Source organism: Kribbella sp. NPDC055071, from assembly GCF_053608045.1.
In genome coordinates this window covers 56753-161197 of sequence record NZ_JBSGUS010000020.1, presented here as the reverse complement: position 1 = coordinate 161197, position 104445 = coordinate 56753, and the positions used below count along the sequence as shown (strand labels likewise).

The 104445-nt window shown below is 68.2% G+C and carries 92 protein-coding genes and 1 pseudogene (1 of these 93 running past the window's edge); 68 read left to right on the top strand and 25 right to left on the bottom strand.

Translation table 11 applies throughout. From position 1 onward, the window contains the following. Positions 1-625: 625 nt before the first annotated feature. Positions 626-3628, bottom strand: coding sequence for a S8 family peptidase (locus tag ACWF4Z_RS29685; protein WP_452246456.1), 3003 nt, complete (start codon positions 3626-3628; stop codon positions 626-628). A gap of 153 nt (positions 3629-3781) precedes the next feature. On the opposite strand from ACWF4Z_RS29685, the gene ACWF4Z_RS29680 reads away from it, so the two are divergent. The 12 genes from ACWF4Z_RS29680 to ACWF4Z_RS29625 all read left to right on the top strand — a co-directional run bounded on the left by ACWF4Z_RS29680 (position 3782) and on the right by ACWF4Z_RS29625 (position 16040). Next, the gene (locus tag ACWF4Z_RS29680) at positions 3782-4243 is read left to right on the top strand and encodes a hotdog fold domain-containing protein (protein WP_452246455.1); all 462 of its coding nucleotides are present in this window, start codon (positions 3782-3784) and stop codon (positions 4241-4243) included. Positions 4244-4267: 24 nt separating this feature from the next. Then, positions 4268-5437, top strand: a complete 1170-nt coding sequence (locus tag ACWF4Z_RS29675) for a GNAT family N-acetyltransferase (RefSeq protein WP_452246454.1) — start codon at positions 4268-4270, stop codon at positions 5435-5437. A gap of 71 nt (positions 5438-5508) precedes the next feature. Then, positions 5509-6105 carry a crossover junction endodeoxyribonuclease RuvC gene (gene ruvC / locus ACWF4Z_RS29670; protein ID WP_452246453.1) on the top strand — a complete coding sequence of 199 codons (597 nt, stop codon included), beginning with the start codon at positions 5509-5511 and terminating at the stop codon, positions 6103-6105. Positions 6106-6156: 51 nt separating this feature from the next. Next, the gene (gene ruvA / locus ACWF4Z_RS29665) at positions 6157-6759 is read left to right on the top strand and encodes a Holliday junction branch migration protein RuvA (RefSeq protein ID WP_452246452.1); all 603 of its coding nucleotides are present in this window, start codon (positions 6157-6159) and stop codon (positions 6757-6759) included. 3 nt (positions 6760-6762) lie between these two features. Further along, positions 6763-7809 carry a Holliday junction branch migration DNA helicase RuvB gene (ruvB, locus tag ACWF4Z_RS29660; protein WP_452246451.1) on the top strand — a complete coding sequence of 349 codons (1047 nt, stop codon included), beginning with the start codon at positions 6763-6765 and terminating at the stop codon, positions 7807-7809. Positions 7810-8053: 244 nt separating this feature from the next. Further along, complete coding sequence (yajC, locus tag ACWF4Z_RS29655) at positions 8054-8494, top strand: preprotein translocase subunit YajC (protein ID WP_452246450.1); 441 nt, start codon at positions 8054-8056, stop codon at positions 8492-8494. Between the two features lie 100 nt (positions 8495-8594). Next, positions 8595-10373, top strand: coding sequence for a protein translocase subunit SecD (secD, locus tag ACWF4Z_RS29650; protein WP_452246449.1), 1779 nt, complete (start codon positions 8595-8597; stop codon positions 10371-10373). Beyond that, positions 10373-11551, top strand: coding sequence for a protein translocase subunit SecF (gene secF, locus ACWF4Z_RS29645; protein ID WP_452246448.1), 1179 nt, complete (start codon positions 10373-10375; stop codon positions 11549-11551). Before secD ends, secF begins: the two co-directional genes overlap by 1 nt. Then, positions 11551-12090, top strand: a complete 540-nt coding sequence (locus tag ACWF4Z_RS29640) for an adenine phosphoribosyltransferase (RefSeq protein WP_452246447.1) — start codon at positions 11551-11553, stop codon at positions 12088-12090. The genes secF and ACWF4Z_RS29640 overlap by 1 nt, the downstream gene beginning before the upstream one ends. A 132-nt stretch (positions 12091-12222) precedes the next feature. Then, positions 12223-14601 carry a RelA/SpoT family protein gene (locus tag ACWF4Z_RS29635; protein ID WP_452246446.1) on the top strand — a complete coding sequence of 793 codons (2379 nt, stop codon included), beginning with the start codon at positions 12223-12225 and terminating at the stop codon, positions 14599-14601. 7 nt (positions 14602-14608) lie between these two features. Next, positions 14609-15085, top strand: coding sequence for a hypothetical protein (locus ACWF4Z_RS29630; protein ID WP_452246445.1), 477 nt, complete (start codon positions 14609-14611; stop codon positions 15083-15085). A 241-nt stretch (positions 15086-15326) separates the two neighbouring features. Beyond that, positions 15327-16040 (top strand): hypothetical protein, encoded by a 714-nt coding sequence (locus ACWF4Z_RS29625; RefSeq protein WP_452246444.1) that lies wholly within the window; start codon positions 15327-15329, stop codon positions 16038-16040. An 8-nt stretch (positions 16041-16048) separates the two neighbouring features. On the opposite strand, the gene ACWF4Z_RS29620 is transcribed toward ACWF4Z_RS29625, so the two are convergent. Next, entirely contained in the window at positions 16049-16942 is an 894-nt protein-coding gene (locus tag ACWF4Z_RS29620) for a hypothetical protein (protein ID WP_452246443.1), read from the bottom strand. Between the two features lie 213 nt (positions 16943-17155). Here ACWF4Z_RS29620 and ACWF4Z_RS29615 point away from each other — a divergent pair, with 213 nt between their 5' ends. Further along, the gene (locus ACWF4Z_RS29615) at positions 17156-17737 is read left to right on the top strand and encodes a papain-like cysteine protease family protein (protein ID WP_452246442.1); all 582 of its coding nucleotides are present in this window, start codon (positions 17156-17158) and stop codon (positions 17735-17737) included. 1 nt (position 17738) lies between these two features. Continuing rightward, positions 17739-18467 (top strand): hypothetical protein, encoded by a 729-nt coding sequence (locus ACWF4Z_RS29610; protein WP_452246441.1) that lies wholly within the window; start codon positions 17739-17741, stop codon positions 18465-18467. A 58-nt stretch (positions 18468-18525) separates the two neighbouring features. Here ACWF4Z_RS29610 and ACWF4Z_RS29605 read toward each other — a convergent pair whose 3' ends face one another. The 3 genes from ACWF4Z_RS29605 to ACWF4Z_RS29595 form a co-directional block, all read right to left on the bottom strand. After that, positions 18526-19452: an aldo/keto reductase gene (locus tag ACWF4Z_RS29605; RefSeq protein WP_452246440.1), complete on the bottom strand. Its 927-nt coding sequence runs from the start codon at positions 19450-19452 to the stop codon at positions 18526-18528. A 69-nt stretch (positions 19453-19521) separates the two neighbouring features. Further along, positions 19522-20382, bottom strand: coding sequence for a hypothetical protein (locus ACWF4Z_RS29600; protein WP_452246439.1), 861 nt, complete (start codon positions 20380-20382; stop codon positions 19522-19524). Between the two features lie 526 nt (positions 20383-20908). Continuing rightward, positions 20909-22135, bottom strand: a complete 1227-nt coding sequence (locus tag ACWF4Z_RS29595; protein ID WP_452246438.1) for a DUF349 domain-containing protein — start codon at positions 22133-22135, stop codon at positions 20909-20911. A gap of 399 nt (positions 22136-22534) precedes the next feature. Between ACWF4Z_RS29595 and ACWF4Z_RS29590 the strand changes: the two genes are divergently transcribed. From ACWF4Z_RS29590 to aspS, 3 genes are read left to right on the top strand one after another with little or no spacing between them, the layout of a single operon-like run. Next, positions 22535-23224, top strand: a complete 690-nt coding sequence (locus ACWF4Z_RS29590) for an MBL fold metallo-hydrolase (protein WP_452246437.1) — start codon at positions 22535-22537, stop codon at positions 23222-23224. Then, a complete protein-coding gene (gene hisS, locus ACWF4Z_RS29585) occupies positions 23221-24552 on the top strand; it encodes a histidine--tRNA ligase (RefSeq protein WP_452246436.1) in 1332 nt (443 codons plus the stop codon). Before ACWF4Z_RS29590 ends, hisS begins: the two co-directional genes overlap by 4 nt. Then, a complete protein-coding gene (gene aspS, locus ACWF4Z_RS29580) occupies positions 24549-26330 on the top strand; it encodes an aspartate--tRNA ligase (RefSeq protein ID WP_452246435.1) in 1782 nt (593 codons plus the stop codon). The genes hisS and aspS overlap by 4 nt, the downstream gene beginning before the upstream one ends. 22 nt (positions 26331-26352) lie before the next feature. On the opposite strand, the gene ACWF4Z_RS29575 is transcribed toward aspS, so the two are convergent. The 3 genes from ACWF4Z_RS29575 to ACWF4Z_RS29565 are packed head-to-tail and all read right to left on the bottom strand — an operon-like array spanning position 26353 to position 28473. Next, entirely contained in the window at positions 26353-27171 is an 819-nt protein-coding gene (locus ACWF4Z_RS29575; protein ID WP_452246434.1) for a hypothetical protein, read from the bottom strand. After that, positions 27168-27755: an RNA polymerase sigma factor gene (locus ACWF4Z_RS29570; protein ID WP_452246433.1), complete on the bottom strand. Its 588-nt coding sequence runs from the start codon at positions 27753-27755 to the stop codon at positions 27168-27170. Before ACWF4Z_RS29570 ends, ACWF4Z_RS29575 begins: the two co-directional genes overlap by 4 nt. 46 nt (positions 27756-27801) lie before the next feature. Beyond that, entirely contained in the window at positions 27802-28473 is a 672-nt protein-coding gene (locus tag ACWF4Z_RS29565) for a class I SAM-dependent methyltransferase (RefSeq protein ID WP_452246432.1), read from the bottom strand. A 111-nt stretch (positions 28474-28584) separates the two neighbouring features. On the opposite strand from ACWF4Z_RS29565, the gene ACWF4Z_RS29560 reads away from it, so the two are divergent. Both ACWF4Z_RS29560 and ACWF4Z_RS29555 read left to right on the top strand, forming a co-directional pair. After that, a complete protein-coding gene (locus ACWF4Z_RS29560) occupies positions 28585-29511 on the top strand; it encodes a hypothetical protein (RefSeq protein ID WP_452246431.1) in 927 nt (308 codons plus the stop codon). Next, complete coding sequence (locus ACWF4Z_RS29555; RefSeq protein WP_452246430.1) at positions 29508-29861, top strand: GntR family transcriptional regulator; 354 nt, start codon at positions 29508-29510, stop codon at positions 29859-29861. Before ACWF4Z_RS29560 ends, ACWF4Z_RS29555 begins: the two co-directional genes overlap by 4 nt. A 24-nt stretch (positions 29862-29885) precedes the next feature. Here ACWF4Z_RS29555 and ACWF4Z_RS29550 read toward each other — a convergent pair whose 3' ends face one another. After that, positions 29886-30233, bottom strand: coding sequence for an ArsR/SmtB family transcription factor (locus ACWF4Z_RS29550; protein ID WP_452246429.1), 348 nt, complete (start codon positions 30231-30233; stop codon positions 29886-29888). Positions 30234-30366: 133 nt separating this feature from the next. On the opposite strand from ACWF4Z_RS29550, the gene ACWF4Z_RS29545 reads away from it, so the two are divergent. Further along, the gene (locus tag ACWF4Z_RS29545; protein ID WP_452246428.1) at positions 30367-31497 is read left to right on the top strand and encodes a cation diffusion facilitator family transporter; all 1131 of its coding nucleotides are present in this window, start codon (positions 30367-30369) and stop codon (positions 31495-31497) included. Here the strand turns inward: ACWF4Z_RS29545 and ACWF4Z_RS29540 are convergent. Together ACWF4Z_RS29540 and ACWF4Z_RS29535 are read right to left on the bottom strand one after the other, a co-directional pair. Beyond that, entirely contained in the window at positions 31471-32625 is a 1155-nt protein-coding gene (locus ACWF4Z_RS29540; RefSeq protein WP_452246427.1) for a PrsW family intramembrane metalloprotease, read from the bottom strand. The two genes, ACWF4Z_RS29545 and ACWF4Z_RS29540, sit on opposite strands and share 27 nt — an antisense overlap. Beyond that, a complete protein-coding gene (locus tag ACWF4Z_RS29535; RefSeq protein WP_452246426.1) occupies positions 32622-33239 on the bottom strand; it encodes a hypothetical protein in 618 nt (205 codons plus the stop codon). The genes ACWF4Z_RS29540 and ACWF4Z_RS29535 overlap by 4 nt, the downstream gene beginning before the upstream one ends. 480 nt (positions 33240-33719) lie before the next feature. Here ACWF4Z_RS29535 and ACWF4Z_RS29530 point away from each other — a divergent pair, with 480 nt between their 5' ends. After that, entirely contained in the window at positions 33720-34307 is a 588-nt protein-coding gene (locus ACWF4Z_RS29530; protein WP_452246425.1) for an RICIN domain-containing protein, read from the top strand. Between the two features lie 135 nt (positions 34308-34442). On the opposite strand, the gene ACWF4Z_RS29525 is transcribed toward ACWF4Z_RS29530, so the two are convergent. Beyond that, the gene (locus ACWF4Z_RS29525) at positions 34443-35009 is read right to left on the bottom strand and encodes a TetR/AcrR family transcriptional regulator (RefSeq protein ID WP_452246424.1); all 567 of its coding nucleotides are present in this window, start codon (positions 35007-35009) and stop codon (positions 34443-34445) included. An 84-nt stretch (positions 35010-35093) separates the two neighbouring features. Between ACWF4Z_RS29525 and ACWF4Z_RS29520 the strand changes: the two genes are divergently transcribed. Beyond that, complete coding sequence (locus ACWF4Z_RS29520; RefSeq protein WP_452246423.1) at positions 35094-36131, top strand: alpha/beta fold hydrolase; 1038 nt, start codon at positions 35094-35096, stop codon at positions 36129-36131. 163 nt (positions 36132-36294) lie between these two features. After that, on the top strand, positions 36295-38313 hold the full coding sequence (locus tag ACWF4Z_RS29515) for a GxGYxYP domain-containing protein (RefSeq protein WP_452246422.1): 2019 nt from the start codon (positions 36295-36297) through the stop codon (positions 38311-38313). Between the two features lie 48 nt (positions 38314-38361). Here ACWF4Z_RS29515 and ACWF4Z_RS29510 read toward each other — a convergent pair whose 3' ends face one another. Next, on the bottom strand, positions 38362-39585 hold the full coding sequence (locus ACWF4Z_RS29510; protein ID WP_452246421.1) for a vanadium-dependent haloperoxidase: 1224 nt from the start codon (positions 39583-39585) through the stop codon (positions 38362-38364). Positions 39586-39742: 157 nt separating this feature from the next. Between ACWF4Z_RS29510 and ACWF4Z_RS29505 the strand changes: the two genes are divergently transcribed. The 5 genes from ACWF4Z_RS29505 to ACWF4Z_RS29485 are packed head-to-tail and all read left to right on the top strand — an operon-like array spanning position 39743 to position 45901. Beyond that, entirely contained in the window at positions 39743-40555 is an 813-nt protein-coding gene (locus ACWF4Z_RS29505) for a GNAT family N-acetyltransferase (RefSeq protein ID WP_452246420.1), read from the top strand. A 40-nt stretch (positions 40556-40595) separates the two neighbouring features. After that, entirely contained in the window at positions 40596-43277 is a 2682-nt protein-coding gene (locus ACWF4Z_RS29500; RefSeq protein WP_452246419.1) for a preprotein translocase subunit SecA, read from the top strand. Positions 43278-43312: 35 nt separating this feature from the next. Further along, a complete protein-coding gene (locus ACWF4Z_RS29495) occupies positions 43313-43552 on the top strand; it encodes a hypothetical protein (protein WP_452246418.1) in 240 nt (79 codons plus the stop codon). Positions 43553-43556: 4 nt separating this feature from the next. After that, positions 43557-44489 carry a hypothetical protein gene (locus tag ACWF4Z_RS29490; RefSeq protein ID WP_452246417.1) on the top strand — a complete coding sequence of 311 codons (933 nt, stop codon included), beginning with the start codon at positions 43557-43559 and terminating at the stop codon, positions 44487-44489. A 47-nt stretch (positions 44490-44536) separates the two neighbouring features. After that, positions 44537-45901, top strand: a complete 1365-nt coding sequence (locus tag ACWF4Z_RS29485) for a replication-associated recombination protein A (RefSeq protein WP_452246416.1) — start codon at positions 44537-44539, stop codon at positions 45899-45901. Here the strand turns inward: ACWF4Z_RS29485 and ACWF4Z_RS29480 are convergent. Then, positions 45898-46326, bottom strand: a complete 429-nt coding sequence (locus tag ACWF4Z_RS29480) for a SitI3 family protein (RefSeq protein ID WP_452246415.1) — start codon at positions 46324-46326, stop codon at positions 45898-45900. The genes ACWF4Z_RS29485 and ACWF4Z_RS29480 overlap by 4 nt on opposite strands. A gap of 137 nt (positions 46327-46463) precedes the next feature. On the opposite strand from ACWF4Z_RS29480, the gene ACWF4Z_RS29475 reads away from it, so the two are divergent. The 11 genes from ACWF4Z_RS29475 to ACWF4Z_RS29425 all read left to right on the top strand — a co-directional run bounded on the left by ACWF4Z_RS29475 (position 46464) and on the right by ACWF4Z_RS29425 (position 56619). Then, a complete protein-coding gene (locus tag ACWF4Z_RS29475) occupies positions 46464-46874 on the top strand; it encodes a DUF948 domain-containing protein (protein ID WP_452246414.1) in 411 nt (136 codons plus the stop codon). Then, complete coding sequence (locus ACWF4Z_RS29470) at positions 46871-47104, top strand: DUF6167 family protein (protein WP_452246413.1); 234 nt, start codon at positions 46871-46873, stop codon at positions 47102-47104. Before ACWF4Z_RS29475 ends, ACWF4Z_RS29470 begins: the two co-directional genes overlap by 4 nt. Positions 47105-47108: 4 nt before the next feature. Further along, positions 47109-49778 (top strand): alanine--tRNA ligase, encoded by a 2670-nt coding sequence (gene alaS, locus ACWF4Z_RS29465; protein ID WP_452246412.1) that lies wholly within the window; start codon positions 47109-47111, stop codon positions 49776-49778. Between the two features lie 4 nt (positions 49779-49782). After that, positions 49783-50241 (top strand): Holliday junction resolvase RuvX, encoded by a 459-nt coding sequence (gene ruvX, locus ACWF4Z_RS29460; protein ID WP_452246411.1) that lies wholly within the window; start codon positions 49783-49785, stop codon positions 50239-50241. A gap of 11 nt (positions 50242-50252) precedes the next feature. Next, positions 50253-51431: an endolytic transglycosylase MltG gene (mltG, locus tag ACWF4Z_RS29455; protein WP_452246410.1), complete on the top strand. Its 1179-nt coding sequence runs from the start codon at positions 50253-50255 to the stop codon at positions 51429-51431. Further along, on the top strand, positions 51431-52255 hold the full coding sequence (locus ACWF4Z_RS29450) for a shikimate dehydrogenase (protein WP_452246409.1): 825 nt from the start codon (positions 51431-51433) through the stop codon (positions 52253-52255). The genes mltG and ACWF4Z_RS29450 overlap by 1 nt, the downstream gene beginning before the upstream one ends. After that, entirely contained in the window at positions 52242-53744 is a 1503-nt protein-coding gene (locus ACWF4Z_RS29445; RefSeq protein WP_452246408.1) for an FAD-binding protein, read from the top strand. Before ACWF4Z_RS29450 ends, ACWF4Z_RS29445 begins: the two co-directional genes overlap by 14 nt. Before the next feature lie 31 nt (positions 53745-53775). Continuing rightward, positions 53776-54819, top strand: a complete 1044-nt coding sequence (locus ACWF4Z_RS29440) for a DUF2330 domain-containing protein (protein WP_452246407.1) — start codon at positions 53776-53778, stop codon at positions 54817-54819. A 32-nt stretch (positions 54820-54851) separates the two neighbouring features. Continuing rightward, positions 54852-55559 carry a prepilin peptidase gene (locus tag ACWF4Z_RS29435; RefSeq protein WP_452246406.1) on the top strand — a complete coding sequence of 236 codons (708 nt, stop codon included), beginning with the start codon at positions 54852-54854 and terminating at the stop codon, positions 55557-55559. Positions 55560-55694: 135 nt separating this feature from the next. Then, positions 55695-56216 (top strand): hypothetical protein, encoded by a 522-nt coding sequence (locus tag ACWF4Z_RS29430; protein WP_452246405.1) that lies wholly within the window; start codon positions 55695-55697, stop codon positions 56214-56216. A gap of 172 nt (positions 56217-56388) precedes the next feature. Further along, complete coding sequence (locus tag ACWF4Z_RS29425; RefSeq protein ID WP_452246404.1) at positions 56389-56619, top strand: hypothetical protein; 231 nt, start codon at positions 56389-56391, stop codon at positions 56617-56619. On the opposite strand, the gene ACWF4Z_RS29420 is transcribed toward ACWF4Z_RS29425, so the two are convergent. Then, the gene (locus tag ACWF4Z_RS29420) at positions 56585-57637 is read right to left on the bottom strand and encodes an ADP-ribosylglycohydrolase family protein (RefSeq protein WP_452246403.1); all 1053 of its coding nucleotides are present in this window, start codon (positions 57635-57637) and stop codon (positions 56585-56587) included. The two genes, ACWF4Z_RS29425 and ACWF4Z_RS29420, sit on opposite strands and share 35 nt — an antisense overlap. Before the next feature lie 119 nt (positions 57638-57756). On the opposite strand from ACWF4Z_RS29420, the gene ACWF4Z_RS29415 reads away from it, so the two are divergent. The 4 genes from ACWF4Z_RS29415 (at position 57757) to aroB (ending at position 60834) form a co-directional block, all read left to right on the top strand. Next, a complete protein-coding gene (locus tag ACWF4Z_RS29415; protein WP_452246402.1) occupies positions 57757-57960 on the top strand; it encodes a hypothetical protein in 204 nt (67 codons plus the stop codon). 77 nt (positions 57961-58037) lie between these two features. After that, entirely contained in the window at positions 58038-59240 is a 1203-nt protein-coding gene (aroC, locus tag ACWF4Z_RS29410) for a chorismate synthase (RefSeq protein ID WP_452246401.1), read from the top strand. Next, a complete protein-coding gene (locus ACWF4Z_RS29405; RefSeq protein WP_452246400.1) occupies positions 59237-59737 on the top strand; it encodes a shikimate kinase in 501 nt (166 codons plus the stop codon). Before aroC ends, ACWF4Z_RS29405 begins: the two co-directional genes overlap by 4 nt. Then, positions 59734-60834, top strand: a complete 1101-nt coding sequence (gene aroB, locus ACWF4Z_RS29400) for a 3-dehydroquinate synthase (protein ID WP_452246399.1) — start codon at positions 59734-59736, stop codon at positions 60832-60834. Before ACWF4Z_RS29405 ends, aroB begins: the two co-directional genes overlap by 4 nt. On the opposite strand, the gene ACWF4Z_RS29395 is transcribed toward aroB, so the two are convergent. Further along, the gene (locus tag ACWF4Z_RS29395) at positions 60827-61792 is read right to left on the bottom strand and encodes a hypothetical protein (RefSeq protein ID WP_452246398.1); all 966 of its coding nucleotides are present in this window, start codon (positions 61790-61792) and stop codon (positions 60827-60829) included. The genes aroB and ACWF4Z_RS29395 overlap by 8 nt on opposite strands. After that, entirely contained in the window at positions 61789-62361 is a 573-nt protein-coding gene (locus ACWF4Z_RS29390) for an RNA polymerase sigma factor (protein ID WP_452246397.1), read from the bottom strand. The genes ACWF4Z_RS29395 and ACWF4Z_RS29390 overlap by 4 nt, the downstream gene beginning before the upstream one ends. Before the next feature lie 119 nt (positions 62362-62480). Between ACWF4Z_RS29390 and aroQ the strand changes: the two genes are divergently transcribed. Next, the gene (aroQ, locus tag ACWF4Z_RS29385; protein WP_452246459.1) at positions 62481-62918 is read left to right on the top strand and encodes a type II 3-dehydroquinate dehydratase; all 438 of its coding nucleotides are present in this window, start codon (positions 62481-62483) and stop codon (positions 62916-62918) included. A gap of 12 nt (positions 62919-62930) precedes the next feature. Here the strand turns inward: aroQ and ACWF4Z_RS29380 are convergent. Beyond that, positions 62931-63149, bottom strand: a pseudogene (locus tag ACWF4Z_RS29380) (helix-turn-helix domain-containing protein); the annotation flags it as partial. A 94-nt stretch (positions 63150-63243) separates the two neighbouring features. On the opposite strand from ACWF4Z_RS29380, the gene map reads away from it, so the two are divergent. Together map and ACWF4Z_RS29370 are read left to right on the top strand one after the other, a co-directional pair. Continuing rightward, positions 63244-64023 carry a type I methionyl aminopeptidase gene (gene map, locus ACWF4Z_RS29375; protein ID WP_452246396.1) on the top strand — a complete coding sequence of 260 codons (780 nt, stop codon included), beginning with the start codon at positions 63244-63246 and terminating at the stop codon, positions 64021-64023. Between the two features lie 339 nt (positions 64024-64362). Continuing rightward, the gene (locus tag ACWF4Z_RS29370; RefSeq protein WP_452246395.1) at positions 64363-65034 is read left to right on the top strand and encodes a LuxR C-terminal-related transcriptional regulator; all 672 of its coding nucleotides are present in this window, start codon (positions 64363-64365) and stop codon (positions 65032-65034) included. Between the two features lie 77 nt (positions 65035-65111). Here the strand turns inward: ACWF4Z_RS29370 and ACWF4Z_RS29365 are convergent, their stop codons facing one another. After that, the gene (locus tag ACWF4Z_RS29365) at positions 65112-70877 is read right to left on the bottom strand and encodes a choice-of-anchor D domain-containing protein (RefSeq protein WP_452246394.1); all 5766 of its coding nucleotides are present in this window, start codon (positions 70875-70877) and stop codon (positions 65112-65114) included. A 170-nt stretch (positions 70878-71047) separates the two neighbouring features. On the opposite strand from ACWF4Z_RS29365, the gene ACWF4Z_RS29360 reads away from it, so the two are divergent. From ACWF4Z_RS29360 to ACWF4Z_RS29320, 9 genes are all read left to right on the top strand, one after another. Next, on the top strand, positions 71048-71614 hold the full coding sequence (locus tag ACWF4Z_RS29360; RefSeq protein ID WP_452246393.1) for a DUF4255 domain-containing protein: 567 nt from the start codon (positions 71048-71050) through the stop codon (positions 71612-71614). Continuing rightward, a complete protein-coding gene (locus ACWF4Z_RS29355) occupies positions 71611-73635 on the top strand; it encodes an ATP-binding protein (protein WP_452246392.1) in 2025 nt (674 codons plus the stop codon). Before ACWF4Z_RS29360 ends, ACWF4Z_RS29355 begins: the two co-directional genes overlap by 4 nt. Beyond that, positions 73635-76766 (top strand): hypothetical protein, encoded by a 3132-nt coding sequence (locus tag ACWF4Z_RS29350; RefSeq protein ID WP_452246391.1) that lies wholly within the window; start codon positions 73635-73637, stop codon positions 76764-76766. Before ACWF4Z_RS29355 ends, ACWF4Z_RS29350 begins: the two co-directional genes overlap by 1 nt. 139 nt (positions 76767-76905) lie before the next feature. Then, positions 76906-78453, top strand: a complete 1548-nt coding sequence (locus ACWF4Z_RS29345; RefSeq protein ID WP_452246390.1) for a phage tail sheath family protein — start codon at positions 76906-76908, stop codon at positions 78451-78453. A gap of 77 nt (positions 78454-78530) precedes the next feature. Beyond that, positions 78531-78980, top strand: a complete 450-nt coding sequence (locus tag ACWF4Z_RS29340; protein WP_452246389.1) for a phage tail protein — start codon at positions 78531-78533, stop codon at positions 78978-78980. Further along, on the top strand, positions 78980-79444 hold the full coding sequence (locus ACWF4Z_RS29335; protein WP_452246388.1) for a hypothetical protein: 465 nt from the start codon (positions 78980-78982) through the stop codon (positions 79442-79444). Before ACWF4Z_RS29340 ends, ACWF4Z_RS29335 begins: the two co-directional genes overlap by 1 nt. After that, a complete protein-coding gene (locus ACWF4Z_RS29330) occupies positions 79390-79602 on the top strand; it encodes a DUF6760 family protein (RefSeq protein ID WP_452246387.1) in 213 nt (70 codons plus the stop codon). The genes ACWF4Z_RS29335 and ACWF4Z_RS29330 overlap by 55 nt, the downstream gene beginning before the upstream one ends. 2381 nt (positions 79603-81983) lie before the next feature. Next, complete coding sequence (locus ACWF4Z_RS29325; RefSeq protein ID WP_452246386.1) at positions 81984-82106, top strand: hypothetical protein; 123 nt, start codon at positions 81984-81986, stop codon at positions 82104-82106. Further along, positions 82106-82543 (top strand): phage tail protein, encoded by a 438-nt coding sequence (locus ACWF4Z_RS29320; RefSeq protein WP_452246385.1) that lies wholly within the window; start codon positions 82106-82108, stop codon positions 82541-82543. The genes ACWF4Z_RS29325 and ACWF4Z_RS29320 overlap by 1 nt, the downstream gene beginning before the upstream one ends. Before the next feature lie 75 nt (positions 82544-82618). On the opposite strand, the gene ACWF4Z_RS29315 is transcribed toward ACWF4Z_RS29320, so the two are convergent. The 3 genes from ACWF4Z_RS29315 to ACWF4Z_RS29305 all read right to left on the bottom strand — a co-directional run bounded on the left by ACWF4Z_RS29315 (position 82619) and on the right by ACWF4Z_RS29305 (position 89855). Then, a complete protein-coding gene (locus tag ACWF4Z_RS29315; protein WP_452246384.1) occupies positions 82619-84172 on the bottom strand; it encodes a DUF222 domain-containing protein in 1554 nt (517 codons plus the stop codon). A gap of 209 nt (positions 84173-84381) precedes the next feature. Beyond that, complete coding sequence (locus ACWF4Z_RS29310) at positions 84382-87123, bottom strand: ATP-binding protein (RefSeq protein WP_452246383.1); 2742 nt, start codon at positions 87121-87123, stop codon at positions 84382-84384. Continuing rightward, positions 87120-89855, bottom strand: coding sequence for an ATP-binding protein (locus ACWF4Z_RS29305; RefSeq protein WP_452246382.1), 2736 nt, complete (start codon positions 89853-89855; stop codon positions 87120-87122). The genes ACWF4Z_RS29310 and ACWF4Z_RS29305 overlap by 4 nt, the downstream gene beginning before the upstream one ends. A 171-nt stretch (positions 89856-90026) precedes the next feature. Between ACWF4Z_RS29305 and ACWF4Z_RS29300 the strand changes: the two genes are divergently transcribed. From ACWF4Z_RS29300 to ACWF4Z_RS29270, 7 genes are read left to right on the top strand one after another with little or no spacing between them, the layout of a single operon-like run. Further along, entirely contained in the window at positions 90027-90731 is a 705-nt protein-coding gene (locus tag ACWF4Z_RS29300; RefSeq protein ID WP_452246381.1) for a CIS tube protein, read from the top strand. Between the two features lies 1 nt (position 90732). Then, on the top strand, positions 90733-92562 hold the full coding sequence (locus ACWF4Z_RS29295; protein WP_452246380.1) for a VgrG-related protein: 1830 nt from the start codon (positions 90733-90735) through the stop codon (positions 92560-92562). 9 nt (positions 92563-92571) lie between these two features. After that, entirely contained in the window at positions 92572-92847 is a 276-nt protein-coding gene (locus ACWF4Z_RS29290; RefSeq protein ID WP_452246379.1) for a PAAR domain-containing protein, read from the top strand. Between the two features lies 1 nt (position 92848). After that, positions 92849-93253 carry a GPW/gp25 family protein gene (locus ACWF4Z_RS29285; RefSeq protein ID WP_452246378.1) on the top strand — a complete coding sequence of 135 codons (405 nt, stop codon included), beginning with the start codon at positions 92849-92851 and terminating at the stop codon, positions 93251-93253. Beyond that, positions 93250-95196: a putative baseplate assembly protein gene (locus tag ACWF4Z_RS29280; RefSeq protein ID WP_452246377.1), complete on the top strand. Its 1947-nt coding sequence runs from the start codon at positions 93250-93252 to the stop codon at positions 95194-95196. The genes ACWF4Z_RS29285 and ACWF4Z_RS29280 overlap by 4 nt, the downstream gene beginning before the upstream one ends. A 2-nt stretch (positions 95197-95198) precedes the next feature. Further along, the gene (locus tag ACWF4Z_RS29275) at positions 95199-95744 is read left to right on the top strand and encodes a phage tail protein (RefSeq protein WP_452246376.1); all 546 of its coding nucleotides are present in this window, start codon (positions 95199-95201) and stop codon (positions 95742-95744) included. After that, complete coding sequence (locus ACWF4Z_RS29270) at positions 95728-96870, top strand: NADase-type glycan-binding domain-containing protein (protein ID WP_452246375.1); 1143 nt, start codon at positions 95728-95730, stop codon at positions 96868-96870. The genes ACWF4Z_RS29275 and ACWF4Z_RS29270 overlap by 17 nt, the downstream gene beginning before the upstream one ends. An 824-nt stretch (positions 96871-97694) precedes the next feature. Here the strand turns inward: ACWF4Z_RS29270 and ACWF4Z_RS29265 are convergent. Continuing rightward, a complete protein-coding gene (locus tag ACWF4Z_RS29265) occupies positions 97695-99038 on the bottom strand; it encodes a COG1470 family protein (RefSeq protein WP_452246374.1) in 1344 nt (447 codons plus the stop codon). Between the two features lie 196 nt (positions 99039-99234). On the opposite strand from ACWF4Z_RS29265, the gene ACWF4Z_RS29260 reads away from it, so the two are divergent. Beyond that, positions 99235-99387, top strand: coding sequence for a hypothetical protein (locus tag ACWF4Z_RS29260; protein WP_452246373.1), 153 nt, complete (start codon positions 99235-99237; stop codon positions 99385-99387). A 6-nt stretch (positions 99388-99393) separates the two neighbouring features. Next, the gene (gene fxlM, locus ACWF4Z_RS29255; protein ID WP_452246372.1) at positions 99394-100590 is read left to right on the top strand and encodes a methyltransferase, FxLD system; all 1197 of its coding nucleotides are present in this window, start codon (positions 99394-99396) and stop codon (positions 100588-100590) included. Here fxlM and ACWF4Z_RS29250 read toward each other — a convergent pair. Then, entirely contained in the window at positions 100574-101416 is an 843-nt protein-coding gene (locus tag ACWF4Z_RS29250; RefSeq protein ID WP_452246371.1) for a hypothetical protein, read from the bottom strand. The genes fxlM and ACWF4Z_RS29250 overlap by 17 nt on opposite strands. A gap of 178 nt (positions 101417-101594) precedes the next feature. On the opposite strand from ACWF4Z_RS29250, the gene efp reads away from it, so the two are divergent. Continuing rightward, on the top strand, positions 101595-102158 hold the full coding sequence (efp, locus tag ACWF4Z_RS29245) for an elongation factor P (protein WP_452246370.1): 564 nt from the start codon (positions 101595-101597) through the stop codon (positions 102156-102158). Between the two features lie 24 nt (positions 102159-102182). Further along, positions 102183-102593, top strand: a complete 411-nt coding sequence (gene nusB / locus ACWF4Z_RS29240; RefSeq protein ID WP_452246369.1) for a transcription antitermination factor NusB — start codon at positions 102183-102185, stop codon at positions 102591-102593. A gap of 223 nt (positions 102594-102816) precedes the next feature. Here the strand turns inward: nusB and bldD are convergent, their stop codons facing one another. Next, positions 102817-103329: a transcriptional regulator BldD gene (bldD, locus tag ACWF4Z_RS29235; RefSeq protein ID WP_026163359.1), complete on the bottom strand. Its 513-nt coding sequence runs from the start codon at positions 103327-103329 to the stop codon at positions 102817-102819. Positions 103330-103535: 206 nt separating this feature from the next. On the opposite strand from bldD, the gene pyrR reads away from it, so the two are divergent. Further along, a complete protein-coding gene (gene pyrR / locus ACWF4Z_RS29230; protein WP_452246368.1) occupies positions 103536-104138 on the top strand; it encodes a bifunctional pyr operon transcriptional regulator/uracil phosphoribosyltransferase PyrR in 603 nt (200 codons plus the stop codon). Continuing rightward, positions 104138-104445 carry the beginning of an aspartate carbamoyltransferase catalytic subunit gene (locus tag ACWF4Z_RS29225; RefSeq protein WP_452246367.1) on the top strand. Its footprint extends 634 nt past the window's final position, so only the first 308 of its 942 coding nucleotides appear in the window; the start codon lies at positions 104138-104140; its stop codon lies beyond the right edge, outside the window. Before pyrR ends, ACWF4Z_RS29225 begins: the two co-directional genes overlap by 1 nt.

Sequence of the window (104445 nt, the reverse complement as noted above, 5' to 3'; positions counted from 1 at the left end):
CCATAACCCCGCCACCACAAAAAAACCTCCACCAAAACTTTCCTTCACGCGTTGGTGTTTTTTAATCCAAAATTAAAAAAAACAAAAAAACCGGGGCCAGCCCGCCGGGGGGCTCCCCCCCCCGGTGCTGTTTATCGAGCATCCCAAACCTGCGGCTGAGGCCCAGTAGAGCGGCTGGGTGCCTGGCGTGCCTGGTGCGTAGGTGCGGCCAGTTGGTGGTCGGCCGGTGAGGAGTGGAGCGACTCACCGCATGCGAGAGATCGGGACTGCCGAGGAACCAGTCAGTGAGTGAGCGGATCTGCAGGCCATCACAATCTACGGTTCTGGTGCGACTCAGGCGTGAAACTGCCGCTGGACGGCGATTGTGATGGCCTGCAGCGCCGGGTGCGGATGCCTTGCGTGCCTGCTGGGTGGTTCGAGTCGTGGATTGTGGCGTGGTGGGGTGTGTCTGGCCGACCACGATCCACGACTCGATGCCGGCACGTACTCTGACCAGCCGACCACCACCGACCCGCCCAGCCCAGCCAGGCACCCAGCACCTTCTCTATTTTCTTTTCAACTTTCTTGCTCTTCTTCTTTCCTCTGTCTTTTCTTAGAGCTTCTGTGTTCTTGTTTTAAGTAGGTGTCATGCGTTGACGGCTAGGACTGTTTGGTTTAGTTGGGTGGGGCCGTCGGTGTAGGTGAGGGTGCCTAGGTAGTGGGTGCCGGCGGTTAGGCCTGACCACTTGGCTGTCAGGGTGAAGGTTTTGCCTGTGGTGCCGGCCTTGGTGGTTGGGGTGGCGGTGAGGTTGCCTGTGGCGGCACCGACGGCCCAGTCGAACTCGGGGACGACCTGCTGTGTCGTCCCGGCCGGCAGGGCGAACTGATCGACGTACACATCGAAGGTGCCGGTCGTATCGATCAGCTGGACCTGCTCCTGCGCGGTAGCGCCCGTGCTGGAGCCGACCAGCGTGTTTGTGCCGGCGTTGTACACAAACATGTCGAGGTCGGTTCCAGCCGCGACGTCCGAGTCGAACGTCGCAAACCGGGCCACTGACGTCCCAGCAGGCACAGTCACGGTGTACTTCGCCGTGTGCGGCCCAGCCGCCGGAGAACCAGTCGGGAACGACGTCCCGCCCGCACCGACCAGTGTGGTCGGCCGACGGTTACCCGCGACCAGCCCGCCGACGGTGGTGGTCAGATTGCCGTTGTACCCAGGTGTCACCGCGATCCCAACCGACCCAGACGTCCCAGTGCGGGTGACGTCTGAGACAGCCCTCGCCCCGACAGGCCGCACGACCAGCTGGCTGCGGACCGAGTGCGTGCCGTCGCTCCACACCAGATTCCCAGCGGTGTAGGTGTCGTTCGGCGCCGTCGTACGAGTGAAGGAGACCTTGTACGACGCCGACCGCCCAGGAGCGATGGTGAGCGTCGTCGGCGACACAGTCGTTGTCACACCGGCCGGTGCGGTCACCGCGACCTTGTACGTCGCCTTGGTCTTGCCAACGTTGGTCACGGTCCGAGTCACCGTCTGAATCCCGGGAAGATCGCCGATCGCGATATTCGGGGTGTTCAGGTCACTCGGGTCGCGGGTGCCGAAGAGTGCGCAGAGCAGGTTGCTGGTCGGCAGCTCGCCCGTCCCACACAGGAATCGGGTCCAGTCGATCGGACCACTGTCGTACACGAGGCCCGGGTCGGCGGCCGAGTTCGGCGTGACCTGCCCAGATCCGTAGTCGAACGCACCCGCGTTGGGAATCGGGTTGCCCTTGTTGTCCAGCACGGACGCACTGGTCATCAGCGCGGACTTGATCATCATCGGAGACCAGGTGGGATGCAGTTGCTTGAGCAAGGCTGCGATCCCGGCGATGTGCGGCGCGGCCATCGACGTACCGGACTCGAAGTTGAAGTCCTTGCCACCGGAGGCGGGGGACACCGCCGCGAGCACGTCCACGCCGGGCGCCATGATGTCGGGCTTCAGCAGGTCGCCCTTGCCGGCGATCGCGGGACCGCGCGACGAGAATGCGGCCACCTGAGGAGCTGCGGCGCCGACGACCTTGGACCCGGCGCCCAGACTCGCGGTGGCACCCGGGTTCGCGCTCACGTACGCCTTGATCGCCGCGCCGTTGGTGTCACTCACGTGAATCGTCGGCAGCCAGTGAAGATCGGCGTTCAGCGAGTTCGGGCTGGTGTTGGTCAGCACCACGCCGACGCCTCCGGCCTCCAGGACGGCCTTGCTCTTGTCGGTCCGGTCGTTCGTCCCGCGGTCGCAGACAACGATCTTGCCGGCCACCTTGGTCGGATCCAGGAACCCTTCCGGATGGGCCGGATCCCACGTCTTCGAGAAGCACAACCGGGCCCCGGTCGGAGCCGCGCCCGACCTGACAGCGCTGGTGGCGAGGATGATCGGGCTCGTCGGTACGGCGGCCCCGATGCCCGCGCCGACGTAACTCGCGCCGTTGCCCAACGTCACCTTCGCCTCGAACTGGCGGTCGTGGGTGCCGGCGGCAACGGTCGTCAGCCAGGGCGAGTTGTGCGCGACCGTCGAGCTGCTCGGCCCGCTGTTGCCGGCCGACGCGGAGACGAAGATGCCCGCGGCGGCGGCGTAGAAGAACTCGACCTCGACCGGGTCGACATCGCTGCTCAGGCTGCCCGAGATGGAGAAGTTGATCACGTCGACGCCGTCGAGGATCGCGTCCTCGATCGCCTGAACCAGGTCGGCGGTGCTGCCGGATGCGCTGGCGCCGGTGTTCCACAACGCCTTGTACACGGCGATTCTGGCCGCCGGCGCCATCCCGCTGCCCTTGCCGAGAGAGTTGCCGTTGACAACCATGTCGGTGTTGTAGTCACCGGCCGCCGTCGACGCGGTGTGCGAACCGTGGCCGTTGATGTCGCGCGGCGACGCGACCTCGTTGACGTACGGCGCCGCCTTGATCGCGGTGTTCCCGCCGAGACCGGCGTTGTAGAACCGCGCGCTGACGATCTTGTTCGTGCAGTTCGTGGTGGCCCACTGCTCTGCCGCCGCACAGCTACCGCGGAACCCGGTCAGCGGACCCGGGTCGGTCAGCGGGCGGAACGACGCACTCTCCGGCCAGACACCGCTGTCGATGTCGCCGATGACCAGGTTCTTGCCGCCGCCGGCCTTGGCGGGTCCACCGAGCTGTTCCCACAGGCCGCCGGGCTTGTCGAGGCCGAGGAATCCCGGCGTACTCACCGTGTCGGCGTGCCGGATCTCGTTCTTGCTGACGCTCAGCACACCAGGCGTCCGGGCCAGCTGGGCCGCCTTCGACGACGTCATGGTCGCGGCGAAGCCGTTGAAGCCGACCGAGTAGTCGTACAGCCTCGAGACGCCGACCTGACTGGCGATCGCGTCGTGGCGGCTCTTCAGATAGCCGCGGTACTTCCCGGCGTCGGCGGTCTTGCCGTCGAACTTCTTCCCGGTCGCGGGCTTCGTTGCCTTATACCCGGCGATGGTGCCCGTGTAGCCCGCGAGCGGTGCGTCGGCGAGCTGGACGATGTAGGTCGCGGCCGGGCCAGGGTTCGGCGCGGCCTCGGCCGGATGCGCGGCGACTCCGGTCGCGAGGATCAGCGCTGCGGTGACACCAAGTGTCAGCGGGCGGCGGCCTCTCAACGATGTGACAAGGCTGGACATGGCGGTGTTCCCCCAACAGATCGGGCGCCGGGTGATCGCGCGGCGCTGGCTCCCCCTGCGCAAACTGTGCTGCACGCTCTGTCGGTTGAGCAAGCGTTCGAGCACATCTGGTCACCTCTCGACGCTCATGTGACTCACGGGTAACCTTCGGGTATGGCGAGTCAGGTGCTGGCGATGTGGGAGCGGTTCCGGTCGGTGCCGGGCGGTGAACGGGCGTTCTCCTGGGCCTTCACCTGGAAGGCGCCGTACTTCCGGTCGATCCGGCCGCGGTTCGTGCAGGTGAGCCCCAACTACGCGGCGCTGGTGCTGCCGAAGCGGCGGGCCGTGCAGAACCACATCGGTACTGTGCATGCGATTGCCGTGTGCAACGGTCTCGAGGCGGCCATGGGTGCGTTGGCGGAGGCAACCGTTCCGGCCGGGAAGCGCTGGCTGCCGAAGGGCATGGAGGTCGCCTACCTGGCCAAATCCATCTCGGACCTGACCTGCTCGGCCGAGACGGATCCGGCCGCCTGGACCGTGGGTCCCGACGTTCCGGTCCAGGTGAAGGCGACGCGCTCCGACGGCACGGTCGTGGTCGAGGGAACGATCCACCTGTGGGTGACCGACCGGAAGTAGCCGCCAGGACATAAGGTCTTCGGCGTGAGTGACGCATTGCGGTTTGTGGACATCACCGAGGATCAGTTGGACGCGGTGATGAGGGTGCGGGCACGGTCGTTCGGGCTGATGGCGCCCGGCGATCGCGAGCAATGGCTCAAGGACGCGCGGGTATTCCTTCAGGACGGCCGGTACGTCGGTGTCGCGGACGGCGACGAGGTGATCGCGGCGGCCCGGTTCTGGGCCTTCGAGCAGTGGTGGAGCGGCCGCAGCGTTCCGGTGGCCGGTGTCGCGGGCGTGGTGGTGTCGCCGGAGTACCGGGGTCGTGGTGTGGGCAGCAAGCTGATGCGGGGTGTGCTCCGGCGCGCTGCGGACAAAGGCTTTCCGCTGACCGCGCTGTACCCGGCGACCACAGTGATCTACCGGCACCTCGGCTACGAGTACGGCGGCGGCCGGTACCGGTTCTCCTTCCCCGCGGCGGACCTGCGGGCGCTGGGTGGCAAGGGGGTTTCCGTACGACGCGCTGGGCCGGCGGATGCGGAGCGGTTCCTGGAGCTGGTGGGGGAGTCGCACGCGCGACGCCGTACGAACGGTCCGCTGGTGTGGCCGGTCAAAGAGGTCACCGAGTGGCTGGGTGACGAGGAGAACTTCGCCTACATCGCGGACGACGGTTTCGTCGTCTACAACTGGTCCGGCTCGGACCTGTGCGTCGACGAGATCGTTGCCGGGTCCGAGGAGACAGCACGGGCGCTCTGGGCCACTGTCGGCTCCGGCTCGTCCATTGCCAACACTGTGCAGGCCTACATCTCTCCGGACGACCCGGTGCACCTTTTGGTCGAGCACGAGGCCGAGCGAGAGGTTCAGCACCAGCGCTGGATGCTACGGCTCCTGGATGCGCCCACTGCGATCGCGGCACGGGGATTCGTACCTGCTGCCGCAGTGGAGATCGACCTGCGGCTAGAGGACCCAGACGTACCCGACAACAGTGGTGGCTGGCACCTGTCGGTTGCTGACGGGATCGGACGACTCACGCCGGCCCAAGTGTCCGCTGACGTCCTGCAGCTCGGCGCACGCGGACTCGCCGGTCTCTACTCCGGTACGCCGCTGGCCACCCTGCGTGGAGCTGGTTTGGCGACGGGCGGAACGACGGCTGTGGATTCGGCGCTCGACCCGGTTTTCGCAGGACCGACGCCGTACATGCTCGACTACTTCTGAACCCGGCGCGTCGATTTCCTGGTGGGTTGGCCGACGCTTAGGGTTGTCGAACAAACGTTCGGAGGTGATCCATGCGGGTGCTCGGTGTCGACCCCGGCCTGACCAGGTGCGGCCTCGGCGTTGTCGAGGGCACACCCGGTAAGCCGCCGGCGCTGGTCGCCGTCGGAGTGATCCGGACGCCGGCCGAGCTGGATGTGGCCAAGCGGCTGGTCCGGATCGAGGCCGAGCTGGAGGAGTGGATCGCCGAGTACCGGCCGGATGCGGTTGCGGTCGAGCGGGTGTTCGCGCAGCACAACGTTCGGACGGTGATGGGGACGGCGCAGGCGTCCGGTGTCGCGATGGTGGTCGCGGCGCGGCGTGGGTTGCCGGTCGCCTTGCACACCCCGAGCGAGGTGAAGGCCGCGGTCACCGGGTCCGGCCGGGCCGGCAAGGAGCAGGTGACCACGATGGTGACCCGGATCCTCAAGCTGGCCGAGCGTCCGACGCCCGCGGACGCCGCCGACGCGCTCGCGCTGGCGATCTGTCAGGTGTGGCGTGGCGGAGTGACCAACAAGTTGCAGGAAGCGGCCGGGAGCCGGGCCAACCTGGAGGCTCTGGCCCAGGCGCAGTCCCGGCTGCAGGTGGCGAGACTGCGGGCCGCGGTGGCCGCGCAGCAGGGCAAGCGATGAAGGCTGCAGGGCAAGGGTGAAGACAGGAATCAGCAGGCGTGGAGGTTGGCGATGATCGCCTATGTACGGGGGCCTGTGGCGGCCATCGGAGTGGACTGTGCCGTCATCGAGGTCGGGGGAGTAGGCCTGCAGGTCTTCTGCCATCCCGGCACGCTGGCCGGGCTGCGGCCGGGGCAGGAAGCCCGGGTCGCGACGTCGATGGTGGTCCGCGAGGACTCACTCACGCTGTACGGGTTCTCCGACGACGACGAGAAGGACCTGTTCGAGCTCCTGCAGACGGCGTCCGGAGTCGGGCCGAAGCTTGCCCAGGCCGCGCTCGCCGTGCTGAGTCCGGACCAGCTCCGGCAGGCCGTCGCGACCGAAAACCTGGCCGTCCTGGTGAAGGTGCCCGGTATCGGCAAGAAGGGCGCGCAGCGGATCGTGCTCGAGCTGAAGGACAAGATCGGTGCGCCGTCGAAGACCGTGACCGGTCGCCCGCTGCTGGCCTCGGACGCCTGGCGCGAGCAGGTGCACGCCGGCCTTGTCGGGCTCGGCTGGTCGGCTCGTGACGCGGACGACGCCGTCACCGCGGTCTCGCCGCTGGCAGCCGACGACGAAAATCCGTCCGTTCCAGACCTGCTGCGCGCCGCGTTGCGCGCGCTGTCGAAGGCGTAAGGGATGGAAGACAACGTCCGGCCGCTGGTCTCCGCGGACGCGGTGGATCTCGAGGAACGCAAGATCGAGTCCGCGCTCCGGCCACGCACGCTGGCCGAGTTCGGTGGTCAGCGCCGGGTGAGCGAGCAGCTCCAGCTCGTCCTGCACGCCGCCCGCGGCCGCAACCGGGCGCCGGACCACGTCCTGCTGTCCGGTCCGCCCGGGCTCGGCAAGACCACGCTGGCGATGATCATCGCCGCCGAGTTGTCCGCGCCGCTCCGGATCACCAGCGGCCCGGCGATCCAGCACGCCGGCGACCTGGCCGCGATCCTGTCCGGGCTGAGCGAAGGCGAAGTGCTGTTCCTGGACGAGATCCACCGGATGTCCCGGCCGGCCGAAGAGCTGCTGTACATGGCGATGGAGGACTTCCGGGTCGACGTGATCGTCGGCAAGGGGCCGGGCGCGACGGCGATCCCGCTCGAGATTCCGCCGTTCACGCTGGTCGGCGCGACCACTCGGGCCGGGTTGCTGCCGGGGCCGCTGCGGGACCGGTTCGGGTTCACCGGCCACCTGGAGTTCTACGAGGCCGCCGAGCTGGAGAAGATCGTGAACCGATCGGCCGCGCTGCTGGAGGTCGACATCACGCCCGAGGGGGCGGCGGAGATCGCGTCCAGGTCCCGCGGGACACCCCGGATCGCGAACCGGCTGCTCCGCCGCGTCCGTGACTACGCGGAGGTGCGGGCCGACGGCATCGTCACGCTCGCGCTGGCCAAGGCGGCCCTGGAGCTGTACGAGGTGGACAAGATGGGCCTGGACCGGCTCGACCGGTCCGTTCTGGACGCTTTGTGCCGCCGTTTCGGCGGTGGACCGGTAGGTCTTTCCACCTTGGCCGTTGCGGTCGGCGAAGAACGTGAGACCGTGGAGGAAGTGGCCGAGCCGTTCCTGGTCCGGTCCGGGTATCTGGCCCGTACGCCGCGCGGCCGCGTCGCCACGCCGGCGGCCTGGCGGCACATCGGGCTCAAGGTCCCGAAGGGTGCAACCTTCGCGGACACGTTGTTCGACGATGAATAGAAGAGAGTGGAGACAGCCTTCCTGAGTGTCGATACGGCCTTCCTGGGAACGTCCGAGTTCGCCGGAACGTAGACACTGCGTACCGAGTAACTCAAACGTGACCCCGTGTCATGAGGCACTTGTTGCCGCTCAGGGTTAGACTCCCCGGTGGCCTGACCTCAGGCCACTTCCGGTGCGACCTGCGCGCTTGAGCAGAGCGTGCCGGACGCCCGTACTCCCGATCGACAAAGGATTTTGAGACCCGATGCAACTCCTCGCAGTACCTTTGGCCTCTTCCGGGGGCGGCTCCGGCTTCACGTTGCTGCTGCCACTGATCCTGATCGTCGGGATGATCTGGTTCATGAGCCGGACGCAGAAAAAGCAGCGTCAGCGGCAGGCAGACACCGTCGCCGCGCTTGCTCCGGGTAGCAAGGTGATCACCACCAGCGGCCTGGTCGGCATCGTCGAGGAGACCGACGACGAGTACGTGACGCTGGAGATCTCCGAGGGCGTGCTGGTGCAGGTCGTCAAGGGAGCGATCGGGCGGGTCGTCCCGGACGAGGACGCGGACGCGGTCGAGGAGCCGGTCGAGGCCGAGCCGGTCGCGGAAGAGTCCGGCAAGGACCCGGTCGACGTACCGGACGCAGGCAAGACCGGCAAGGTGCAGGACAAGCCGAGCCTGCCGCCGACGCACACCGAGAACTGATTTTCCGTCCCAACGGCCTGCGGCGTGGCGCCCACCCTGACGACTTGTCACGGTCATCCGGCGATGCGGCGCGCCCAGAAGCACAAAGGTTGAATCTGACGTGGCAACGACGACGACATCACGCCCCGGGCGGAACCTGATCGTCTTGGTGGTCATCGTGATCCTGCTGTTCGGGACCATGGCGCTGACCAAGACCTGGAAGCCCAAGCTCGGCCTCGATCTGCGCGGTGGTACCACCATCACGCTGACCGCCCAGACGCTGGACGGCAAAGGCACGGTGACAGCCGACCAGCTGCAAGAGGCGAAGGCCATCATCGACCGGCGCGTCAACGGCGCGGGTGTCGCGGAGTCGGAGATCACCACCTCCGGGTCGAACCACATCAACGTGGCCGTCCCCGGTGCCACCAAGGAGTCGTTGGTCCAGCAGGTCGGCCAGACGGCGCTGCTGTACTTCCGGATCGTGCTGGCCCAGGACTCGGCGGCACCGGCGCCGACGCCGACACCCACGCCGTCGGGTACGCCGAGCGCGACGCCGAAGCCGAGCACCACGCCGAAGCCCAGTGCGAGCGCCACCATCAAGCCGTCGACGTCGACCACGCCGAACGGCCGGGCCTGGACCAGCGCCCTGGGCAAGGCCGGCGCGGCCGCCACCCCGACCCCGACGCCGACTGCGCCGAAGTCGAGCACGACCCCGAAGGCGAGTACGACGCCGAGCACTCCGGCGGCAACCCCGTCGACTCCGGCGGCCAAGCCCGGCGACCCGTTGACCTACACCCCGGACGCGGCCACGCAGGCGGCGTTCGCGGCGTACAAGTGCGACGCCAAGCAGCAGGACAACCCGGACCTGCCGCTCTTCTCGTGCGACCAGACCAAGCAGGTCAAGTACCTGCTCGGTCCGGCGATCATGAAGGGTCAGGACCTGTCGGACGCCTCCGCCGGCATCCCGCAGAACGGGATCCAGTGGCAGGTCAACCTGAAGTTCACCGGCGAGGGCGGGAACAAGTTCCTCGCCGCGACCACGAACCTCTCCCAGCGCGGCCAGGGCGCGAACCAGTTCGCGATCGTGCTGGACGGTACGACGATCTCGGCCCCGAGCGTGGAGAACCCGATCCCGGGTGGCCAGGCGCAGATCACCGGATCGTTCACCGAGGCCGAGGCGCGCGACCTGGCCAACGTGCTCAAGTACGGTGCGCTGCCGGTCAAGTTCGACATCTCCACGGTCGACACGGTCTCGGCACAGCTCGGTGGGGAGCAGCTGTCGGCCGGGATCTGGGCCGGTCTGGCCGGTCTGGCGCTCGTCGTGATCTTCTGCTTCCTCTACTACCGCGGTCTGGGGATCGTGGTGGTCGCCTCGCTGGCGGTCGCCGGCGTGCTGACCGGCTCACTCGTGATCCTGCTCGGTAAATCGATCGGGTTCACGCTGTCGCTGGCCGGCATCGCGGGTCTGATCGTCGCGGTCGGTATCACCGCCGACTCGTTCATCATCTACTTCGAACGACTACGCGACGAAGTGCGCGAGGGGCGCAGTCTGCGCTCCTCGGTCGAGACCGGCTGGGCTCGCGCCAAGCACACGATCATCGCCGCCGACTCGATCTCGCTGCTCGCCGCGGTCGTGCTCTACGTGCTGGCGGTCGGCAGCGTGAAGGGCTTCGCGTTCACGCTCGGTCTGACCACGCTGATCGACCTGGTCGTGGTCTTCCTGTTCACCAAGCCGATGGTCACCCTGCTGGCCCGGACCGACTTCTTCGGTCACGGCCACAAGCTGTCCGGTCTGGATCCGGAACATCTCGGCGTCGACCGGCTGCCCGGTCAGACGAAACCGTCGCTGCGGCCGCGGAAGACGCCGTCGACGCGCAAGCCGGTCGGAGGGGAGGTCTGATGTCGAAGCTCGGACAGATCGGTGCCAAGCTGCACCGCGGTGAGGTCTCCTACGACTTCATCGGTCATCGCAAGATCTGGTTCACCGTCTCCCTGGTGCTGGTGGCCGTGTCGCTGATCGGCCTGTTCACCCGTGGACTGGCCCTCGGAATCGAGTTCAAGGGCGGCAACGAGTACCAGGCGAAGGTCAAGGTCACCGACAGCACCGTCCAGGACTTCGGCAACGCCGTGAAGGCGACCAACGCCCAGGGCCTGGGCGACCCGGTCGTCACCACGATCAACGGCAACTCGGTGCGGGTGCAGACCAAGCCGCTGAGCCAGACCGACATCGCGAAGGTGAAGGACGCGGTCGCCAAGGAGGCCGGGATCCCGGTCGACCAGGTGACCACGTCGCAGATCGGCGCCTCCTGGGGTCAGCAGATCGCGGACAAGGCGTTGCTCGCGCTGCTGGTGTTCCTGGTCCTCGTGTTCGCGGTGATCTGGCTGTATTTCCGAGAAGCCAAGGGCTCGATCGCCGCGATCATCGCGCTGGTCCACGACGTCACGATCACGGTCGGTGTGTATGCGCTGATCGGGTTCGACGTGACGCCGGCGACGGTGATCGGCGTCCTGACCATCCTGGGTTACTCGCTCTACGACACGGTCGTGGTCTTCGACAAGATCCGGGAGAACACCCGCGGTATTACCGGCTCGAACCGGTACACCTACTCCGACGCGACCAACCTGGCCGTGAACCAGACCGTCGTACGGTCGATCAACACGACGGTCACGGCGTTGCTGCCGGTCGGTGCGATCCTCGTGGTCGGCACCTGGGTGCTGGGGACCGGGCCGCTGAAGGACCTGTCGCTGGCCCTGTTCGTCGGTATCGCGGTCGGTGCGTACTCGTCGATCTTCATCGCGCCCGCGCTGCTCGCGACGTTCAAGGAGCGCGAGCCGGGGATGAAGGCGCTGAACCGCCGGGTCACGGCCAAGAAGGCGCAGACGGCCGCCGCAGCGAACGGCGCCCCGGTGGCGGTCGCAACCGCGGGAGCGACGGCGCGTACCGCCGTACCGGACGCTCCGCGCAAGCAGGATCGACCAGCAGGTACGGCGCCGACACCGGCGGCTCGCCCGATGAAGGCGACCGGCTCCGGCCGGCCGCAGCCGTCGCGCAAGCCGCGGTCGAAGCGCGGTAAGTGATGCGGTCGCTGGAGCAGGTCCTCACCGAGGGCATCCGCGACATCCCCGATTACCCGCAGCCGGGGGTGGTGTTCAAGGACATCACCCCGCTGCTGGGTGATCACGGCGGCTTCGCCCAGGTGGTCGAGGCGTTGGCCGCGGCCGGGCGCGACGCCGACGGGACCCCGGTGGTCGACAAGGTGGTCGGGATCGAGGCGCGCGGGTTCATCCTGGCCGCTCCGGTCGCGCTCGCCCTCGGCGCCGGGTTCGTGCCGGTGCGGAAGAAGGGGAAGCTGCCGGCTCCGACGTACGAGGAGTCGTATGCGCTGGAGTACGGCGAGGCGACCATCGAGGTGCACCAGGACGCGTTCACGGCCGGGGAGCGGGTGCTCGTGATCGACGACGTGCTCGCCACCGGCGGGACGGTCGAGGCGTGTCTGCGGCTGATCCGCCGCTGTGGCGCCGAGGTCGTCGGTACGGCGGTCCTGCTCGAGCTCTCGTTCCTCCCGGGCCGCAAACGGCTCGCGGACGAGCACCTGACCTCGCTCGTGACGGTCTGAAATCGGGCAAACTCTGGGTGAGCGCCGGATGACCCGGCGTGTTGTCCACAGGGTGTTTCCGCCTCGTTGGCCGGTGCCCCCTAGACTGGGGGCCTGTCGGCGGAGGGACACAACGTGGGCGAAGACCCGGCGATGACATCAGCGGTGCCGAACGTGGTTCCGCAGGAGCCTCCGCGCGCGCCCGCACCGGTGCGCCCGGCGCCCGTGTCACCGCCTGCCTCCCAGCAGCCGCCACGGATCGCCCCGGCGCCCGCCCGGGTCCGGGCCCGGCTGGCTCGCCTCGGTGGCACCCGCCATCCGAACCGGGCGCCGATGCTGGAGCCGCTGTTCCGGGTCGTCCGCGCGACGCACCCCAAGGCCGACCTGGCGATGATCGAGCGCGCCTACCGGACCGCGGAGAAATACCACACCGGACAGCTCCGCAAGAGCGGCGACGCGTACATCACGCACCCGCTCGCGGTCGCCACCATCCTGGCCGAGCTCGGTATGACCGCGCCGACCCTGTGCGCCGCTGTACTGCACGACACGGTCGAGGACACGCCGTACACGGTGGAAGAGCTGACCCGCGACTTCGGCGAAGAGATCGCCATGCTGGTCGACGGCGTCACGAAGCTGGACAAGGTCAAGTACGGCGAGTCCGCCCAGGCCGAGACGATCCGCAAGATGGTCGTCGCGATGGCCAAGGACATCCGGGTGCTGGTGATCAAGCTCGCCGACCGGCTGCACAACATGCGCACGCTGGGGTTCCTGCGGCAGGAGAAGCAGGAGCGGATCGCCCGCGAGACGCTGGAGATCTACGCACCCCTGGCCCACCGGCTCGGTATGAACACGATCAAGTGGGAGCTCGAGGACCTGTCGTTCTCGACCCTGCACCCGAAGGTGTACGACGAGATCGTCCGGCTGGTCGCCGAGCGCGCGCCGTCCCGCGACGAGTACCTGGCCTCGGTCATCGACCAGGTGCACGAGGACCTGCGTGCCGCCAAGGTGAAGGCGACCGTCACCGGCCGGCCGAAGCACTACTACTCGATCTACCAGAAGATGATCGTGCGCGGCCGCGAGTTCGGCGACATCTACGACCTGGTCGGGATTCGCGTGCTGGTCGAGTCTGTCCGGGACTGCTACGCCGCGCTGGGCATCCTGCACGCGCGGTGGAATCCGGTCCCCGGCCGGTTCAAGGACTACATCGCGATGCCGAAGTTCAACATGTACCAGTCGCTGCACACCACGGTGATCGGCCCGCAGGGCAAGCCGGTGGAGCTGCAGATCCGGTCGTTCTCCATGCACCGCCGGGCCGAGTACGGTATCGCCGCGCACTGGAAGTACAAGGAAGACCCGACGACGGCCGCCCCGGACGCCTCGGGCGCGCCCACCACCGAGATCGGCGGGCCGAACGAGATGCCCTGGGTGCGGCAGCTCGTCGACTGGCAGCGGGAGACCTCCGACCCGTCGGAGTTCCTCGACTCGTTGCGGTTCGAGATCAACAACTCCGAGGTCTACGTCTTCACCCCGCGCGGCGACGTGATGTCGCTGCCGACGGGATCGTCGCCGGTCGACTTCGCCTATGCCATCCACACAGAGGTCGGGCACCGCTGTATCGGTGCCCGGGTCAACGGCCGGCTCGTGCCGCTCGAGAGCACGCTGGAGAACGGCGACGTCGTCGAGGTGTTCACCTCGAAGGCGCAGGGCGCGGGACCGTCGCGGGACTGGCTCACGTTCGTCAAGAGCCCCCGCGCGCGGAACAAGATCAAGCACTGGTTCTCCAAGGAGCGCCGCGACGAGGCGATCGAGCACGGCAAGGACGCCATCGCCAAGCAGCTCCGCAAGGAGGGCCTGCCGCTACAGCGCCTGCTCTCCCACGAGACGCTGACCGCGGTCGCCAACTCGCTGCGTTACCCGGACGTCACCGGCCTGTATGCCGCTGTCGGCGAGAGTCACGTGTCCGCACAGGCCGTCGTACGGCGTCTGATCGAGACGTACGGCGGTGAAGAGGGCGCGGCCGAGGATCTCGCCGAGGGCGTCCACCTGCCGGCGACGCGTGAACGGCGCAAACGGACGGCGCGCGGCGATGCCGGTGTGATCGTCAAGGGTGCGACGGACGTGCTCTCCAAGCTGGCCCGGTGCTGTACGCCGGTGCCCGGTGACGAGATCATCGGCTGGGTCACCCGTGGTGCGGGCGTCTCGGTGCACCGGGCCGACTGCGCGAACGTGGAGAACCTGCAGACCCAGCCGGAGCGGATCGTCGAGGTCGAGTGGGCGCCGACGGCTCAGTCGGTGTTCCTGGTCGCGATTCAGGTCGAGGCGCTGGACCGGGCCCGGTTGCTGTCGGACATCACGCGAGTGCTGTCGGACTACCACGTGAACATCCTGTCCGCGGCGCTGACCACGACGCGCGACCGGATCGCCAAGTCGCGTTTCACCTTCGAAATGGGCGATCCGACGCATCTGGGTCACGTACTCAAGGCGGTTCGGTCGGTCGAGGGCGTCTTCGACGTGTACCGCGTGACGCAGTAACACCTCGATGGGCAACTCCTTCGGCGGTTCGGATGACGGGCCGCGGTTGAGGTTGTCCAACGGGGCGTCGACCGTGTTCCTCGACGTACTGGCGTTGGCGGCCTGTGAGCTGGCGGGGTCATCGGATTTCGAGCGCGGGTTTGCGTTGATGCTGTGCAACGCGCGGATCGGGCTGGGGAATGAGAGTTTCGACCTGGATGAGTTGCCGTGGTCCTCGGAGCCGGCGGCCGAGCGAGCGTTCGTGGTGCGGGTGGTCGAGTTGGCGCGGTCGCATTTCCGCTGGGGGATGCTCGGGTACGAGCCGCCGTACGCGGAGTCGTATCTGAGCGAGTATGCGGAGCTGGTGCGGGGGTACTCGCCGCCTCGGGATGCTGTTGCCGTGACTGGGTTGTGGGATCCGAGTCCGGGGGTGGCGTCGTTCGCGCAGTGTCCTCGGCATGGGTTGTTCGTGGGGGATTACCCGGATTGCCGGCTGTGTTTGTGAGGGTTGGGACACTGCGGGCATGACTGGATTTGGTCGCCGCGGGGTCCTGATCGCCGGGGTCGGGGTGCTGGCAGGGTGCAGTGACTCGTCGTCTCAGGCTCCTTCGCCTTCGAGCGCTCCGCCGTCCAGCCCTCCGCCGTCCAGCAGTTCTCCTTCGGCCGGTAGTTCTCCTTCGGCCAGTTCTCCCTCTGCCAGTCCGCCGCCGGCTAGCACGCCGGCTCCTACGGTTGCGCTGCCGTCGGTGCGGAGCTGGGCGCCGGGTGCGGGCGAGATCCAGCCTGAGGTGAAGCGGCTGGCCGTGGCTGCCGTTGTGAAGCTGCTGCAGCCGGCTGGGACGAGGACTGCGGTTGAGGTGATCGACGCGCAGTACGGCGGCATTCTGACCGACTCAGCGAGTGTCCTGGTGCCGTGCCGGGTGTATACGATCAGCGGCGGCCGTGTCGTCACTGGCGGTACGACGGTCGACGTACGCCTCAGCCGGTCGGGTGGGACGTGGCGGGTGACGGCCACGCACCCCGCTCAGCCCGGTGCGGCGGCCGCGAGTGTGTCGGCTGCTGCACGTCAGGTGCTGGCGAGTGACCAGATCGCACTGCCACCAGCGTCGGCGGCTGACATCCGTTCGGGGCAGGTGCACGACAGCGTGCTCACCACGATGCTGGAGCTGGCCAAGACGTACCGCATCGGCGTCAGCGTGATCCGCTCCGGCCATCCACTGGACGTCTTCGGTACGGACCGGCCGAGCGACCACCCGCGCGGCCGCGCCTTCGACACCTGGCAGATCGACGGCCGCGCGGTCGTCGCCCCGACCACGCCGCGTTCGCTGGTCACGGCGTACATGCGCGCGGCCGAGTCTCTGGGCTCGTACAACGTCGGCGGCCCGGTCCAGCTCTCCGGTACGGCGTTCTTCTCCGACCAGACCCACCACGACCACGTCCACGCGGGCTTCCGTACTTAGCCCTTGGGTTAGTCCCACTCCCAAGAGATGCCGACCGTGCCCGGAGCCGCGGAAGGCTCGATGACGTGGACTCGGCCGTCGGGGGTGAGCATGAGTTCGCGCTTGTTGAGGTCGGGGCCGCTGGTGTGGCGGCGGCTGAAGCCGTGCACGCGCACCGGGAGCGCCGCTCGGTCGAACTGGACCTCGAGCACGTAATGCATGCCGCCCCACTCGCTGAACCGCTGGTAGTCGGTGGTCGGCAGACCGGTCCGGTCCTCGACCTCGTACTGGACGACCGCCGTCTCCCCAACGGCGAGCACCCGGTCGAGCAGCAGCTCTCCGAGCATCGCGCCGGCCTCGGCGGCCCGTGCGATCCGGCCGAGCCGGCAGCCGCTCGACGCGCGCAGGACGAGCTGATCGACATCGCATCCAGGCTCGCCTTGGTGGGCGATGATGAGGCGATCCACGGGCTGTACGGCGACCACGCTCTGGATCACGCGGCGCCGCTGGGCGCTGCGATCCACGCCGAGCCGGACCTCCTCCAGCACCGTGATCGTGCGGACGCGTCCGTGCGCGTCCCGCCGGAGGCGGTCGAGGAGCCGCGTCAATGCCTCGGCGTAGTCGACAACGGCGTACGGATGGGCGGCCGGCTCGGTCCGCGCGGGCGGGATCCGGACCGTGAGCCAGCCGGGTGGCACCTGCAGGAGCTGTTCGAGGGCGGTGACAATCGCCAGGGAGTCCTCGCGGGGGACCCGACGGCCGCTTTGCCAGGTGCTGAGCGTTGCGACGCCGACGTTCAGGCCACGCTCGGCCAGGTGGGTGCGGATCCGGTTCAGGGCCAGCCCGCGGCGCGCGATCGCCTGCCGCAGCGCCTCGGCGAACGACGCTTGCGGGGCTACCTCGGGAACTGAGGACTCGGTCATGGGGATTCGGTCATGGAGATTCGGTCATGGCGGCGGCTCCTTCGCGGAAGTGTAAACGTTCACAGCACTGCGTGGCACTGGCTCGTCACGGGCTGTTCACGCCGATCTGCTGTTCACACTGCGCCTCCGCGGGGATCCCGGGTTCTTGCCGCGTGCCCCCGTCGTACTGACGATGGGATCCGCCCACCCCCGCAGTACCTCGAAGGAGGACTCATGCGCAGGCTCCGCCCCCGCCGCTCATGGTCGTTGCTGATGGCAATGGTCATCGGCCTGGCCACGTTGGTGCCGCTCGCACCGCAGGCCACGGCCGCACCCGGTAGCTACTACCTCAGCGTCACCGGCCAGTCGCAGCAGAAGTCGAACTGGTGCTGGGCCGCGACCGGCAACAGCATTGCCGCGTTCTACGGTCGCACGTACTCGCAGAACCAGTTCTGCAACCTGGCCTTCGGCAACAGCCAGAACGCGACCTGCCCGAACAACCAGGCCACGCTGGCCAACGACCAGCAGGCGTTCCGGTCGATCGGGATCAGCGCCGGCAGCTATGTCTCCGGCACACTCAGCTTCAGCACGCTCGTCACGGAGATTGCTGCCGGACGCCCGGTGATGACGCGGATCGGTTGGTCGTCGGGTGGCGGTCACATGATGGACATCATCGGGTACGACTCCTCGGACTCCACGCTCGAGTACTACAACCCGTGGCCGGACGACCCGCGGTACAACTACTCGTCGTACAGCTGGTACCGGTCCAACTCGCAGTTCACCTGGACCCACTCGCTGTACCGGATCGGAGCCTGACATGCGCATCCTGCTTCGCGTCGCCGCCGTACTCGGTGCTGGTCTCGGTCTCACTTTCGCCGTCGCCGGCGCGGCCGGTGCCGCTTCGCCGCAGCCCGTGTCCCCGACTGAGTTGTCCAAGGCAACCACTTCCGCGAGATCGTCGGATGCCTTGCGATTGTTGGCGAAAGTCCCTGGTTCGGCCAAGGCCGCGGTCACAGTCTCGTCGGACGCGCGGCCGGTCTACGCGCTGAACCCGGCCTTCGTCCGGGACGCTTCGGTGCCGGTGGCAACCTTCTGGTACGCCGCAACCTCCGCCAGCAAAGGCGGTCAGGCGCTGACGATCTACACCACGCCCGATGCCGCCGGCGCGTGGCACGCAGTCAACGTCGCATCCGGCGACACCGAAGCCCGGATGAGTACGGCGGCTCGTGGCGCACTCGTCTTCACCGAGCCCCAGCTCGGCGCCTGGTACGCCCTGACCGGCACCGAGATCCGTCCACTCAACCCGTCCGCCGTGAAGTCCATCGGCAATGCACCCATCACTGTCTCGGCCTACCAGGACCTCGTTGCCAGCCGCTACTCGGACAAGCTGCCCGGTTCGCCGTACTCCGACAAAGGCATGGCCGGCGGTTATGACACCACCGCAGCTGTTTCTGGTGGTTCCTACAGTGACTTCGCCTACCCGGCCGCGGGCGCCGCCGGCCTCCTCATCCTCGTCTTCCTCTACCGCCGCCTGACCACCCGATAGAGACTCGGTCCGCCGTACCGAGCCCACCGGCCCCTCGCTCGGTACGGCGGAGCGACCGCTACGGCAGTGTGTGGCCTGCGGCGGTGAAGAGGCGGTACCACTCCTGACGGCTCAGGGTCACAGACATCGCGTCGGCGGCCTCCTGGACCCAGGCAGGGGTGGTGGTGCCGATGACGATCTGCAAACTGGCTGGGTGGCGAGCGATCCAGGCCAGCGCAATCCCGGTGGGGGTGGAGTTGTGGGTCTGCGCGAGTTCGTCGAGGACGTCGTTGAGCGCGGAGTAGTTCTCGCGGTCGCCGATGAAGACGCCGCCCGGTGCAGGCCGCTGCAACGAGCCCCACGTCTGGATGGTCATCTTCTTCAGCCGGCTGTAGTCGAGGATGCCCAGGTCGCGGTCGCCGGACTGGTCCAGTCGCATGATGTTGGCAGCCAGGCCCTGCGCCACGAGCGCCGCGTGCGCCAGGCTGAACTGGAGCTGGTTCGCGACCAGCGGTTGCCGGACAGAGGCGGCCAGAAGTTCGATCTGACCTGGCGTGAAGTTCGAGACGCCGAACGACGAGACCTTGCCGGCGGCGTGCAGGTCTTCGAAGGCGGCCGCGACCTCGTCCGGCTCCATCAGCGTGTCGGGGCGGTGCAGAAGGAGGACGTCGAGGTACTCGGTCCGCAGCGCCGCGAGCGACTGCTCGACACTCGAGACGATGTGTTCGCGGGAGAAGTCGAAGTATCCGGGCCGGATCCCGACCTTGGACTGAATCATCACCTGGTCCCGCTCGGACGCGGGGATCGGTTGCGCCTCGCCGTACCGCTGCTCGCAGCCGTGCGGCCCGCCGTAGATGTCCGCATGGTCGAACATCGTCACGCCCGCGTCGCGCGCCGTCCCGACGAGAGTCCGGACCTCCGCGTCACTCAGGTCCTTGATCCGCATCAGCCCGAGCACCACCCGCGACACGGTCGTCCCGCTCGCACCCAACGCAATCGTCGACACCAAGACCTCCCAGCTAGCTGACCTTGCTGGAACGTTATCCCAGCAGCTCGACCATCGCGCCGGCCGTCCTCACCACCGCCGCGGTAAGCGGGGCTCCTGACACGGAAAGGCCCCGACGGCGAGCTCCAACGCCGGATAAGACCCCCACAAGTCAGTCCGCCGCACGGAGATCACGTGCCACCCCAGCCCTTCCAACTCAATCCGCCGAGTCTCATCCCGCATCTCCTGCTTAACCGACGAATGCCATTGGTCACTGTCGTACTCAAGCCCCAACCTGCGCCCGTCGACCGGGCGGTCGGGATAACCGAGGTCCAGCCGGTAGACGCCGTTCGGCCCTTCCACCCGAACCTGCAGGTCAGGCCGTCCGAAGCCCGCGTCGAACAGTCGGAGCCGCAACCACGATTCCCCAGGTGAGGCGGCCCGTCCGTCTGCGAGCCGCAGAATCTGCGCCGCCTGTGAGCGGCTGTCCGCCGCGAAGCACCCAGCCGCGGCATCGTGCAAGTCCTGAGGTTTGACTGCTCGGCTGCGCAGTAGCCCATCCAATGTCGAGAGCGCGAACGGACGACTCAACTGCCGGGCGAGCTCGATCGCGGTCGCGGCCGGCGTGATGACCTTCAGACCAAGAACCTCAACCGTCGGCCGTTCCTCGTACGTCCACTCAGGACGAATCAGCTCGGCATTGAGAGCCGTGGTGTCAATCCCATGCAGCCACGCCGCCGCGCGCCCACTCACCACCCCGTCCGGCGGCACCACCAGCCGGAGTGCATCAGCCCGCAGTTGTGGTGAGTCGCGTACCCGGACGTCGACGTACACACCCTTCATGTACTCGCGAATCTCACCCCGCGCCAACAACCACTTGAGTTTGCGAGGCACCTGGCGCGGCGTGAAGGGAAGACCGCACCAGTAATACGGAAGATCAGCAGGAAACATCCCCAAAGAATGACCCAAACCCCCAACAAGCGTCAGAAGTTATCCACAGCCCCCTCCGGTGCCCGATCTGACGAGCGTCCCCAGGCCATCACAATCCGCCGATCCCAGGATTCCCAGGCGAGGGTCGTCCGCCGACGCACGATCGTGATGGCCTGGAGATCCGCGGCGGACGTGTGCCACTCACCAACCCTGGCCTCCGTGAGGCACCGCATGCTGTTCCGCCTGCCCGATGGCGGCGCAAGCACTCAACGGTCCGGTTGATGAGTGGCACAGGTCCGCACATCACGACAGCAGCTAGAAGGTTCGCGCGGTTGCGCTGCAACTCGCGCGGGGGCGCGGTCACTCCGACCCGCGTGCGGTAGTTCGCGCGATGAGCGTTAGGAGCGCGCGATAGCACGCACCGTTTGGATGGGTGGGAGCGGCGCGTAGCACGGCGACGGAGGAGTCGGGGGTAGCACCGCGTGGGTGGACCACATCCGCCCCTCTCCCAGCTTGTACCGGGTGGGTGGACCACACCCCCCGGGAACTAGCTGAAGTCGGTTAGGGCGTTTTGGGCTTGGGTTAGCCATTCTCGGCGGGCGGCTATGGCTTCGCGGGCTTCGGTGGCTTTGCGGGCGTTGCCTTGGGATTCGTGTTTTGCGGCCTGCTTTTCCAGGTCCGCGATGAGGGACTGGAGTTGTTTGACGGTGGCTTCGGCGCGGGCGCGGGCTTCGGGGTTGCTGCGGTTCCAGACCTCGTCCTCGGCGGACTTGACGGCTTGTTCTACCGCGCGGAGACGGCCGTCGATGGGGCGCATGGAGTCGCGCGGGATCTTGCCGATCTGGTCCCAGCGGTCCAGGAGGTCGCGGAGCTGGTCGCGGGCGGTCTTGGCGTCGCGGACCGGGAGGATGGCTTCGATCTCGACCAGCAGGGTTTCCTTGGCCTGCAGGTTCTCGATCTGCTCGGCATTTTCCTCGGCCTGGATCGCGTCGCGCGCGCCGAAGAAGGTGTCCTGCGCGGCCCGGAAGCGCGCCCACAGCTTGTCGTCGACGTCGCGCGGCGCGGGGCCGGCGGCCTTCCACTGCCGCATCAGGTCGCGGAACCGGCCGGAGGTCGGACCCCAGTCGGTGGAGGTCGTCAGCGTCTCCGCCTCGGCCGCGAGCCGCTCCTTCACCACCGCGGCCTCCTCACGCTTGGAGGAGAGCTCGGCGAAGTGCTGCTTGCGGTGTCGGGTGTACGTCGTACGCGCCGAGGAGAACCGATGCCACAGCTCGTCGTCGCTGGACTTGTCGAGCCGGGGGAGGGCCTTCCACTCGTCGAGCAGCTCACGCAGACGCGTCACACCGTGCCGCCAGTCGGTACCGGCGGCGATGGTCTCGGCCTCGATGGCGATCTTGGTCTTGGCTGCGCGGGCTTCCTCGACCTTCGCGGCACGCTCGGCCTTGCGCTTCTCACGCTGCTGGCTGACCAGGGGAGCGAGCGCTTCGAGCCGGGAGCGCAGTCCGTCGAGGTCGCCGACGGCTTGGGCTTCGTCGATCGAGCTGGTCACCTTCTTGACCGCAGCGCGCGCGTCGTCGGGGGAGACGGTGCCGGCCTGGACCCGCTGTTCCAGCAGCTCCACCTCGAACGCCAGCGCGTCATACCGGCGGGTGTAGAAGGCGAGGGCCTCCTCGGGGTTCGCGTCGGGCCACTGGCCGACCGCGCGCTCGCCGTCCTTGGTCCGTACGTAGACCGTTCCGTCCTCAGCTACCCGGCCCCAGCTCTCTCCGGCCACAACTCGCCCCTTCCGGCGGTATGTACTGCGCTCGTGCCCATTCTGGTCAGTCCCTGGTCCAACCGCTCGAACAGGGTCCCGACTGGGCGCGTCGGGCGCCAACCCAACGCTTATCCCTGAACAATCACAAACTCCCAGCCCAGGCGCAACGGTGTTGCGTCACAATCCGGTTCGAAGTGCGCGGCCGATGACCGGTAGCCTTAGTGGCTGACACCGAACATTCGTCGGCGTCTACGGCGCCCAGGCGGGCACCTCGCTGCGTGGAGAAGCAGCCACGATGAACACCGCATCGAGGCTCCTTCTCCGCCTTGCGATGCACCCACCTGGACACCGTAGTCACTCGACGCCTGTCCGGCGCCAGCCACTAGGTGGTCCGGAACTGTTTCAGGAAGGTCTGTCGTGCTCATCGCCGGGTTCCCCGCGGGTTCGTGGGGTACGAACTGCTACGTCGTCGCCACCGGCCAGGGCGCGGAATGCATCGTCGTCGACCCCGGCCAGGACGCGACCGCCGGCGTCGAGCAGGTGGTCCGTGAGAACAAGCTCAAGCCTGTCGCCGTGCTGCTCACGCACGGTCACATCGACCACATGTTCTCGGTCCTCCCCGTCTGCGGGACGTACGACGCGACCGCCTGGATCCACCCCGACGACCGGCACCTCCTCGCCGACCCGATGGCCGGCATCAGCGCGGAGACGGCCAGGATGCTGCTCGGCGGGAACCACGAGTTCGCCGAGCCGGACCACGTCGCCGAGCTCAAGGACGGCCTGAGCCTCGAGCTGGCCGGGTTGAACTTCACCGTCGACCACACCCCCGGCCACACCAGGGGATCGGTCACGTTCACGACGCCGTACGACGGACCCGAAGAGGTCCCCGCGGTGCTTTTCTCCGGTGACGTGTTGTTCGCCGGGTCGATCGGCCGGACGGATCTGCCTGGCGGCGATCATCCGGCCATGCTGCATACGTTGGCCACCAAGATCCTGCCGATGCGCGACGAAATTGTCGTCCTGCCGGGTCATGGTGGCCAGACGACGATCGGCCGGGAAAAGGCGACCAACCCCTACTTGCAGGACCTGGAGATTCAAGAGATATGAGCAAGGTGACCCCGCTCAGCGGGTTCCCGGAATTCCTGCCCAAGGACCGGATTGTCGAGCAGCGTTTTGTCGACGTGATCCGGGAGACGTTCGAGTTGCACGGATTCGCGTCGATCGAGACCCGCGCCGTGGAGCCGGTTGAGCGTCTGTCGAACCAGGGCGAGGACGCGGACAAAGAGATCTACGGCGTACGGCGGCTCGCGGCCGGAGCCGATGAGGACGCGGCACTCGGGTTGCACTTCGACCTGACCGTGCCGTTCGCCCGGTACGTGCTGGAGCACAGCGGCAAACTGGTCTTCCCGTTCCGCCGCTACCAGATCCAGAAGGTCTGGCGTGGTGAGCGCCCGCAGGAGGGTCGCTACCGCGAGTTCACCCAGGCCGACATCGACATCATCGACTCCGGCGACCTACCGAACCACTACGAGGTCGAGCTCCCGCTGGTGATCGCGGACGCACTGCGCAAGCTGCCGGTGCCCGAGTTCGTGATCAAGGTGAACAACCGCAAGATCCCTGAGGGCTTCTACCGCGGGCTCGGTCTGGACGACGTGACCACTGTGCTGCGGATCGTCGACAAGATCGACAAGATCGGTCCGGACAAGGTGGTCGAGCGGCTCATCGAGGCGGGCGCTACCGACAAGCAGGCGCGGCTGGCGGTGCAGCTGGCCGACATCTCCAGCCAGGACACGTCGTTCGTCGACGAGGTCCGAGCGCTGGGCGTCGAGCACCCGACGTTGGACGAGGGGCTCGAGCAGCTGAGCCAGGTGATGGCGGCGGCCGCCGAGCACGCTCCCGGCTTGCTGATGGCCGACCTCCGGATCGCCCGCGGCCTCGACTACTACACCGGCGCTGTCTACGAGATCTACCTGGTCGGCCAGGAGTCGTTCGGATCGGTCGGCGGTGGTGGGCGGTACGACGCGCTCGCCTCCGACGGCAAGACGACGTACCCGGGTGTTGGGATCTCGATCGGCGTATCCCGGCTCGTGCACCGCCTGGTCAGCCAGGGTCTGCTCACCGGCTCCCGTAGTACGCCGACTGCTGTGCTCGTGGCGTTGAACGCCGAGGAGGACCGCGCGGAGGCGATGCGTACGGCGGCAGCCCTGCGGCAGCGGGGGATTCCGGTCGAGGTGGCGCCGGCGGCGGCGAAGTTCGGCAAGCAGATCCGGTTCGCGGACCGGCGCGGGATTCCGTTCGTGCTCTTCAGCACCGAGAACGGCCCGGAGATGAAGGACATCCGCAGTGGCGAGCAGGTGCCCGCCGATCCGGCCACCTGGACACCACCGGCGGCCGACCTTCTACCCCAGATCGACACCCCTCAGGAGAACTCGTGATCCGTACCCATACCGCAGGCTCGTTGCGTGCCGAGGACGCCGGGCAGACCGTGATCCTGGCGGGCTGGGTGGCGCGGCGCCGTGACCACGGCGGCGTGGCGTTCCTCGACCTGCGCGACTCCAGCGGTACGGCGCAGGTCGTCATCCGCGACGAGGACGCGGCGCACGGCCTGCGCTCGGAGTACTGCCTGAAGGTCGTCGGCGAGGTCGCGCTCCGCCCGGAGGGCAACGCGAACCCGAACCTGCCGACCGGCGAGATCGAGGTGATCGCGACCGAGGTCGAGGTGCTGAACGAGGCGGCTCCGCTGCCGTTCCCGGTCGAGGAGCACCACGCGACCCCGGTGAACGAGGAGGTCCGGCTCAAGTACCGCTACCTGGACCTGCGCCGCCAGGGCCCGGGGGCAGCGCTCCGCCTGCGCAGCCAGGTGAACAAGTCGGCTCGCGACGTACTCGCGAAGCACGACTTCGTCGAGATCGAGACGCCGACGCTGACCCGGTCCACGCCCGAAGGCGCCCGCGACTTCCTGGTCCCGGCGCGCCTGCAGCCGGGATCGTGGTACGCGCTGCCGCAGTCGCCGCAGCTGTTCAAGCAGTTGCTGATGGTGGCCGGGATGGAGCGGTACTTCCAGATCGCCCGCTGTTACCGCGACGAGGACTTCCGCGCCGACCGGCAGCCGGAGTTCACCCAGCTCGACATCGAGATGAGCTTCGTCGACCAGGACGACATCATCGCGCTGTCCGAGGAGGTGCTGACCGCGCTCTGGAAGCTCGTCGGGTACGACGTTCAGACGCCGATTCCGCGGATGACGTACGCCGAAGCGATGGCGCGGTTCGGCAGCGACAAGCCGGACCTGCGGATGGGCCTCGAGCTGGTCGAGTGCACGGAGTACTTCAAGAACACGCCGTTCCGGGTGTTCCAGGCGCAGTACGTCGGTGCCGTGGTGATGCCCGGTGGTGCGGACCAGCCGCGCAAGCAGCTGGACGCGTGGCAGGACTGGGCCAAGCAGCGTGGCGCGAAGGGTCTTGCGTACGTGCTGGTCGGTCAGGACGGCGAGCTGGGTGGACCGGTCGCCAAGAACCTGTCCGAGGAGGAGCGCGCCGGGCTGGCCGACCACGTCGGTGCGAAGCCGGGCGACTGCATCTTCTTCGCCGCCGGCCCGGTGAAGTCGTCGCGGGCCTTGCTCGGTGCGGCCCGGCTGGAGATCGGCCGTCGCGGTGGGCTGATCGACGAGTCGACCTGGTCGTTCCTGTGGGTCATCGACGCGCCGCTGTTCGAGCCGGCCGACGAGGCCACCGCGGCGGGTGATGTCGCGGTCGGGTCCGGCGCGTGGACCGCCGTACACCATGCCTTCACGTCGCCGAAGCCGGACTCGCTGGCGACGTTCGACACCGATCCCGGGTCGGCGCTGGCGTACGCGTACGACATCGTCTGCAACGGCAACGAGATCGGTGGTGGGTCGATCCGTATCCACCGCGAGGACGTGCAGAAGCGGGTCTTCAAGGTGATGGGCCTGACCGACGAGGAGGCGACCGAGAAGTTCGGGTTCCTGCTCGACGCGTTCAAGTTCGGCGCGCCGCCGCACGGCGGGATCGCGTTCGGCTGGGACCGGATCACGGCGCTGCTGGCCGGCGCCGAGTCGATCCGCGACGTGATCGCGTTCCCGAAGTCCGGCGGCGGCTACGACCCGCTGACCGCGGCCCCGGCCCCGATCACCCCGGCCCAGCGCAAGGAAGCCGGCGTCGACGCCAAGCCGGAGCCGAAGGAGCCCAAGGCCTAGGCGGCCTCCTTCGGCCCGGGCGTCAGAGCACCTTGCCGTTGCGGTCCAGCGCACGGATCTCGACGGTCGCGTCGTCGCGCTTCAGGTTCGGCTGAAGCGCGGCGACGTACCCGGCCCGGTCGGGAACGGTCACGCTCGACCACGGTGACGCGCCGCCCTTCCAGGTCACCCGCAGCTCGACCCGCGCGACCTCCGGGATCGTCACGAACGCGTACTCCTCCAAGACTCCGTTCCCGACCTGGCCCTTGAGGTTGATCCCGACGATCGGGCTGGTTCGGCTGAGACCGGTCACGTCGGACCGATCCGGCTTGCTCGTCTTCAGCAGTTCGGTGTCGAGGCACAGGTACCACCCGTGGGTGGTGGTGAAGCTCTGGACCAGGCTGCGGGTCTTGCCCGGCGTACCGAACGACTTGATCCAGCGGATGTCGCGCAGGTCGGCCGTGTCCGCGTCGGCCGGCACGGATCGGTTGATCCCGCCGTCGATGCTTTGCTTGTTGGCCAGGCACTTCCGGGCCGCGGCTCGGGCGTCCGCGGCGCCGGCGGCGCCGAGGTCCATCGATCCCGGTGGCAGGTTCTTGGGCGACGGTTCGGCGATCACGCCATTGGGCTGGGTCGCGGTTGGCCCCGGCCCGGCTGGCGTGGGGGCGGGAGACGGGCTGCCTGGCCGGTCCAGGAGGACGGCCCCGACCGCGATGACCGCAATCCCGCAGGCCGCGGCGACCACCGGGACCCACTTCTTCGGGCGCAAGGCTTTGTAGGCGCCGCGGACCGCGGCGCGGCGGAGCTCCTCGGCGTACTCGGGATCGAGCTTCTCGACCGGAGGCGGCTTCAGCAGGTTCATCGGTTCTCCTCCAGCAGAGCGGGCAGACGGCGGCGTGCGCGGGACAGCCGCGCCTTGACGGTGCCTTCGGCAACACCCAGTACGGCGGCTGCCTCGGCGAGCGAAAGCTCGGCCCAATAGACGAGCTCGACGGTCTCGCGCTCGTGGGCCGGCAGGGCGGCCAGCGCAGCCCGAACGGCTCGGATGTGCTGCTCCGAGTCGACTCGCGCGGCTACTGCCTCGGCGTGGTCCGGGTGGTGCAGCGGCGCCGGTTGGCGGAGCAGGAACTGCGTCAGCCGCCTTCTGCCCCGGACGGTGTTGCGCAACTCGTTCCGCGCGATAGTGAGCAGCCAAGGCTTGGCGCTGCCGTGCTGGAGTGGTCCCGGATCAGACCGGCCGAACTGTCGCCACGCCGTCATGAACGTCGCTTGTACGGCGTCGTCCGCGTACGCGTAGGAGCCGGTGTGCCGGACCGCGTAGGCATGTACGGCGTCGGCGTACCGGCTGAAGAGCTCTCCGAGCGCCTCTGGCTCCTGCCGACGCAGCGCGTCCCACAGGTCGTCATCGGGCGCGGTCGGAGGTCTGTCCGCCCGACTCCAAGTCATGGTCATACCCTGCAGGGTCCGCACGGCTTCCCGAGGTTGCCGCGCGTCAGATCGGTTGGGCGCGCACCCAGGTCTGGTCCGGCGTGAGGTAGCCGGCGGGCCGCAGGCCGACCTCGGTCAGTTGGGCGGCCAACTGGTCCTCGGTGAGGTTCTGGGTGAGGATCCGCTGCGACCACGACTTGCCGTCGATGGTGTGCGTCACGGTGGCGGCCTGGCGGTTTCCGGGCAGCTCTTCGACGTCGGAGATGACGAAGCGTTGGTCGTTCCCCTCCCGGACCGACGGGCCGCGGAGCATCCCGGGGGTCTGCTGTTGCAGTACGACGGAACCGCCCGGCCGGACGTGGTAGGCGCAGGTCCGCAGCAGCCGTAGCCGTTCCTCGTCATCGGCGACGTTGATCAGGTACGACATCATCAGCACCACGTCGAATCGGCGTTCCAAGCGCAGGTCGCCGATCGTCGAGCAGATCGTCTCGGTCTCGGTGACGCGGGCGACCATGTCCGGCGACTCGTCGACCGCGACCACGGTGTGCCCGAGCGCGAGCAGCGGCCGGGTGATCCGGCCGGTGCCGCAGCCGAGCTCGAGAATGCTGCTGCCTGGCTCGATCGCGGCGTTGATCAGCTGGTCCTCACCGCGCACCGGCGTGACCTCGTAGAGTTCGATCGCACTGCCGTCCGGTGTGTGCGGTCCTGGCCCGGTCCCGCCTTGTCCGACTCTCATGACCGCAGGCAACACCTGGTAACCGACGGCCGCCAGACCTTCGGTTCACACCGAAAGATGCTGCCCACCCCCCGATGGAGTCCGCCGGCCGACTCGCTTGACCTTGACCCTTTGTATCAATACATTTGGTACAAAGAGTTCGAGGGGAGCGTGGTCGGTGTGGACATCCTGTGGCTGGAAGCCATCCTGGTGGCGGGCGCGGTGGTGCTGTGGGTGCAGCGCCGGAAGGCCGCGAATCGAGAGGTCGATCGGCGGGTCGAGCGGGGCGGGTTACCGGCCGACAGCGTGTACGTCGAGGCCGCGCGGGTGTGGTTCCGGCGCCGGCAGGAGGTCCTGATTCTCGGTGTGCTCATCGGAGCGTTGCTGGCCATCGGGGTGCTGCTGCTGAGTCGTTGGATCGATGGCTCTCCTTTGTTCGCCAGCATGACCTTCGACCTGCGGCTGCTGACCTGGATCGTCGCGCCGATGGCGGCGGCCACCGGCTTCGCCAGCCTGTTTCACGGGTATCGGGCCGTCCGGGCGTCCCGCTCGGACGCGCCGCGGACAGCGGCGCTGCGGCCCCGTCGGCTGACGGATTACCTGAGTCCGATCGAGCTCGCGCTGTACTACGGCGCCGTCGTACTGTCTGTTCTCGGCGCCGGGCTGGGGATTGTGGTCCTCGGTTGTACCGACCATCCGGGCCGCGGGTGGTTCCTCGTCATCAGTGGGCTGGCGGGCGTTGTGCTCTGGGCGATCGGACTGCTGATCCTGCGGATGGCCCTGCGGGTCAACCAGTCCTCCAGCGGTCAGGACGAACTGCGCTGGCAGGAAGCGTTCCGCGCGACCATCCTGCGCGACATCGGAACGGCGATGTACACCGTCAGCTTCCTGCTCGGCATGGCTCCGCTGATGGCGATCGACTGGCCGTCGGACATCCCCGGTTGGGTCCCGTCGTTCGCGACGATCTTGTTCGTGGTCTCGGTCGTGGCCTGGTGCTCCACCTGGGCGCTCGCCGACAGCAAGAGCGGCCTGCGCCGAGTCCAGCGAGTCGCCGGATGATCATCTCGGTCGACCCGGCGGCAGCGAAACCGCCGTACGAACAGGTGAAGGACCAGATCGACGGCCTGATCCGCACCGGCGAACTGGCCCAAGGCACTCGGTTGCCGACCGTCCGCCAACTGGCCGGCGACCTGGGCCTGGCCGTCAACACAGTCGCCCGGGCCTACAAAGAACTCGAAGCCGGCCGACTCGTCGAAACACGGGGTCGCAACGGCACCTTCGTCCTCGCCTCCCGCAGCCGAGTAGACGACGAAGAAACCCGAGCCGCCGCAACCGTCTTCGCCCGCGCCGCCCACCGGGCCCACCTCACCCTCGCCGAAGCCACCGAACTCCTTCACCGAGCCTGGTAACCGCCCGCGCCTCAGCTGTGACGGCTACTTCGAGACTGGGTCGTCGGAGAGGGTCTGGTCGAGGTGGTGGGCGTGGAAGAGGGCTTGGTCCAGGAGGGCTTTGACATGGTGGTCGCCGGCTGAGTAGTACACGAAGGTGCCTTCTCGGCGGCCGCGGACCAGGCCGGCCAGTCGCAGCTTTGCGAGGTGCTGGCTGACGGCTGTCGGGGCTACTCCGGCCAGCTCGGCCAGGCACGCCACGGACGACTCTCCCTGCAGCAGCGCCCACAACACCTTGATCCGGGTGGGGTCTGCCAGCAGCCGGAACGATTCTGCCGCGAGGTGCACCTGCTCCTCGTTCGGCATCTCGAAGTCCTCGATCGACGAGTGCATACCTCTGACCTTACAACTACCTGCTTGCTTGCATAGCTGCATATGTGCGCAGATAGGATGATGGGGACGCGGAGGCGGCACCGGCGCCTCGGCGCGAGGCGCGAGACGCGAGACGCGAGCGAACGGAGCAAGCATGAACGCGACCGACCACGAGCACGGCCATGGACACAGGCACGGACACGGGCACGGGCATGCGCAGGCCGGGGGACTCGGCGGCCGGATGCGGTCGGTGTTCAGGCTGCACAGCCACGACGCCGCCGACTCGGTGGATTCGGTCTTGGAGTCGAGCGCGGAAGGGATTCGCGCGGTCAGGATCAGCCTGGCCGGTCTCGGCGCAGCGGCCGTCGTACAGGCGTTGCTTGTTGTGTTCACCGGCTCGGTGGCCCTGCTCGCCGACACCATCCACAACTTCTCCGACGCTCTGACCGCAGTCCCGCTGTGGATCGCGTTCGCCCTCGCCCGGCGCCCCGCAAGCCGCCGCTACACCTACGGGTTCGGCCGTGCCGAGGATCTGGCCGGTGTCTTCATCGTGGCGATGATCGCCCTGTCGGCTGTCATCGCGGGATATGAGTCCGTACGGCGTCTGCTCGACCCACGCCCGCTCGAGCACGTCGGCCTGCTGATCGCGGCCGGGATCGTCGGATTCGCGGGCAACGAGCTGGTCGCCGTCTACCGCATCCGAGTCGGTCGCCGCATCGGCTCCGCAGCACTGGTCGCCGACGGGCTACACGCCCGCACGGACGGGTACACCTCGCTCGCCGTCGTACTCGGCGGGATCGGCGCGCTGATCGGGTTCCCGCTCGCCGATCCGCTCGTCGGCCTGGTGATCACGGTCGCGATTCTCGTCGTCCTCAAAGGCGCGGCGACCGACATCTACCGGCGTCTCATGGACGCCGTCGACCCCGTGCTCGTCGATGCTGCCGAACACACCATCCATGCCACCACCGGCGTCGAAAGTATCGAAGAGCTCCGGCTCCGGTGGTCCGGCCACCGGATCCGCGGCGAAGTCAGCATCGTCGCGGACCCCGGCCTGAGCCTGATCCAGGCGCATGCCATCGCCAACGACGTACATCATCGGCTCCTGCACGAGCTGCCTCAGCTCGACGCCGTCACCGTGCACGTCAGCCCGCGCGATGCCGACGGCGTCGATCACCACGCCGCACTCGCACACCATCAGCGATCAGCCTGTCGGCCGGAGTCCCTTGAGCTGGCCGAACTCTCCAACGATCCCGGTGGTTTACGGCTTGGTGTGGAGGCGGAGTAGTTCGGCTCGGGTGTGGGTTACGCCGGGGGAGTCGGCGCCGTTGGCGCGGGCGATCTCTTGGGCGAGGTCGCTGGCGGCTTCGAGGAGGTGGTTGGCTTTCCGGCGGCTGTGAAGGTGTTTGCGGTACTTCTTCCGGTCCCTGCCCAGACCGCTGACGGCGTCCAGCAGTGGTGGATCCACGGCGCCGGTCGCGAGCTCGGGGGTGAGGAGTTCGCGGATCCAGGTGCGTTCGTGGCGGGCGGCGTGGCGGAGTACGTAGAAGAGCGCGGCGAGTTCTACCGCGGCGATCAGGAACGGGAGGATGCCGGCCCAGACGCCACCATTGCTCAGGCCGCTCATGTCGTCCCAGGCGAAGTGGAAGAGCATCGCCATCAGCATGGTCAGGACGCCGCGTACGACGTTGCGCTCGCCGCGGGTGCGGCCGAGCGCCCACATCAGGCCGGCGCAAAAGATCGCGCTGAACAGAGCGTGCGACACGATCCCGGCGGCGCCGCGGACGATGAAGACGCGGAGCGACGAGCCGAGCTGGTCGACGCCGTACTGCTGGGTGGCGCCGTTGTACACGTACAGGATGTCTTCGAAGACCTGGAAGCCCAGACCGATGAACGCGCCGATGATGAAGCCGTCGTACGCGCTCCGCACCAGCCTCGGCGCCAAGCCGATCAGCAGCACGAGTCCGATGCCCTTGGCGAACTCCTCGTTGATCGGCGCGGTCAGGCCGGCCCCCCAGTCCTGCGCGAAGTCAGTCCCGCCGACCTTGGCCCAGATCGCCAGCAGGGCCGCGTTGGCCGGCAGCGCGATCCAGAACGTCGCGGCGACGCCACCCCAGACGAAGCCCGTCGCCAGCAGACCGGCCGGCTGGGCAGTGAAGCGGTTGTGGTGGCGCAGGAGCAGCAGCCAGGGGATCAGGTAGAGGCCGAACAGTACGACGCCTCCCGCGAGCGCCGGTGTGTAGAACTGCGCTCCAGGCCCGAACACTCGCAGCATGGTGACCGCACCAGCGCCGACGCCCACGACATAGACCCAGAACGCGACGTTGTGCGGCTGGAGGAACCGGTACGGCTGACCCCAGCCGGACTCCTCGATCGCGTCGAGCTGTGCGGCCTTCTCCTGCGGTACGGCGGTCATCGCGTCACCCCCGGGGTGATGCTGCGCAACATCGTGCTGACCTGTTCCTGATAACGCTCGAACTGGCCGGCCGCCGTACGGATCCGGACCAGGAGCGCCGGGGCAGTGTCGACAGCCGAACCCGTCGCCATCTTGAACGCGACGTCCACGCCATCGCCGCTCGGCCCACTCCCGCTCTCCACCACACCGACCAGTCCGGAGTCAGTCGTCAGCGTGCCCTGTGCAGCGGTGACGCCTGGCGGACTGCCTTGAGACCTATGCACTTGATCGAGGAACGCGGCCGCGCTGCCGTCGTACGTCGTACCGACCAGCTCGATCGTCGCGCCGCCCTGTGCCAGCAGCACCTCCAGACTCGTCGCGGCGGCCCCAGCGCCACCGACGAGCGTCCCTTGCTCCAGCTGCCATCCCACCGGCGGCACCGCGGTCGCACCACCGCCGAGATCGAGCACCTGCCCAGCCCGAATCTCGTTGTGCCATGGAATCGCAGCGTTCAGCCCTTGCCACCCGTAGATCAGCACAAGAGCGATCCCAAGCGCCGTGAACCCAGCCCTGAACGTCCGCCGATCCAGCCCGAACCACCGCTGCTCAACCGGCACCCATTCCCGCGTACTCACCGAATCACTGTAAAACGACCGACCGTGAATGCGGGGGAGCGTGGTCCACCTCCGCGTGCTTCGCGGCCGCTCCGTTCGTCGCGACGCTCCTCACCGCGACAGCTCCGCGCGCTACCCACCCGCCTCCCGGCTCATCGCCGGTATCCTTCCTGCCGGCGTACTGCGTGCTCCTGCGTCGCACGCGGGTGACGATCGGTCAGCGTCCGCACTCGCGGAACCGTGGTCACGGCGCAGCTCTTTGGGCACCCACCAACCATCCTGGCGCGCTCTGGATGGTTGGTGGGTGCACAACGTGGCCGATTGTGTCGATGGGATCACGCTTCGTGTCGTCGGGTCGCGGCGGATCATTTAGACGCGGGATGGCCCCTGGTTTGTTGCATGGATCGCAGGTTGTTGCGGATAAATTCTGGCTCGTTGACGCGGTAATCAGCGGTACGGTCTGCTGTTGCTCCGATTGATCCTGGAGAGGAACAGCGAACGATGCGTGTTGTGAAATTCATGGCCGGATTCACGGCTGCCGTTGCCTGCCTCGCGGCGGCCGGAGCGACCACGACTGCCACTGCTGCCACTACCGCTACCACTGGCAGGGCTACTGCGGCGCCGGCCCCCCGGGCGTTGGAGCCCGGGAAGAGAGTGCTCATTCGGAACGTGAACAGTGACAAATGCATCGCGGTGCCACATGCAACGACGAAACCCCTGACGCAGCTTGTCCAGTGGCCGTGTGGGCCGTTCAACCCGGGCAATCCGAATGAACCGTACAGCCCAGAGAAAATGTGGGACGTCATTCACGACCGGGACTACGGCTGGTACTACTTCCAGAACGTGAAGACCAAACAGTGCCTGACATCGCGTGGCGGCAACGGTGCACCGGTGATGCAGGACACCTGCACCTGGTTCTCCGACCAGGGCTGGAACTACTACGACACCGGCAGCAAACGGCTCTGGAGTGCCAAGACCAAAGATTGCCTGGCCGTCCCCGGCGCACAGACTGGCGACGGCGTTGGGCTGATCCACTGGACCTGCGGCAACGGCGACGAGCAGAAATGGAAGATCTCCTACCTGACCTGATGACCACGGTCGCCACAGGTGCAGCCCATCGACGCACGGGCGCCGACCTTCTTCGTTCTGGCCTTTGACAGCTATCTCTTCGGCACCGTTATTGGACTAACCTCTCATCGCCATCAGCAAGCTGGTGACCCGTTGCTATCGGATGGCGTCCACTTCGGCGTGCAGGACGGCGATCGCGTGGTCGGCGTCGAGTCCGCCCACCAGCACCCGCAGGGTGAGGCCGTCGGAGAGGGCGAGCAACCGTCGCGCGGCGACAACGGCGTCCGCCTCGCTGATGCCGCGCATCGCCCGTACGTGCGCGGCGCACTCGGCCTCGCCCACGCGCAGCGCCTCGGCGAGGACCTCGCGGATCCGGGGGTCGGTGATCGCGGCGGCGAGGTACGCGTACCAGACCGCCACTCCCATCCGCCCCAGCTCGGTGCGCGGCACCTGCTGGACCAGCACGTGCAGCAGCCGGTCGCGCGCGGGGGCGTCCGCCGTGTTGTCGTACGCGGCGACGGCCAGCGCGACAAGCCGTTCGAGACCGGCCAGCACGAGCGTCTCCCGGCTGTCGAAGTAGTGCTGGATCCGGCCGATCGACACGCCCGCAGCCTGCGCGACCACGCGCAGGCTGACCCCTTCGATGCCGTGCAAGGCGATCACCTGCCACAGCGCGCGGACGATCTCGGATCGGCGCAGCTCGTGATCAACGATTTTGGGCATGATGTGAGCCTATCCGGTACGGTCATACTGTAACCTGAGGAAATATGACCGTATTGCAAAGAAGTCGTCGACGGGATGCCAGACATGATCACGGACACTCCGCCGGCCGAGACGAAGGACGCGCCGCCCGAACCGAAGAAGAGGACGAAGCGGCGTCGTTGGCCCATCGTTCTTCTGGTCGTCGTCGCGGTGCTGTCCACGAGCGGATTGGTGGCGATGGTGTTCATGAGCGGACCCAAGCTCGGGTACTTCCGCACTCCTGAGGGGCGTACGGCCTATGTCTCGGCCTACGACGTGGCGATGAAGACGATGCCCGCGCCCACGGCCACGCGCGACGTCACGACGACGTTCGGGACGGTGCGCACCTACGTCTGGGTCAACGACAACGCGGTCGACGACGTACCGGTCGTGCTGCTGCCCGGTCGGTCCAGCGGAGTGCCGATGTGGGGTGTCAATCTGCCCGACTTCGCCGCGCATCGCACGGTGTACGCGTTCGACGCGATCGGCGACAGCGGGCTGTCGCAGCAGACGATCCCATTGCGCGGCATGGACGACAACGCGCGTTGGGTTGACGAGGCGCTGATAGCGCTGAAGCTCGACAAGGTGCACCTGGTCGGGCACTCGCAAGGCGGCGGGCTCGCGGCGGCCGTGGCCGTGCGGTATCCCGAACGTCTCGCCAGCCTCACCCTGCTGGAGCCGATCATGACGCTGGGAAGGGTCCCGGCCTGGGCCTTCGGCTGGGCCGCGCTCGGCTCCCTTCCGGGGATCCCGAAGTCGTGGCGTGATCACGCGCTGAACAAGATCGGCGGGGTCGAGGACGACGAGGTCGATCCGAACGACCCGATCGCCCGGATGATCGCGGCGGGTGCCGAGCACTACTCGGCGGGAAGCCTGCCCACGCCGACGCCGTTGACCGACGCCGAGCTGAAGGCGTTGCCGATGCCGGTCTACGTGGCATTGGCCAGCGACAAGTCGCTGGCGGGCGGCGGCGCGGCCGACAAGGCGAAGCTGATCCCGGACGTGCAGGTCACAGTGTGGCCGAAGACGACGCACTCGCTGCCCATGCAGGCGGGCAAGCCGCTGAACGACGAGCTCGAGTCGTTCTGGGCCGCCCACCCGTAGGGCTTTGACGCCTCGAGGCCGTCGAGCCGCGCGGAGCACGCGCGGACGGAAACGATTCCAGGTTTCTGGGCCAACGTTGTAACGAGATCTGTACACACCGTCTTGGCGTTGCTACTGTCCGGCCAGATTTGACATCGATGTCAACCTCAGGGAGTGGGTCACGATGGTCTCGAGACGAGCGTTCCTGGCGGGTGGTGGTGCGGTGACGGCGGGCGGGTTCGGGGTGCTTCAGCCCTTCGCTTCCACGGCACTGGCTGCAGACTTATCGACGTCCGGCAGCCCCGCCCGGCTGCTGCCGGTGTTCAACCGCCCGAAGCACCTGGATTACGGCGACGTCAGCAAACTCAGCGGGGGAGACCAGACCCTGCTGACAACGTTGCAAGGCATCGTCAACCGTAAAGAGCCGGAGTTGTACTTCATCTACGACACCGGCACCGAGAGCGTGCCGGACGCCAAGTGGCTGAACGACATGCGCCTGCCGACCAAGTCGTACAAGAACCCGCTCGACCTGGTCGCGAAGTACCGCAAGCACATCCGTGGCGCGATCGTCCACGACCCCGCTGTCCCCGACTCGCTCAACGTCGCGACAACCCTTGCAGGGTTGGAGAACGCGGTCGTCGCGGACGCGGATCAGGCGAAGGCGCACGGCCTGAAGATCGTCAAGGATCTGCGCGGGATGTTCGACGACGACCGGGTCAAGACGTACCGGTGGCAGCTCGACAACCTGTTCCCGCGGGTCACCAAGCAACTGCTGGCCGGCCTCCCGCCGACTCGCGTTGTCGACGTCGAAGGCGTGGTCTGGCAGGAGATCGCCCGCGAGACGCAGCAGATCCGTGACTCGTCGAACCGTGGCACCTACAACCTGGACGTCTCGGCCAAGCTCGGCAAGGAGGCCGTGTACGTCCGGTTCGCCGACTCGTTCGCCGACGACGGCTGGGGCGCGTCCGTGCGCCATGTGGTCGTGACGGCGAACGGCGCCGAGTTCGCCCGCTTCGAGCCGAACACGCCAGAAGAAGCGCCGTACCTGTTCGACGGCTCGCATTCGTCGATCGGTGGTGAGGCCAATCGGTTCGCCGACGGCGGCAACTACTGGATCTACCGCTTCGAACCACCAGCGGGTACGACGTCTCTCGTCGTCACAGTGGAGATGTGGAACCAGTACCTGGTCAGCGCCACCGACACGTCACCCACGCGCATCGAGCCGTTCCCGTACTTCCGCGACTACGTGGTAGCCACCAAAGCCCTGGTGAGCTGGCTACCGCCCGGTGGCGCAACGGGCGACCTGCTCATCGAGCACTTCGCGAAGTGGCCGACACTGGCGCCGTACATGGGCTGGTTCGCGAACGACGTCTCCGGCGAATGGGACGGTGTCGACCTCGCATCGAAGGGTGGCTCGCCGGTCGTCGCGGCCGACTTCTACATGAACGGCACGGTCCACGCCGGCACCGCAGCACCGATCTCCGGCAAGCCGCGCCCGGTCCGCCGGATCAACAAGCCGAAGAACAAGGTCTACCTGACGCTGACCTTCGGCGAGGGCGACAACATCCAGTACTGCCAGCGCCGGCTCCGCGAGATCTGGGACGACCCGAAGCGCGGCGAAGTCCCCACCAACTGGACGATCGACCCGCTGCTGGCCGAGGCGGGTCCGAACATCTACAGCTACTTCCAGCGCACCGCGACCGCCAACGACCTCCTGGTCTGCGGCCCGTCCGGAGCCGGCTACACCTATCCGGCCTCGTGGACGCCCGCCGAGCTCACGCAGTACCTGAAGATGTCCGGCTCCTTCATGCGCCGCACCGGCCTGGACATCGTGTACGCGTACAGCGGCCGGCAGGACAACACCTGGGTCCTGCTCTCGAAGGAGATCGCCAAGGGGTACGCCGATTACACGCCGACCAAGGGGATCATGCAGACGTGGGACGGCGACACCTTCGCCGTACGCCAAAGCGGTGTGCCGATCACCGGTGGTTGGGGTGCACCCGGCAAGGCCGTCGAGTTCAAGGCCGCGCTGGACCAGCGGATCGCCGGCTGGGACGGGACCAAGCCGTTGTTCATCTCCGGACTGATCGGCGCCTGGTCGTGGGCGCCGTCCGACATGGCCGAACTCGGTGCACTGCTCGGCGATCCGTACGAGCTGATCCTCGCGAACAGTTTCTACGACCTCCTCAACCGGACGCTGTAGCAGGCACGCTCCGGCGGGCGGTCCGCCACCCGCCCACCGGAGCGTGGGTCACCGGAAGAGTTTGTAGGCGTTCTGCAGTGCGTTGGCCGCGACCTGCCGGCCGAGGATCACTCCTGCCGTGTCCGCCGTACGGGTGTGAATGCCGGACCAGACACGTGCGTCCACGTTCTCGAGCGTGAGCTGGTGCCAGGTGGTGTAGGTGCGCGTCACGCCCGGCGCGGTCGGACTGCCGATCGTGTAGGGCTGTGTGGTGCGTGCGCCGACCAATGTGGTCAGCACTTGCTCGGCTGAGCCGGCGTACGTGTTGTGGCCGCTGGGGTAGTCCGGGTGCGCTGGAGTGACGTGCAGTGGCGTCCAGTCCGGATCGACGGTCGCGCGCAGCGCGGTCACGGGACGCCAGCGCTCGTACGCGTACTTGGTGTCGGACGTCGCGATCTGCGTGTCTACCGACGCCACATGGAACAGCGCGACCAGCTTGGCTCTCTCGACGAGGGGCCGGTGCGCCGCCTGAGCGAGGGCCACCCGCAGTGGTGCCGTGTACAGCACGTACGACGAGCCGTACCAGAAGGTGGCCGTGTCGGTCTGGGCTTGCGTACGAGTGGTGCTGTTGAGGGCGCCGTCCGCACGTACCTCGGCCAGGTCCCGGTTGTACCGCGGAGAGCCCACTGCGGGCGGCGGACCCGGCCGGAACTCGGCAGCGCTCGTGAGCAGGAACGGCTTCGCCAGCCTGTTCCCGTACTGCGCCGCTGGACTGTAGCTCGGCGGAGTCGGCCGCCAGATGCCAGGATCGGTGGACCGCGGGGTGAATGGTGCGTTGACCGAGTCAGGGTCCAACCCGTCGTTGGCACGCGACGCCAGCACCTCCTGTGCCTGCTGACGTCCTGCCGCGACACCGGCGGTCTCGGCGGCGCCGTCGGGGATGCGGGCCAGAGTGGTGGTCAGCGCCCGGTCCAGTTCGGTCTTGCGGGCCGGTACGAGTGTCAGCAAGGTCTGGTGGACTGCACTGGCCAGGGCTGCTTCTTGGTACGGCGCTGCGCCGGCGGGTGACCGTAGCAGCGCGCGACTGGCGGCGAGCCAACCGATCGCCCAAGTGCGGTTGTTGGTCACCTGGGTCGGTGCTCCGGCCGCGGCGATCGTGTCAGCGGTGACGTCGTACCACTCGAGCGCGACGTCGGTCTGGGTCGTGGTACCTGCAGCGGGGCTGGATACCAGCGTGGACAGGGCGAGCGCGGAAATCGCTGCCAGGGCAAGAGGTTTGCGTAAGGTCGTCACGCCTGGATGGTGACAGGCGACAGGGCGTGACAAAGTGCCATATCACTACTTGGAAACTAGACATTCCGCTTGACACCTCCGCGGTGCGGCCGCCTGCGGGTGCTGTAGAGGACCAATTGGTTGGACGCTTAGTCATGTCCGCAGGTTTACTGCGGAGATGACTCCCGACGAGCTCCTGGACGTGTTCCACCGGCGGATCCGTCTGCCTGACTCCGACGCGATCCCCGGTTGGAAGCAGGGGCATGACGGCCTGGTGCATCGCTCGTACGTCGAAGGCCCCGACGGCGCCGGGTTCATCGAAACGCCACGGGGGCTCGGCGACGATCCGGATGCGGTGATCGACGCGCAGCTGGAGTTCTTCCGGGAGCGTGGGATCCCGTTCGAATGGAAGACCTATGCGTACGACGAACCGGCCGACCTCGGGGAGCGTCTGGTGCGTAAAGGGTTCAGCAAGCAGGACCCCGAGACGCTGATCCTCGGCGAGGTGGACCGGATCCTGGAGCGGCCGTCGGCGTTGACGTCGAAGGTCGTGTTGCGCGAGGTCGACGGACCGGCCGACTACCACCGGATCGGCGTACTGACCGACACCCTGTGGAACAGCGGGACGGAACGGATCGAGGAGCGGCTGGCGGCCGAGGCCCGGATGTTCCCGGACCGGTTGTCGGTGTTCCTGGTCGAGGATGCACTCAAGGGACCCGACGGGCCGGCGGTCTCCGCGGCCTGGATCAGGTTCCACCCCGGGACCGGGTTCGCCAGCCTGTGGGGAGGCGGCACGCTGCCGGAGTGGCGCCGGAAGGGGCTCTACAGCGCACTGCTCACGCATCGCGCCCGGCTGGCCAAGGAGCGCGGGTACGAGTTCCTCCGGGTCGACGCGTCGGAGGACTCGCGCCCGATTCTGCAGAAACTCGGCCTGTACGGCGTGACCACGACGACCCCGTACGAGTGGACCCCGGAACACGCTGGGACCTGACGAGCGGAACGACCGGCCGAGGCTGTACGTTGCCTGCATCATGGCCCTGAAAATCGCGTCCCGCTTCCGCCGGCTGCTGCAGCGCCCCGGCTCGATCGATCTCGGCCCGTACGAGCGGCTCACCCAGCTGGTCGGCGAGGCGGAGGAATCGGTCCTGTCCCTGTCCGACGAAGAGCTCACCGAGGCTGTCACCGAGCTGCGCACCACGGGTGGGCTGCACGAGGACGAGCAGATCGAGTTCCTCGCACTGGCCCGGGACGCGGGCAAGCGCGCGATCGGCGAGCGGGCGTTCGACGGCCAGGTCGTCGGTTCGCTGGCGATGCTGCAGGGCCGGATCGTCGAGATGGCGACCGGTGAGGGCAAGACCCTGGCCGGTGCGATCGCCGCCGCCGGGTACGCGATCGGTGGCCGCAAGGTCCACGTGCTCGCAGTGAACGACTACCTCGCCAAGCGCGACGCCGAGTGGATGGGCCCGTTCTACGAGCTCCTCGGTGTCAAGGTCTCGCACGTCGGGCAGGCGTCCACGCCGGAGGAACGGCGTACGGCGTACCAGGCAGAGGTCTGTTATGTCCCGGTCAACGAGATCGGGTTCGACGTACTGCGGGACCGGCTCGTCACCGACGTGGCCGACCGGGTGACGGTCGAGCCGGACGTGGCGCTGGTGGACGAGGCCGACTCGGTGCTGATCGACGAGGCGCGGGTGCCGATGATCCTGGCCGGCGCGACCCGCACCGAGGCGCTGGACGACGACGTCGTCCAGATCGTCCGCACGCTGCGGGCCGGGGTCGACTACGAGATCGACGGCGACGGCCGGACGGTCGCGCTGACGGACGAAGGCACGGACAAGGTCGAAAAAGCCCTGGGCGAACGCGCCGCCGTAACCGCTGCCGCAGCAGCTGAAGAAGCCACAGCAGAAGCTGAAGTAGAAGCAGAAGCAGAAGAAGCTGACGTTGAGTCTGAAGCTGAGGACGAGGCGGAGGACGAGGCGGAGGACGAGGTTGAGGTTGAGCCTGCTCTGCCGAGTGTCAACTTGTACGACGACGAGAACCTTGATCGGTTGACGCAGATCAATGTCGCGCTGCACGCCGAGGTTCTGTTGCGCCGGGACGTCGACTATCTGGTCCGTGACGGCAAGGTCAGCCTGATCAACAACAACCGCGGCCGCGTCGCGAAGCTGCAGCGCTGGCCCGACGGTCTGCAGGCCGCCGTCGAGGCGAAGGAAGCCGTGCCGGTCAGCGACTCCGGTGAGGTGCTCGACAGCATCACCGTCCAGGCGCTGATCAAGCGGTACAAGACCCTCTGCGGCATGACCGGCACCGCGGTCGTCGTCGGGGAGTCGCTGCAGGAGTTCTACGACGTCGAGGTCGCCGTCGTACCACCGAACAAGCCGAACATCCGCAAGGACGCCGAGGACCGGCTGTACCTGACGGTCGACCAGAAGAACGACGCACTGGTGGAGCACATCTCCGACGTGCACGAGACCGGCCGCCCGATCCTGATCGGCACGCACAGTGTCGAGGAGTCCGAGCAGCTGAGCGACCGGCTCGAGGCGGCCGAGATCCCGCATGTGGTCCTGAACGCGAAAAACGATGCCGAGGAAGCCGCGATCATCGCGGAGGCCGGCGTACCGGGCACCGTGACGGTGTCGACGCAGATGGCCGGCCGCGGTACCGACATCCGCCTCGGCGGCAAGGACGAGACGCACGACAAGGACAAGGCCATCGAGCTCGGCGGCCTGTACGTGATCGGCACCGGCCTGCACGCGTCCCGCCGGCTCGACGATCAGCTGCGTGGTCGGGCCGGCCGCCAGGGCGACCCGGGCGGCACGCTGTTCTTCGCCAGCCTCGCCGACGAACTCGTGACGCGGTACTCCGTTTCGTCCGGCCTGCGACCGCATCCCGACGAGCACGGTCGGCTCACCGACCGTAAGTCGATCGGCATGCTCGAGCACGCCCAGCGCGTCGCCGACGGCGCGAACGCCGAGCTGCACCGCACCACCTGGCAGTACAACCGGCTCACCGGGCAGCAGCGAGCGATCCTGCTCGACACCCGCGAGAAGGTGCTGACCGAGGACCTGGCCGCGACCGAGCTGTCCGAGCGTGCCAAGGAGCGGTACGACGAACTCGTCGAAGAGCTCGGCGAGGACATCGTGAAGGCCGCGGCCCGCCGGATCGCGCTGGGGCAGCTCGACCGGCGCTGGACCGACCACCTGGCATACCTGGCCGATCTCCGCGAAGGCATCCACCTGCGCTCGCTGGCCGGCGGCATCGTGCACATGAAGCCGATCGACGAGTTCAACAAGTCGGCGATCGCGTCGTTCGACACGCTCGTCGAGGACGCGTGGAAGGAAGCCGCCGAGACCTTCCAGGACGCGGAGATCACCGCGGACGGTCTGGACGAGGAGGCCAGCGGGATCCCGCGGCCGACCGCGACCTGGACCTACCTGGTCAACGACAACCCGTTCGGTACCGAGGCCGACCGGATCCTCGGCCGGCTGCGGAACGCGATCAAGCCCGAGGCGCTCGGCGAATCCGAGGAGATCCTGCCCGAGGAGTTCGACGCGGACGACCTCCCCGAGGAGCTCCGCGACGCCGACGGTGACGTCCCCGAGGAACTCCGCGAAACCCCGGCCGAGGACGAGCTGTCCGAGGAGCTCGGGGCGGCGAACACCAAGGACGACGCGGACACCAAGGACGACGAGGACGACAAGCCGAAGAAGTGAACCGGTGAGCTGCCGGGGGCATACAGTCGATTGGCATGAGCGACGGTGTGATGTCGGCAGCTGTCCTGGGCGACCTTGTGCAGGCCGGCGCGGCCGAACGCCTGCTCGCCGAGACCGAGGTGGGACCCACCTTGTACGACGGCCAGTGGTGGTACGTGCCCGCCCACTCACCTGAGGGCGCCGACTACATCCTCGCCGACGGAGACCTGGCCGAACAGTTCGACCGCCTCCGCCGCAGAGCCCAAGCCATCGCCAACGTCGAAGCGATGGACTGACCCGATGGCACCCGAACCACGTCGTACGCCTAAGACTGGAGAGCTTGCGGCCATCAGGCAGGTGATGGATTTCTTCGCCATCGAGGCTGTGCTGGCGCTGGATCGGTACGAAAGGTCCTTTTCCGCCGGCAACCGGGAGCAGCCGCAGCAGTCCGCCAGACGGCTGGCCCGTTGGTGGACGGAGCTCATGATGGACGAGGTGGACTTCGGCCCCGACCCCACCGACGCCCAGCGCATCCTTGCCGCCGCGGGTTCGCTCGCCACCGGCAGTCAGCAGGAGTCCGGTCTGAGGATGCAGGACGCGGTCGACGAGGCGCGTTTGCGCGCCCGCGTCGACGACCGGGTGAGTCTGACGACAGAGATCGAGCAGCTCCGCGGAGACTTCGAGTCCCTGCACGACGGCAACGTCCGCGTGCCGGAGGACAACGACAGATGGCTCAAAGAGTCCCTGACTCGGTTGGCGAACGCCTCGGTGCTCGCGGACGTGCTCGCCGTTCCCGCCCAAGTCACGATGAGTAAGCGAGTTCGGGATACCGCCAATGAGCTGGTCGGACGGGGCCAGGAGCTCATTGCCAAACAACAACGACTACATGCTGCCCAGGCGGTACCGATCCCGAATCTGGGTGACGCTGCGGGGCGGCAGGCGGCGCTCAACGCGCTCTTTATGATGTCCAACTACGGAGTCAACGCGGCTAATCTGCCGTACTTGCTCGAGGCGGCCGCTAAGGCACCCGCCGCCGCCTATGTGTTCTACGAGTCGTGGCGGCTATGGAGCGAGCGCAAGTTCGCGCGCCATGAGCTGGACTCGGCTCGGACAGCTTTGCGGGGCGTACGTCCCGGGCTGACCAGCACCCTCGACACAGTCGGTCCGCTCCGGCCGGTGGATGTCAGGGCCATCAACAGGGCGCGCTCCCCACGCTCCGGGCCGGAGCGGTAGGAGGCCGAGGGGGTTGGGGTGTCGGTGGGGGTGGATAGGCTTTCGGGGTGAGTGATGGGTTGTTCGACCTGCCTGGGGCGGCTGTGCCTGCTCGGGGTGGGGGGAGTTTGGCCGACGTGGACCACACGGCGGCTCCGTTGGCTGTCCGGATGCGGCCGCGGAGTTTGGACGAGCTGGTCGGTCAGCACCATCTGCTGGCGCCTGGTTCGCCGCTGCGGCGGCTGGTCGAGGGCGATCAGCCGATGTCCCTGCTGTTGTGGGGCCCGCCGGGTACTGGCAAGACGACCATCGCGGCGGTGGTCTCGCACCAGACGAACCGGAAGTTCGTGGAGCTGTCGGCCGTCACCGCCGGGGTGAAAGACGTACGACAGGTGATCGAGGCTGCCCGCCGGGATCTGGTCCGGGGGACCGGTGCGGCGGAGACCGTGCTGTTCATCGACGAGGTCCACCGCTTCACGAAGGCCCAGCAGGACGCCCTGCTGCCAGGCGTGGAGAACCGTTGGGTCACGCTTGTCGCCGCGACCACCGAGAACCCGTTCTTCTCCGTCATCTCCCCGCTCCTGTCTCGCAGTCTCCTGCTCACGCTGGAATCGCTGACCGACGACGACATCGCCGTACTGCTGGATCGGGCCTTGACCGACGAGCGCGGGCTGAACGGCGAGTTCGAGCTGGCGGAGGATTCACGCCGGCATCTGCTGCGGATGGCCGGGGGAGATGCCCGGCGCGCCTTGACCTATCTGGAGGCCGCGGCCGGGGGTGCGCGGGCGAAGGACGCCAAGGTCATCGACCTGAAGACGCTGGAGACAGCGGTCGACCGGGCCGCCGTGCGCTACGACCGGGCCGGCGACCAGCACTACGACGTGACCTCGGCGATGATCAAGTCGATCCGAGGCTCGGATGTGGACGCGGCCATGCATTACCTGGCCCGGATGGTCGAGGCCGGTGAGGATCCGCGCTTCATCGCGCGCCGGCTGGTGATCTCCGCCAGCGAGGACATTGGGATGGGCGACCCGACCGCGCTTGGCGTCGCGATCGCAGCGGCCGAGGCCGTGCAGTTGATCGGTATGCCGGAGGCGCGGATCAACCTCGCCCAGGCCGTCGTCGCGCTCGCCCTGGCACCGAAGTCCAACGCCGTAATCATGGCGATCGACTCGGCGATCGCGGACGTGAAGGCCGGCAAGGTCGGCCCGGTGCCACCACATCTGCGCGACGCCCACTACGCCGGCGCGAAGAAGATCGGCCACGGCGCCTCGTACGAGTACTCCCACAACGATCCCCGCGGCATCGTCCCGCAGCAGTACGCACCGGACGTCGTCGACCGCACCGACTACTACAAACCCACCCGCCACGGCGGCGAAGCGGCCTACGCCGACCGAGTCGCCAACATCCGCAAAATCCTCCGCGACCGCTAGCCCTCCGGATACGGCATGCGCCGCTGGGTGAACTTCCACGGCAGCAGCTCAGGAGTCCAGAAGTCCTCGCTGATCGTCAGCGAGTCTGCCCGGCGGAGCAGCAAGATGCGCTCGTAGTCCTGCTGCAGGACCGCGTCGCCGCTCTCCGCCGTGAGCAGCCGTACGACGACTCGCACCAGCTCGTCGTACTGGGCTGGGAAGTCGGCGAACTTGTCCAGGCGGAAGCCGACGGATACGTCCGGCTCTTCCAGGACGAGATCCGCCTCGCCGTCGGCACGAACCGTGACCGACAGCCCGCTCTCACCCTTGTAGGCGAACACCTCGGTGTTGTCCCAGTCGATCTGAACCAACGGCGGGACCAGGACCTGCCCGACGGCGGCCGGGGTCGTGGAGGTGTTCAGTTGGAGCCAGTACTCGATTGCCACGAGCGCAACTGTAGGTGGCGGGTGGTTTGGTGGGGGACTGTGATGTGGGGGATGGTGTCCTGGAGCGGAGTGTGGTTTGGGCGCGCGATAAGGTCGCGAGGTCACAGCGGGGTCGTAACGGAAGGTGGATCGTTTCCATGAGCGTCGGTCAGGTCGCGGGGCTGATAGCAGCCTGCGCGCTGCTCATTCTGGTGGGCCTGCTGGCCTATCCGATCCTCAAGCTGGGCAAGGTCCTCGAGGAGACGCGGATCATGGTGAAGGGCGTCTCCGACTCCAGCGTCCCGCTGCTCGGCGAGGTGACGAACACCGTGGCGACCACCAACGCGCAGTTGGCGAAGGTGGACACCATCACCGACAACGCGACCACCGTGACGACCAACGCGGCCGCGCTGGTGTCGTTGTTCTCGGCCACCGCCGGCGGCCCGCTGGTGAAGGCGGCCGCGTTCACGTACGGCGTTCGCCGTGCCCTGGGTGAGAGCCAGCGGCGCGACGTGAGCCGTCGGGTCAGGGAAGAGATGAAGGCCGAGCGGAAGGCGCGGAAGCGGTGAAGCGGATCATCTGGCTGATTGTCGGGATCGCCGTCGGCGTGTACGCCGTCACCCGGCTGAAGAAGCGTGCTCAGGTGCTCGCCCCGGAGAGCCTGCAGGAGTCGGCGGCCAAGCTGGCCGCGGCCGTGCGGCACTTCGGCGACCAGGTCCGCGAGGGCATGGAGGAGCGCGAGGTAGAGCTTCGCGACGCCTTGGGCATTGAGACGAACGAACGTGAGGACGACCGGTAACACCATGGAAACCAGTGAGATCAGGCGGCGGTTCCTGCAGTTCTTCGAGGACCGGGGCCACACCGTGGTGCCGAGTGCGCCGTTGCCGTCGCCGGACCCGAACCTGCTGTTCAACGTCGCCGGCATGGCCCAGTTCGTCCCGTACTTCGTCGGCCAGCAGACCCCGCCGTACAAGCGGGCGACCAGCGTGCAGAAGTGCGTGCGGACGCTCGACATCGAAGAGGTCGGCAAGACCACCCGGCACGGCACCTTCTTCCAGATGAACGGCAACTTCTCCTTCGGCGACTACTTCAAGGAGAAGGCGATCGAGTACGCCTGGGAGCTGGTCACCAAGCCCCAGAACGAGGGCGGCTACGGCTTCGACGAGTCGGTCCTGTACGCGTCGGTGTACTACGACGACGACGAGGCGATCGACATCTGGAAGCGGGTCGCGGGTCTGCCCGACGACCGGATCGTCCGCCTCGGCATGAAGGACAACTTCTGGTCGATGGGCATCCCGGGTCCGTGCGGCCCCTGCTCGGAGATCCTGATCGACCGCGGCCCGGAGTTCGGCGAGGACCGGGACTGGGAGGCGGGCGACCGCTACCTGGAGTTCTGGAACCTCGTCTTCATGCAGAACATCCGCGGCGAGGGCGGCGGCAAGGACGGCTACGAGATCATCGGCGAGCTGCCGAAGAAGAACATCGACACCGGTCTCGGCCTGGAGCGGGTCGCGTTCCTGCTGCAGGGCGTCGACAACATGTACGAGATCGACGAGATCTTCCCGGTGATCGAGAAGGCGTCCGAGCTCAGCGGCCGCAAGTACGGCGCCGAGCACGTCGACGACGTGCGGTTCCGCGTCGTCGCGGACCACGTCCGCAGCGCGCTGATGCTGATCGGCGACGGCGTCACCCCGGGCAACGAGCAGGGCGGTTACGTCCTGCGTCGCCTGCTCCGCCGGGCGATCCGCTCGATGCGCCTGCTCGGCTACGAGGACCCGAGCCTGGTCGAGCTGCTGCCGACCAGCCTCGAGCAGATGAAGAAGTCCTACCCCGAGCTGGAGGCCGACTTCGGCCGGATCAGCCAGGTCGCGTACGCCGAGGAGGAGGCGTTCCGGCGGACCCTCACGGCCGGCACGAGCATCTTCGACGTCGCCGTGCGCGAGACCAAGGCCGGCGGCGCGCATCAGCTGGACGGCACGAAGGCGTTCCAGTTGCACGACACGTACGGCTTCCCGATCGACCTGACCGTCGAGATGGCCGCCGAGCAGGGTCTGAACGTCGACACCGAGGGCTTCCGGTCGTTGATGAAGGAGCAGCGCGAGCGGGCCAAGGCCGACGCACGCGCGAAGAAGGCCGGTCACGCGGACACCTCGGGGTACCGGGAGCTGCGGGACAAGGGCGTCACCGAGTTCACCGGCTACCAGGAGCTCTCCACCGACTCCCAGGTCCGCGGACTGCTGCGCGACGGCGTGGTCGCCGACGCGGCCGAGCAGGGCGAGACCGTCGAGGTCGTGCTGGAGAAGACTCCGTTCTACGCCGAGTCCGGTGGCCAGATCGCCGACGAGGGCCTGATCGTGGCCGACGGCGTGCGGCTGAAGGTTCTCGACGTACAGCGCCCGGTCAAGGGCCTGATCGTGCACAAGGTCGAGGTGCTCGAGGGTCTGCTGCGGCCCGGCCAGGACGTGCACGCCGAGGTCGACCACGAGTGGCGCGTCTCCGCGTGCCAGGCGCACTCCGGCACGCACGTCGTGCACGCGGCACTGCGTCAGGTGCTCGGCCCGAACGCGTTGCAGAGCGGCTCGTACAACAAGCCCGGCTACCTGCGGCTCGACTTCGCGTGGTCGTCGGCGCTGGACCAGGCGACCCGCTCCGAGATCGAGGAGGTCGCGAACCTCGCCGTACGGCAGGACCTCCCGGTGTCGGCGCAGTACATGACGCTCCCGGCGGCCCGCGAGTGGGGTGCGCTGGCGCTCTTCGGCGAGACGTACGACGAGCAGGTCCGCGTGGTCGAGATCGGCGGCCCGTGGTCCCGTGAGCTCTGTGGTGGCACGCACGTGAAGCACTCGTCGCAGGTCGGCGCGCTGACCGTGACGAGCGAGTCGTCGGTCGGAGCGGGCGTACGGCGGATCGAGGCCTTCGTCGGCCTGGACGCGTTGCACTACCTCGGCCGCGAGCGGGCGCTGGTTCGCCTGCTCAGCGAGAACCTGAAGACCCGGCCGGAAGAGCTGCCCGCGAAGGTCGCCGACCTGTCCGAGCGGTTGCGCGCCGCGGAGAAGGAGCTCGAGCGGATGCGGGCCACGCAGGTGCTCGAGGCCGCGGCCGGACTGGCTGCCAACCCGCGCGACGTCTTCGGCGTCCAGTACGTGGGTCACCGCGCACCGGACGGTGTGAACGGCGGGGACCTGCGCAAGCTGGCGCTGGACGTGCGCGGCCGGATGGCCACGGACAAGCCGGCGGTGGTAGCCGTGCTCAGCGTGACCGACGGAAAGCCTGGTGTAGTCATCGCACTCAACGACACCGCCCGCGAGTGGCGGCTCAAGGCCGGCGACCTGGTTCGGGTCGCGGCGGAGAAGCTGGGTGGCCGCGGCGGCGGCAAGGACGATGTGGCCCAGGGTGGCGGCACGGACGCGAGCGGTGCCGACGAGGCTCTGGCCGCGGTGGAACACACCGTCGGCCAACTCGTCACCGGCTGAAAACATGAGACGCGGCGTGCGGATCGCACTCGATATCGGTGACGCCCGGATCGGCGTCGCGAGCAGCGATCCGCACGGAATCCTGGCCACCCCGGTGGAGACGATCCACCGTGGGCCTGGTGATCTGGGTAGGATCGCGGCACTCGCCGTCGAACTGGAGGCGATGGAGATCGTGGTCGGGCTGCCTCGTTCCCTGTCCGGGGGCGAAGGGCCGGCTGCGGTGAAGATCCGGGAGACGGCGGAACAGGTGCGACAGAAGGTGCAGGAGGCCCACTCGGGGGCCGCGGTGCGGTTGGTGGACGAACGGTTCACCACGGTCACCGCCGAACGCATGCTGCGGGAACGCGGGAAAAAGGGTTCCAAGCGGCGCGCGGTGGTCGATCAGGCCGCCGCGGTTGTGATTCTGCAACACGCGCTCGACCTCGAGCGAGAGACCGGCAACCCACCCGGGAGGCCCCTGTGAACGGACCATCGGTGCAAGAAGATGTGAACGAGGGTGAGGATCTCGGCACCGGGCTGGGACTGCGCCCGGAGAGCCGGGTCGAGCGCCGCGCGAACCGGCGCCGCGCGCGCGGCCGGCGGGCGTTCGGCTGCTTCGCCGGCCTGATCTCGCTGCTGGTCGTCGGGTCGCTGGTGGCCGGCGCCGTGGTCGGCTTCGGCAAGGGCAAGGACGCGATCTCGCAGATCTTCGCCGCGCCGGACTACACCGGTGACGGCAAGGACACCGTGGTCGTCGAGATCAGCAAGGGCCAGGCTGTCAGTGCGATCGCCGACACGCTCGAGAAGAAGGACGTGGTGAAGAGTGCCCGCGCCTTCGAGCGGGTTGCCCGCGACGATCCGCGATCGCTGCAGCTCCAGGCCGGCACCTACACCCTGCACAAGCAGATGTCGGCCAAGGCCGCCCTCGCGCTGATGCTGGACACGGCCAAGTCGATCCTGGTCACCCGGATCAGCTTCCGGGCCGGCCTGACCAAGGACGAGGTCGGCGACACTCTGCAGAAGTCGAAGTTCAAGCTGCCGGCCGGTGCCGCCGCGGCCGCACTGGCCAAGCCCGCCGCGCTGGGGTTGCCGCCGTACGCGAACAACAACGCGGAAGGCTTCCTGTACCCGGGGACGTACGACATCCCGAAGGGTGCGACGGCGTACTCGATCCTGAAACTGATGACGGCGAAGTACGCCAAGACCGCTGCCGAGCTGAACCTGGTGAAGAGCGCGCAGCGTAAGGGGCTCGACCCGTATCAGGCCGTCATCGTGGCCAGTATCATCGGTGGCGAGACGAACCGGCCGCAGGACTACGCCAAGGTCGCCCGGGTGATCTACAACCGGTTGCGGGTCGGGATGAAGCTGCAGATGGACTCGACCGTCCACTACGTGGTCGGCAAGGACGGTGGCGTGTTCACGACGCCCGAGCAGCGCAACTACGACTCGAAGTACAACACCTACAAGTACAAGGGCCTGCCGCCGACGCCGATCAACTCGCCGACCAAGGACACGCTGCGGGCCGCGATCAACCCGGCGGCAGGGGACTGGCTGTACTTCACCCTGGTCAACCTCGACACCGGCGAGACCGCCTTCGCCAGTACGTCGGCCGAGCACCAGGCCAACGTGCAGAAGCTGCAGACCTGGTGCGCCGCCCACAAGGGCCGGTGCTGATGACACGATGTGCCGTGCTCGGTTCGCCGATTGCGCACTCGTTGTCACCGGCGATGCACCGGGCCGCGTACGCCGCTCTCGGCCTCGACTGGCGGTACGACGCTTTCGAGGTCGAAGAGACTGAACTCCGCGGCTTCGTCGCCTCCCTCGGCGACGACGTCCGTGGGTTGTCGCTCACGATGCCGCTCAAGCGGGTCGCGCTCGACCTCGTCGACACGGTCGATCCCGTCGCGGAGCTGATCGGCGCGGCCAACACCATGCTGTTCGAGCCGGACGGGACCCGGTCGGCGCACAACACCGACGTGCCGGGGCTGGTGAACGCCTTCGCCGAGCACGGCATCACCGCCGCGGACACCGCCATCGTGCTGGGCGGTGGAGCGACCGCCGCCTCGGCGCTCGCGGCGCTGCGCAGTATGCAGGTCAGTGAGGTGACTGTGGTCGTCCGGGACCGGTCGAAGGTCGATCGGCTGCTCGATCTCGCCGCTGAACTGGGACTCCGGACTTCGGTTGCAGATTTTTCCCAGGTCGAGCAAACCGGAGGGTTCGATCTGTGCGTCTCAACAGTGCCTGGTGGAGCGATCGATCCATGGGCGGACCACTTCGCGAACGTCGCCCCGGTGGTGTTCGACGTGGCCTACCACCCATGGCCGACCCGGCTCGCCGTCGCGGCGCACAGGATCGGTACAGAGCTGTTGAACGGGCTTGATCTCCTCGTGCACCAGGCGACTTTGCAGGTGGAGATGATGACAGGTAGGTCGCCGGCACCTCTGGCGGCCATGAGGGCAGCCGCTCGTGAGGAGCTCGGGGATCGTGAGTCAGTTTGACCGGCGGACAACACTCAAGGCAGCACTGAAAGCAGGCGGCGTTCTTGCCGCAGGAGCGTTGACGAGTTGCACGGACGCCAAGAAAGCCAGCGCGAGCGCAGGCTCCGGTTCGACCGTCGCCTCGGCCGACGTCACGGCGGCCGGCCCGAACTGGAACAGCTTCGCCCGGTCGCTCAAGGGCCGGGTCTTCCTCCAGTCCACCCGTGGATACGCCACCACCCACCAGCTCTTCAACCCGCGCTGGGACACCGTCCTGCCGACCGCCGTCGTCAGGGCGGCCAACGCGACCGACGTGCAGCGGTCGATCCTCTTCGCCAAGGCGAACAAGCTGGTCCTGGTGCCGAAGAGCGGCGGGCACTCCTACGTCGGTGCGTCCACGGTCAGCAAGGGCATGATGCTCGACGTCGGCGCCCTGCGCGGCATGAGCTACTCGAAGGGCGTGCTGACCGTCGGCGCGGGCGCACGGCTGTACGACGTGCATGCGTTCCTCGACAAGTACGGGCAATCTCTGCCGACCGGGACCTGCCCGACCGTCGGCGTTGCCGGACTCGCACTCGGTGGCGGGATGGGTGTTCACACCCGCGCCTACGGCCTGACCTGCGACCGGTTGCTCTCGATCGGCGTGATCACCGCGGACGGGAAGCCGCACAACGTCAGCGCGACGGTGGAGCCCGATCTGTTCTGGGCGCTGCGGGGAGGCGGCGGCGGGAACCTCGGCGTCGTCACGTCGTTCCGGTTCGCGACGATCCCGGCGCGCAAGCTCGGCTTCTTCCGGCTGACCTGGCCGGAGTCGAAGGCCGCGGCCGTGGTTGCCGGCTGGCAGAAGTTCGCCAAGTCCGCGCCGGTCACCTCCTGGGGCAACCTGCACATCGATGCCAAGAGCAACGGCACCCTGTCGATCCATGTGTTGGGCATCTCCACCACGGGCAGCGCGTCGGCGGCGGCCGCGCAACTGGAGTCGTTCGTCGGGTCCAAGGCGACCGTGCGGTCGATCACGGTCAAGACGCATCTGGAGGCCGTCAAGTACCTCGGTGGCGGCACGACGAGCCCACGGTCCGGCTTCCTCGCGGCTTCCGACGTACTGAAGGGCCCGATGAACTCGACGGCGATCGCGGGGCTGATTGGCGCGGTGAAGGCGGCAGCGCGGGCCAAGACGCCCGCGTCGGCGATCCTGGATCCGCTCGGTGGGCAGGCGGCCAAGCAGCCGACCGGTGGCGCGGCCTGGCCGTGGCGGACGGCGCTCGGCGTGGTCCAGTGGTACTCCGGCACCCCCGCGCACCCGAACACGGCCCAGCTCAGGGCCGCGCAGACCTTCATCAACAACGGTCACAAGGCGGTCCGGCCGTACTCGGCCGGCGGCTACGTCAACTACCTCGAGGTCGGCCGCACGGTCGCCTCCTACTACGGCGCGAGCCTGCCCAAGCTGCAGGCGGTCAAGAAGAAGTACGACCCGACCAACTTCTTCCACACAGGCTTCACGCTGAGCTGACTGGCACCGTTGTCTGGGTAGTCTTCCGCCGGTGAAGCTTTGGCGGATTGTCGCGGGTGTGCTGGCGGTCGGGTTCGTCGCGGCCGGGATCACGCCCGCCTGGGCCTGTGCCTGTGGCGGTTATCTGCCCGACTCCGCGTCACGAGCTCGCGCCTTCGGCGAGAACGCGCTGGTCCAGTACGACGCCGGCACCGAGCAGATCACGCTCTCGATGGCGGTCAACGGCACGTCGACGAAGGCGGCCTGGATCATGCCGGTGCCCGCCGAGGCCAAGGTCGAGCTCGGTGCGGACGGGCTGTTCACCCGGCTGGACTGGATGACCCGGCCGAAGGAAGTGGTCCGGAAGACGTACTGGCCGTTCAAGAACCTCGGGATCATGGGTAGCCGTGGCCCGATGATGGGCGCGTCGGCGCCCGGGGGCGGGGTGGACGTCCGGCAGCAGATGGCGCTCGGCCCGTTCCAGGTCACGCGGCTCGGTGGGACGAGCGGATCCGCGGTGACGGACTGGCTGCACACCAACGGGTACGTCGTACCGGCGACACTGGCCACGAACCTGACGCCGTACCTGACCGAGAAGTGGGAGATCGTCGCCGTGAAGCTCGCGCCGAAGCGGGCCGGCGAGTTGCTGCGCGGGGCGACGCCGCCGCTGCGGCTGACGTTCGCATCGGACCGGATCGTGTACCCGATGCGGTTGAGCAAAGGCGCAACCACCCCGCAGACCGTGACGGTGTTCGTCGCCGCCGCGCATCGAGTCGACGCGACCAAGCTGCCGGCGGCGGGGGTGCAGCCCGAACTGCTCTTCGCCGGCCGGGTCGAGGACACGGCCCTCGCGAAGCCGGCCGACTACCTGACCGCGTACTCGGTGACCTACAACGATCCGAGCCTGATCACCGACGACTTCGCCTTCGCGCCGGCCGCTGCCGACGACGAGTTTCAGCGCGTCACCTACGTGACCGAGAACGACGGATTGTGGAGCACGATCGGCGTGCTGGTCGTCGGTCTGCTCCTGCTCGGCGGCGTCGCGGCGCTGATCGCCCGCAAGCTGGTACGCCGGTCGTCCACAGGGCGCGCGTAGTCCCGGGCGAAAATCGTTTAGGCTCCTGGATCGTGCCCGCTGACCACGCAACGCTCGCCGCAGGGATCGGCGTGGTCTGTTGCGGGCTCTCGGCGTACGTCGCGGGGCCCTGGCTGCTGCGGCACATCCCTGAGCCGGTGCTCGAGGACGGGGAGACGAAGGTCCCGTACGCGGCGCTGGCCGGATCGCGCGCGGCGTACTGGTGTGGTGGTCTGGCTGCAGTGGCCGGTGGATTGCTCGGGTGGAAGCTGGGTACGTCGGCCGCGTTGACGGCCTGGTTGCTGCTGGCCGTCGCGGGCGCCGTGCTCGGGTACATCGACGCTCGGACGCGGTATCTGCCGTCGGTGATCATCTGGCCGTCGTACGCCCTGATCGGTCTGGCGCTGCTCGGTGCGGCCGTGGTGTCGGGGGAGTGGGGATCTTTGCGCCGAGCGGTGATCGCCGCAGCGATCGGGTTCGGGGTGTTCTATCTGCTCTGGTTCGCGTTTCCGCGCGGCGTCGGATTTGGTGATGTGCGGTTGTCCGGACTGCTCGGGCTGGCGCTGGGTTGGCTGGGCTGGGGACAGTTCGCCAGCGGTCTGTACGGCGGGTTCTTCCTCGGCGCGATCGTGGGGATCGTGCTGATCGTGGGGAAGGTGATGACGCGCAAGCAGATGGTCCCGTTCGGGCCGTTCATGCTCGCGGGTGCCTTGGCCGGTGTGTTCCTGGGCGCACCCCTCGAGCGCCTGTACATCGGATGAGGCTGCACATCGGCTGATCGGGCCGGCTCAACCAGATGGTTGATGCGAGCAAGCCGCGGTGAGACCGGGGTGAGATATCGGTGAGATGCCGTCCTCCGAGAGTGGAGCTACGCAATCCACTTGGGGAGAGAACTCATGAACTTTCGACGGGTCCATTTGATTGCCGGCGTCGCGCTGGTCGGGCTGGCACTGACTCTGACCGGCTGCTCGGACAGCGACAGCGCGGCCGACACCAAGCCCGCCGCGGCCAATCAGCCGACCTCGCAGCAGTCCGCCCCCGCCTCTGCGCCGGCGTCTGCACCCGCCTCCGCACCAGCCTCGAAGCCGGCTGAGGCGCCGGGTGGGACCGATGGCGGCTTCTGCGGTGTGATCGAGAACGGCGCCGCGGTTGACCTTGGCAAATGGAGCCAGCCCCAGTCCGACGCCGCAGTCCGTGCAGCGTTGACCAAGCGGTTGAACGCTCTGGTCGACGTCGCACCCGACGAACTGAAGCAGCCGTTGAAGGACCTCGCGTCCGGCTATGAGCTGGTCGCGTCCGGCAAAGTCACGGAGAACGACCAAGCGGCGATCACCAAGTACAGCAACGCGATCCGGGCGTTGAACCAGTACATGGTGGACAACTGCAAGGGCATGAAGCTGCCGACGGCTGCAGGCTGACCGTGCGCGCAACGCTCCTCAACGGTCTCGGCGCAGTGGCCGCGGTTCTGATGTGCCGAGTGTGTCCACGCCGGTCGCCGGGTCCACCGGCGTACCGGGGACAACTGGCCCTTCACAGGGGAATGGGCCGGTACCCAAGGAGTGTGCGCCGCAGTCCGTTCCGGCGCTCTGTGTGACCAGCACGCTGGAGTCGGACGAGCCGGGGCTGCCGAAGGTGACGGAGGCGGCGGCGTCGGGGTCGGTGCAGGTCGACGAGACGACGTACGAGAGCGATGACGGGGCGGCGAAGATCGACCTGCGCCGGGACGGTTCCGGCAAGGTCGATCTGCCTCGTCTCCGCGGGGGCGCCGGGAGCCTGGCCGGGAGTATCAGCTGGCGCTGTATCGACCCGAAGCAAGGCTGAACTCCAGCACGAAGGCGTCAGCGAGCTGGAGGATGACAGAACGGCCCTCTATGGTCGAGGCGAGCTCTGGGGGCAGGGCCGTCTCGCCGTAGAGGGCGCCGAGGATGTTCCCGCAGATTGCGCCGGTCGAGTCGCTGTCGCCGCTGTGCGTCACCGCCAGCGCGAGCGCATCCAGGAACTGCTCGGGCGCGGGGTAGGCGAGGGCGGCGTACACGGCGATCGCCAGCGCCTCCTCCGCGATCCATCCGCCGCCCAGTCGCTCGACCGTGACCGGTCCCGGGGGAGCCGTCGCAGCCAGGTGGCGCGCGAACGAGAGCGTCGTACTGGTCTCTTCGTGGTTCGGATGCCGGGCGAGGAGGTGCGCGGCGGTGTCGAGCGCAGCGTCCAGAGTCGCGCCGGCACAGATCTCGTGGATGATCGCGGCCAGCGCGCCGGACGCGAGCTTGCCGGTCGGGTGGCCGTGCGTATAGCCGGCCGCCTCCGCGGCAGCGTCGAAGACCCACTCGGTGGTGAACCCTGTCGGCATCAGCCCGAACGGCGCCACCCGCATGACGCCACCGCAGCCCTTGGAGTCGTTCACGGCCTGCGCGCCGAATCCGGCTGCCGCGCGGCGGGTGTCCGTCAGTGCAGTGAGGCAGGTGTTACCCGGTGCTCGGCGGGCGTAGAGCCATTGCTGACCCTGCAGGCCGCCGTCGCGGCTCGGGCCGGGCAGCGTTTGCGTGTCGAGCCACCGGTCGTACGCCGCATGCACCACCGCGACCGTGAACCCGATCCCGCGCTCTGTCCGGATGCTCGCCTGGATCAGCCCTTCGACGGTGAACAACGTCATCTGCGTGTCGTCGGTGATCGTCCCCGCCGGCCACCCCACCCCGCCCGGCACAAAGATCCGGACACCGTCAGGGTGCTTCGCCACGATCGAGCGGCCGTCCTCGAACTCCACCGGTCCACCGAGCGCGTCCCCGATCGCCCCGCCCAGCAGACACCCACGAACCCGCGCCGGCCACTCCACCTCGGTCATGCCAGAACCCTATCGATGGTGGTGCCAGCGCTACCCCCAAGACGGGTTCCAGAGCCAGTTCTCTGCAAGGTCGGAACTTCTACGGTCGATACATCAGGAAACAGATCGAGAAGGAGCGCATGATGACCCCCGCATTCCGTCGTACCGCCGGGCGCCTGGCCTTGGCGGCCCTCGCCACCACGGCCCTCACCGGCGCCGCGATCGCCGGCGGTCAAGCAGCCAACGCCTCCACCTCCTGCGACACCTCCACCATCGTCAAAACCTTCGACGTGGTCCTCTCGCTCCGCGGCGACTCCCCCGAACCCACCCAAACCTGCCACTAACGCCTGATCCCGCCCGCTGATCCCACGGACCTGAGACCGGGGACAGGGGGTTGGGGTGGGCGTGGGAAGATTGCGGCATGCTGCGCTGGCTCACTGCCGGCGAGTCGCACGGACAAGCGCTCGTCGCCGTACTTGAAGGTCTTCCCGCGGGGGTTGAGGTCACCACTGATGAGGTGGCCGATGCCCTGGCTCGTCGTCGGCTGGGGTATGGCCGCGGAGCCCGGATGAAGTTCGAGCGGGACGAGGTGACCTTCGTCGGCGGCTTCCGGCACGGACTGACGCTCGGGAGCCCGTGCGCGATCCAGATCGGCAACACCGAGTGGCCGAAGTGGGAGCAGGTGATGAGCCCGGACCCGGTCGACCCCGCCACCTTGGCGGAGCTGGCCCGGAACGCGCCGCTGACCCGCCCGCGGCCCGGCCACGCCGACCTGGCCGGTATGCAGAAGTACGGGTTCGACGAGGCCCGCCCGGTGCTCGAGCGGGCGAGTGCCCGCGAGACCGCGGCCCGCGTCGCGCTCGGCGAGCTCGCGGCCCGGTTCCTTCGCCAGGCGTACGGCGTGACCGTCGTCAGCCACGTGGTCGAGCTCGGCACGATCAAGGCTCCGTACGGCGTGATCCCGTCGTACGACGATGTCGCCACGCTGGACGCGGATCCGGTGCGCTGCCTGGACGCGGATGCGAGCAAGGCGATGGTCGAGGAGATCGACCTCGCGCAGAAGGCCGGCGACACGCTCGGTGGTGTGGTCGAGGTCGTCGTGGACGGGCTCCCGCCGGGCCTCGGCAGCTACGTGCACTGGGACCGCCGGCTGGACTCCAAGCTGGCCGGCGCGCTGATGGGCATTCAGGCGATCAAGGGTGTCGAGCTCGGCGACGGGTTCGAGCTCGCGCGGACACCGGGGTCGAAGGCGCACGACGAGATCGTGGCCGAGGACGGCAGCATCCGCCGGACCAGTGGGCGGTCGGGTGGCACCGAGGGCGGCATGAGTACGGGCGAGACCCTGCGGGTCCGGGCCGCGATGAAGCCGATCGCGACCGTGCCGCGGGCGTTGCGGACGATCGACACGACGACCGGCGAGGCCGCGTCCGCGCATCACCAGCGTTCGGACGTCTGTGCCGTGCCGGCGGCGGGGATCGTCGCCGAGGCGATGGTCGCGCTGGTGCTGGCCGAGGTCGCGCTGGAGAAGTTCGGTGGCGACTCGGTCGCCGAGACCTCGCGGAACCACAAGTCGTACCTGGCGAACCTCCCCACGACCATCACACCGCGGGAGTGGGACCAGTGAGCCCTGTCGTTGTCCTGGTCGGGCCGCCGGGGTCGGGCAAGTCGACGATCGCGGCGGTGTTGTCGCAGCGGCTCGGTGCGCGGCATCGCGACACCGACACGGACATCGAGGCCGCGGCCGGACAGCCGATCTCGGACATCTTCGTCGACCACGGCGAGGAGCACTTCCGCGCCCTCGAGCGGGACGCGGTCGTCGCCGCACTCAAGGATGACGGCGAGGTGCTGTCGCTGGGCGGTGGCGCGATCCTCGACGCCGACACCCGCGCGGATCTGGGTGGCCACACCGTGGTCTTCCTCGACGTCAGCCTCGGCGAGGCGGTCAAGCGGGTCGGGCTCGGTGTCGCACGCCCGTTGCTGCTCGGCAACGTTCGGACCCAGCTGCGCAACCTGATGGAGGCAAGGCGACCGCTGTACGGCGAAGTCGCCAAGCTGACCGTGATCACCGACGGCAAGTCCCCGGCGCAGATCGCGGACGAGATCCTGGCGCACCTGCAGTGACGACCCAGCCCACCAGGATCCAGGTGGCCGCGGCCGCGCCGTACGACGTTGTCATCGGCAACAACCTGCTCGGCGAACTCCCTGCCCTGCTGGGCGAAGGCGTGCAGCGGGTCGCCGTCATCCACCCCCGCGCGCTCAGGACGAGTGGCGACGCGGTCCGCGACGACCTGACCTCCTCCGGGTACACCGCGCACGCGATCGAGATCCCCGATGCCGAGGAAGCCAAGTCGGCCGAGGTGCTGGCGTACTGCTGGTCGGTCCTCGGGCAGGCGGGCTTCACCCGTTCGGACGCGATCGTGAGCATCGGCGGCGGTACGACGACCGACCTGGCCGGCTTCGTCGCCGCGACCTGGCTGCGCGGGGTGAAGGTCGTGCACATCCCGACCACGCTGCTCGGCATGGTCGACGCGGCCGTCGGCGGGAAGACCGGGATCAACACGGCCGAGGGGAAGAACCTGGTCGGCGCGTTCTGGGAGCCGGCCGGCGTGCTGTGCGACCTCGCGGCCCTCGAGACGCTCCCGCGCAACGACTACATCAGTGGGCTGGCCGAGGTGATCAAGTGCGGGTTCATCGCGGACCCGGTGATCCTCGACCTGGTCGAGAAGGATCCGGCCGGCGCCACGAGTCCGTCGTACGACGCGACCGAGGAGCTGATCGCGCGGTCGATCCAGGTGAAGGCGGACACGGTCGGCGCGGATCTGCGCGAGCGTACGACGACCGTCGGCGGCCGGATCGGCCGTGAGGCGCTGAACTACGGTCACACCCTCGGGCACGCGATCGAGCGGGTCGAGCGGTACAAGTGGCGGCACGGCGCCGCGATCAGTATCGGCATGGTCTTCGTCGCCGAGCTCGCCCGCGCGGCCGGACGGCTGGACGACGCGACGGCTGATCGCCATCGCGCCGTCCTCGCCTCCGTCGGCCTCCCGGTCAGCTACCGCGCCGACGCCTGGCCGCACCTGCAGGACGCGATGAAGCTCGACAAGAAGACCCGCGCCGACCGCCTCCGCTTCGTCGTCCTCGACGCCCTCGCCAAGCCGACGATCCTCGAAGCTCCCGACCCCAGCCTCCTGGTCGCGGCGTACGCCGAGGTCACCTGAAGTCGATCATTCCCTCCGGGTTGGCGATGACCTTGCCTTCGTCGACCCGGGTGGTGCCGGGGCTGGGGGTCAGTCCGCCGCCGCCCTTCTGGTCTCCCGGCGCGTCGAGCAGCTTCCCGTCCTTGTCGAGGACCTGAGTCTCGACGCGGACCGTCTCGCCCAGCTTCAGCGCCGTCGACTCGTCCCAGGACCGAAGGAACACCAGTCCGTCCAGGGCGTTCGCGACGTACCAGGGTCCGGGCTTGCCGCGCATGACCCAGCGCTGGCGAATCGACGCGACCCGCTCGTCCACGCGGTACCAGGCGTCCTTGACGACCAGGTCGGGCTTCTTGTCGAAGTCGATGAACTGGTAGGAACCATTGCCCTCGGTCGGCGCTGCCGGGTGCGTGGCGTCCGGCTGGTTGAGGGCGATCTTGTACCGTTTCGCCGCAGCGCGATCGCCGCCGACGACTGCCGCCTCCATCGCGGTCGGAGGGCCTGCACAGCCGACACGAAGGCCCTCCGGCGCGGTCGTGAACGCGACCGTGCTGTCCACCTTGCCAGGCACCCAGGACATGACCCTGGTCGCGTGGCCGATCTGCGTCGCCTGATTCGCGTCGCCCGACTGGCTCAGGCAGTTCTGCGCCGCCGCGGCCTCCTCCGCTGCGGTGAGCGGCCCGAGGTCGATGTCGATCTCGGACGGGAGCGGCCTGGTCAACGGCGGCTTCCGGGGCACGGTGGCGGGTGCCTTCGAGGGGTTCTTGGACGCGGGGCCGGCTGTCGGTGCCTGCCGCGTCTGGTCGTGGCCGGCTGTGGCGACGAGCACGCCGCCGGCGACCAGCGCGATCGATGCTGCCGCACCCACGGGCACGAGCCAGCCGCGGCGGCGGTGATCGCCCTGGACGGCTTCGGCCAGGACTCGTTCGAGGATCTCCTGCTTGTGCGGGAGCGGCCGGTCGGTCGGGAGCTTCGTGGTCATTTCAGGCCCTCCAAAGACGTGCCGGCCAGGAGGCTGCGAGCCCTGGACAGCCGGGATTTGACTGTTCCTTCCGGGATACCGAGGACGCGGGCCGTTTCGGCCATCGAGCACTCCGACCAGATGACCAGCTCGACGACATCCCGCAGTTTCACCGGGAGCTTGTCGAGCAATCGACGGATATCGCTCATCGCGCGTTCGTCGTCGACCCGGGCCGCGGTGACCGCCGAGTGGTCGGCAACCGTCGTGTCGGCGGCGTCGACCAGCTCGATCCGGTTCCGCAGCGCGTCCTGCCGGCGGGTCGAGCGCAGCGCGTTGCCGCACTCGTAGCCGGCCATGACCAGCAGCAGCGGCCGCGCCGACTCGAGCGTCAGCTCGTCGACCTTGCCCAGCCGGGCCCGCCGCCAGACCGCGATGAACGTCGCCTGTACGACGTCCTCGGCCAGCGACCACGACGCCGTACGGCGGAACGCGAAGTTGTAGACTGCGTCACTGTGCCGATGGAACAACTCGGTCAGCGCCTGCTCGTCCGCGAGCCGGAGACGTTCCCAGAGCTCACGATCGGTGCGCATCAACTGACCTGGGATGTCTCTCATCCGCACCCCCAGTGTTGGTGTCCTCATACCTGGAAGAGTCCGGACGCGAGCCTACGGTTCGCTGGGACGACCACTAGGGTGTTGGCGTGACTGATGTGAGTAGGCGGGTGCTGGTGCTGAACGGGCCCAACCTGGGGCGGTTGGGGTCGCGGGAGCCGGAGAAGTACGGGTCGACGACGTTCGCCGAGTTGGTGGGGGAGTGTGAGAAGGCCGGCGCCGAGCTAGGGCTCGAGGTCGAGGTGCGGCAGACCGACGACGAGGCCGAGCTGGTCGGCTGGCTGCACGAAGCGGCCGATGGCCGGATCCCCGTCGTACTGAATCCGGCCGCGTTCACGCACTATTCGTACTCACTGCGCGACGCGATCGCCCAGCGGACTGCTCCGCTGATCGAGATCCACCTAACCAATCCCGCCACCCGCGAGGAGTTCCGCCACACCAGCGTGGTCGCGGGCGTCGCCACCGGCACGATCGCCGGATTCGGCCTCGACTCCTACCGCCTCGCCCTGCGCGCTCTCACCACCCTGGCCGAGTAGCTCGGCCCACACCGCATCGAGGGAGAGATCGAGTACGTCGGCGATCGCGGCGATGGTCGTGAACGCGGGGGTCGCCACGCGGCCCGACTCGATCTTGCGCAGCGTCTCGGGGGACACGCGGGCATCGAGCGCGGTCTGGAGCATCGAGCGCTGCCCGCGGGCGCGACGCAACAACGCGCCGAGGCGCCGGCCGCGCTCGACCTCTGCCGGAGTGAGTGGCAACCTGACCATGGATCCAATGATAGTACCGGGATAGTTTTCCCGGACAGTCCGCGCGGGATAACATGGCCGGGATAGTTATTGGTTGCGTACTGAAGGGCGCCGCATGATCGAGATCCTGACCCCCGCCGAAGTGGCCCGAGCCCGGGAGACCGGCGCGTTGGTCGGCGGCATCCTGCAGGCGTTGAAGAGCCGTACGGCGGTCGGCACGAGCCTGCTCGACATCGATCAGTGGGCCAAGGCCATGATCGTCGACGCCGGCGCGCAGTCCTGCTATGTCGACTACGAGCCGTCCTTCGGGCGCGGCCCGTTCGGCCACTACATCTGCACGTCGGTCAACGACGCCGTGCTGCACGGGAAGCCGAACGCCTACACGCTCGCCGACGGTGATCTGCTCACGCTCGACCTCGCGGTCTCCCTGGGTGGTATCGCTGCCGACTCGGCCGTGAGCTTCATCGTCGGCGACTCGCGGCCCGCTGAGAGCGTCGCGCTGATCGAGACGACCGAGCGTGCGTTGGCCGCCGGGATCGCCGCGGCCGGACCCGAGGCGCGGATCGGGGACATTTCCCGTGCCATCGGCTCGGTCCTCAGCGCGGCCGGGTATCCGATCAACACCGAGTTCGGCGGGCACGGCATCGGATCGACGATGCACCAGGACCCGCACATCTCGAACACGGGACGCCCCGGCCGTGGATACAAGCTGCGCCCCGGGCTGCTGCTCGCGCTGGAGCCGTGGGTGATGGTCGACACCGACAAACTCGTCACCGACGACGACGGATGGACGCTCCGCAGCGCCACGGGTGCCCGCACGGCGCACAGCGAGCACACCATCGCGATCACCCCCAACGGCCCCGAGATCCTCACAACCCGCCCGCCGGCCGTGTAACACGGCTCGGGGACGGCCCACCCCACATCCGCCGGTCGTGTAACACGGCTCGAGGGGTCCGGGGTGTAACTTCTGTGCCCTTTGGGGCATCTGGCCTGGTGAAGGGCAAATTTCACGGTCCGCGGAGGCGTGTTTCAGCGACAGACGGACAAGAGATCGGGGTGAGACGCCGGTGAAATGCCCCTGCGTCACGCTAGGCGTCGGGTCGTGATGCGGCCGTCACCGGTCTGAAGACTGGCTGAAGGTTCTCTAGCACGATCGGAATCGACGATTTTGGGGGTTCGTGTGACTACGGATTCGATCCGTTCCGTTCATCAACGCTCTGGGGGAGTGACAAGTATGACTACGCAACAACGTATTCCTGTTTGGGTAAAGGCGCTGGACCCGCTGTCGCAGTTCGGGTTGGTGCACGCACTCAGGCAGCGGCCGGAGATCGCTCTGATCAGTGACGCCGACCTGGCGGCGCTGCAGCAGACCGAGTCGGCCGACCAGCGGACCGCCCCGCCAGTGGTCGCGTTGGTCGCCGTCGACTCGCTGGACGCGGGAGCCGTCCAAGTGCTCCGGGCCGCAACGCAACGGGGGTGTCGCCGGACCGTGCTGATCGGTAGCACGATCGACGACGACGCGCTGATGACCGCGGTCGAACTCGGAGTCTCCGGTGTGCTTCGGCGTACCGAGGCGACGGCCGACCGCATCGTGCACCTTCTGCAGGCCGCCGCCGCGGGTGACGGCAGCCTGCCCCCTGATCTGCTGGGCCGGTTGCTCGGTCAGGTGTCGCGAATGCAGCGGCACGTGCTGGCACCGCGTGGGCTGTCCCACACCGGGCTGTCCGACCGCGAGACGCAGGTGCTGCGACTCGTGGCCGACGGCAAGGACACCCAGGAGATCGCCCGCGAGCTGTCCTACTCCGAGCGGACGGTGAAGAACGTCCTCCACGACGTGACGAGTCGCCTGCAGCTGAAGAACCGCTCGCACGCTGTTGCCTACGCCCTCCGCGAAGGCCTCATCTAGTAGCTGCACCACCGGCCGGCCCTCGCTTCCCGCGAGGGCCGGCTTCTTCATGCCCGGAGTGCTCACCAGCGGAGTGCTCACCAGCGGAGGACGAAGTTCGGGGGCTGGTAGCTCAGCGGCATGATCAGCACCGGCGCACTCTGTACCGGTGCGGCCAGCCCGGGCACGGTGCCGTTCAGGATCCGCTGCCCGAGCGCGTCCCGGCGGAACACCAGCATCGCGGTGGTGAACTTCCCGGTCGCATCGGCCACCACAGGCTGCGCCCCCAGACCGAGGTCCCAGGTCACGACGACCGGCCGTCCAGGCGGGAAGTTCGTGCCCGTCGCCATCACGATCTGGTTGGGTCGCGCCGTCGGCGGATCCGCGGTCAGCGTCGGGGTCGGCGCCGTACCGGACACGATCACCGGCACCGGGAACGGTGGGACCGCCCCGACCGCCGATGCGGCCACCCGGATCACGTCCATCCGCGTCCCGACCAACGTCGGAACGAACCGGACCGGGATCGCACAGCTCTTGCCCGGCTGAACCAGCCCGCACGCCGCCGCCGCGACGAAGTCCGGCACGGACGTCACCGCCATCAGCCGCAGCGGGACCGTGCCCGTGTTGGTCACCACTATCGACTTCGGCGCACTCGCCGTTGTCAGGAGCTGCGGCCCGAACACCAGCCGCTGCGGCGCAACCGTCATCGACGCCACCGGCTGACCAGGCACGCTCGCGCCTACCCCGGTCAACGTCACCGTCGCCGGCCGCGGACTCGCAACCGCAGCATCGGTCGACTTCGGAGTCAGTACGAGCCCGCCGGTTCGAGTCCCCGCCTTCCGTGGCGCGAACGTCACCGGTACGTCGCAACTCACGCCCGGCGTCACCGTGGCACAAGCCCCGAGCGTCGCCCCGAAGTCACCACTACTGGTCAGAGCAGCAGCCACATCCAGCGGCACATCTCCGGTGTTCTGCACCTTCACAGCGGCGACCGGCGCCGCCTTCCCCAGGTCCGTCGACGGGAACACCAATGCAGCCGGCGTAACCGTCCACCGAGCCACCGGCGCCGCCGTCGTACCCGTGCCGGTCAGCCCGACCGACACAGACGGCCCAGGTAGATATCCCTGGCGACTCGGCGTCGTGAGTACGCCGGTTGCCGGTCCACCGGTGGTTGGCACGAAGCGCGCGTCGATCGGGCAGCTCTCGCCGCGGTGCAGGGTCGTCGAGCAGACGTTGGTCCCCGCGATGAAGGGTGCCGCCACCCCGGTCGGCCCGGCGGCGACCGGCCCGGGCCCGAGGTTCTTGACGACCATGCTCCGCGCGCTCGAGGACTTCCCGACCGGCACCGGCCCGAAGTCAGCCGATGCGGGTGTGACCACGAGTTGCGCCGGGCGCCGCCGTACGAAGACGTCGTTCAGTCCGTCGTCGACGGTGTTGGCGACCAGGTCCGAGTTCGAGTCGAACGCCGTGAACGCCCCGTCGGAGCTCAGCGACGGTGCCCGGCTGTCCCCGTCTTCGGCGACAGCGCCTTCGTCGGTCAGCGAGACCCGCTCGTTGAACCGCTCGCCAGTTGCGGCTCCGGCGAAGTCCGGATCCAGGTAGCGGACGTAGACGCCTTGCTTGTCGTTGCCGGGATCGGTGACCAGATCCGTCGCCGACGACGAGTAGCCGACCGTCGAGCCGTCGTCCGAGATCGACGGCTCGTCACTCCAGCCGTTGCCACCCGTCGTCGGTTTGCCGGCGGCCGCCGAGACCAGGATTGTCTTGCCGCTGGGGATGTCCCGGGCCCAGATCTGGCTCGGGTGCTCATCGCCCTCGGCGAGTGCCTTGGGACGCGCGCTGGTGGTCGCCCGGGCTCCGTCCGCCCCGTCCTTGCGGGCGGCGAAATTGGGCGCCGAGTACCCGTCGGCATAGAAGGCGACGCGGTCGCCCGAGCTGGAGATGGACGGTACGTCGGTCAGGTCCGGCCCGACCTGTCCGTCACTCAGCTGCGAGACCAGGATCGTCGTACCGGTGGTCCGGTCGCGGCGGTAGATCTGGAACGTGCCGCCGGCCGGGCGTCCGATCGCGGCGTCCGAGCTGAACGCGAGGTAGCGTCCGTCGCCGGACAACGAGGGCTCCTCGCCGGTGATCGTCGTACCGTCGCTGTCCTTGCTTGCGATCTCCGGCGGACCCGCGAACGTTGCGTCGCCGGCCGGATCGGTCCGGGTCAGGATCACCCGGTTGATGCCGGAGCCCGAGAAGCGGTAGTACCTGGGATCGCCCGATCCGGTGGCGTTCATGGTGGCTCCGGACACGTCGACCGCATCGGGGCGGTAACCGACGTACGCGGTGCATCCGACGTTGGCCGGCAGCCGCTCGCCGTCCACACACGGCCGGGGCCGGTTCGGATCCGGCGTGGCCGGGGTGACCAGGGCGAAGTCGCACTTCGAGACGAACTTGAGGTCCTGGATCCCGGGCAGCGCGACGACCTCCGCCGCCAGGTACTGCACCTGGCCGACCGTGGTCGGGTTCGCGGCGGCCACGATGTTGCCCGCCGACGTCTTCTCGGTCGAGGAGGATGGCAGTCGGCCGGTCGGCGGAGCGATCGGCGTACAAGCGGCGGCAGCCTTGACTGCCGGCTGACTATTGATGCGGATGCAGGTCCCTTGCGCGACCAGGGCGATCGCGGCCTGGCCTTGCGGCGTCGTGCCGTTCAACCGCAGGGTCCCGACCCCGGCGCCGGCGCAGGCGTTGTACCGGAGGTCGAGCTGGCAGCCGGAGTTCGCGGCCAGGTCACCCTCACAGGTGTTGTTCTCGATGAAGAAGCCGGAGTTCGGGTCAAGGGTCGGGGCACTCTTGAAGGTGAGCGCCACGCTGGTGTCGACCTGCAGCGTCTTCGGAGCACCGTTACCGAGGTCGATCAGCGAGTCGATCCGGTGCTGTGAGCCGTCGCTCTCCTCCAGCGTCAGGTCCAGTACGTCGTTGTCCGCCTGGGCGTCCAGCAGGGCACCGAAGGCGACTGTCTTGCCGTCGCCGGCGATGTCGGGCCGGCACCCTCGCTCGTAGAAGCCGGTGTCACAGGAGCGCTGGTAGGTCAGATCGGACGTCGTGCCGGTGATCTGGTGCGTTCCCGAGCCGTCGGCAACGACGACGTGCGTGGAAGGCCCGTCCTCGGCGTTGTAGGCGACCCGGCTCCCGTCCGCGGAGATGGCCGGCGGGCCGACGCGCCCGTGCGTGCCGACCGTCTTGATGTCGGTGGTCGCCTGGTTCCGGATATCGATCTGGTTCGGGAAGGATTCGCTGCTGGCGGGCCCGGTCCGGTAGGCGACGTACTGGCCGTTGTCGCTGATCGCGGGGCTGAGGTGGTCCCCGGCGTTCGTCGACACCAGCTTGGTCTCGCCCGCGGTCCGTGCGTCGCTGGTGCCGTGCCCGGTCAGCTCGGCCGAGACCGTGTTCGCCGAGGCGCTGTTGTCGTCGGTGTAGGCGTGGATGCTGCCCTGGCGGAAACCTATGGCCGATGGCGTGAAGGACAACAGGTACGAGCAACTCCGGCCCGGCCGGAGCAGCAGGCCGGTGCACTGGTCCTGGCTGATCGCGAACTCGGTGCCACCGAAGCTGGGCTTCTCGTACCGCACCGGCACGGTTCCGTCGTTCGTGACGGTCAGCGCCTGCGGGCCTGCCGCCGTACCGACCTTGGCCGTCCCGAGGTCGAGCGGGTCCGGGGCCGTCACGGTGCTGCCGTGCCGACTGGCCTGGTAGATGTCGGACTCGGTATCGGCGTCGTTGAACTGGTCCAGGATGTCGGTGCTCGCGAAGGTCGCCTTCGTGCCGTCCTGGCCGATCGAGATGAACCGGTCCCAGCCTTCCGAGCCGGTCCCGCCGTTCGGGCGCAGCGAGATGAGTTCGTTCGTGCCACGACCGCCGGCGAAGTCCTTGGTCAGGTCGCGGGCGATGACGCGCCCGCCCGGCAACGTGCCGACACCGAGGTTGGACGCGTCGGAGATGTAGTCCAGCGTGTAGCCGTCGCCCGACAGGACCGCGCTCTGGGTCCAGGAGTCGGCGCTGGTCCCGTCCGGACCGGCCGAGGCGAGGACGGACTTCTTGCTCGGTACGTCGCGCACGTACACCTGCATGAAGTGATCCTGGTTCGGTGCGCCGGTGACCGGTTCCCAGCTGGTGAAGGAGATCCGGGTGCCGTCGTCGGACACGGTCGGCTCGCTCGCGGTCAGCGGCAGGGAGCCGTCGGTCTTGAGCGAGACCAGCGTGGTCCCGCCGGGCTTGTAGGTCTTGTCGCCCGCGGAGTCGGTGTCGTGCAGGTACACCTGGGTCTCGGGCTGCGCTGCGTTCGGGTTGTTCTGGGGCCGGCCGAGCGGGGTGTTCGACACGTATCCGACCCATCGCCCGTCGGCGGACACTGTCGGACCGAGGCCGTCCATCGGGGTGCCCTCGGCGCCGGTCACGCTGACGACGCTCGCCTTCCCGAAGTTGCCCGAGGCGCTTGGGTCCCGCCACGCCGCGATCACCCGTTGGACGGCGTGGCCGCCGACGGAGTACGCGGTGTCACCGACCTGGATCCGGGCCGAGAACGGTCCGACCTGCGGCAGCCGGGATTCGACGTACGCCGTGCACGACGAATGCGGCGGGATCGGCTGGTCCGGCGTACACGCATCGGTCGCCCCGGCCGGTTTCACGAGTTTGAGCGCGCATCCGGCCGAGGTCAGCACCGGAGTGTGTTCGGAGGCCATCGTGTTCTGGATCGCGAGCGCGTCGATGTTGAGCTCGCCGGCACCGACCGAGCCGATCGAGAACCAGGGCCCGTACCGGCCTTCGGTGCCGTCGTGCGGATCGTCCGCGATCGGGAGATTGCCGGTGTACTCGCTCGGACCCGTGCAGCTCGGGTCGGCCGCCGCGGCCGCGGGTCGGGGCGGGAAGGCCGCGAGCCGCGGGCATTCACCACCGCCGGTCAGCTTGAAGGCCGTCTGGCCCGCGGCCGAGTTGGTGGAATTGAACTGCAGGACGGCGTTGCCCTCGTCGGTGCAGTCGGCGTTCCCACTGAACGAGATCTTCGTGAAGCAGGTCGCGCCGGGCTGCAGCGTCGCGGCACAGGTGTTCTCGGTGACCGTGAACGTCGAGTCGCCGTCGATCACCGGCCCGGTGTCGGGGTAGATGATCGCCTGCTTTCCGGTGTTCGTCAGCTCGACCTCCTGCGTCCCGGATGTCCCGAACGCCCCGAAGTTCAGTACCGGGTAGAGGCCGCGGTCGGTCTCCCAGCCTTCTCCGTTGATGCCGACGTCCAGCTGGCCGGACTCGATCGACTGGTAGACCGGCGCGACCAGGGTCGTGCCGTCGCGCGAGAGCTTGGGAGCGCAGTCGTCGTCGTCCCCGTCGCCGGTGTTGATCCGGCAGCTCACCATCCGCTGGTAGGGCAGGTCGTTCGGCGTGCCGGTCACCTTCGTCAGCACCGGACTGGCCGGCGTACGGCGGTTGACGGCGTACAGCTGCGGATCCACCGAGTCCGACAACGCCGTACCCGATTGATCCCCGATCAGAGCGATCAGGCCGGCGTCACCCGACATCGACGGCGCGGCCGGCCTGATGTCGTCGAGCCCGCCGACCTTCTGCGTGGTACCGGCTTGGCCCATGTCGGTCACCCACAGCCCGCCCGAGGCATCGGCTGTCTCCCACGCGACCCATCGGCCGTCGCTGCTCACCGAGTTCCGGTAGGACGGGCTCATCCCCGGGATGTCGGAGGCGATGCCGACGGACGGCGGCAGCTGGTCGGCCGCGGAGGCGTCGCGGCCGAGGGTGAGGACGGCGAGGCCTGCCGCCAGGAGGGCGGCAGCGGTGATGATGGCGGTCGGGACACGCGGGATACGACTCACGTCGACCAGCAAACTCTGTGCGGCGGCCGGTGGGCAGAGTGTCACGTGCGGCTTGGGGGGCAGCGTGCCCTGCCCTATTGCGCAACCTGCCTCAACGGGCAACCCAAGGGGACCTTCGTACGGCGCTCGCGCACCTGCCCCTCACGTGGTCGCGAATCTACCGTGACAGCGTGATCTCCGAAGCCGACGCCGCCCTCGCCGCACTGCTGCGCCGCGAGCTGCTCGATTCCGCCCGGGTGCAGGTGGTGTTCGATCCGCCGACCAAGGAGTGGGCGGCCAAGCGGAACGGCCCGGCCGTCAACCTGTTCCTGTACGACATCCGGGAGGACACCCGGCGCCGGTCCAGCGGGCTGGTGCCGCGCTTCGGAGACAACGGCCGGGTCGTCGCCCGGCACACGCCGCCGCGGATCTTCCGGCTGTTCTACCTGCTCAGCGTCTGGGGGCAACGCGCCGAGGACGAGCACCGGTTGCTCGGCCAGTTGCTCGACACCTTGCTCGTGCACGACGTCGTACCGGCGGAATTGTTGCCGACGGCACCTTCTCCGATCGGGCTGGCCGTCGGCCTGCCGCCGGAGGACGACCGGTCGTTCGCCGACGTGTGGTCCGCGCTCGGCGGCGAGCTGCGGCCGTCGATCGACGTGGTGCTGTCGATACCGATCGAGGCCGGACGCCTGACCGCCGCCGGACCCGAGATCGTCGAGCCGCTCAAGGTCGACCTGTCGGACCTCACCCCGTGAACGCCGGGCTCGAGTACCTGCTGGCCCGGCTCGCCCTGGTCGAGGATCGAGTCGCGGGACTGATCGCCGTCCGACGACCTGGCGACGCCACGGCCGCGGATCCGTTTCGTGGGCTGCACCTCACGACGGCTGCCGTCGAAGGCCTGCTCGCCCCGGACCAGGCGAGCTTCGACGACTCGGAGTTGGTCCAGCGAGCGCAGGATCTGGACCGTCAGGCCGAGTCGCTCGAGGCGGACGGTGCGACGCTGCGGTTGCGGGAGGTGCAGCGCTCGTTCGAGTTGTCGGAGCTGGACGTGGAGATCCTGCTCGTCGCGATGGCGCCGGACCTGGATGCGCGGTTCGAGCAGCTGTACGGCTACCTGAACAACGACGTCTCACAGCGCCGGGCGACACCTCGGCTCGTGCTCGACCTCCTGGCGATCTCCGCCGCGGATCATGCCGCGCGCGCTCGGTTCAGCCCGAGCGGTCAGTTGGTCGCCGGGGGACTGATCGAGGTCGAGGCGGTGTCCCGGCCGTTCCTGACTCGGCCGCTGCGGGTCCCGGATCAGGTCACGGCCCATTTGCTCGGCGGTTCGTCCGGTGAGCCGGAGCTGGCCGACCTCGTGGTTCCGCCACCGACCCCGGTACACGGCGAGTTGGACGACCTCGGTGCGCGGCTCGTCCGGGCGCTGCGGCCGGGGCATCCGGCGTACCTGCGAGAGCGGCCCGGAAGTGCTGCTCGTGGGCTCGCCGCCGCCGCGCTGGCGAAGCTCGGTCTGGCCACGCTGGCGTTGAATCTCGAGCGGTTGCCCAAGGCAACGGATGCCCGGGCGATCGTCCGCACGGCGGCCCGGCAGGCCCGGTTGAGGTCGGCCGGGATTCTGGCCGGACCTGTTGATGCGGCCGAGCCGGCGGTGCTGGCTGCGCTGGCGATGGCGCCCGTACCGGTCGTGCTGGTCGGGACGCGGCACTGGGATCCGGAGTGGGCTCCCGTCGTACCGGCGTTGCTCGACGCGCCTGCGCTGACGGCGGCGCAACGTGCGGCGCTCTGGCGTACGGCGTTGCCGCCGGTGGCCGGTCTGGATCCTGACGCCGAGATGTCGTCGTTCCGGCTGGACGTCGACGGCATCCGGCGTGCGGCGGAGGCGGCGGGGGTGCAGGCCGCACTGGACGGCGTTCCCGTGTCCGGTGCGTTGTTGCGCGCCGGCGCGCGGTCGCAGAACGGCGCCGGGCTCGAGCGGCTGGCCCGACGCATTGTGCCCGCCGTCGACTGGGACGACCTGGTCCTGCCGGACGAGACGACCGAGCGGTTGGAGGAGCTCGCTGTCCGAGCCCGGTACCGCGAGCAGGTGATTCGCGGCTGGGGGATGCGACCCGGCGGCGGGCGTGGCTCCGGGGTCAGTGCACTGTTCACCGGCGAATCCGGTACGGGCAAGACCCTGTCGGCCGAGGTGATCGCGCACGAACTCGGAGTCGAGCTGTACGTCGTCGACCTCGCGACCGTTGTGGACAAGTACATCGGCGAGACCGAGAAGAACCTCGAACGGATCTTCACCGAGGCCGCCGGGGTCAACGGCGTACTGCTGTTCGACGAGGCCGACGCGATCTTCGGCAAGCGCTCCGAGGTCCAGGACGCACGGGACCGGTACGCGAACGTCGAAGTCTCCTACCTGCTGCAGCGGATGGAGAGTTTCGACGGCCTCGTCATCCTGACCACCAACCTCCGCGCCAACCTCGACGACGCCTTCGCCCGCCGGCTCGACCTGGTCGTGCACTTCCCCCAGCCGGACGCCGGGCAACGCGAACTGCTCTGGGATCGGTGCCTCGGACGATCGGTACCGCGCGGAGACCTCGACCTGGCCGAGCTGGCGCGCGACTTCGAGCTGGCCGGTGGCGACATCCGGTCCGCCGCGGTGACCGCCGCCTATTACGCCGCCGCCGGTGCTCGCGCCGTTCAGATGGACGACCTGCTGACCGCGATCGACCACGAGTACACCAAGCTCGGACGGTTGCCCCCGACAACTACTAGTGGAGCCCGCTGATGGACCGGTCGTACGCCGACGAGGACAAGGCCAGCGCGTCACCCCAACGCCTGGACTCCAGTCCTGACTCCGCCACGGACCTGCAGTCGCTTGCCGGTAACCAGGCGGTCAGCGACGCCATGGACAGCCGGGCCAAGGCGAATGCGATGCGGGCCGAGCTCGAGACCGACCACAAGCTGATCCTGGACAGCTACAACCGGCACGGCGCCGAGGTCGCCCGGCTGCAGCAGCTCGAGGACAACGACGAGATCACCGTGCAGGGGCTGGAGGACAAGAAGAAACTCGCCGCTCAGCAGGAGGAGCTCTGGAAGGCCTGGACGAAGGCCCAGGACGACCTCGAGCTGATCGACAACCCCGGCGCGACCAACCAGCAGCTGAACGAGATGATGGCCCGCCGCGGGGTGACCGGCGGGACCGGGTACGACGTGGACTTCCGCCCCGGCAGCACCAAGCTCGGGCCGAACGGCATCGTCTCCACCGACCCGAACTGGACCGGAACCGAGCTCAAGGACGGTACGGCGACCAGTCAGTCCAAGTCGACCACCAACACCATCGACACCTCCGGTTTCACGCGCAAGACCACCGACACCACGTCGACCGTGTCCGAGAACTCGTCCAGCACCTCGACGAAGACGAGCGGATTCTCACTCGGCGCGAACGGTCCCGAGAAGTCCTGGGGCGACAGCGAATCCACCACGACGCAGAACGGCCCGGACGGCGTGGCGGAGACCAATAGCCGATCGACCAGCAACAAGGTGGGCCTGAGCGGAATCAGCACGTCGACCGAGACCAGCCAGTCGATCGGCGACATGAAGACAACGAAGAAGGAGTCGGTCGGCGTCTCCCGTGGCGACGGCAAGGTGGGTGCGAACTACAGCAGCAGCACCGACATCAACGGCCGGTCCTCGGGTACGAACCTCAGCGCCGGGGCGATCGCCGGTGACGACGGCGTGGGCCAGTACGCGTCGGCAGGCAAGGACTTCTCCCAGGATCGCGGCGGCGGGGTCAAGACCGGTCAGTCCGCCGGCCTGGACGGCAAATGGGTCGTCAATGTGACCCAGGTCGAGGGCTCGGATCCGGTGCAGTACCAGATCACCATGACCATCAACCTGGGCGTCAAGCTCAGCGCCAACCGGACCGCCGAAGGTGCCCTGGGCAACGAGAACTCCGGGGTCAGCCGCAACAGCAGCATCTCCGCGCAGGCCTCCGGATCGGTGACCGGCACGTTCACGCACGTGTACAGCGCCGAGACCACGAAGAAGTACCTCGGCGCCTTGACCGCGGACGGTTCGGGCGGCGCGGAGAAGGAGCTCAAGGTCGTCTCGCTCGCGGCTCGCGGCAGTATGGACGAGGCGCAGAAGCTGCTGACCGGCGTACAGGCCGCGACGATGTCGCCCGAGGCGGCCGCGGCGATGACCGAAGGCGACGCTGCGTCGTTCGAGATCAGTGGTGATGCCGGTGGCAAGCTCGGCGCGGGCACGAAGTCCGGTGGGTTCGGCGCCGGGGTCGAGCTCGGCGGCAGCGTCGGGGAGAAGCTGAAACGGTCGGTTGCGGTCAAGAACGGCAAGGTCGTCATCACCGTCACCGCGTCGACCTCGGCCGGCAACACACTCGGCGGGAACGTGTCGATGGACGGAGCCGGCGGTGGGTACAGCCGAACCAGCACCGACAACGACAGCCAGTCGTTGACCTTCACCCTCGATCCCAAGGATCCGCAGTACGCGCAGAACTTCGCGCTGATCTCCGACCACACCACGATCGCGGGCCTGCGGTTCGTCGCCAAGGAGCACCCCAACCTGGTCACGTCCGACACCTCGACCACGGGGGAGGACCGCAGCAGTACGACGACCGCCACGGTCGCCGGCGTGTCACTCGGAATCAGCGACGTCAGCGGGTACGAGGAAACGAAGGCCACCGACGCGTCCGGCACCTCGCACCAGTACGTCGGCAAGGCCGGCGGGGGTGCGTCGGTCGACGTCGCCGGATTCAAGGGTGAGTACTCCGAGAAGAGCACAGTCACGACCACCACCGACCCGAACGGGAAGGCCGGCGGCGACCTGGCCACCGAGAAATCGGAGACCGACTTCTCCACGTCGGTGTCGAAGTTCGCCGACAACTTCGTGAAGAGCCCGATCGCGACGACGGTCGGACTCTTCACCGGCGGCAGCAAGGTCGCGCAGTCGAAGAAGGGCGTCGCCGGGATGCAGTTGTCCGACGGCGACTACGACACGATCTACGCCACCTCGCTGCTGCCGGTTCAGTGGAACAGGCCGGTCGCCGGATCCGAGTTCGGGGCGTGGCAGGGGCTCGGGGCAAGGATTGCCGACACCGGCAACGATCACGCCCGGATGGCACAACTCCTGGCCAGGTACGGCGACGACCACGACGGCGCGGTCGCCGCGTTGCAGGCGATCGTGCGGCACTACGACTCCACCCAGGGCGGCTCGCGCTACGACTGGCCGGGGGAGATGTCGGCCGAGAAGAGCTCGTTCACATCGCTCGTCGACGGCGATTCACTGAAGCCCGTTCTCGATCTCGAAGGCCAGGGCAAGAATCAGGCCGCGCTGGACAAGGCCACCGAGACGATGGGCAAGCTCGACAAACTCGCCGAAGCCCTGGTCGCCAAGAAGGACCAGTTCTCCGACGGCTCCGCGCTCGCCGACATGCAAGGGCGGCTCGGCAAACGGCGCAAGGATCTGGCGGCCCGCGTCTACGTCATCAATCAGCGGGTGAAGACGGCCGGCATCGACGCGATCCCGGTGTCCGGTCCGCCGACCGCCGAGGAGGCGGCCAAGATCGACATCGCCGCGCTGGCGGCGACGATGGTGCAGAACTACAAGCAGACCGCGGCCGGATTCGACGCCGAGCAGGGCCGGCAGTTCGGCATCATCCAGGCCGAGATCGCCAGCCGCGACGGGTTCTGGGGGATGAGCACAGCCAAGACGGCGACGGCGTTCAGCGACATCCGGATGAAGGTCTGGCCGCAGTGGAACACCCTTCTGCACGCGGCCGAAGAAGAGGCCCGCAAGGCGGGCGTCGATCCCAATCTGCTCGTTCCCCGCCCGGCGGTGCAGTGGGCCAACCTGCTGCACAAGGACGCGTTCGGCGTCGACCTGGGCGTGGCCTTCTGACCCGAGCGCGGCTGCACAGCCGGCTTGGTGCCCTTAGGTGCAGTGCTTCCTTCCCTTGGCCGCGTCCGGGCGGACGTACCGGTGCGGCGCCCGTACGACGACCCTTGATCCGAGACCAGTCCAGCTCGAAGGAGTGACCATGCCGACCTACCTGTCGCCCGGTGTCTACGTCGAGGAGGTGGAGGCCGGGCAGCGGCCGATCGAAGGCGTCGGCACCGCGGTCGCCGCGTTCGTCGGATTCGCCGAGAAAGGCCCCCTGAACACCCCGACCCTGATCACCAACTGGACGCAGTTCACCCAGACTTTCGGTGACTTCGTCGAGGGTTCGTACCTGGCCCACGCGGTGTTCGGGTACATCCAGAACGGCGGCTCGGCGGCGTACATCGTCCGCATCGGCGGCGCGGCCGACGAGGGCTCCGGCCCGAAGGAGCTGGTCGCGGGTCCGCCGCAGACCACGCTCGGCCACTACAAGGTGACCGCGATCGAGAGCCCCAACGGCAAGAACCCCGACGTCAGCGTCGAGGTCGCCGACAGCACCGCCGAGAACGCGCCCGAGGGCTCGATCAAGCTCACGATCCGGGCCAGCGGCCGGCAGCCCGAGGAGTACGACCCCGTCGTACCGGACCGTCGCGCCGACAAGGCCAGCAACGCCGCCACCGTCGTGAACGCGAAGTCAAAGCTCGTCAAGCTCGAGGAGCTGGCGCCGTCGGCCGCCCTCGAGCCCGTTGCCAAGGGCAAGAAGTCGCTGGTGACCCCGCCGGCCGTCGTGACCGGGGACGTCGGCGCGGCCGACTACGTCGGTGACGTCGCCGAGCGGACCGGGTTCTCCGGGCTGGAGGCGATCGACGACATCACGATCGTCGCCGTGCCGGACCTGATGAGCGCCTACCAGCGCGGCGCGATCGACCTGGAGACCGTGCACTCGGTGCAGCAGGCCGTCATCACGCACTGCGAGCTGATGGGCAACCGGATGGCCATCATCGACCCGCCGCCGGCGTTGAACGCGCAGCAGATCAAGGACTGGCGGCAGAACCAGGCCGGCTACGACTCCAAGTACGCCGCCTTGTACTGGCCCTGGGCCAAGACCTTCGACCCGCCGACCGGACGCAACATCATGGTGCCGCCGTCGGGGCACGCGGCCGGGATCTGGGCCCGCACCGACGAGTCGCGTGGTGTGCACAAGGCGCCGGCGAACGAGGTCGTCCGTGGCGCCATCGCGCTCGAGACCACGATCACCAAGGCCGAGCACGACATGCTGAACCCGATCGGCGTCAACGCGCTGCGCGCGTTCCCGGGCCGTGGCATCCGGATCTGGGGCGCGCGGACGATGTCGTCCGACCCGGCCTGGCGCTACGTGAACGTCCGGCGGCTGTTCAACTACATGGAGGAGTCGATCCTCAACGGCACCCAGTGGGTCGTCTTCGAGCCGAACGACGACGCGTTGTGGGCGCGCATCCGCCGTACCATCAGCGCCTTCCTCGTGAACGAGTGGCGCAAGGGCGCACTGTTCGGTCTCACCCCGGACGAGGCGTTCTTCGTCAAGTGCGACCGCGAGACCAACCCGGCCGAGGCGATCGACGCCGGCCAGGTCACCTGCCAGATCGGCATCGCGCCGGTGAAGCCGGCCGAGTTCGTCGTCTTCCAGCTGTCCCAGTTCTCCGGCGGCACCAGCCTGGTGAACGACTAAACCACCAAAAGCAAGAGCAAGAGCTACAAACCCCCTCGCTTCGCTCGGGGCGGGGGAAATAGCTTAAGGAGAATCTGATGCCGCTCGCCGACGCCATGGACATGGCGACCGCGTACTCGTTCAGCGTTTCGATCGACGGGGTCGAGGTCCCGTTCGTGATGGAGGTGGCCGGCCTCAAGGCCGAGGTCGACATGGTCACCTACCACGAGCAGGCCAAGGACGGGAAGTTCGTCGCCCGCCAGGTGATGGGCCGGACCAAGGTCGGCCAGTTCACCGTCACCCGTGGCCTGACCGACTCCAAGACCGTCACCGACTGGCTGAAGTCGGTCATGCAGGGCGACATCAAGGGCGCCCGGAAGACCGCCGAGGTGTGTATCTACACCTCCGACGGGCAGCCGCTGAAGCGGCTCAACTTCCGCAACTGCTGGATCAAGGACGTCGAGCTCGGCGGTGCGTTGAAGGCGGGCTCGACCGAGGCACTGACCGAGAAGTTCACCGTCTGCTGGGATGAGATGGAGTACGCCTGATGCGTCGCTCCCACGGTACGGCGCTCGTGGCGGACGCGGATCCCGGATCCGCGCCCGCCCCGGCGGCGCCGCCGGTCGCCGAGCCCGCGCCGGCGCTGCGGACCGAGTTCGACTTCGAGCTGCCCCGCGGGTATCTCGACGGCGACGGCGTACTGCACAAGACCGGCACGATGCGACTGGCGACCGCGCGGGACGAGCTGCTCCCGCTGTACGACGCCCGCGTCCAGGAGAACCCGGCCTTCACCACCGTCGTGCTGCTGGCCCGCGTGATCACGCGGCTCGGGGACCTGACCAGGATCGACGGCCAGGTGGTGGAGAACATGTTCGCCTCCGACGTCGCGTTCCTGCAGGACCTCTACCGCCGGATCAACTCCGAGGGCCACACCCGGGCCGCGGTCACCTGCCCGTCGTGCGAGCAGTCGTTCGCGGTCGACATCGCGGGTGGGCGCCTGGGGGAATCCTGACGTACGCGACCGCACGGTTGCACGAGGAGATCGCGTACGTCGCCTACCACTTCCACTGGCCCCTGGACGACATCCTCGACCTCGAGCACCCGACCCGCCAGCGTTTCGTCGCGGAGATCTCCAGCATCAACCGCCGAATCACCGAGGGAGACCGATGATCGGCACCCCACCTGCCACCCTCCAGCCACCCAGCGGCGACTGGATCTCTTCGTGGCGCTCACCCGCCCTGACCGGCGCCCTCACGCACCAGCTGGACGCCTCGGCTCCCACCGGCCTCCTCACCAACCTGGTCTCCACCGGCGCGCCCCAATCCCGAACCACAGACGCTCCCTTGGACCTCCGCCCGTACGGCCTCCCCACCGAAGCCGCCGGCCAGGACTCAGGCGCCACCGACGCGGCCCCGACCAACCCGCTCACCCGGATGGTCCGCTCCTCCCTCCGCAACGCCTTCACCCGCACCCCCTCACCCGCCACCGGCACCCCCGCGGCCCCGGCAGCAAACCCCGCCTCCTCCGCGCCGCCGTCCCCGGGCGCATCAACACTCGCATCCCCCTTCGAACCAACCTTCGCCCAGGCCCTAGCCTCAACCGGAGCCCTAGCCTCAACCGGAGTCCTAGCCTCAACCGCGTCCACCCTCACGGCCACCCCCGCACTTCCGGCCGGAGCCGCGTCAGCCCTCGCCTCATCCCCAGCAGCAGGAGCAACTCCCGCCCTCCCACTACTCTCGGCCGCAGCGGTGCCCAACCCCAGCGCAACCTCCTCGGCCGCATCACCACCAGGATCCTTGGCCCCGAGCACATCCTCAGCTGAAGGACCGGCCGCCGACCTCCCTCTGCTTTCGGCCGCAGCGGCGCTCAACCCCAGCGCAACCTCCTCGGCCGCATCACAATCAGTCGCGTCCGCCGCAGGCTCAACCCCAGCGGTGTCCGCCCCCGGCACAACCGCCTCGGGTGCATCACCACTAGCCGGGTCCACCGCCGGCGCAACCTCAGCCGAAGGAGCCGCCCGCACGCTCCAGTTGCTCTCGGCCGCAGCGGCGCCCAACCCCAGCGCAACCCCCTCGACCGCATCACCATCAGCCGCATCCGCTCCCGGCTCAACCCCAGCCGCATCCGCTCCCGGCGCGGCCGGCCCACTGCTCTCGGCCGCTGCGGCGCTCAGCTCCAGCGCAACCTCCACGGCCGCATCAGCACGAGCAGCATCCGCCCCCGGCTCAACCCCAGCCCCAGGAGCTGCCCCCGACCTCCCTCTGCTCTCGGCCGCGGCGGCGCTCAACCCCACCGCAACCCCCTCAGCCGCATCAGCACCTGCAGTACTCCCACTCGCCAGCTCCCCAACGGCCGGCGCGGATGCGGCCGGGCAGGCCGCGCTACCCCTCGCCGCTGCGGCCGAGAGCGGTACCCGACAGCTAGCGAGCCTGGCTGCAGAGGTCCCGACCCTCGGCGCAGGCGGCCCGGGAGCGGCTGCTGCGACCCTGGGCGGTTCGGGTTCGGCTGGTGCGGCGCTGGCCGGCTTAGGTGCCGCCGGTGCCGCCGGTGCCGCCGGTGCCGCCGGTGCCGCTGGCGGCTCGGCCGGCTTGGGTGGATCGGGTGGGTTGTTGTCGGGGTTGTTGCCATTGGCAACGGCTGCGGGCTTGGGAGGTAGTCAGGTGACTGCGCCCACCCCGGACGGGATCCGGCGTTCCCTGAGTGTGCCGACTCTTCAGGATGGGCTGACCACCGCGATCGCCCCCGCAGCAGCTCCGGACGTGTCAGAACTTCCAGTAGCCCAGTCCGCCGGTCCGGTGGCTCCGGCAGGGGCGCCTGCTGGTCTCTCCCGCCGCCGGGCCGGCTTAGGTGCCCCCCTGGCCGGCCTCCCGACCCCGGTCATCCCCACGGCAGCCGTCCCCACCCCGGCACTCCCACTTGCAAGCCTGCCGAGCAGCCTGGCAGCGGCAGCACCAGCCGCCGCAGCAGTTGGCAGCAGCAACCAACTGCTCGATGTGCCGCCAGTTGTCACCGGCGCCTTCAACGACCTGACGGCAGGCACCTCGGCGCCATCCGTTCCACTCTTGGGCGGCCGTGCGCTGAGCTCAGAGGTCAGCGAACTCCTCCCGCCAACCTCCTCCGCTCAACCGGCACCTGCCCAGCCGGTCACCTACCTCCCACCCCACGCCGTCGACACCTCCGGGCCAGGCTCCGGGTCCCCAGGCACCCAGGCACAACCCGCTGGACCCGCAGCACCGACGCCAACCCCGAACCTGCCGGGTGCCGCCCAAAGTCGCACCCTACCGACGATCGACGCCCCAGCGACCGGCCTGCCGTCCCTCCCGGTGGCCCGACAGTCAGCGCCGGACGCACCTGCACAGACCGGGGGACTGGTCTCCTCGACCGTCGTAGAGAGCATCTCGAGCAACTCCGCGGATTCAGGGTCGACGTCGGTTGCAATCCCATCCGCACCAGGAGTCGGCGCGGGCGACGCCAGTACAGGCGCTCACCCGGCAGCCGGCGCCCCGCACGGGGGAACACCTGCTGCGGCCGGAGGCACCCCAGGAGCAGCCATGTCGGCCGCCGACGTAGACGGCCTGGCTCGGCGGCTGTATGAGCCGATTGCTCGCCGGTTGCGGGCCGAGTTGGTCGTGGACCGGGATCGTACCGGCACCTTGATGGATCGGATGTGGTGATGAGTACTACCGAGCTGATGCCCGCGGTCGGGGTTCGTTTCATGGTGCAGGTGGACGAGGTCGATCTCGGCGCGTTCACCAGCTGCGAGGGCCTCGGGGTGGAGGTCGTCATCGAGCAACGCTCCGAGGGCGGCAACAACGGGTACGTCGTCCAGATCCCTTCCAGGCTGAAGTATCCGAACATCAAACTCACCCGCCCCCTCACCAAGGAGACCGAGCGAGTAGCCCGCTGGATCTCCGGCCTGGCTGCCGGCGTCAAACGCCGTACCGGTCAAATCACCGCCATGACCACCGACGGCACCGTCGTCGCCCGCTGGGGCCTGATCGACGTCGTCCCCGTCCGCTGGACCGGCCCGAGCTTCACCAAAGGCCCCGCCGACGTCCTCACCGAAACCATCGAGATCGCGCACCACGGCTTCATCGATACCGGCGCCTAGGACGGCGCCAATCGTGTCGTCAACCGATGGATGAGGCGTCCCAGCGGCGCAGTAACCAACTCTCTGAACAGTCACCTACGTGTGCCTCTCCACAGCGGGGCTGTTCGGTGTGTCTTTGGGGATCGGGTGGGTGCCGGTGGGATCGACTCGGAAGACGAACCCGTGAGGCGTCGTCCACTCGAGCGTCGTGGCGTCGATGCGGCGGACTCTCCAGCCGTGGGCATGGGTTTTGACCCGATGAGTGAAGCGTCCCAGCGGTATGAGGTTCTGGGTGTTGGTTTGGCCGGGTGGTCCTTGGGGGTTGTAGGGCTGGATGTGGTCGAGGTCCATCCTGTAGTTGGTCTCTCGGGTGCCGTAGGGGAACAGCTCGACGGGTTGGGTGAGTTTGATGCGTTCGCGGATGCGATCGGGGATTTCGTAGGCGTCGACGGTGATGCCGTCGTTGAGGTCGATGACGGGTTTGACGACGTACGGGCCGTGGCCGACCAGTTCGGCGAGCTGGGTGGCCAGGAGTGGGCCGATGCCCTCGGCGCGGAGGACTCCGGTGCCTCTGGCGAGGGTCGTATCGGTGAGGTGGACGTAGATTTCGGTCTTGCCTGGGCGTGGCCGTCCACCCGCGCGGTCGCGGGTGTAGGCGTCCTGCTTGATCTGTGCGAGTCGAGCGTGCAGAGCGCCCTGGGCGGCAGCGTCCACGAGTTCACCGCCGCCCTCATCTAGGTGCATGCTGCGGTCGAACGGCTCGATCGGGGTGGAGCGCGTGGTGTCGAGCGGGTGGGAGGGGTTCGTGGTGGTGGTTTCCGCCGCAGTAGCATCCGGGACGGTGGCCTCCGGGGTGCTGGCCGGCTGCAAGCGGTGCTCGCTGGCCTGGGCGAGGAGTTCTTGGGTGTAGCGAGGGTCGGCGATGATTCCGACGGCGTCGGCGCGGCGGTGTTGGACAGGGCGGGTGTCGCCGAACGTTTTGAGGGCGTCGGCGATGCTGTTGAGGGTGGCGTCGTGGCGGGTCGCGTTGCCGGCGGCGGTTTTGATGTAGATGGTTTTCGTGCCGTGCTCGTCGGACGGACCCACGAAGACTCCGCGTTCGCGGGCCTTCTCGTCGGCGTCTGCTTGGGCCTGGGCGGGGTCGGCGTGGCGCTGGGCGGCCTTGATGATCTTGTTGAGCCGGTAGGGGGTGATCGAGTCGATCAAGGGCGCGACCCGGCGGTCGACGTACCGAGCGGCTTCTTCGGACAGTCTCACGCAGTCGGTGACGATCAGGCGTGCCTTCCAGGGTGTTGCCTCACCAGCCTGGACACGGGCCCAGATGAACGGGAACCGGTACTGCAGCGCCAAGGCTTGCCCGATAAAGGTGGCCGCGACGCCGGGGGAGATGCCGAGGAGGACGCCGAATTCGGCGATCGCGAACTCGGCGATCTCCGGGCAGCCGTCGCCACCGAGCACGACGGCGCGTTCGCGGCCGTCGCAGGACCTGCGGCCGGGGCGGGTGGGACACGCGGAGGGGTGGTAGCGGGCGGCGTAGATCTGGGCTATCTGGAGGACGCGAGTGTCGGCGCGATTGGCCGCGGCGCGGTGTTCGACGGCCGACTCGAGGAGGTCGGTGGTCGATAGTGACATCAGGTCCGCGTCGAACATGTGTACGAATGTATGCCTTGATCCGTGATTCATCAACTCCGCGAGGGCTCAGAAGCCCTTGTCCACAAGGGGAAAGATCACACTCCAACCGTCCGGGAAACGAGTAAGCAGGTGTCCCGCAAGGCATCACGCTTGGATCGCACCCGCCATCAACCCAACGGATTGCCGAAGGCATCAGCGGTGCGGCTGGTCGGTGGGGAGTCCGGCGCCTAAGGGTCCTGCAAGAGCTCGGCAGTCAGGTGTTCAGGCGGTTCGCGGCGGGCTTCGGCCGCGAGTTGCGCCGCCTCGGGGCCGAGGGCAGCGAAGCTCCGCGTCCAGGCGGCGGCCTGGTCGCGGACCTCGTCGCTCATGTACAGCGGAGCCCCGATCTCCTCACGTTGGTATTCGCAGATCGCAAGCAACCGCACGGCGAGCTCATGGTCACCTTCCGCGCTGGCGATGCACGCGAGCTGGCCGAAGCAGTCCAGGATCCCGGTGGAGTAGCCGATCGTGCGGGCGGTCCGCAACGCGCGCAGTACGCCGGTGCGCGCCTCAGCGAGGTTCCCGGCCTGCAGGTCGAGGATGCTGAGGTTGCCGATGGCCATCACCAACCCCTGTTCGTCGTTGATCCGCTCCCAGACCTCGTACGCCTCCTCGAAGAACCCGCGCGCCTCGGCCGGATACCCCAGCTGCCGCAGTGCCATCCCGAGACAATTCAGGCACGCACCGAGTACGACGCCCATCGACAGCTCACGAGTGAGCACCTCGGCCTCGTGCCCGTACTGCAAGGCGGCGTACTGATCGTCGAGCGCCAGACTGGTCAACGTCAGCCCTTGTGACGCAATCGCCAGCCCACGTTTGTCACCGAGCGACCGGTAGATCTGCGCGCTCTCCACACCGATCTCGTACGCCTCGGCATACTGGCCGGACATGCGCGTCTGGGCCGACAGACCGGCCAGCGCGGCGGCTCGCTCCATGGTGGGTTCGGTGAGCCCGGCCAGCGAGGCCTTCAGCCACACCGCGGCCTGTCCCATCAACCCGCGGAAGCGGAAATGCCACGACAGCGGTGCGACGATCTTGCTGACCTGCGCCGGATCGTTGCCCTCGGCAAGACACCAGTCGATGGCGGCGATCAGGTTCGGTTCCTCCAGCCGCAACCGCTGACCGGTCTCCTGCTGATGCAACGCCAATCGTTGATCCAGGGTGGCCGCATGCTGGCTGTACTTGGCCAGCTCAACACACCAAGCCACATGGCGATTGCGTACGACGGCCTCCTCGCCGGCCGCCTGTAATTGCTCCAGCCCGTACTCGCGAACCGTCTCCAACAGGCTGAACCGCTCATCAGCCGCCATCGTGACCAAACCACGGTCAACCAGCACCGCCAGCAGGTCCGCCACCCCATCGGTCTCGATCTCGTCACCCACCAGCACCTGCTCGGCGGCATCCAGCGTGCACCCACCGGCGAACACGGCCAACCGGCGCAACGCCGTCCGCACCGGCGAATCGAGTAGCTCGTGACTCCAGTCCAGCGCCGCGCGCAGACTCGTGTGCCGGGTCCCGGAATCTCGGAAGCCACGGATCAGCAACCGGAGCCGGTTGTCGATCCGGGCCGCCAACTGCTCGACCGACAACGTACGAGTCAGACCGGCGGCCAACTCGATGCCGAGGGGGAGTCGATCGACCGCCGCGCAGATCTGCTCGACCGCGGGCCCGGGCGAGGCGCCGCTGCGGTCACAGAACAGCTCGACCGCGGCCGCGGCGGGCAGCGATCCGAGCCTGCGAAGCTGCTCGTCGGATAGACCCAGCGGACGTTGAGAAGTGCTGACAATCGACAGGTCGACCGCCTTGAACCGCAGGGCGTCGATCACCGGGACGACCTCGTCGACAAGATGTTCGGCGTTGTCGACGACGAGCAACGCGCCGGTCAGCAGGTCGGCAGAGTGCCCGAGCGAGTCGCCACCGCCGTCGGCCCCGACTGCCGAGGCGAGCGCCGCGACCAGGCTGTCACCTCGACGCAGCGGCGCCAGATCCAGCCACGCCACGAACCGCCCTTGCTCAGCCGCCTGCGCGGCAACCTCGCGGGCAAGCCGGGTCTTACCGACACCAGGCCCGCCGAGCAAGGTGATCAAACTCGGCTGCCCCAGATCACGGAGCAACGCGGTCCGTTCGCGACCACGGCCGACGAAGCTCTTAGGTGCCGTGGGCAACGGAATGCGTGGTGTCGGCGGACGGATCCCGCGCAGGTCGTCCTCGAGCGCAACGGTCTCCGGCGTCGGGTCGATCCCCAATTCGTCCGCGAGCCGGGTCCGCAACGCCCGCAGCCGGTCGAGGGCATCGGCTTGGCGACCCGCACGCGCCAGTGCGGTCGCCGACAATCCGATCAGCCGTTCGTGCAGTGGATGGATGGCAATGAGTCGCTCGAGCTCCGGACCGACCGCGCGACCAAGAGCGAGACCGGCGTCGGCCCACGCCAGCTGGAGTTCGAGCTGCAGGGACTCGAGGCGCCGGCGCTCGGCAGCGACGTACGGAACGGCGGTCAGGTCGCTCAGTGGCTCCCCACGCCAGAGCTCGATCGCTGCACCGGTCGTCGTGAACACCCGCGCGTGGTCGCCAGTACGTCGTACGGCGTCGACCGTGGTCAACGCTCGTTCGGCCGCCATCAGATCCACCGGCTCGGCCCGCAGGCTGAAGCCGGCCGCGGTACGACGCAGCGCCGTCGCGTGCCCGCCGAGGGCCCCGCGCAACCGGGAGGCGAGCACCCGCAACCGGGCCGTCGGACGAGCCGCGTCCTCATCACCCCAGAGATCGCGGATCAAGATGTCATCGGCAACGGCCTCGCCCCGGGCCAGCGCCAGCCGGACCGCCAGGGCACGGGCCAGTGGTTGCCGAATCGTCAGCGTCTCCTGGGCAGCCGACATCACCTCGGACGGTCCGAGGACATGCACCTCCAGGTGCGTCGGCCGGCCACTCAACTGGAGAGGATCTCTGCGGCGAGGGAGTCCGGGGACTGGTGCCGGGCGAGCTCGGCCAGACGGTCGGCGTCCATGCCCAATGCCGCGTGACACCGGTCCCACGCGGTGGCGAGGGCTTCGAGCTCGTCTCTGAGGTAGATCGGGCTACCCATCTCTTCGCGCTGGTGCCGTACGACGGCGATCAGGCGGACCGCGCGTTCGTAGTTGCCCTCGACCGCCTCGACGGTGGAGAGCAGGGAGAACCCGTCCAGCATGCCGATCTGCTCGCCGATAGCGCGCGCCGTCCGCACGCAGAACAGCGCCTGGCGCCGCCCCTCGACAGCGTCGCCGGTCTGGACCGCCACCACGCCCAGGTTGTTGGCCGCGATCACCTGGCCTTCGTCGTCCCGGATCGACCCCCAGATCTCGAACGCCTCCTGGAACATCCGCTTCGCCTGCGCCGGGTATCCGAGCATCCGCAGTGCCAGCCCACCACAGTTCAGGGCGGCGCCGAGGGTGGTGTACCGCTTCAGTCCCCGCGCGAGTGTCTCGGCCTGGTGGGCGTAGTCCAGGGTTGCGTACTCGTCGTCGAGGGACAGGCTCGTCAGTGCAAGGCTCTGGTTCGCACGGGCCAGCCCGGTATCGTTGCCCAGCGATCGGTAGATGTCGCGGCACTCGAGCCCGGCCTGGAGCGCATCGGTGAACCGGCCGCTTTTGCGGCTCTGCGCCTCGAAGGCCCAGAGGGCGATCGCGCGCTGGGGTGATCCGGCCGGCAGGACTGCCAGCGACGCCCGCAGCCATCCGCGGGCCCGCACCATCAGACCGCGGAATCCCCAGTGCCACGACAGCGGAGCGACGATGTCACTGACCCGGCCCGGGTCGTTCGCGCCATGCAGGAGCCAGTCGATCGCGGCCAGCAGGTTGGCTTCCTCCAGGCGGATCCGGCGCGCGACCGCGGGCTCGCCGTCGACGAGGCGCTGGTCGGGTGCTCCGGCCGGTCCCGCGGACGTCGCCAGCTCCACGCACCAGTCCGAGTGCCGCCGTCGTACGACGTCTTCCTCGCCGGCTGCCTGGAGTCGTTCGAGCGCGTACTCGCGAACCGTCTCGAGCAACCCGAAGCGCCCTTCGTCCAGGGTGACCAAGCAACGATCGACGAGTTCGGAGAGGACAGCAGCGACCTCGTCGGCCTCGATGCCGTCACCGGCCAGCACGAAGACGGCCGCGTCGGGAGTGCAGCCGCCGGCGAACACCGAGAGTCGTCGCAGCGCCGTCTGCAGCCGCGGTTCGAGCAGCTCGTGACTCCAGTCCAGCGCGGACCGCAGACTGATATGCCTGGTCCCGGCGTCCCGCAGACCGCGGACCAGCAACCGCAGGCGGTGGTCGATCCGATCAGCGAGCTGATCGACGGACAGCGTCCGGGTAAGACCTGCCGCCAACTCGATGCCGAGTGGAAGCCGGTCGACCGCGGCGCAGATCCGCTCCACGGCCGGACCGGGTTCGGCGCCGCTGCGATCGCAGAAGAGTTGTCCGGCGGCCGCGGCGGTGAGCGGTCCGATCCGCTCGACCCTTTCGTCGGACAGCCGGAGTGCGCGCTGCGAGGTGACCAGGATCGACAAATCGGTCGCCTTGAAACGCAAGGTCTCGACCATCGGCGCGATCTCGTCGACCAGGTGCTCAGCGTTGTCCAGGACCAGTAGCGCACCGGTGAGCAGCTCCGCAGAGTGACCGATCGACCGATCACCGGTGGCGCCTACCACGCCGGCGAGAGCGGTCACCACGTCGTCGCCCGGACGCAGCGGCGCCAGGTCCAGCCAGGCGACCGCCCGTCCGCTGTCGGACGTCCGACCGGCGAGCTCCCGCGCCAGCCGGGTCTTGCCCGCACCCGGTCCGCCCAGCAGCGTGGTCAGACCAGGCTCGCGGATCTCCGCCAGCAGAACTGTCTGCTCCTGTTGACGGCCCACGAACGTTTTCGCTGCCATCGGCAACGGCATCCGGGAGGTCGCCGATCGCCCGCTCCGCAGGTCGTCCTCGAGGGCGACCATCTCCGGTGTCGGGTCGATCCCGAGCTCATCCGCGAGCCTGAGCCGTAGGTCGCGCAGCCGTTCCATCGCCTCGGCGTGCCGGCCGTTCCGGGCCAAAGCCCGCGCGGACAACCCGACCAGGCGTTCGTGCAGCGGATGCATCCGGACCAGTCGCTCCAGCTCCGGTCCGACCGGCTGCCCGAGAGCCAACCCAGACTGTGCCCAGACCAGCTGGAGTTCCAGCCGGAGGGACTCGAGCCGCTGGCGTTCCGCCGCGACGAACGGGACGCCCTCGAGGTCGGCGAGCGGATCGCCGAGCCAGAGCGCGATCGCACCCGTGGCCGTGCTGAACAGCCTGGCCTGATCGCCACTGCGTCGGATCGCCTCGACGGTACTGAGCGCGTGCTCGGCGGCGTCCAGGTCCGCGGGCACTGCCTGCAGGCTGAAACCGGCCGCCGTACGACGCAGCGCCGGGGCATGCTCGCCGAGCGCGCCACGCAGCCGCGACGCGAGAACGCGCAGCCGGCCGCCGGGTCGGGCCGCGTCGTCGTCGCCCCACAGGTCGCGAATCAAGATGTCGTCGGCAACGGCCCGCCCCCGCGCCAGCGCGAGCCGGACCGCCAGCGCCCGGGCGAGCGGCTGGCGCAGTGGAACGGCCGCGCGGGCAGGCGTGAGCAGCTCGGCGGGGCCGAGGACATGGATGGTCAGGAGCGGGTGCTCCGTCGCTCTCACCCCCAGAGGAGAACGCGGGTACGACGAATCCTAGATGGCCTGCCCTTTCGGGAACCCGGGAGGTCCCTCGGTGCGGCGCTGGTGCACCTGCCCGGCGGCGTCCGCCGTACCTAGCCTCGACAGCAAGGTCCGGAAGGAGAGCCGGCCGGTGACAAAGGGATGGTGCGTGCGGTGACGCGTGGGAATCTGGCCAAGGCCTATCTGGAGATCCACGAGGCGATGCCGAACAAGGGGGCCGGCGCCAGCCTCGGGTCGACCAAGGGCACGATCGCGTTCCAGTTCAATCCGAACGAGCTGACCGTCAAGAAGGCCGCCAACTGGAAGAGCGAACCGGCTCGCGGTTCGAAGAAGGCGGCACCGCCGGAGTTCCAGGGCCCGGAGCCCGGCAAGCTCAGCCTGGAGATGTTCTTCGACGCCACCGACAGCATGGACGACTCGGTCGTGAAGGCGGTCAAGTCACTCTTCGAGTGCTGCGTCCCGACCGACAGCAGCGTGGGCAAGAACAAGCCGGTCCCGCCGCTGGTCGTCTTCCACTGGGGTTCGCTCGACTTCTTCCCGAGCTTCATCACCTCCGTCAGCGCGAAGTACACCCTGTTCACCCCGGAAGGTACGCCGGTCCGCGCGACCTGCACCGTGGAGCTGCAGGAGATGCCCTCGCTGACGGCCAAGCAGAACCCGACCTCCGGCAGCCTCACCGCGCGCCGGACCCATGTCCTGCTGGAGGGGGAGACGCTGGCCGCCGTCGCGTACGCCGAGTACGGCGACCCCGCTCTGTGGCGACAGCTTGCCGAGGCCAACGACATCGACGACCCGCAGCGCCTGACGCCGGGCCGCTCGGTCCTGCTGCCGTCCGCCGACGAACTGCTGGTGGGCTGACATGGCCTCCCCGAACATCACCAGCACCCTTGGCATCAGCGTCGACGGCGCCACCCTCCCCGAGGACGTCATGGCGCTCGTCGCCGGAGTCTGGGTCGATGACAACCTGCACCTGCCCGACATGTTCACGCTGCGCTTCCGCGATCCGGACCGGCTGGTGCTGTCGAAGTCGAGGATCACCATCGGCAGCAAGATCAAGCTGGTGGCGCACGCGCAGGAGGAGAGCGCGCCGCTGGACCTGATGACCGGCGAGGTGACAGCTCTCGAGGTCGAGGTCGACGGTGCGGGCACGTTCACGATCGTGCGCGGGTACGACGCCGCCCACCGGTTGCTCCGGGGCACCCGGGCCGAGACCTACCTGCAGGGGACGTACAGCGACATCGTCAAGAAGGTTGCCTCCCGCAATGGTCTGGCGATCGGAACGATCGACGCCACCAACACCGTGTACGACCTGGTCAGCCAACCCAACCAGACCGACTGGGACTTCCTCCGCGGCCTGGCCGACCGGGTCGGCTACCACCTCGGCGTGGAGAACGGAAAGCTGAACTTCACCAAGCCGGTGCAGGCCTCGACCGCGCCGGGCGGAACCGACGGTGCCCAGCCGCAGATCCTCGAGCTCGGCTCGGATCTGCTCCGCCTCAGGTCGACGGTCACCGCGGCCGGACAGGTGCCCAACGTCGAGGTGCACGGCTGGGACGACAGCGCCCAGCGGGCCATCGTGGCCAAGGCGCCGGTCGCGACCAGCAGCGCGCAGATCGGCGTTCAGCCGCTGGACCTCGCGAACAAGTTCGGCGCGGCCGGGTGGATCGTCACCCACGTTCCGCACCGGACGTCGGCGACCGCCGAAGCCGCGGCCAAGGCGTTGGCCGAGCGGGTCGCCGGCACGTTCGCCGAAGTGGAGGGAGTCTGCCGTGGTAACCCGAACCTGCACGCGGGCACAGCCATTGCCCTCAACAACCTTGGGGCGCCGTTCGACGGGAAGTACACGCTGTCCCGGGTGCGGCACGTCTTCGACAACGACAGCGGCTACACCACAGCCATCGCGGTCACCGGACAACAGGACCGTTCGATGCTCGGTGTGTCCGCGGCCGCCGGCACACCGCGGCAGGACATCGCGACCGGAGTGGTGACCGACGTCAGCGACCCGACCGCGCTCGGCCGGGTCAAGGTCAAGCTGCCCTGGATGCGCGACGACTTCGGCACGGCCTGGTCCCGGGTCCTGCAGCCCGGTGCGGGCAAGGACCGTGGCTCGATGGTGCTGCCCGAGGTCGGCGACGAGGTCCTGGTCGCCTTCGAGCACGGCGACATCGACGCGCCGTTCGTCCTCGGTGGTTTGTACAGCACGTCCGTCAAGCCGTACGCCGGCCAGAGCGCCACGGTGAGTGGCAGCGGGCAGGTCGACCGACGGGCGTTGGTCGGCCGGACCGGGCACTCGCTGGAGTTGCTGGAGGGCGCTGCGAAGAACGGGATCTGGCTGCAGACCGGGGACGGCAAGCTCAAGGTCTCGATGGACGGCACCCGCGCGCCGGTGATCACCGTGCACAGCGACGGCCGGGTCGTGGTCGATGCCAAGGACGGCGTCGCCATCGACGCCGGCAGGGGCGGGGTGAAGATCACCGGCGGCCAGAAGATCGAGCTGACCGCCAAGACCGGCATCTCGCTCGACGGCGGTGCGGGCGACATCAAGGTGAAGGGCATGAACGTGGACCTGCAGGGCAGCGGGCAGGCGACGCTGTCGGGTGCCACGGTCGGTGTCAAGGGGCAGGCGGCGACCGAGATCACCGGTGGCGCGATGTGCTCGATCTCGGCCCAACTCGTCAAGATCAACTGAGGGGGAGCCATGCCTGGACCTGCTGCACGGGTGGGTGATCCCACCGGACATGGCGGCGTGCTCGGACCGCCCGGCGTACTGACCGTCCTGATCGGCGGGATGCCGGCCGCAACGGTCGGTACCCCGCACGTCTGTGCGATCCCGTTGCACCCGCCGTCGGCCGTCGTACCACCAGGGTCGATGACCGTGCTGATCGGCGGCCTCCCGGCGGCGCGGATCGGGGACTTGACGGCCTGTGGTGCGCCGATCGTGATGGGCGCGATGACTGTGATGATCGGAGGATGAGGTGAGCTCGGACTTTGTCGGAGCCGGGTGGGCGTTTCCGCTGCGTACGGACGCAACCGGCCGGATCGCCCTGGTCCGGACGGACCGGGAGATCGAGGAGAGCATCCGGCTGATCCTGGGCACGTCGCCGGGGGAGCGGCCGATGCGGCCGGAGTTCGGCTGCGGGATCCAGGACCACATCTTCGCGCCCGCGAACGCGACCACGGCCGGGAAGATCGTCGCCGACGTCCGGATCGCGCTGGACCGGTGGGAGCCGCGGATCGACCTGCTCGACGTCCAGGTCCACTTCGACCAGGTCGACGAGGGCGCGCTCTACATCGACCTCCACTACACGATCCGTGGCAGCAACAGCCCCCGCAACCTCGTGTTCCCGTTCTATCTGATCCCCGACGAAGGTGTCGCATGACCCTGACCGCGCCGAATCTGGACGACCGGCGGTTCCAGCAGTTGGTGGACGACGCCAAGCGGATGATCCAGCAGCGCTGCCCCGAGTGGACCGACCACAACGTCTCCGACCCCGGCGTCACGCTGGTCGAGGCGTTCGCGACGATGGTCGATCAACTGATGTACCGGCTCAATCGCGTGCCGGAGCGGAACTACCTGCGCTTCCTCGACCTGATCGGGATCCAGTTGTTCGCCCCGGCGGCGGCGCGGACCGACGTGACGTTCTGGCTCTCCACGGCACAGCCCGAGACGATCACCGTCCGATCCGGGACCGAGGTCGCGACGTTGCGGACCGAGCACGACGAGGCGATCGGCTTCAGCGTCGTCGACGACCTGGCCATCGTCGCCTGCTCCCTCCAGAACGTTGCCACCGGCAACATCACCGGCAGTGCCGTGGATCGCACCGTCGAATTGCAGGACGGTGTCGGCTTCGACTGCTTCGCCGAGCCACCGACGCCCGGTGGTGCCCTCTATGTCGGTCTCACCGAGGCAGTCCCGTCCTGCGCCGTTCTGCTCCGGATCGACTGCGAGGTCGAGGGTATCGGCGTCGACCCGCTCGATCCGCCGCTGCGCTGGGAGGCCTGGAACGGCGAGGAATGGCTTGCCTGCGAGGTCGACCGCGACGGCACCGGCGGTCTGAACCGGCCGGGCGACATCGTGCTGCACGTCCCGCGCGGCCATGTTCCCTCGGTGCTCGCGCAACAGCGCGCCGGCTGGATCCGGTGCGTACTGGTGGAGCCGGACGCCGACCAGCCCTTCTACAGCGAGTCGCCGAAGCTGCGTTCCGTCGAGGCCTCGACGATCGGTGGTACGACGGTCGCCGAGCACGCCGAGGCTGTCCAGCTGGAAGAGCTCGGCCGCAGCGACGGCAGCGCGGGTCAACGTTTCGCCCTGCAGCGCAGCCCGATCGCGCTCTCCGTGGATCCCGAGGTCCTGCGGGTCGGTACGGACGAGGGCTGGCAGACCTGGACGCTGGTCGACAGCTTCGCCGCGTCGACGGCCGACGATCGGCACTTCGCGCTGGATCGGCAGAACGGCCAGCTCCTGCTGGGGCCGGCGGTTCGGCAGCCCGACGGCACCATGACGTCGTACGGCGTGGTGCCGCCGAAGGGCGCCGTACTCCGCATCGATCGCTACCGCATCGGGGGAGGAGTGGCCGGGAACGTTGCCGCGCACTCGCTCCGGGTCTTGAAGACCTCTCTGCCGTTTGTTGGTGAGGTCGATAATCGCAAGCCTGCGATCGGCGGGGTCGACGGTGAGCACGTGGCGGATGCGATGCAACGTGGACCGCTGTCGTTGCGGACGTCGTCCCGGGCCGTGACGGCCGAGGATTACGAGTTGCTCGCTCGCGAGGCGGCCCCGGAGCTGGGTCGCGTGCACTGTGTGCCCGGAGATGAGACCGAGCCGAACGTCGTCCGACTGCTCGTCGTACCGCGGTTGTCCGGCAATCCGGAGGCGCAGACCGATTTCGGTGCGCTACGGCCGTCGGACGAGGTGTTGCAGCGGTTGGCCGAGCATCTCGAGCCACGCCGGATGCTGGGTGCGCGGTTGCTGATCGAGCCGCCGTTCTACCGTGCGGTGACCGTGGTTGCGCGCCTGAAGGCTGCTGCCGACGCGTCGTCGGAGCGGGTCCGGCCGGCCGCGCTGTCGGCGGTGTATCGGTTGCTGCACCCGCAGTTCGGTGGACCGCGGGAAGAAGGCTGGCCGCTGGGTCGCGCCGTACAGACGGGTGACATTCACGCTGCTCTGCAACGGGTTCGCGGGGTTGAACAGGTCGAGGACGTGCGGTTGTTCCTGGCCGACCCGGTGCTCGGGACGCGGAGCGAGGCGCCGGTCGAGCGGATCGACCTGGCCCGGACGGAGCTGGTGTTCTCGTACGAGCACCAGATCATGGTGCGGAGGTAGCGATGCGCGGCTTGGTCGACGGTCTGCACAATCCCCATCCCTTGATGGAGATCCTGCCCGGTCTGTATGCCGAGGACGACCTCGCGGTCCGGCTCACCGGGGTGTTCGACGAGGCGTTGGCGCCGGTGGTGGCCGCGCTCGACAACTTCCCGGCGTACCTGGACCCTGCGCTCGCGCCGCTCGACTTCGTCGAGGTGCTCGGGTCCTGGGTCGCGGCCTTCACGGATCCGCGGATCCCGGCGGACCGGCAACGGTTGCTGGTCGCGGCCGCGGTCGAGCTGCATCAGACCCGTGGTGCCGCATCCGCCTTGCGCGAGACGCTCCGGCTGGCGTGCGGCGTCGACGCCGAGGTGACCGAATCCGGCGGTACGGCGTGGTCCGCGCGAGCCCAGGCGACACCGCCGGGTGACGACGTACCCCGGCTCGTCATCCGCGTGCCGGGCAACGCCGACGAGGCGGTCGTACACCGCATCGTCGAAGCACTACGGCCGGCCAACCTGCCGGCCCGGGTCGAAGTCGTGGAGGTCTCCGATGATCCTGTGCAATGACTGCGGCGAACAAAACGAGGACAACACCGTCTTCTGCACCCGCTGCGGCGTCTTCCTCGAATGGGAAGGCGAAAAGGTCACCCCCGCGGGCGCGGCCGTCCCAGCCACGGCGGAATCCACACCCACCCAAGCAGGTGTGAGCACTCCGGTCGCACCCGTCTCGGCGCCGGTTCGTGCTGAGGTCCTTGGATCTACCACCGCTCCGGCCGCTCCGGCCACCCCGGAACCGGCGGAGGCACCGCAACAGCCGGTTGGGCGACGGACGCCATTGCCAGCTCCGGAGGCACGGCAGCCTGAGGCTCATCAGGGGGCTCGGCAGCCGCAGACGGTCAAGCGGAAGATGCCGCGGCGGTCGAAGTCGCCGGTGATCGTACCGACCGGGTCGCGGATCTGCGGCAGTTGCGGGATGCCGAACGAAGGCACCCGGCGGTTCTGCGCCAAGTGCGGATTCAGCCTGGTCGACGCGAAGGTGATCCGGAAGACAGCCTGGTGGCGCCGATTCCTCGGCAGGGAACGGATCTACGCCGCCGGCACCCGGATCCGCCCCGGCAACGCCCGCCGCAAGTTCCGCGGTGCGACGCGGGTTGGCGTCGTACTCGCGCTCCTCGCGGGAGGCGGCATCCTGGCCTTCCCGCAGCGCCCGCTGGTGATGCGCGGGGTACACGCCGTGCAGAACGCGATCGCACCACCGCAGCAGGTGCACCTGATCAACACCAAGGCGACTGGCGTAGCCGGCAAGCAGGTAGCCGCGCTCGCCTTCGACGGCGCGAACAACACCTACTGGGGCGCACCCCGCGTCGGCCACGGCGCAAAGCCGGTCCCATACCTCACCGGCCAGTTCGAACGCCCGGTGAAGCTCGTCGAGGTCGGCATCTGGCCCGGTGTCTCCAACCAAACACCGAAGTTCGTCGCCAACCCCCGCCCCGCCGAGATCGAGATCACCGTCACCACAGGCTCAACCCCGGTAGTCAAGCGCTTCCCGGTAGAAGACACCGCCACCTTCCAAAAATTCAAGCTCCCGGTAAACGACGCCCGCTCCATCCAAATAGCAATCATCCGCACCACCAAACCCACCCGCAGCACCCTAACCGCCATAGCCGAACTAGAATTCTTCGCCCACCGCTGAACCCGCAACACCCCAAAACAAGAGCCACAAAAAGAAGAATAAGAGCAAGAACGCTCAAAAGCAGGAAAGAGAAATAGAGAGGGTGCTGGGTGCCTGGCTGGGCTGGGCGGGCCGGTGGTGGTCGGCGGATCAGAGTATGTGCAGGCATCGAGTCGTGGATCGCGGTCGTCCAGACACGCCCCACCGCGCCATAATCCACGACTCGAACCACTCAGCGGGCACGCGAGGCATCCGCACCCGGGGCTGCAGGACCGCTCACTCAGCGACTGGTCCTCGACAGCCGCGATCCCTCACGCACCGCGGTCGTCGCATTCCTGACGCGCCAACCACAGGCTGCACGCACCTAGCCCGCCACGCGCCCAGCAACTCTACCTTTTTCCCTGTCCTTCCTTTCTCTTGCTTTCTTCTGTGAGGGTTCTGAATAACCCTCACAGGGTGCCTGCTGGGGTCGGTGTCATGGTGGCGGCCAGTGGTGGTTGAACCGACGGTGGTGCCGAGGTCGCGCACCGGACTGTGTTCAGTTGGCTGATTGACGCCCTTGGTTCGTCCGGCGAGCACCAAAGCAGCTGCACCCCGACCTCCAGGCCATCACAATCGTCGTCCAGCAGGCGACTCACGCCTGATCTCCAGCGGAACCGCGGATTGTGATGGCCTGCAGAACGCTCACTCAGTGACTGGTCCTCGGTAGCCACTATCTTTCTGTTCCTGTTCTTTTCTGTTTTGAAGGCTCTGATCTCCTGCGTTTTTGGGTTTGGCAGGGACGAGAAACCCCCCGACCGCAACGCCGGTCGGGGGGTTCTCCCCTGGAGGGGAATTTGGGGGGATCAGTTGGTGGTGGGTTTGGCTGGTTTTACCGGGACGGGGGCCGGGACCAGGTTGCCGCCTACGAAGATGGCGTTTTCGCAGGTGGTTGCGCCGGGTGCCGGGGCCTGGCAGGTGAGGTTGACCACGACCTTCTGGCCGCCGGTCAGTTCGGCGAGCGGGGAGATGTAGCGGTAGTCCTGGATGTTGCGGAAGTACTGCGGCGCCACACCACCGAGCGAGGTCTTGTCCTGGCGCAGGTCCAGGTAGCCGGTGCTGCCCTGGGACTCGAAGTTCACGTCGGTGATCCGCAGGATCTGGCCCTGCGGCACGGTGAACGATGCCTGGTCTGATCCGCCGGGCTTGGCGCTCAGCGGCCAGCGCCGGGAGAACGGCGTACCGACTGCTGCCGCGGCTTGCGCCTGCAGTTGTTTCTCGCGTTCGGTCTGCGCCTGCTGCTGGTTGTTCTGCGCCTTGCCGGTGTTGTTCGCCTGGGTCTGCGCAGTGGTCGCCTGCTGCTGCGCGTCGCCGGCCGTCTTCTTCGCTTCGTCGGCCTTCTGCGCAACGGCCGCCAGCGGCTTCTCGACCGCCTGCTGGGCGGCCGACCGGACTTCGTGCTTCAGCACTCCGAACCACAACCCGGTCAGCACGGCCGCAGCCGCGAGTACGCCGAGAATCGCTTTGCCGGTCCACGACGGCAGGATCGGGTCCTGCACCATCATCCCGTCGACAGTGGTGATCGTGGCGCCCTTCTGGCCGCCGTGCGCCACCTGCGTGACGATGATCGAGAACTGGCGGGTCTTCGGCGTACCGCGCCAGATCCGGTCCAGCGGACGGGTCTTCACCTTGGCGAACGACGCCGCGCCCGGTGCGACCTCGACAGTGCTGGGGGAGAAGCGGAACTCGACAACGGCGTCCGGGTCCTTGCCCACCAGCTCGACAGTCACCGGCTGGTTGCCGCGGTTGTCGATGGCCAGCGTGTGCCGCCCGACCCGGCTGCCGTGCGACGTCCGCGGCGTGAGCTCCGCGGTGAGGTCGCTGAACGGCTGCACGTGGACAAGCGCTTCAGGTACGGCGGTGTCGGCCGGGTGCTCCTTCGGCTCGACCAGGACCCCGAACGGCACGTCCCCGGCCTGTACGACGGCCTCTTGGGGCAGATTGATCGTGACAGTGGCGGTGCCCTCGGCATCCGGGTACAGCGACAGCGTGGCCGGCTCGATCACCGCATACGCGGCCAGGTCCCCCACTGGGCTCAGGGAGTAGGCCTCCACCACTGAGCCGCGGTTCGCCACCGTGACCTGACACTGGGCCGGGGTACCGGGCACCACGACGAGTTCCGCAACATCCAACCGCGCTGAAGTAGACACGGTTCAAGGATCGAGGGCGCCGCACCCGAGCGCACCGAGCCGCAGTACAGCCGTTAGGGCAACCCACTTGCCCTAGTAGGCGACCGTAAACCGCTGTTTCCCGTGTTGTGCCCGCTCAGCCTCGTCCACCGAGGCGATGGCAACAACTCAGCGCCAAGATACTTCGCGCGCGGAGGCCGGGCACTAGGCTGGGCGGATGGGCCGCCTGAATCAGCTGATCGACGCCGTGCTGCCGACGCATGTCGACACCGGGAACGAGCTGCTCGGGGGCTTGTCGTCGGCCGAGCGCGGTCAGCTGGCAGGTCTGCTGCGGACGTTGCTCGAATCACTGGGTGACAAGCAGGTGTGACACCTCATGGCTGCCCTCGGCATTGACTCGATGCAGGCAAAGTTGTTGCGTGCGACCCTCACGCGGCGCTTGATTGCCGAAGGCACCATTCACGATCAGCAGGTGGCGGCTGCCTTCCGGACCGTGCCACGCCATCTGTTCACCCCACGCGTGCCACTGCGGATCGCGTACGCCGATGACGTCGTACTGATGAAGCGCAACGATGCCGGGGTGGCGATCAGCTCGGTGTCGCAGCCGAGCATCGTCGCGCTGATGCTCGAACAGGCCGCGATCCGGCCCGGCGACCGGGTGCTCGAGATCGGATCCGGCGGCTACAACGCGGCCTTGCTGCGGGAGCTGACCGGGCCGGACGGATCCGTGACCACGATCGACATCGACGCCGAGGTCACCGATCGCGCGCGGACGCTGCTCGACCAGGCCGGGTACGGCGATGTCCGCGTCATTCAGGTGGACGGCGAGTACGGCGTACCCGAGCAGGCGCCGTACGACCGGATCCTGGTGACCGTGACCGCGTGGGACATCGCGCCGGCCTGGGTGGACCAGCTTCGGGCCGGCGGGCGGATCGTCGTACCGCTGCGGACGCGTGGGCAGACCCGGTCGATCGCGTTCGACCGGGTGGACGGTCGGCTGGAGAGCCGATCGATGACGCTCTGCGGATTCGTCTCGATGCAGGGCGCCGGCGCGTACTACGAACGGTTCGTCCCGCTCGGGGATGACATCAGCCTCAGCTTCGACGAGGACCAGGAGGCCGACGCGCACCCGGTCGAGGGCGTGCTGGATCAGCCGCGCGAGCAGCTCTGGTCAGGCGTCGTGGTGTCGTCCGAGGAGCCGCTCCTCGATCTGAATCTCTGGCTCGCGACCACTCTTCCCGGCTACTGCGTCGTGGCCGGCGAACGAGCTGGCGTCCGGCCGTCGCCGTCCATGGGCGCAGCCGCGACGGCGACGCGCGACAGCCTGGCCTACCTGACCTCTCGTCCGGTACGGCGTAGTCCGCCGTCGTTTCGCGAGTTGGGTTTGAGCGGTCATGGTCCGGACGCAGGAGACCTGATGGCTCGGATGGTCGACCAGGTGCGGATCTGGGACGCGCAGTACCGACGCGGTCCCGGGCCGGCATTCCAGGCGCACGCGATCGGCACCGAGCTGCCGCCCGGCTTCTGGATTGCCCGGCGGCACAGCTACATCGGTGTCAGTTGGCCGGTGTGACTCCGGGCCGGGGTGGGTTCTGGACCGTCTGCCAGAGCTCGTCGATGTCGGAGCGGTCCTCGGGCTCCGGGGTGTCGACCCAACCACTGGCCCAGACGTCATCGTCTCGATCCAGGTCGAAGGTCGACGTGGCGAACGCGGCGGAACCGACGTACCGGCTCTCTCCGGCGCCGTCATAGTCATCGGCGTCGGCTCCGGAGCCGACCTTAGCCTTGGGAGGGGCGACCAGGCTGCGGGCGTACTTCTGTGACTCGATGATGCCGAGGTCGCGCTCGTCGCAGAGCAGGCGGATCGCGGCCACCTCGTTGCCGGTACGCATCAGCTCGCGGACGCGGGCGTCGAGATCCGCGTTCGACGCGGGCAGGCTGTTCTGTGGCGGGCGGTGCGCGGGCGGTTGATTCGACGGCATCCACGTCGCCGGCGGCTGGTACTGCGGTTGGTATTGGGGTTGATATTGCGGCTGGTGCTGGGGCTGGGACTGATACGGCACCGGCGCCGACTGCTGGTGCTGTGACGGCTGACGGCCCGCTTGCAACAGAGCGTTGAGCGACGCAGCGACTTGCTGGCTGGTCGGCGGATTGCCCGGCTGGCTGGCCTGCACAGGGCCGGTGTAACCGGCAGATTGCACCGAATTCTGTGCGTACTTGGCGTATTTGGGCCCGAGGTCGAGCGGGGGCCCACCGTTCTGCTGGGCTTGGGCCTGGATCCGGTTGATCATCGCTTGGACGCGCGGATTCGGCTTGCCACTCGACCGGGCCGTCTGACGCGCCTTGCTGATCAGGCCGAGCACGATGAACACGATGATGAAGATCACGAACCCGGTCATCGGGTGCCTCCGTCGTCCCTGGGACCACCAGCGTAGTCGGCCCGAGGTCCCCTGTGACAACGCCGTGGCCACGCCGTGACAACGCCGAGCACGACATCGGATCACCGAATCGAGGGAAACCGCTGCTGACCGCTACAATCTGCTGTTACCGCTGATCGATTTCGAAGGGCTTACCCACGTGGCAACGACGAACGACCTCAAGAACGGCATGGTGCTCGACCTGGACGGGCAGCTGTGGTCCGTCGTGTGGTTCCAGCACCACAAGCCGGGCAAGGGCGGCGCCGTCGTCCGGACGAAGCTCAAGAACGTGCTGTCGGGCAAGGTCGTCGACAAGACCTTCAACGCCGACGTCAAGGTCGAGATCGCCACGGTCGACAAGCGCGACATGACGTACCTGTACAACGACGGCTCGGCGTACGTGTTCATGGACAAGTCGACGTACGAGCAGCTGATGATCCAGCCCGAGGTGGTCGGCGAGGCATCCCACTTCCTGCTGGAGAACCAGGACGCCATCGTCGCGGTGCACGACGACCTCCCGCTGTACGTCGAGCTCCCGGCCTCGGTCGAGCTCCTGGTCGACTACACCGAGCCGGGCCTGCAGGGCGACCGGTCCACCGGTGGCACGAAGCCGGCCAAGCTCGAGACCGGCTACACGATCCAGGTTCCGCTGTTCCTGACCACTGGTGAGAAGGTCAAGGTGGACACCCGGACCGGCGACTACCTCGGCCGCGTCACCTCCTGACCTGTAGAGAGTCGACAACAGAACATGTCTGCCCGTAGCAAGGCCCGCAAGCGCGCACTGGACGTGCTGTTCGAGTCGGAGGTCAGGGGACTGCCGGTCGGCGCCACCCTGGCCGACCGGGTGGCCGACAACGACCCGCCGGTGAACGAGTTCACCGTGGCGCTGGTCGAGGGAGTCGCGAAGCACATCGACGTGATCGACGAGCTGCTGGAGACGCACTCGGTGGGCTGGTCGCTGGACCGGATGCCCGCGGTCGACCGGAACGTGCTGCGGATCGGGACCTACGAGCTGCTGTTCGACGACCAGGTGCCGGACGTGGTCGCGGTGAGCGAAGCGGTCGCGATGGCGCGAGAGCTGTCGACCGACGAATCGCCGGCGTTCGTCAACGGACTGTTGGCCAGACTGCTGCAGTTGAAGCCGACGCTGGGCGTCTGAGCTTCTCAGGAGAGCGAGGGGGGCGAGCCCTCTCGGGTGCGTAGCTGCCCCGTTGTAGATCTACCCGTGGTGTAGCTGTTCGGTTGTGTGTCTGGCCCGGTGACCGTCTCGGTACGGTCCCGGGCCGGCTTTTCAGTTGTGGCTGTTCGGCCAGGTAGAAGGCGGGCGGCCGTGGGCAAGCTGCTACGAGCCCCGACCGTCTCTGCTGCCTCCAGTGACGGCGTCAGGCGCCGGCAGCCTCGGACTCCTCGACGTCACCCTTCGCCTCGGGGTTCAGGACTCCCCAGGAGATGAAGCGCTCGGTCAGAGTCGTCGGCGACTCGTCGTAGATCACCGCGAGCGTGCGCATGTCGTCCTGACGGATCGACAGCACCTTGCCGTTGTAGTCCCCGCGCTGAGCCTGGATCGTGGCCGCGTACCGCGTCAGCGGACCGGCCTCGCTCGCGTCGAGGTGTTGCAGGGCCTCCAGGTCGAGGATCAACCTGGGTGGTGCGGCTGCCGCAGCGGCCGCGCTGGCCGATCCTGGCAGCAGCTCACGGATGGGCACGCCGTAGAAATCGGCGAGCTCCGCGAGCTTCTGGACCGTGACGGCCCGATCGCCGCGCTCGTACGAGCCGACGACGACCGCCTTCCAGCGACCCTTTGACTTCTCTTCCACGCCATGCAGCGACAACCCTTGCTGCTGGCGGATGGCACGTAGCTTGCCACCCAGTGTCTTCGCGTATTCGCTCGGCACGCTGGTTCTTCCCTCCGACTAGTTTCGATCAAGTCCGGGCCGCCGGAACGGCTCGGTTGGTGAAACCCCCCTCGATTACACAGAGTAACAATATTCCGGGTCAGAGGCCAGCGTCAAGACGGCGTGTCACTTCCGATACCATGTCAAGCGGTCCGAACGTCCTTTAAAGACCCGTCCCGAGAGGCGGGAAAGGAGGAACGGTAGCGATGAGCCCTGCCCAGAGTGCAGCGCAAACTCCAGACGTGCCTGCCGCGCAACGCGGTAGCCGCACGGTCCTGGACGCTTCCGACATTTCCCGGGCATTGACCCGGATCGCGCACGAGATCCTCGAGCGCAACCGCGGTGCCGACCCGGTCGTCCTGCTCGGCATCCCCACCCGCGGAGTCCCACTGGCCCAGCGTGTCTCGACCCGGATTCAGGCGGTCGAGGGGCAGAGCGTACCGACCGGGTCACTCGACGTGACCATGTATCGCGACGACATCGGCCTCAAGCCACCGCGTGGTCTGGAGCACACCGACATTCCACCAGGCGGTATCGACGGCAAGGTCGTGGTCCTGGTCGACGACGTCCTGTTCTCCGGCCGCACCATCCGCGCGGCCCTCGACGCGCTCGGCGACATCGGCCGCCCGCGCGCCGTCCAGCTCGCGGTCCTCGTCGACCGCGGTCACCGCGAACTGCCCATTCGGGCGGACTATGTGGGCAAGAACCTCCCGACCTCCCTGGTCGAGCGCGTCACTGTCCACCTGACCGAGTACGACGGCACCGACGCGGTCCTGATCGCGGACACTGCGGAACGGGGGGCGAAGTGATGCGACACCTGCTGAGCGCGGGCGATCTGTCCAGGGACGAGGCCCACCTGATCCTCGACACCGCCGAGGAGATGCGCGCGTTGGCCGACCGGCCGATCAAGAAGCTGCCGGCGCTACGCGGCCGGACCGTGGTGAACCTCTTCTTCGAGGATTCCACCCGGACGCGGATCTCGTTCGAGGCGGCGGCGAAGCGGCTGTCCGCCGACGTCATCAACTTCTCGGCCAAGGGGTCGAGCGTGAGCAAGGGCGAGAGCCTGAAGGACACCGCGCTGACCCTGCAGGCGATGGGCGCGGACGGCGTGGTCTG

What these genes read in the sequence shown, in the direction of transcription:
- ACWF4Z_RS29350 (WP_452246391.1), top strand. Translation starts at nt 73,635, where the DNA reads ATGGACCGGTCGTACGCCGACGAGGACAAGGCCAGCGCGTCACCCCAA.
- ACWF4Z_RS29315 (WP_452246384.1), bottom strand. Translation starts at nt 84,172, where the DNA reads ATGTTCGACGCGGACCTGATGTCACTATCGACCACCGACCTCCTCGAG.
- ruvA (WP_452246452.1), top strand. Translation starts at nt 6,157, where the DNA reads ATGATCGCCTATGTACGGGGGCCTGTGGCGGCCATCGGAGTGGACTGT.
- ACWF4Z_RS29640 (WP_452246447.1), top strand. Translation starts at nt 11,551, where the DNA reads ATGCGGTCGCTGGAGCAGGTCCTCACCGAGGGCATCCGCGACATCCCC.
- ruvX (WP_452246411.1), top strand. Translation starts at nt 49,783, where the DNA reads ATGAGACGCGGCGTGCGGATCGCACTCGATATCGGTGACGCCCGGATC.
- hisS (WP_452246436.1), top strand. Translation starts at nt 23,221, where the DNA reads ATGAGCAAGGTGACCCCGCTCAGCGGGTTCCCGGAATTCCTGCCCAAG.
- ACWF4Z_RS29340 (WP_452246389.1), top strand. Translation starts at nt 78,531, where the DNA reads ATGCCGCTCGCCGACGCCATGGACATGGCGACCGCGTACTCGTTCAGC.
- ACWF4Z_RS29540 (WP_452246427.1), bottom strand. Translation starts at nt 32,625, where the DNA reads ATGACCGCCGTACCGCAGGAGAAGGCCGCACAGCTCGACGCGATCGAG.
- ACWF4Z_RS29500 (WP_452246419.1), top strand. Translation starts at nt 40,596, where the DNA reads ATGGCCCTGAAAATCGCGTCCCGCTTCCGCCGGCTGCTGCAGCGCCCC.
- ACWF4Z_RS29610 (WP_452246441.1), top strand. Translation starts at nt 17,739, where the DNA reads ATGCGCATCCTGCTTCGCGTCGCCGCCGTACTCGGTGCTGGTCTCGGT.
- aroC (WP_452246401.1), top strand. Translation starts at nt 58,038, where the DNA reads ATGCTGCGCTGGCTCACTGCCGGCGAGTCGCACGGACAAGCGCTCGTC.
- ACWF4Z_RS29270 (WP_452246375.1), top strand. Translation starts at nt 95,728, where the DNA reads ATGATCCTGTGCAATGACTGCGGCGAACAAAACGAGGACAACACCGTC.
- ACWF4Z_RS29320 (WP_452246385.1), top strand. Translation starts at nt 82,106, where the DNA reads ATGAGTACTACCGAGCTGATGCCCGCGGTCGGGGTTCGTTTCATGGTG.
- ACWF4Z_RS29520 (WP_452246423.1), top strand. Translation starts at nt 35,094, where the DNA reads ATGATCACGGACACTCCGCCGGCCGAGACGAAGGACGCGCCGCCCGAA.
- ACWF4Z_RS29620 (WP_452246443.1), bottom strand. Translation starts at nt 16,942, where the DNA reads ATGACCGAGTCCTCAGTTCCCGAGGTAGCCCCGCAAGCGTCGTTCGCC.
- ACWF4Z_RS29615 (WP_452246442.1), top strand. Translation starts at nt 17,156, where the DNA reads ATGCGCAGGCTCCGCCCCCGCCGCTCATGGTCGTTGCTGATGGCAATG.
- ACWF4Z_RS29395 (WP_452246398.1), bottom strand. Translation starts at nt 61,792, where the DNA reads ATGACCACGAAGCTCCCGACCGACCGGCCGCTCCCGCACAAGCAGGAG.
- ACWF4Z_RS29550 (WP_452246429.1), bottom strand. Translation starts at nt 30,233, where the DNA reads ATGCACTCGTCGATCGAGGACTTCGAGATGCCGAACGAGGAGCAGGTG.
- ACWF4Z_RS29600 (WP_452246439.1), bottom strand. Translation starts at nt 20,382, where the DNA reads ATGTTTCCTGCTGATCTTCCGTATTACTGGTGCGGTCTTCCCTTCACG.
- ruvC (WP_452246453.1), top strand. Translation starts at nt 5,509, where the DNA reads ATGCGGGTGCTCGGTGTCGACCCCGGCCTGACCAGGTGCGGCCTCGGC.
- ACWF4Z_RS29525 (WP_452246424.1), bottom strand. Translation starts at nt 35,009, where the DNA reads ATGCCCAAAATCGTTGATCACGAGCTGCGCCGATCCGAGATCGTCCGC.
- ACWF4Z_RS29390 (WP_452246397.1), bottom strand. Translation starts at nt 62,361, where the DNA reads ATGCGCACCGATCGTGAGCTCTGGGAACGTCTCCGGCTCGCGGACGAG.
- ACWF4Z_RS29630 (WP_452246445.1), top strand. Translation starts at nt 14,609, where the DNA reads ATGGGCAACTCCTTCGGCGGTTCGGATGACGGGCCGCGGTTGAGGTTG.
- ACWF4Z_RS29280 (WP_452246377.1), top strand. Translation starts at nt 93,250, where the DNA reads ATGACCCTGACCGCGCCGAATCTGGACGACCGGCGGTTCCAGCAGTTG.
- ACWF4Z_RS29475 (WP_452246414.1), top strand. Translation starts at nt 46,464, where the DNA reads ATGAGCGTCGGTCAGGTCGCGGGGCTGATAGCAGCCTGCGCGCTGCTC.
- ACWF4Z_RS29565 (WP_452246432.1), bottom strand. Translation starts at nt 28,473, where the DNA reads ATGAGAGTCGGACAAGGCGGGACCGGGCCAGGACCGCACACACCGGAC.
- ACWF4Z_RS29295 (WP_452246380.1), top strand. Translation starts at nt 90,733, where the DNA reads ATGGCCTCCCCGAACATCACCAGCACCCTTGGCATCAGCGTCGACGGC.
- alaS (WP_452246412.1), top strand. Translation starts at nt 47,109, where the DNA reads ATGGAAACCAGTGAGATCAGGCGGCGGTTCCTGCAGTTCTTCGAGGAC.
- ACWF4Z_RS29635 (WP_452246446.1), top strand. Translation starts at nt 12,223, where the DNA reads ATGACATCAGCGGTGCCGAACGTGGTTCCGCAGGAGCCTCCGCGCGCG.
- ACWF4Z_RS29555 (WP_452246430.1), top strand. Translation starts at nt 29,508, where the DNA reads ATGATCATCTCGGTCGACCCGGCGGCAGCGAAACCGCCGTACGAACAG.
- ACWF4Z_RS29570 (WP_452246433.1), bottom strand. Translation starts at nt 27,755, where the DNA reads ATGACTTGGAGTCGGGCGGACAGACCTCCGACCGCGCCCGATGACGAC.
- ACWF4Z_RS29495 (WP_452246418.1), top strand. Translation starts at nt 43,313, where the DNA reads ATGAGCGACGGTGTGATGTCGGCAGCTGTCCTGGGCGACCTTGTGCAG.
- ACWF4Z_RS29505 (WP_452246420.1), top strand. Translation starts at nt 39,743, where the DNA reads ATGACTCCCGACGAGCTCCTGGACGTGTTCCACCGGCGGATCCGTCTG.
- ACWF4Z_RS29430 (WP_452246405.1), top strand. Translation starts at nt 55,695, where the DNA reads ATGAACTTTCGACGGGTCCATTTGATTGCCGGCGTCGCGCTGGTCGGG.
- ACWF4Z_RS29335 (WP_452246388.1), top strand. Translation starts at nt 78,980, where the DNA reads ATGCGTCGCTCCCACGGTACGGCGCTCGTGGCGGACGCGGATCCCGGA.
- fxlM (WP_452246372.1), top strand. Translation starts at nt 99,394, where the DNA reads ATGGCTGCCCTCGGCATTGACTCGATGCAGGCAAAGTTGTTGCGTGCG.
- ACWF4Z_RS29575 (WP_452246434.1), bottom strand. Translation starts at nt 27,171, where the DNA reads ATGAACCTGCTGAAGCCGCCTCCGGTCGAGAAGCTCGATCCCGAGTAC.
- nusB (WP_452246369.1), top strand. Translation starts at nt 102,183, where the DNA reads ATGTCTGCCCGTAGCAAGGCCCGCAAGCGCGCACTGGACGTGCTGTTC.
- ACWF4Z_RS29415 (WP_452246402.1), top strand. Translation starts at nt 57,757, where the DNA reads ATGATGACCCCCGCATTCCGTCGTACCGCCGGGCGCCTGGCCTTGGCG.
- ACWF4Z_RS29325 (WP_452246386.1), top strand. Translation starts at nt 81,984, where the DNA reads ATGTCGGCCGCCGACGTAGACGGCCTGGCTCGGCGGCTGTATGAGCCG.
- ACWF4Z_RS29260 (WP_452246373.1), top strand. Translation starts at nt 99,235, where the DNA reads ATGGGCCGCCTGAATCAGCTGATCGACGCCGTGCTGCCGACGCATGTC.
- ACWF4Z_RS29290 (WP_452246379.1), top strand. Translation starts at nt 92,572, where the DNA reads ATGCCTGGACCTGCTGCACGGGTGGGTGATCCCACCGGACATGGCGGC.
- yajC (WP_452246450.1), top strand. Translation starts at nt 8,054, where the DNA reads ATGCAACTCCTCGCAGTACCTTTGGCCTCTTCCGGGGGCGGCTCCGGC.
- ACWF4Z_RS29450 (WP_452246409.1), top strand. Translation starts at nt 51,431, where the DNA reads ATGACACGATGTGCCGTGCTCGGTTCGCCGATTGCGCACTCGTTGTCA.
- ACWF4Z_RS29685 (WP_452246456.1), bottom strand. Translation starts at nt 3,628, where the DNA reads ATGTCCAGCCTTGTCACATCGTTGAGAGGCCGCCGCCCGCTGACACTT.
- map (WP_452246396.1), top strand. Translation starts at nt 63,244, where the DNA reads ATGATCGAGATCCTGACCCCCGCCGAAGTGGCCCGAGCCCGGGAGACC.
- ACWF4Z_RS29680 (WP_452246455.1), top strand. Translation starts at nt 3,782, where the DNA reads ATGGCGAGTCAGGTGCTGGCGATGTGGGAGCGGTTCCGGTCGGTGCCG.
- ACWF4Z_RS29275 (WP_452246376.1), top strand. Translation starts at nt 95,199, where the DNA reads ATGCGCGGCTTGGTCGACGGTCTGCACAATCCCCATCCCTTGATGGAG.
- ACWF4Z_RS29490 (WP_452246417.1), top strand. Translation starts at nt 43,557, where the DNA reads ATGGCACCCGAACCACGTCGTACGCCTAAGACTGGAGAGCTTGCGGCC.
- ACWF4Z_RS29530 (WP_452246425.1), top strand. Translation starts at nt 33,720, where the DNA reads ATGCGTGTTGTGAAATTCATGGCCGGATTCACGGCTGCCGTTGCCTGC.
- pyrR (WP_452246368.1), top strand. Translation starts at nt 103,536, where the DNA reads ATGAGCCCTGCCCAGAGTGCAGCGCAAACTCCAGACGTGCCTGCCGCG.
- secF (WP_452246448.1), top strand. Translation starts at nt 10,373, where the DNA reads ATGTCGAAGCTCGGACAGATCGGTGCCAAGCTGCACCGCGGTGAGGTC.
- ACWF4Z_RS29370 (WP_452246395.1), top strand. Translation starts at nt 64,363, where the DNA reads ATGACTACGCAACAACGTATTCCTGTTTGGGTAAAGGCGCTGGACCCG.
- ACWF4Z_RS29515 (WP_452246422.1), top strand. Translation starts at nt 36,295, where the DNA reads ATGGTCTCGAGACGAGCGTTCCTGGCGGGTGGTGGTGCGGTGACGGCG.
- ruvB (WP_452246451.1), top strand. Translation starts at nt 6,763, where the DNA reads ATGGAAGACAACGTCCGGCCGCTGGTCTCCGCGGACGCGGTGGATCTC.
- ACWF4Z_RS29545 (WP_452246428.1), top strand. Translation starts at nt 30,367, where the DNA reads ATGAACGCGACCGACCACGAGCACGGCCATGGACACAGGCACGGACAC.
- ACWF4Z_RS29345 (WP_452246390.1), top strand. Translation starts at nt 76,906, where the DNA reads ATGCCGACCTACCTGTCGCCCGGTGTCTACGTCGAGGAGGTGGAGGCC.
- ACWF4Z_RS29250 (WP_452246371.1), bottom strand. Translation starts at nt 101,416, where the DNA reads ATGACCGGGTTCGTGATCTTCATCATCGTGTTCATCGTGCTCGGCCTG.
- ACWF4Z_RS29420 (WP_452246403.1), bottom strand. Translation starts at nt 57,637, where the DNA reads ATGACCGAGGTGGAGTGGCCGGCGCGGGTTCGTGGGTGTCTGCTGGGC.